This is a genomic window from uncultured Ruminococcus sp., from assembly GCF_947301925.1.
In the GTDB taxonomy this organism is placed as follows: Bacteria; Bacillota; Clostridia; order Oscillospirales; family Ruminococcaceae; genus Ruminococcus.
The window spans coordinates 173014-288356 of sequence record NZ_CAMYUE010000001.1; the positions used below are offsets into that span (position 1 = coordinate 173014).

The window sequence follows — 115343 nt, forward strand, 5'->3', positions numbered from 1 at the left end:
TTGTCGCTTCCCATGGCGGCAATGGTCATTTGGATGCATCGTTCAAATATAGAGAGGCTTCTTGACGGAAGCGAGAATAAGTTTTCGTTCAGCACCATAAATATTAAATGACATAAAAGCAGAAGGAGTGAAATCTAATGGCTAAGATCGTAATACTCGGATCAGGCGGTTTCGGGCTCAGTCTTGCAATTATGGCTGAGCACTGCGGACACGATGTAACTGTATGGTCAAAATTCCAGTCTGAGATAGATGATATACGTTCTCATGGCGAGCACGTTCAGAAGCTTCCCGGAGTTCCCGTTTCGGAGAGCATAGCTATGACAAGCGATATATCGTGTATAAAGGGCTGTGATGTGCTTATATTCGGTATACCGTCTTCATTTGTAAGGGATGTTGCTAAATCGGCAGCACCTTATGTTGACGATAAAATGATCATTGTCAATACAGGCAAGGGCCTCGAGGAAGGCAGCCTCAAGACACTGAGCGAGGTCATAAAGGAAGAGATCCCCACAAATAAGCTTGTGGTACTTTCCGGACCTTCTCATGCTGAGGAAGTTGCCAGATGCGTTCCGACTACCATAGTGGCTGCATCTGAAAATCATGAGGCAGCAGAATTTGTTCAGCGCGAATTCGGAAACAGCTATCTCAGGATATATCTTAATGATGATGTCAAGGGCTGTGAGATCGGCGGTGCGCTGAAGAATATCATAGCACTGTGTGTTGGTATATGTGACGGTCTTGGCTATGGAGACAATACAAAAGCAGCTCTCATGACAAGAGGTATACATGAGATCGCAAGACTTGGCAAGGCGTGTGGTGCTGATGTGACTACATTCAGCGGACTTACAGGTATAGGAGATCTTATTGTTACCTGTACAAGTATGCACAGCCGCAACAGACGTGCAGGAATACTCATCGGACAGGGCGTGTCTCCGGAGGAAGCGGTAGAGCGTGTAGGTACTGTTGAGGGATATTTCTGCTGTAAGGCGGCATATGATCTTTCGAGACGTCTTGGCGTGGAAATGCCTATAACAGAGCAGCTGAATGAGGTGCTCTTCAACGGCGGCGATGTAAGACTTGCTCTGGGCGCTCTTATGAATCGTCCCCAGAATTACGAAGAATTATAAGATCTACTATATGAGGTGAGTTCAGTTGATAAATATTTGCGATTACAGAGGGCATATCCGTAACTGGAGAACGCTTTGCGAGGAGCTCGGTATTGACAATACTCTTTACCGCGAGGAGCGTGAAAAGGCTATTATTGTAAAGGCATATGAAAAATGGGGCAGGGAAATGGCTGACCATTTTTACGGAATGTTTGCTTTTGCACTTTATGATAGCGATAAGGATAAGTATTTCTGTCTGAGAGATCAGTTTGGCACCAAGCCCTTCTATTACTATGTAACAGCGGATAACAGACTTCTTTGCGGTACATACATCAGGGACATCATTGATAAGGAAGGATTTGTGAAGGAGCTTAACGTTGATATGCTCCAGATCTATATGACGCTGACCTATGTTGCAGGTGAGGATACATTCTTCAAGGGCGTTAAAAAGCTTATGCCGGGACACTGGCTTGAGTTTGAGAAAGGAAAGCTCACCATCGGAAGATACTGGACTCCCACTTTTGCTCCCGATGAATCAAAGTCTCTTGATGAATGGGCTGACGAGATACATGAGACGCTTGGAAACATCTTCCCCGAGGTAAAGGATGATGATGAAATAGCCGAGTCATTCCTTTCAGGCGGAGTAGACTCATCATACGTTCTTGCTATGTCAGACGCAAAGAGAGCAGATTCCTGCGGCTACGATGAAGAACGCTTTGATGAATCCCGTGTTGCTGCAAAAACAGCTGAGCTGCTCAATGTCGAGCACAGCATTGCCAATATTCAGCCTAAGGATTTCTTCGATATCGTTCCCTTTGTAATGTACAATATGGAGCAGCCTCTCGGCGACGCCTCTGCTATAGTATTTACTCTCGGCTGTAAAGCAACAGCTCAGCATACAAAGCTTTGCTATTCGGGTGAAGGAGCAGATGAATTCTTCGGCGGCTACAATATGTACCGTAATGCAGAACGTTACGGTGAGAATCTCAAGACCTTCTACGTTGGCAATACCAATATCATGAAGGAAGACGAGAAGCAGCGCATTCTGAAGCATTATGATCCTAATGTACTTCCTATTGATCTGGTAAAGTATATTTATGACGAGACCGAAGGACTTGATCCGCTTACCAAAATGTCTGATGTTGACATACAGATCTGGCTTGAAGGAGATATTTATCTCAATGTTGACAAGATGAGTACAGCCTGCGGACTTGAGATACGTATGCCTCTCACTGACAGAAGGATATTTGATATTGCTTCCCGTATGCCGTCGAAGTACAAGGTGAATGACGAAATGAACAAGGTGGCATTCAGAATGGCAGCTGCAAAGGTGCTTCCTGAGGAGATCGCATTCAGAAAGAAGCTCGGATTTATAGTTCCGATAAGGATCTGGCTGGCTGATGAACGCTATAATGCTGATGTAAGAGCAAAATTCAACAGCGATACAGCGGCTGAATTCTTTGATCTTGATGAGATAAATGCAATATTTAATGATTATGTCGGCGGAAATTCTGATAACTGGCGTAAAGTTTGGACTATATATACCTTCCTTGTATGGTATGAGGAGTATTTTGTAAAAAGATAATGAAATTAAAACAGCACCTTTGGCTTCATCGTTCAAAGGTGCTGTTTGATATAAAACGAAGGGAATACATGATATGAATGTAAGTAAATATCTTGAAATACTTCATGTATCTGAGAGATTAAAGGATACTTTGAGACACTGTACTACAACAAATGGACGTACCGAAAGCGCTGCTGAGCACAGCTGGCGTGTTGCACTCATGGCGTTACTGCTGAATGATGAATTTCCTGATGCTGATATCGGTAAGTTGACGGAGATGTGTATCATACATGATCTCGGCGAGTGTTTTACCGGGGATATACCCACATTTATAAAAACAGATTCGGACAGAGATACTGAGGATGATCTCCTTGATGAATGGGTAAAGTCTCTTCCGGAAGGTCTGTCCGAACACTGGTCATCACTGTATGCTGAGATTAAAGAGCAGAAAACGCTGGAATCCAGGATATTCAAGGCACTTGATAAGCTTGAAGCGCTGGTACAGCATAATGAATCACCAATAGATACATGGTCGGATAATGAATTTGAGCTTAACAAGACATACGCCTTTGATACCGTTGAGTTTTCTGATTGGTTGACAGAGCTCAGAAAAGCGATACTGAACGAAACGATAGAAAAGATCAGAAAAAATGGATAAAAATGCGCCTTGAAGGTTGTTGGCCTTCAAGGCGCTGGTTTTTATTCAAGTACGGGCATAAAAGCAAGAGCACCGATTCCTTTTGCCTTAGCTTCAGCCTGAGCGAATGTAAGTTCCTCTGCAGTGATATATGAAATACCGTTATCGTTGTTATAAACTTCAACTCCAACGATCTCTGAACCGGTTGGAACACGGAAATACCACTTTGAACTGTAATTCTCGATCTTTTCGACAAATGAATCATCAGAAGCTGATTCCCATGACTGAGAGAATACAGTCACCTTGTGCTTTACAGCTTCGATAACATCTCCCAGCACAGCGCTTGCAGTGGGGAATTTACCTGCGCCTCTTCCGTAGAACATCGTCTGATCGATACCGTCACCGTATACGAGTACAGCATTGAATACGTCATTTACTCCGGACATGATACTGTCATATGAAACAAGAGTAGGCATTACGCAGGGGAGGATCTTTCCGTTATCAAGCTTTGTGACAGAAGCAACAAGCTTTATGGCGTATCCGAGAACGTCAGAAGCTTCTACATCGCAGAGCTGAATGTCCTTTATTCCCTTTGTAAAGACGCTTTTCGGATAAACGTGTCTGCCGAATACAAGTGAGGAAATAATACATATCTTGCGGCAGGCGTCGTGACCCTCTATATCAGCAGTAGGATCCTTTTCGGCATATCCAAGCTCCTGAGCGAGCTTCAGAGCTTCATCAAACGGCATATTGTCGTTATACATCTTTGTGAGTATGAAGTTTGTCGTGCCGTTGAGAATACCTGCGACCTTGGTAATATCATTAGCTGCAAGACAGCGGTGTAAAGGTCTGATTATCGGGATCGCACCGCCGACGCTTGCTTCAAAGAAGAAGTTGCAGTTATGATCCTTGGCGGTTTTGAGGAGAATATCGCCTTTTTCAGCTACAAGCTCCTTGTTGGATGTAGAAACGCTCTTGCCCTTTTCAAGGCAGGCTTTTACAAAAGTGAATGCCGGTTCAACACCGCCCATGCACTCAGCAACAGAAACTACCTCGTCATCATTAAGGATATCGTCAAAATTCTTGGTGAATTTATCCTGATAAGGCGAATCGGGGAAATCTCTGAGATCAAGGATATACTTTATATCCATTTCGTGACCTGCACGCTTTTCGATACTTTTACGGTTTTTGTAAAAGAGCTCAACAACACCTGAGCCAACAACACCGTGGCCTAATACTGCAAATTTGACTGACATAAATAGAAAACCTCCGTAAACTACTCGGCGGAGAGGATCTTGACCTCTAAAACGCCATCGAGTTCAGTAATTGAATTAAGTGCGGCAAGTTCGTTGTCGGACTCGCCGGTAAGCCTGAGTGAAATATTGACAGCAGCCGCACCGTCTACGGGAATGCTCTGATTAACAGTCAAAATATTAGCATTCAGGTTATGAAGAAAAACAAGAGCGCTTGAAAGAATTCCTGGACTGTCACTGAGAAGCAGATAGATGTTTACTATCTTTCTGTTAAAAAGCTCCTCATATGAGAAAACGCTGTCCTTGTATTTATAGTAAGCACTTCTTGAAATGCCGATACGTTTACAGGCTGAAGCAAAGCTTTTTTCGCCCTTCTGGGCCATCAGCTTCTTTACTTCGAGAACCTTGGTAAAAACCTCGGGGAGTATTTTGGCATCGGCAACGATAAGCTGTGATTTGGTATCCATAATAAATCACCTTTAAGTTTTTTGTGAAAAACGTCCGTCGGAGACGTACAATTGTATTCCACATACTTACTATAACATTTTTTCATTATTTTGTCAAGACTAAAAAATTAAAGGATAATCAAGCTAATTTATCTATATTGCTAAAAGCTCCGTAGATTTCTGCGGAGCTTTTACTTATCAGTGTTATTCAGTATCTTTTGTCTGTACTGCAAGGCTGCCTGTTCCTGCTTGTTATCTCCGAAATTGTAGTATACATGATCTTTCAGGGCATCAGGTAGATACTGCTGCTTGACATAATGATCGGGGAAGTTGTGAGGATAAAGGTAATGCTGTCCTACGACCTTTGCACCTTTTCCGTCGAAATGAACATTCTGAAGATGACGCGGGAAATCAAGCGCATCGCAGCTTTTCAGATCGTCCAGAGCAGCGTCTATAGCCATACAGGCGCTGTTGGATTTTGGAGCAGTTGCCATAAGTATAATGGCTTCTGCGATAGGAAGCTTTGCTTCGGGGAGACCCAGCTGTAAAGCAGAATCCACACATGCCTTAACTATTGGAACTGCCATAGGGTAGGCCAGACCTACGTCCTCAGAGGCGATACAGAGCATACGTCTGCAAAGTGATATTATATCTCCTGCTGCGATCAGACGGGCAGCATAATGGAGAGCAGCATTTTCGTCCGAGCCTCTTACAGACTTGTGAAAAGCCGAGAGTATATCATAGTGCTGGTCGCCGTCGCGGTCGTAACGCATATTGCTTCTTTGAGCGAGAACCTCGAGAGACTCGTCGGTAACAGTCACTTTGCCGACGGAGGCTTCGCCGCAGACTACTGCAAGCTCTGCTGTGTTCATTGCCTTGCGTACATCTCCGCCGCAGCTATATGCGATCTTAGTGATGATATCTTCAGACGCGTTAACTTCATAGCCGTTTTCCTCGGAAATGATACGAAATGCGCGTTTTATAGCGGGAATAAGCTGCTCGGCAGTAACGGGCTTGAATTCAAATACTGTGCTTCGGCTGATAACTGCGTTGTATACTGCAAAATACGGATTTTCAGTAGTTGAAGCTATCAGCGTGATATCTCCGTTTTCAATGTATTCAAGGAGGCTTTGCTGCTGCTTTTTGTTGAGGTACTGTATCTCATCGAGGTACAGGAGTATACCGTTTTCGCTGCCGAAAGTTCCGATATCGGCAACAACGTCCTTGATGTCAGAAAGTGAGGCGTTGGTACCGTTGAGTTTGTACAGTGACATTCCACAGTTTTCAGCTATGATACGGGCGACAGTGGTCTTGCCGACTCCCGACGGTCCGTAGAATATCATGTTGGGAACAGTTCCGCTTTCGATTATGCGGCGCAGGGGCTTGCCTTCTGAGAGGATATGCTCCTGACCGACTACATCAGAAAGGGTCTTAGGACGTATTTTATCGGCTAAAGGTGCAGACATAGCGGTTCTCCTTTCGTTTTACTTTGCAGGTGCGGTTATTTCAAGGTGATTTCCCTCTGAATCAGCAAATTCCGCGACCCAATTGCTTCCGATGCGTGTAACAGGGAAGCAGACCTTTTTCCCTTCAAGCTTTTTCATCAGGTGATCGAGGCTGTCAACGCTTATGCTGGGCAGACAGTTGGTCCCGAAAGTGTGGGGCTCATTGGTCTTTTTATATGCAAACAAGCCCAAGCGAAAGCCGCTCACTTCAAAAACACTGTATATTTCGTCTTTTTCAGTAACTTTCTGCTCGAAAAGCTCTTCATAGAATCTTATTGCTCTTTCCATGTCATTGACACACAGGTAGAGCGAATTAATATGAAATCTCATAGCTATTTCCTTTTTTTGATCTATTATATCTCAATTCATTTTTAACAGCTAAATCTCAATCTATAATATAATTAAAAAAATATCGGGACGGACAGCTTGTCCGTCCCTTGATGTTTATTGATTACTTGTAAAGCGGGAATTTCTCGCAGATAGCGTTTACGCCTGCACGGATCTCGTCTGCTTTGTTCTCGAAATCTGTAGCGCAGAGGTAGATGTACTCAGCGATCTTTTCCATTTCCTCAATGCCGAGACCTCTTGTAGTAACAGCGGGAGTACCGATTCTTATGCCGCTTGTTACAAAAGGCTTCTCGGGGTCGTTATGGATAGCATTCTTGTTTACTGTGATATAGACCTCGTCAAGTCTGCGCTCAAGCTCCTTGCCTGTGATGTTGAAAGGACGGAGATCAACCAGCATGAGGTGGTTGTCTGTACCGCCTGATACGAGGTTGAAGCCTCTCTTGAGGAGTCCGTCGGCAAGTGCCTTGGCGTTAGCAACTATTCTCTGCTGATAGTCCTTGAATTCGGGCTTGAGAGCTTCGCCGAAGCATACAGCCTTAGCAGCAATGGTGTGCATAAGAGGACCGCCCTGTGTTCCGGGGAAGATAGCGGAATTGATCTTCTTAGCGAGGAATTCGTTGTTTGTGAGGATAAGACCGCCTCTTGGTCCGCGGAGAGTCTTATGTGTAGTAGTTGTTGTTATATCAGCATAGGGAACAGGGGACTCGTGGCAGCCTGCTGCAACAAGACCTGCGATATGAGCCATATCTACCATAAGGAGTGCGCCCACAGCTCTTGCGATCTCTGAAAGACGCTTGAAGTCGATAGCGCGGGGATAAGCAGAAGCACCTGCAACGATAAGACGGGGCTTTGTTTTGTTAGCAAGCTTGTAAAGCTCGTCATAGTTGATAGTTTCTGTCTCGTCATCAAGACCGTATGAAACGAAGTTGAAGTACTTACCCGAAAGGTTAACAGGTGAACCGTGTGTAAGGTGGCCGCCGTCTGCAAGGCTCATACCGAGAACGGTATCACCGGGCTGGAGAACAGCGAAATATACAGCAGTATTAGCCTGTGCACCGGAATGGGGCTGAACGTTTGCGTACTTGGCGCCAAAGAGCTTGCAGGCTCTTTCGATTGCTATAGCTTCGACTTCGTCAACGCACTGGCAGCCGCCGTAGTAACGCTTTCCGGGATAGCCCTCAGCATACTTGTTTGTGAGAACACTGCCCATAGCAGCCATTACAGCAGGTGAAACTATATTCTCGCTTGCGATGAGCTCGAGATTTCTCTGCTGACGTGCAAGCTCCTTTCCCATTGCTTCACCGACAGCGGGATCGTAGCCTTTTACGAAACCGATTGAATCCATAAGATCGTTGTACATTATAAGCACTCCTTTAATAATTGTGTTTTGCGAAAATGCATTACTTTATAATTATACATTATAATCTGATAAATTTCAATAGGAAAAGCAAAAAAAGTTGGCATAAAAGAAAAATCCCCTGTGTATACAGGGGAGAACGGTTATTTGATGCCGAGGATCTCATCATAATCGAAGAAATCGTCCCAGTCCACAGTTTTCTGAGATGTGGAGGCAACAGCGTAATATCTGAGAATATGCGAAGCGTCACGCGCATCAAGCTTGCCGTCCATATTCACGTCTGAGAGAGTTAACATCTTGTCTGAGACAGTGTAGTCCTTTGAAGCGGCCATATTTGCGTATGTAGCAAGCACCTGAGAGGCGTCTGTTGAGTTTATGGAGCCGTCGCTGTTTACATCTCCGAGACCTCTGTGGTATATTATTTCAAATGAACATAAGGATTTCTGATCTCCGAGAGGGTACACGGTTATCGTAGCCTTGTCTCCTTTAGCGAAAGCTTCCTTCAAAGATGAAGGCTTGGCTGTACAGCTTTCGGATACATCTACAATGCTTTCCTCGGTTTTGTAATTGCCTTTTTCATCCTTTTCGGGCGTCTGGACAGTCATTTTGATCGAAGCTTCGAATCCTGCCAGTGATACTTCACCGTCCAACGTGTAGTATCTGTGCTTGGCGGGAGGCTTTATATGTGTGATAGAAGCGGTTTTTGATAAAGCGTGTATGGTATAGTCTGCATCAGCGAAATCAGGCTTGATATCCCAGGAAGAAAAGTCTTGTTCGGTATACTCATCGAGATGCTTATGAAGCGATTTTGTATTGACATCGGAATAGTTTATCGGATCACCTTCTTCTATGTTGAAGGACGTCATTACATTTCCGTCAAAGTCAAGAAATGTTATATTGTATTTCTTTAAGGTCGTAGGTTCTTTTTTCGGTTCAGCCGTTGTCGAGATATTATCTGAAGGGTCTTTATCCGCGGCAGCGTCTTCCTTTGTGGTATCAGCAGCTGCCGAAGCTGCTGCAACTGCGCCCGAGAGGAGCAGCGTTGATATTAAAGCCGATATCGTTTTTTTGATTAACATATTAACACCTATCCGTTTCCGATGCAGAATAATCTGCAGAATTTAGAGAGCCTTTCGCATGCGTAGGCATAACGTTCCATAGAAAGCCTCAGAAGCATGAAATTAGCATATATCAGACGCTGTGTATCCACATCATAGGAATATATGGCATAAAGAATCACTTCATTCTCTCCGATATCCTTTGCGGCTTCAACCGCCATTTCGTGATACTCTTCAAACCGTTCTTCGATATCCCACAGTCTGTAAAAGCCCCGATATACAGAATCGATATAAAGGTCTATATCAAAGTCCATGATACACAGCTCCTTTTTATTCTTCCTTCCTGTCATCAGAAGGAACACTGGCTGAAGCGTTGATCTTCTTTTTCTTTATTCTGAAAGTGATGAATGCAGTAATTACAGCAGTAGCAATGAAAACTGTTATCATGATAAATGCAGCGGCGCCTTTTGATACTCCGCCTGTGTTTTCAGACTGAGCGGCGAAAGCATTTCCGCCGATGTTAATAAGAGAATAAACTGCAAAAAAAGCAGAAAAGAAGCCTGAAAAAATAATATTACTGATCTTTTTCACGATATCAGCTCCTTGTAGGACGTTAAGTTTTTATAATGGGTTCACTGCTTTCATTATAGCATATTATGGCAGATAAAGCAACAGCCGCAGTGATAATTTTTATAAATCTGCTGTCTTTTGCTGAAAAATGAGTACCTGTAATAAAGTACAGATCCGCAAACGGCTTAAAAAAGGCAAAAAAAGCATTGAAAAAATTTTTTTGAAAAAATTCAAAAAAACCCTTGACAAAACCTTATATGGGTGATATAATATATATCGTTGATTGCGATGAACCAATCGTCTGGGTGTGGCGCAGTTGGTAGCGCGCTACCTTGGGGTGGTAGAGGCCGTGGGTTCAAGTCCCGTCACTCAGACCAGATGCGATCAGCATTACCCCGGAATCCGATACTCTTTTGAGTATCGGATTTTTTTGTGCATTGACTATTAGCTTTTTATATGCTATAATAATACTTGATAAATCGGCTGTTGCCATGATCAAGGAGGAGTTTATGATAGATCGCGATAAGGCATTCCATATTCTGTCGCAATATGGTCAGGAGCATATACTGAACTATTATGATGAATTAAGTGATGACGAAAAGAAAGAGCTGCTCGGTCAGATCGAGATCACTGATTTTTCTGTCCTTGACAATCTGGATGCAGAAAAAAACAGTAATTCGGTCCGCGGAGTTTTTGCGCCTCTCGGTGCTGTGACTACCAAGGATATAGCTGCTGAAAGTGACAAGTATATAGGGATCGGTCTGGACGCCATTAAAGAAAGAAAAGTAGCTGCTGTTCTGCTTGCGGGCGGTCAGGGTACGAGACTTGGATTTGATAAGCCAAAGGGTATGTTCAATATAGGCGTTAATAAGGAACTTTATATTTTTCAGTGCCTTATTAATAATCTGATGGACGTGGTAAAGCTTGCCGGGGCATGGGTACCTCTATATATCATGACCAGCGAGAAGAATAATAAAGAAACTATTGAGTTTTTCGAGGTGAAGGACTATTTCGGTTACGATCGAAGATATGTAAAGTTCTTTATTCAGGATATGGCTCCTTCCGTAGATTATAAAGGCAAGATCCTGATGGAAAGCCGTTCAAGGATATCGCTGTCACCGAACGGAAACGGAGGCTGGTTCTCTTCTCTTGTAAGAGCCGGGCTTCTCGACGAGATCAAAGAACATGGCGTTCAGTGGATAAACGTCTTTGCTGTTGACAATGTTTTACAGCGTATAGCAGATCCCGGATTTGTAGGGGCGGTCATAAGATCAGGACTCCAGTCGGGCGGAAAAGTGGTAAGCAAGGCTTCTCCCGAAGAGCGTGTCGGCGTTCTCTGCCTTGAGGACGGAAAACCTTCTATTGTTGAGTATTACGAAATGACCGAGGAAATGAGGACTCTTCTTGATAAGGACGGAGAGCTTGCGTATAAATACGGTGTTATCCTGAATTATCTGTTCAATGTTGATAAACTCGAAGAGATATGTGACAGGAAAATGCCTGTTCATGTTGTTGAAAAGAAGATACCTTATATGAACGATGAGGGGAAGCTTATAAAGCCCGAATCGCCCAACGGCCATAAATTCGAGACGCTTGTTCTTGATATGGTCCATATGCAGGACAGCTGCCTTGCGTATGAAGTTGAGAGAGAAAAGGAATTTGCGCCTGTTAAAAACGCAGTCGGAGTTGATTCTGTTGACTCGGCTCGTGCTCTTCTAAAGGCAAACGGAATCGATATATAAACTGAAGCAACACTCCCGCTAATTGGGAGTGTTGCTGTGTATTGGACACATAATAAACGGATGGATGCTTGCTTATGAAAAGTTTATTGAAATATCTGAAAAACTATAAAAAAGAGCTTGTTCTCGGACCGTTCTTCAAGCTTCTGGAAGCGATTTTTGAGCTTATTGTACCTGTTGTTATGGCAAAAATTATCGATAACGGTATCGGAAACAGGGATAGTTCCTATATCCTTAAAATGAGCGGAGTTATCGTTCTTCTGGGAGCGAGCGGTCTCTGTTTTGCACTTACCTGTCAGTATTTTGCAGCAAAATGTGCATATGGCTTCGGAACAGAGCTAAGAGCCGAACTGTACAGGCATATCAATACACTGTCATACAGCAGTATTGATAAAATAGGCACTGCATCTCTTGTTAACAGGCTGACAAACGATACCAATACCGTTCAGAACGGAGTTAATATGTTCATAAGGCTTGCTGTAAGAGCTCCTTTTCTTGTTATCGGTGCTGCAGTCATGGCTGTTACGATCGATCTGAGACTGTCTCTTATTTTCTTTGTGGTAGCTCCGGTTATTTCTTTGATTATTTTTCTGATAATGAAAAAGACTGTTCCGATGTACAAGAAGAATCAGCAGTGCCTGGACAAAGCTGCAATGCTTACCCGGGAGAGCCTTGAGGGCGCAAGGGTTATAAGGGCATTTTCACGTCAGCAGGAGGAGATAGGCGAATTCAAGGAAGCAGTCGTCGACATTTCAGATAATTCGATTGCAGTAGGCAAGATTTCCGCAATACTCAATCCGGTTGCGTTTATGGTGATGAACCTTGGCATTGTTGCTGTTATCTGGTTCGGCGGTCTGAGGATAGACTGCGGAGAGCTCACACAGGGCGAGCTTACAGCTTTTACAAATTATATGACCCAGATACTTCTTGCCCTTGTTGTGCTTGCAAATCTTATAGTTATCTTTACTAAGGCGTTTGCGTCGGCAAACCGAATAAACGAGGTATTCTCTCTTGTTTCCGAGGAAAACGGTGATATCGACAGATTATCGTTTAACACTGATATCAATATAATTGAGTTCCGCAGCGTTTCATTTGCGTACGAAGGGGCCGGAGATTATTCGCTGAGAAACATTAGCTTTTCCGTTAAAAGGGGACAGATGCTCGGAATAATTGGCGGTACAGGCTGCGGCAAAACCACTCTTGCAAATCTTATACCGTGCTTTTATCGTGCAACAGAGGGCGATGTGCGTCTTTTCGGTGAGAATGTCAATGATATTGAGAATACAGAGCTTAGAAGCAGGATCGGCACTGTGCCGCAGAAGGCTACTCTTTTTTCCGGAACAATAAGAGAAAACATGAAATGGCGAAAAAACGACGCCACTGACGAAGAGATAATCTCTGCTCTCAGGATAGCGCAGGCCTGGGAATTTGTGAAAGAGACCCCGGACGGCCTTGATACAGTAATATCTCAGGGCGGAAAGAATCTTTCCGGCGGTCAGAGACAGCGTATCTCTATTGCAAGAGCTCTTGTGGGGGCCCCTGATATCGTTATTCTTGATGACTCTACCAGCGCGCTTGATTACAAGACTGATCTTGCTTTCAGACGTGCTCTCAGCGATGAGCTTCCCGATACAACTGTTGTTATGATATCTCAGAGAACGACCTCGCTGAAAAATGCGGATAAGATAGTCGTCATGGATGAGGGAGAGGCCGTAGGCGTGGGAACTCACAGTGAGCTTGTTGAGAACTGTGATGTTTATAATGAGATATACAGATCTCAGATGAACGTTAAGGAGGGAAGTGCTGATGTTTGATACATTAAAGAGAGTGTTCTCGTATGCCGCTCCTTATAGGAAGTTCTTTGTAATGACCCTTGTTTTTGCTGCGTTGGGAGTATCGCTTTCATTAGCTGTTCCCGTATTTATCGGTGAAGCAGTTGACTGCTGTACAGGAAAGGGCGAAGTTGAATTTTCCCGCTTGGCTGTCATAATCCCCCTGCTTGCCTGTTCTGTCATAGCAAGTACCATTTTTCAGTGGCTTATGAGTATATGCACCAATAAGCTTTCTTTTCTGACCATAAGGGATCTCAGATCCGACGTCTTCTGCAAACTGGAACGTGTTCCGCTGAGATATATTGACGGACATACAAAGGGTGAGCTTACAAGCAGAGTCATTAACGATATTGAGATCATATCAGACGGTCTGCTCCAGGGATTCACTCAGTTTCTGAGCGGCATCATCACTATTATCGGAACTCTTGTGTTTATGATGATGATAAATTACAGGATCGCCATAGTAGTTGTTGTACTCACGCCTTTGTCTTTTATAGCGGCTTCAAGGATCACAAAGGCTTCACATGATTCGTATATGAAGCAGTCGAAGCTGAGAGGAGATATGGTGGGACTTGCCGAGGAGATGGCAGGAAATCAGAAGATAGTTAAAGCTTTTGGATATGATAAACGAGCGGAAGAACGCTTTGACAGGATAAACAAGGCGTATGGCGAGATCGGTGCAAAGGCGACTTTTTTCAGTTCGATGACCAATCCCACTACGAGATTTGTAAACGGTCTGATATATGCGGCGGTGGGACTTCTCGGAGCGCTTGGCGTTGTTGGCAGATCAGCGTTGATAGGATCAATGACCATTGGTAAGCTTTCGAGTTTTCTTGCTTACTCGAATCAGTATACAAAGCCGTTCAACGAGATATCCGGTGTATTTGCGGAGCTTCAGAATGCGGTGGCCTCTGCCGAGAGAGTTTTCGGTGTGCTTGATGAAGAAGAGGTAAGTGATGATTCCGACAAGGAAATACTTGATAAATGCGACGGTTCGCTGCGGTTCACTGATGTTTTCTTCTCCTATGACAAAAACAAGAAGCTTATCGAGAACTTCAGTCTTGATGTGAAAAGCGGACAGCGTATAGCGATAGTGGGACCTACAGGATGCGGAAAATCCACAATTATAAATCTGCTGCTCAGGTTTTACGATATCGACAGCGGTAAGATAGAGGTATCAGGCAAGGATATAAACACAGTTACAAGAGACAGTCTCAGGAGCTGTTTCGGTATGGTGCTTCAGGAGACATGGGTCTTTACAGGGACAGTTGCAGAGAATATTGCTTACGGCGCTCCCGATGCCACAAGAGAACAGATAATCAATGCGGCTAAGTCGGTATACGCTCATGGCTTTATCAAGAGGCTACCCGACGGGTATGATACGATCATAAGCGAAGAAAGCGGTCTTTCTCAGGGGCAGAAGCAGCTTATATGCATTGCAAGGATAATGCTCATGGATCCTCCTATTCTGATCCTCGATGAAGCCACAAGCTCCATTGATCTGCGAACAGAGCTGCGAATACAAAAAGCGTTTGCAAAGCTTATGGAGGGGAGGACGAGCTTTATAATCGCTCACAGACTCTCAACTATCAAAAACGCAGATGTTATACTTGTAATGAAGCAGGGCAACGTGATAGAGCAGGGAAATCATGACCGGCTTATGGAAAATGGTGGTTTTTATTCCGAGCTTTATAACAGTCAGTTTGCTTCGTGATCGGTCCGACAGACGGGAGGTGATATAGATGAATAAGGAGTGGTCGGAGCTCAATAAATCTGTACAATTGCTGATGAAAAGGAAAGAAACATACAGCGAAGGCATAAAAACGCTTCTTCATCTTAGAGAAGATCTTATGGATGTAATTCTTTCCTTCAAGGATGAACTGAAAAGAGAGGAGTTCAACGCTATTCCTTTTATAAATGCCGACGGCTATCATTCTAAAACCATCGCCTATTCTTTATGGCATATTTTCCGTATCGAAGATATCGTTGCAAATACACTGATCCGTAATGATGAACAGATATTTTTTACAGGAAATTACAAGGATCGTATATCTTCTCCTATAATCGCCACGGGTAATGAGCTTGCAAAGGAGCAGATCGCTGATTTTTCGGAGAAATTGGACATTGATGAACTGTATCTCTATATATCCGAGGTCAGAGACAGTACCGATGATATTCTTAAAGATCTGCCTTTTGAAGCTCTGAAGGATAAGATATCGGATGAGCAGAAGAAACGCCTCAGAAAACTGAATGTAGTGAGCGATGATGAAAAAGCGGCCTGGCTTGTGGATTACTGGTGCGGAAAGAGTGTGCTCGGACTTATAAAAATGCCGTTTTCACGGCATTGGATAATGCATATAGAAGCAAGTCTGCGCATAAAAGAAAAAATCATGAAAAACCGAAAGTAATATACTTGCTTTCGGTTTTTATATTATGTAAATGTTTTGCCTCAAAATACTTTGTTTAATTCTTGACAAACTGAATGAAATGTTGTAAAATTAATATGTATTCTTATGTATTGAAAGGAATGATCTTCAATGGGTTTAACTTTAACAGAAAAGATACTCAAAGCGCACCTGGTCGACGGTGAATACGTCAAGGGTCAGGAGATCGGTATCCGTATCGATCAGACTCTCACTCAGGACGCTACAGGTACTATGGCATATCTGGAGTTTGAAGCTATCGGTGTTCCTCGTGTAAAGACAGAACGTTCGGTGGCTTACATAGATCATAATACTCTCCAGAACGGTTTTGAGAACGCTGACGATCACAGATTTATCGGCAGTGTTGCAAAAAAACACGGTATTTATTTCTCGCGTCCCGGTAACGGTATCTGTCATCAGGTACACCTGGAGCGCTTCGGTATTCCCGGAAAGACTCTTATCGGTTCCGACAGCCATACGCCTACAGGCGGTGGTATCGGTATGATCGCTATTGGTGCAGGAGGTCTTGATGTTGCTGTTGCAATGGGCGGCGGCGCTTACTATATCACTTGCCCGAAGGTCGTTAAAGTTGAACTCACCGGAAAGCTTCAGCCCTGGGTAGCTGCAAAGGACGTTATCCTTGAAGTTCTCAGAAGATTATCCGTTAAGGGCGGCGTCGGCAAGGTAATAGAGTATTGCGGCGAAGGCGTAAAGACACTTTCTGTTCCCGAAAGAGCTACTATTACAAATATGGGCGCGGAGCTTGGTGCAACTACATCTATATTCCCTTCGGACGAGATAACAAAGCAGTTCCTCAAGGCTCAGAAGCGTGAAGAAGTATGGACTCCTCTTGCAGCTGATCCTGACGCTGTTTACGACGAAGAGCTCACGATCGACCTTAGTAAGCTGGTTCCTCTTGCTGCTTGTCCCCATTCTCCCGATAATGTAAAGAGCGTTGAGGAGATCGGCAGACTCAAGATAGATCAGGTCTGTATCGGTTCATGTACTAACTCTTCTCTTCTTGATATGCTCAAGGTAGCTCATATATTAAAGGGCAAGACCGTAAATCCTGATGTTTCGCTGGCTATAGCTCCGGGTTCAAAGCAGGTCCTCAATATGCTCGCACAGAACGGTGCGCTTTCCGTACTTATTGATGCAGGCGCAAGAATTCTCGAGAGCGCCTGCGGTCCTTGTATCGGTATGGGACAGTCTCCTAATTCAAAGGGTATTTCTCTCCGTACCTTCAACAGAAACTTTGAAGGACGTTCGGGAACAAAGGACGGTCAGATTTATCTTGTATCACCTGAAATGGCTGCTGTATCTGCACTTACAGGTTATCTCACAGACCCCAGAGAACTCGGCGAAATGCCTGATTTCAAGCTTCCCGAGGAATTCGTTATAAATGATAATATGGTAGTTCCTCCGGTTTCCGAAGCAGAAATGGACAGTGTTGAGATACTTCGCGGTCCCAACATCAAGCCTTATCCAGAGACTTCGCCTCTGCTGGATACCATTGATGCACCTGTATCACTCAAGGTCGGCGATAATATCACTACAGATCATATCATGCCCGCAGGTGCGAAGATACTTCCTCTGCGTTCAAATATTCCGAAGATATCGCAGCACTGTTTTGCAGTATGTGACGAGAGCTTCCCTGAGAGAGCAAAGTCGCTTGGCAAGAGCATTATCGTAGGCGGTTCAAACTACGGTCAGGGCTCGTCCAGAGAGCACGCTGCACTTGCTCCTCTTTATCTCGGCGTAAAGGCTGTGCTCGTAAAGTCATTTGCAAGAATACATCGTGCTAACCTTATAAATGCGGGTATCCTTCCGCTTACATTCGTTAATGAGGCTGATTACGACAAGATCTCACAGGGCGACGAGCTCGTTCTTGCAGATGTGAGAAAGGCTGTTGAGGACGGAAAGACCGAGCTCACTGTTGTTGATAAGACAAACGGCACTGAGATACCTGTGCTCTGTGAGCTTTCAGGACGTACAAAGGATATCATGCTTGCAGGCGGACTGCTTGACTTTACAAGAGAGTCTATGAAGTGATGCATTTTATGGCAGGTGTAAAATGATGAATACTATTACAAGTCCGTCAGTTTGCAGTGAATTGTTTGCGAGCAGGATCGTCAGGCTCCCGAGGACAGGAAAAGACTGGATAGTCCTTCTGATAGCTGTAGTTATAGCCTTTCTGCTTGAATTTCTGTTCAGGAACACTTTATCAAATATGAAAAGAGAGCATAGACGTATAGTTGAAGGCGTCGGTATGTTTATAATAATCGTTATTCTGGAACTGATTATTTCTGATTGAAATAAAAAGGAGGTATAATCCGATGGCAAAAATAACAATGAAAACGCCGCTGGTCGAAATGGACGGCGACGAGATGACAAGAATACTCTGGCAGTGGATCAAGGAGACACTTCTCGAACCATATGTAGAGCTTAATACAGAATACTATGATCTTGGTCTCAAGCACAGAGAGGAGACAAAGGATCAGGTAACTATTGATTCCGCTGAGGCTACAAAGAAGTACGGCGTAGCGGTTAAATGTGCAACTATTACACCCAATGCCGCAAGAATGCCCGAGTATAACCTTACTCAGATGTGGAAATCCCCTAACGGAACTATCAGAGCGGCACTTGACGGTACTGTTTTCCGTACTCCCATAATTGTAAAGGGAATAGAGCCTTATATTCCTACATGGACAAAGCCTATCACAATTGCACGTCATGCTTACGGTGATGTTTATAAGAATACCGAAATGCGTGTCAGCAAGGGCAGCAAGGCCGAGCTGGTTGTTACTGATGAGAACGGAAACGAGACCCGTGAGCTTATCCATGATTTCACAAAGTGCGACGGTATAATCCAGGGACTTCATAATCTTGACGACTCGATTTCAGGCTTTGCAAGAGCCTGCCTCAACTACGGTCTTGATCTCAAGCAGGACGTTTGGTTTGCTTCCAAGGATACTATCTCAAAGAAGTACGATCATCGCTTCAAGGATATCTTCCAGGAGATCTATGATAATGAGTACAAGGAAAAGTACGAGGCGGCAGGCATCGAGTACTTCTATACTCTTATTGATGACGCAGTTGCGAGAGTTATCCGTTCAAACGGCGGCTATATCTGGGCTTGCAAGAACTACGACGGCGATGTAATGTCGGATATGGTATCTACAGCATACGGAAGTCTTGCTATGATGACATCTGTACTTGTTTCACCTGACGGCATATATGAATATGAAGCTGCTCATGGTACTGTACAGCGCCATTATTACAAATATCTCAAGGGCGAGGAGACCTCGACTAATTCTGTAGCAACTATTTTTGCCTGGAGCGGCGCTCTCAGAAAGAGGGGAGAGCTTGACGGAACTCCCGAGCTCTGCGACTTTGCTGATAAGCTCGAAAAAGCTACGATTCAGACGATAGAGGACGGCGTAATGACAGGTGACCTCTATCTTATATCAAAGCTTGACAATAAGAAGAAGGTCGATTCAAAGACTTTTCTTGATGAGATAAAGATAAGACTTGATAAATTAATGTGATAAGAGAGAGGGCATACAATAATGTCAAAAAACTCAATATCAAACTCTGTCATACGAAGACTACCAAGGTATTATCGTTTTCTTGGCGAGCTTGAAAATAATGGATATGTTCGTATATCTTCGAGAGAGCTGTCTGAGAAGATGGGGCTGACAGCTTCGCAGATCAGACAGGATTTCAACTGCTTCGGCGAATTCGGTCAGCAGGGTTACGGCTATAACGTCAGTGATCTTAGACAGGAAATAGGGAAGATACTTGGACTTGACAAGCAGACTCCCATGATACTTCTTGGTGCAGGTAATCTTGGAAAGGCTATTGCTGCTCATATTGATTTCCGCAACAAGGGCTTTGATCTTATCGGAGCTTTTGATATCAACGAAGAACTCATAGGCAAGGAAATAGGCGAGCTGAAGGTAAAGAGCGTTGATGAGCTGAGCTCGTTCTGCGCTGAAAACAAGCCTGTCGCTGCAATTCTTTGCGTTCCTATGCAGTCGGCCGAAAAGCTTGTGAACACTCTTATTGAGTGCGGCATACAGGCTTTCTGGAATTTCACTCATTATGATCTGAAGGTTGCTCATAAGGGCGTAGCGGTTGAAAACGTTCACCTTGGCGACAGCCTTACAACTTTGTCCTATTGCTTGAATAATATGGAGGATAAGGACAAGAAATAAAGATCTATAGGCGGAACGAGTGAGAACTTGTTCCGCTTTTAGGAAGAAAGTATGTGAAATAATTATCAAAGTGTAAGGTGCGTTATATCACTATTGATATTTAGCAATTCCAAATACGAATTGCGTTTTATAACAAGGTTTATTTAATTTTTGCTCTTTGATCGCTCTGCAAAGAAAGCAAAGCAATTTTCGGGATAAGAGATAATGATTTGTATTTGTCTTATCAGAGAGAATATTCAGCCTTGTAAGTCAAATGCAACAAAAATATTTCTCTAAGTTCTCAATTATGTGTCAGTAATAAAAAGGGAATATAAAAACAAATATATCGTCTTATAAAAAAGAGTGAGAAAGGCTTTTAGCCTATTGTTAATTCGATATCAATATCAGAATAGCGATATTCTTAAAGTGAATTTGAATTTATTCGCGGATATTGGTATACTTATAATGTATAGTAATGCAGAAATAAGTATAATGCTGTTATGACGCATTGTACAGTATAAAACTGGGAGAGGATTTTATGGATTATCGTATCGAACACGACTCAATGGGTGAAGTAAAAGTGCCTGCTGATAAGTATTGGGCAGCTCAGACCGAAAGAAGTCATGAGAATTTTCTTATTGGCGTTGGCATAGAAACTATGCCAAGGGAGATAACTCACGCATTCGGTATACTGAAAAAAGCAGCTGCTCTTTCAAATCATCAGCTCAAACCCGAAAAAATGACCGATCGTAAGCTTGATGCTATTTCCAGAGCTTGCGACGAGGTAATAAGCGGTTCACTTAACGATCATTTTCCGCTTGTTGTATGGCAGACCGGAAGCGGTACTCAGTCGAATATGAATGCCAATGAGGTAATTGCCAACAGAGGAAACGAGATCGCCGGCGAGAAGCTCCTCCATCCCAATGATGACATAAATATGAGCCAGTCGTCAAATGATACTTTTCCGACTGCAATGCATATTGCAGCTGTTATTGCTCTTGAAGATAAGGTGATACCTGCTGTTGATACGCTTATAGATACCTTTAAGAGACTTGAATCCGAGAATGAGGGGATAGTTAAGAGCGGAAGGACACACCTTCAGGATGCTACTCCCATAAAGTTTTCTCAGGAGATCAGCGGCTGGAGAGCTTCTCTTGAAAAGGACAGAAAGATGATCCTTTCTTCATGCGAAGAGCTCAAGGAGCTTGCGCTTGGCGGTACAGCTGTTGGAACAGGCCTTAACGCTCCCGAGGGATTTGCAGAACTGTCTGCTGAAAACATAAGTAAGCTTACAGGCAAAAACTTTATAACATCTCCCAATAAATTCCATTCTCTTACTTCAAAGGATGAGATAGTCTTTGCACACGGCGCTCTGAAGGCTCTTGCAGCCGATATGATGAAGATAGCCAATGACGTAAGATGGCTTGCTTCAGGTCCCCGCGACGGCCTTGGAGAAATATTCATTCCCGAGAATGAACCGGGTTCTTCAATAATGCCGGGTAAGGTAAATCCCACGCAGTGCGAACAGGTGACAATGGTTGCTGTTCAGGTAATGGGCAACGATGTTGCTGTGGGTATGGCAGCTTCACAGGGTAATTTTGAACTTAATGTGTTCATGCCCGTATGTGCGTATAATTTCCTTCAGTCTGCAAGACTTCTTGCGGAGTCGATCATTTCATTCAATAAGAACTGTGCAGTTGGAATAAAAGCCAACAAGGAAAAGATGCACCATAATCTTCATAATTCTCTTATGCTTGTAACAGCTCTCAATCCGTACATCGGATACGAGAATGCTGCGAAGACCGCTAAAAAAGCTTTCAAGGACAATATCTCCCTGAAGGAAGCCTGTGTTGAACTTGGTTTCCTTACAGCTGAAAGATTTGACGAGGTATTCCACCCCGAGCAGATGGTTTGATCTATACGAAAGGAAGCGTAATATGGAAACTTTTACATATTATCCGGGCTGTACTCTGAGGACAAAGGCAAGAGATCTTGATAGATATGCAAGGTCATCAGCTATGGCTCTCGGTATCTCCCTTGAAGAGCCCGATGACTGGCAGTGCTGTGGCGGTGCGTATACTACCGCCAAAGACGAGATAGCTACAAAGCTCTCGGCAGTCAGGACGCTCAATGCAGCTAAATCAGTCAACAGGCCTCTTGTGACTGTATGTTCTGCCTGCCATAATGTTATAAAGCAGACTAATTATGACATTATCCACGATGACGAAATGGCTTCAAAGGTAAATAATTATCTGAAGCTCGACGAGCCTTACTGCGGAGAGACAACAGTTTATCACTATCTCGAGCTGCTTCGTGATGTTATCGGATTTGACGAACTTGCAAAGAGAGTTGTCTGTCCGTTCAAGGGAAAGAAGATCGCCGCATATTATGGTTGCCTGCTTCTTCGTCCGTCAAAGGCTCTTGCAATGGATGATCCGGAGAATCCTTCGATCATGGAAGATTTCATTAAAGCCATCGGAGGTACTCCTGTGATATATGCACAGAGAAATGAGTGCTGCGGAGGCTATATCACTCTTGAGGACAAGGATCAGGCCGCAAAGAGAAGCGGAGTTGTTATGCGTTCTGCTGCGGATCAGGGAGCCGATATGATCATCACAGCCTGTCCGCTCTGTCTGTATAACCTGAAAAAGAACTCCGGCTCCGAGCTTCCTGTTTACTACTTTACCGAGCTTCTTGCGGAAGCTCTTGGCGTGAAGGAGGAAAACGATGAATAAGAATTTAAAGGAACAGGTTCTTCGTTCCAGCGGAGTCAATGTGCTTAAATGTATGCGCTGCGGAAAGTGCTCGGGCACCTGTCCGTCGTATGACGAGATGGAATATCATCCGCATCAGTTCGTGTATATGGTTGAACGCGGAGATATAGAGACTCTGATGAACTCTAAGTCGATATACAAGTGTCTGACCTGCTTTGCCTGCGTCGACAGATGTCCGCGTAATGTTGAGCCCGCTAAGGTAGTTGAGGCTGTACGTCTTGCCGCTGTCAGACAGCAGGGCAACAATCACATGACACCGGCTCAGATACCTGAAATGCTCGATGATGATCTGCCGCAGCAGGCTGTCGTTACAGCTTTCAGAAAATACATAAAATAAGGAGGAGATGGCTAAATGCAGAAAATAGGCGTTTTTGTCTGTCATTGCGGAACCAATATCGCTGCAACGGTAGACGTTAAGGCTGTTGCTGAAGCACTGGGGCATGAACCAGGTGTTGTTATCTCCCGGGATTATCAGTATATGTGTTCCGAGTCGGGACAGAATCTTGTGAAAAATGCAATTAAGGAACATAAGCTCACAGGTATTGTAGTATGTTCCTGCTCACCGAGAATGCATGAGAATACGTTCAGAAAAGCTGCTGCTTCCGTAGGTCTCAATCCGTATCTTGTAGAGATCGCAAATATTCGCGAGCAGTGTTCCTGGATACACAAGGATATAGCGACTGCTACCGAGAAGGCTATAATACTCGGTAAAGCTGCTGTTGCCAAGGTGCATCTCAACGCCCCGCTCACAGCAGGAGAGAGCCCTGTAGCCAAGAGAGCTCTTGTTATCGGCGGAGGAATTGCCGGTATACAGACCGCTCTTGATATTGCAGAGGCGGGCTTTGATGTAGATATAGTGGAGAAGAACCCCACGATCGGCGGTAAAATGGCTCAGATTGACAAGACCTTCCCCACACTTGACTGCGCCGCTTGTATCCTTACTCCTAAAATGGTAGAGGCTTCGCAGAATGAGCATATCACTATCCATTCATTCAGCGAGGTAACAGATGTAAAAGGCTTTGTAGGTAACTTTACAGTTACCATAAAGAAAAAGGCGCGTTATGTTGACGAGACAAAATGTACAGGCTGCGGTCTTTGTACTGAAAAATGTCCCATGAAAAAAGTGCCCAATGAGTTCAACATGGGACTTGATAACCGTACAGCGATCTATATCCCGTTTGCTCAGGCAGTTCCCAAGGTGGCTACTATTGATCCGAATTACTGCATGATGCTGAAGAACGGAAAGTGCGGAGTCTGCTCAAAGGTATGCTCTGTGGGAGCTATCGATTACAAGCAGGAGGATAGGTTTATTGAGCAGAAGTACGGCGCTATAGTTGTAGCCACAGGCTTCAATCCTATTAATCTCGATAAGTACGATGAGTTTGCATACAATCAGTGTCCCGATGTAGTTACATCACTTGAGCTGGAGCGACTTATGAACGCCGCAGGACCCAATGGCGGTACGCTTCTTCGTCCTTCCGATAAGACACATCCTCACAAGATCGTTTTTGTTCAGTGTGTTGGTTCAAGATGTGACGACAGCAAGGGCAAGCCTTATTGTTCAAAGATATGCTGTATGTATACAGCTAAGCACGCTATGCTCATCCGTGAGAAATATCCTGATACAGAGGTATATGTATTCTACATAGATGTCCGTACACCCGGCAAGAACTTTGATGAGTTCTACCGCCGTGCAGTTGAGCAGTACAATGTTCATTACATAAAGGGTATGGTAGGCAAGGTAACACCTCGCTCCGACGGAAAGATTGAGGTACAGGCTTCAGATCTTCTTGCAGATGAACAGCTCCATATCGATGCTGATTTGGTGGTTCTTGCTGCGGCTATAGAGCCTGACAAGACGGCACGGCCTCTGGCTACTATGCTTACGACTCAGATGGACACTAACGACTTCTTCACAGAGGCTCACCCGAAGCTTCGTCCTGTTGAGAGTGCTACGGCTGGTATATTCCTTTCAGGCGCTTGTCAGGGACCTAAGGATATACCTGAAACAGTTGCGCAGGCAAGTGCGGCTGCGGCGAAGGCTATCGGTCTTCTCGTAAAGAACAGTATTACCTGTAACCCCTGTGTTGCACATTCGGACGAGCTCATGTGCAACGGCTGCTCCTCCTGTGAAAAGGTTTGTCCTTACGGAGCTATCACATATATTGACAAGGAGTTCAGAATGCCTGACCGAACAACCGCTGTACGCCGCGTAGCAAGTGTTAATCCTGCGGTATGTCAGGGCTGCGGTGCTTGTACAGTCGCTTGTCCTTCGGGAGCTATGGACCTTAACGGCTTCTCTAACAGTCAGATCATGGCGGAGGTAGACGCAATATGCAAGTAAATGAAAACAAAGAGTTTGAACCGCTGATAGTTGCCTTCTGCTGTAACTGGTGTTCTTATGCAGGAGCTGATCTTTCGGGAACAAACAGACTTAACTATCCTACAAATGTAAAGATAATCAGAGTGCCCTGTTCATGCAGAGTAAACCCTATGTTTATTCTGAGAGCCTTTCAGCGAGGCGCTGACGGAGTGATACTCTGCGGCTGTCATCCCGGTGACTGCCACTATACATCAGGAAATTACTTCACAAGAAGAAGAATGACACTTCTTTTCAGTATGCTTGATTTCCTTGGCATCGAACGCGACAGAACGAGAGTTGAGTGGGTCTCGGCAGCTGAGGGCGCTAAATTCGCAGCTACCATGAATGAATTTACCGAAGCGGTAAAGAAACTCGGACCTAACCGCAGATTGGAGGATTTACGATGCAGGAAGCAATGATAAACAGAGCAAAGCAGCTTCTGGCTGACGGCACCGTAAACCGTGTCATCGGCTGGAAGAGGGGAGAGTTCGCTTATGATATTACTCCTGCTGTTTTTGATTCTGCTGATGAACTTGACAGCGACTTTGTCTTTGATGATTTTACAGCCGCAAATGTGTCAAAGTATCTTGTTAAAGAGAGTAAAAAGGAAGGAAAAGTGCTTGCCTTCCTGAAGCCCTGTGATACATACAGCTTCAATCAGCTCGTCAAGGAACACAGGGTGGTTCGCGAAAATGTATATATCATAGGTATCCCCGGCGGACCTAAGCTTGATGCCGAAAAAATCAAGGCAAAGGGTATTACAGGCATTCTGGGCGTTAAGAATGAGAACTATACACTGAAAATAGATACCGTATACGGCGAGGAGACCATGCCTTTCTATGAGGCTGTGCTTGATAAATGCGCTTCGTGCAAGAGCAAGAAACACGTTGTATATGACGAGCTTATGGGCGATGAGGGCGATGTACTTGACTCAGATCGCTTTGATATGGTAGAAAAGCTTGAAAACATGACAGCTCAGGAGCGTTATGATTTCTGGCGTGAGCAGCTTTCAAAGTGTATACGCTGTAATGCGTGCAGAAATGTCTGTCCTGCCTGCACTTGTGAGAAGTGCGTGTTTGACAATCCCGCTTCGGGCGTAGAGAATAAAGCTCCGGCTGACAGCTTCGAGGAGAATATGTTCCATATTATCCGTGCATTCCATGTGGCAGGAAGATGCACTGACTGCGGAGAGTGTTCGAGGGTGTGTCCTCAGAATATACCGCTGCACCTGCTCAACAGAAAGTTCATAAAGGATATCAACGAGCTGTACGGAAACTATCAGGCCGGTGAGGATACCACCTCAAGAGCTCCTCTCAATGACTACCGACAGGATGACTGCGAGGCCGGAATTGTACATGAAAGGGGAGTTGAATAATGCTGAAGATATCACTTGATAAGCTGGATAAGCTTTTTGAAGCGGTCTCAGCTTCGCAGACTCTCTATATTCCCGTTGACCGTGAGGACGGTGCAGCAGAGTATAAGAAGTACGAAAGCGGTATGAAGCTCAGCAGTGCTCTGAATACAGTAAGGAGCGCAAAGGACTTCTTTTTCCCTCAGACAGAAAATCTCGTTGATTTCAAAATGGAGGGCAAGAATATCGAGGTCATCGATGTCCGCGAGGAATCTGAGGATTTTGTAATATTCGGAGTTCGTGCCTGTGATGCAAGAAGCTTCACTATTCTTGACAAGGTATTCCTTTGCGAGCCTGTTGACAGCTATTACAAGAATCGCCGTGATCACGGAACTGTAGTCACAATGGCCTGCACACGTCCTGCCGAGACTTGTTTCTGCGGAACTTTCGGTATCGACGCAGCGGCTCCGGAGGGAGATGCTGCCTGCTACAGCGACGGCGAGAGCCTGTTTATCGAGGCTCATAACGAAAAGGGACAGAAGTTCATCGACTCCGTTGCTTCGCTTTTTGAAGATGGCGATACAGCAAAGCTTGAAGCTGTTCGTGAAAAGACAAGGGAAGTGCTCAAAAAGCTCCCTCTTGCAAATCTTACTACTGATAATTTCGGCGGCGACAAGCTCAACGAGTACTTTAACTCCGACAAGTGGGGAGAGCTTTCCGAGAGCTGTCTCGGCTGCGGTACCTGTACATTTGTATGTCCCACCTGCCAGTGCTATGATATTAAGGATTTCAACACAGGTCATGGTATAAAGCGATTCCGCTGCTGGGATTCCTGTATGTATTCCGATTTCACGAAAATGGCGCATGGCAATCCGAGACTTACCCAGCTTGAGCGTTTCCGCCAGAGATTTATGCATAAGCTTGTGTATTTTCCGGCAAATAATAACGGCGAATTCGGATGTGTGGGCTGCGGAAGATGCCTTTCAAAGTGTCCCATATCTATGAACATAGTCAAGGTAATGAAAGCATTGGAGGTAAAGTGATGAATAATGATACATTGATACCTTACATAGGAGTAGTTACCGATATAAGACAGGATACCCCTGACGTAAAGACCTTCAGAGTCGTTTCTCCCGAGGGCGGCAAGGTTTTCGAGCATATGCCCGGACAGTGTGCTATGCTTTCGATCCCCGGAGTAGGTGAGGCGATGTTCTCCATAACGTCTTCTCCCACTAACAAGGAGTATATGGAGTTCAGCATCAAGAAATGCGGATGTCTTACATCATGGCTCCATGCAATGGACGTAGGTCAGCAGATAACGATACGCGGACCTTATGGCAATCATTTCCCTGTTGAGAGCGAACTCAAGGGAAAGGATCTCCTGTTTATCGCAGGCGGTATCGGTCTTGCACCGCTTCGTTCGGTTATCAACTATGTCCGTGACAACCGTTCCGATTACGGCGAAGTACAGATAGTATACGGTTCACGTTCAAAGGATGATCTTGTTGACTACAAGGAGATCATTGACGAGTGGATGGCCGATGACGGCATTGAAGTTGATCTGACCATTGATAATCCTCAGGAGGGATGGGACGGTCATGTAGGTTTTGTTCCGAATTACGTCAAGGAGCTCAACCCTTCCATAAACAAGACGGTCCTTATATGCGGACCTCCCATAATGATTAAGTTTACACTTTCAGGACTCAAGGAGCTTGGATTTACAGAAACTCAGGTCTACACAACTATGGAGCTGAAGATGAAGTGCGCCGTTGGCAAATGCGGACGCTGCAATATCGGAAACAAGTATGTGTGCAAGGACGGACCTGTATTCCGCTTCGATCAGCTCGATGAGCTGCCTGATGAATATTAAGGAGGAGAATTTCGCATGGATAATATGTTGAATGTTTACCTGTTCGGCAAGAGATACCAGGTACCTGCAGGTCTTACAATAATGACAGCTATGGAATATGCAGGTTATGAACTTGTCAGAGGCTGCGGCTGCCGCAACGGTTTCTGCGGTGCCTGTGCAACTATATACAGAATAAAGGGAGAAACCGAGCTTCACGGATGTCTTGCCTGTCAGACGGAGATCCAGGAGGGAATGTATGTTGCTACACTTCCGTTCTTCCCGCTTGAAAAGAGAGTATACAATATCGAGGAGATAAAGCCCGATCAGCAGATCATGATGCAGCTTTATCCCGAGATATACAGCTGTATCGGCTGTAATGCCTGTACAAAGGCCTGTACTCAGGAACTCAATGTTATGCAGTATATCGCATACGCTCAGAGAGGCGAGTACGATAAATGCGCAGAGGAGAGCTTTGACTGCGTAATGTGCGGAGTATGTTCATCACGCTGTCCCGCAGGTATCTCACATCCTCAGGTCGCAATGCTTGCAAGACGACTCAACGGTAAGTATATTGCCCCCGAATGCGGTCATCTTGCTGACAGGGTCAATGAGATCAACGAAGGTATATACGATGAAAAGATAGCAGAGCTTATGATCAAGGCTGTAGATGATCTTGACGAGATCAAGGATATGTACAATCATCGTGAGATCGAAAAGTAAGGGGGAGAGAAGATGTACAAGATTGAAAAGCTTAATGAACTTGCAAAGGTAGTTGCAGCCAAAAGAGCTGAAAATGCAGCCCTCGAACCCAGACGTATGACTGCTGAAGAAAAGGACGAGCTTCTGGCTAATTTCCATCCTGATTACAAGCAGGACGAATTTACCGTACTTTCCGCAGGCGTTAACAAGGGAGATAAGGTCCCCACACAGCTTGCAGCACTTCTTCAGGGCAAGAGCCGTATCAGTTCGGATGACGTGGATCTGTCATCTCCTGATTATGATACAGATGTGCTTATAATCGGCGGCGGCGGCGCGGGAGCTTCAGCAGCTATCGAAGCAGATGAAGCAGGCGTAAAGGCAATGATCGTCACAAAGCTTCGTATCGGTGATGCCAATACTATGATGGCTGAGGGCGGCATTCAGGCTGCCGATAAGCCTAATGATTCTCCTGCCATACACTTCCTCGACGCATTCGGCGGTGGTCATTTTGCTGCTAAGCCTGAGTTGGTAAAGAAGCTTGTAACAAAGGCGCCCGAGGCAATACAGTGGCTCAACAAGCTCGGCGTGGAGTTCGATAAAGAGCCTGACGGTACAATGGTCACGACTCACGGCGGCGGTACTTCCCGCAAGAGAATGCACGCTGCAAAGGATTACTCCGGTGCTGAGATAATGAGAACTCTCCGCGACGAGGTCATCAACAGAGGTATCCCCGTTGTTGATTTCACAGCTGCTGTGGAGATAATCCTTGATGAAAACGGCAGAGCCGCAGGCGCTGTTCTCATGAATATGGAGACAAAGGAACTTCTCGTTGCAAGAGCAAAGACCGTTATAATCGCTACAGGCGGCGCAGGAAGGCTCCATTATCAGGGATTCCCAACATCAAATCATTACGGAGCTACCGCTGACGGACTTATCCTCGGCTACCGAGTAGGAGCAAAGCTGCTTTATGCTGATACGCTCCAGTATCATCCGACGGGTACAGGCTATCCCGAGCAGATATTCGGAGCACTTGTAACCGAAAAGGTACGTTCTCTGGGTGCCAAGCTCGTAAATATAGACGGTGATGTATTCATGCATCCTCTCGAGACCCGTGACGTAACAGCAGCTTCCATCATTCGTGAATGTACAGCCCGCAATAAGGGAATAGACACAAGTCTTGGCAAGTCTATATGGCTTGATACTCCAATGATAGAGCTTATCCACGGCGAGGGAACTATAGAGAAGCGTATCCCAGCAATGATGAGAATGTTCGGCAAGTACGGAATAGATATAAGAAAGGAACCCATACTTGTTTATCCTACACTTCACTATCAGAACGGCGGCCTCGATATCGCCGATGACTGTGCAACAGGTGTCGAGAATCTTTATGCCGCAGGCGAAGTAGCAGGCGGTATCCACGGCAGAAACCGACTCATGGGCAATTCACTGCTTGATGTTATCGTATTCGGCAGAAATGCTGGTATCAATGCAGCAGCAAAGGCCAGGGAGACGGATTCATCAGTTAAACTTACACTTGCTCATATTGATAAGTTCAATAAGGAGCTTGAAGCAGTCGGAGCTGCAAGTGATGTTCCTTCACCTATGCTGCTTCCTCATTACGCAAGAAAAAAATAAAAAACAGGGACGCTTTTCATGAAGCGTCCCGAAATATGATATAAGAAAGATAAGTGATAAATAATGGATCTGTTTAATGGAATTCTCTCTATTCACGGCGTTTCATTCCTTATGATATCGGTGATCGCTATTTCGGCTATCGGATATGTTCTTGGAAGAATAACCATAAAAGGCGTTTCACTTGGTACGGCAGGCGTTTTTATAGTCGCACTGCTGTACGGCTGCATTTTCTATAAGCAGCTATCGGATGAGATAAATACCGATTTCGTTGGAAATGCTCTGAAGATCGTCGATAATCTGGGACTGATACTCTTTGTTACGGCTGTGGGCTTTATTGCCGGCCCGAATTTCTTCGGAAACTTCAAGAAAAACTTCAAGTCATATGTTCTTCTGGCAATTATTATCATACTGAGCGGCGGACTTGCCTGCGCAGGCTGTATAATGGTAGGCAGAAACTTTACCGACCTGAGCACAGAAGAGTTTACAGCTATGCTTACGGGAATACTCTCGGGGGCTCTTACAAGTACTCCCGGTTTTTCTGCCGCAAAGGACGCAGTGGGAAATGACCATCTTCAGAGTATCGTATCGGTTGGCTATGCAATAGCATATATTTTCGGTGTAATAGGTGTGGTTCTGTTTGTTCAGATAATTCCTAAGCTTACGAAGGCTGATATGGCAAAGGAGAGAGAGCTTCTTGCACCTTCTTCTGCTAAAAAGACTAAGGAAAAGAAAATGTATAAGCTTATTGAGATGGACAGCTTCGGTATCATGCCCTTTGCTTTTGCAGCTGCAATAGGAATAATCATCGGTTCCTTTAAATTTGGAAACTTTTCTCTTTCAACCACAGGCGGCTGTCTGCTTGTATCGCTGATATTCGGCCATTTCGGACATTTCGGAAAGCTGTCTGTAACACCGAAGGATTCTACGCTGAAGGTGTTCAGAGAGCTTGGCCTCATGTTCTTCCTTATCGGTGCGGGAGTTTCGGGCGGAGCAAAGTTCGTGCAGTATTTTGATGCTGTATACTTTGTATACGGAATGATAATGACTGTTATTCCTATGATAATCGGTTATCTTTTCGCCAAGTATGTGCTCAAGCTCAGTCTGCTAAACAATCTCGGCTCAATAACAGGCGGAATGACTTCCACACCTGCTCTCGGTACACTTATCAGTACTGCAGGAACAGAGAATGTTGCGTCTGCTTATGCGGCAACATATCCTGTAGCACTGATATCCGTAGTTCTTGTTTCACAGTTCCTCATAATACTTTTCAAATAAAAATAAAGCGTCTCCGCTGTGGAGACGCTTGTTTTATACATAAAAAAGCCTGAGAGCTGTTCTCAGGCTTTGTTTATTACTTAACTCCGTATGTTTCTCTGTATTCCAGCATCTTATCCAGATATTCCTTGCCGGGAACGATATCATTCCTGATTGCGTCGATAATATCCTCCATTGTAACGATAGGATAAACGATAACTCCGAAATCACGTTTTACTTCCTGTACTGCGGAAAGCTCTCCTGTACCTTTTTCCATACGATCGACTGTTATGACCATACCGGTAACATTTACATCTGCCGCAGTCATAAGCTTGGGCATGGACTCTCTGAGCGCTTTGCCCGATGTCATAACATCATCAATGATAACGACTTTCTCTCCGTCAACAAGAGTTTTTCCAACGAACATACCGCCTTCGCCGTGATCCTTTGCTTCCTTTCTGTCGAAGCAATAGGATACATCAATACCGAATTTATTGCTGAGAGCTACTACAGCTGATACTGCAAGGGGGATACCCTTGTAAGCAGGTCCGAAAAGAGTATCCACGGGGATATTATTCGCTTTTATACATTTAGCGTAGTATTCACCGAGCTTTGCAAGCTGTGCACCTGTCTTATAGTTTCCGCAGTTGATGAAATAGGGAGCTTTACGTCCGCTTTTTAATGTGAACTCACCAAACGTAAGCACGCCGCAGTCAACCATAAACTTTATAAAACTTTCCTTGTAAGTCATTTTTATAACCTCCGTTATGTATTTATTACCTCCTGCATTGCAGGTCATAATCATTAAATAGCTTCATATACATGACCGCAGAAAGGACACCTTGGGTAGTCGAGGTCTATTTCTGCGCCGCATTCGGGACAAATCTTTTTAGGAAGAATATCGATACTGTCGTCTATGTCCTGTTTGAATTTTCCGGCAAATCCCGTAGGGTGGGTGACAGGGAATACGCCAATGAGCATACCGCATTCAGAACAATAATAGCCCAGTGTGGTATCTACGGGAACTTCACAAAGCATTTCATCGCCGTCGTAGAATGTGGAAACGGGATAAACGAGAGACGAGCCCTTGGTAGGGATTCCGCGTTTTTCTATCTTGAAGAAGCCTCTGAGCATTTGTTTGCCGCAATGGATCATAATTATCCCTCCTAAATGCTATAGTATTATTATAGTCTATTTTTCAGAATAATTCAAGAGACTATGGCAAGAAAAAACAAAAAAACATAATAACCGTATAAAGGCATCCTTGAATTACCACTTGATTTTTGCCGCTGATTAGTGTATAATATATTCATAAAGAGGCTTATGCCGGATTGGAGAAACATTTATGTCTGAAATGAACGAGTACACACCGGACCTTTTTGAACTTATAGATGAGGACGGAAACAAGAAGCAGTTTGAGCTCTTTGATGCTGCTGAAATAAACGGTGAACAGTATTTTGCAATGCTTCCTGCTGTAGAGGATGATGATTTCCTGAATTCTGACTGTGAGCTTGTTATATTAAAGTCGATAGAAGAGGACGGGGAAGAGCTGCTGGCTTCAATCGATGATGACGACGAATTTGAAACGGTATCAAAATTCTTTATGGAGAGACTTCAGGACGCTCTTGAGGAATGATTTTACCGATTTTTAATAATTTTACATAGAATTGCTATTGATTTTTTGAAATGTATATGCTATAATACATATAGAAAGAATAAATTCTGCCTTGTTCGGGTAATTATAGTTTTTATAATCCAACACATAATCCAAGGGAATTCGACTCCGTATGTGGACTGCAGACCTCCCGCCCTGCGGAAGAAGGGAGCGAGAAGCATAAGGGCGTTTACCCACCTGCTTCGTGCGGGTTTTATGCACTATATGACGGCAAGGCGGATTTTTTTACAAAAATGCAAATAAACCTCCCGAAAGCATGATCTGTTTTCGGGAGGTTTAGCATTTTCTCAGTTTTCCGAAACTTTTGAGTCATCACTGAACGGAGCGTTTTTGCCGCCTGTGATGTATTTCTTTTCCTGTAGAATTACTCTTACTTTTAAATCCTTATTATTTCTTACTATCGTAAGCGTTATTTCATCGCCTGCTTTGTATTTATTCTTTACCTCATTAAGCTCCTGAGCAGTTGAAACAGGTTGTCCTTCTATGTCGATTATTATATCACCGACTTCGAGACCTGCTACATCGGCCGCGCTTCCTTCCTGAACAGTAAGGATACATACACCAACAGGGATACTGTAATATCTGGACTGCGCTTCGTTGATATCATTGGTGTTTATGCCGATCTGAGGCCGTCCCGTGACATAACGGAAATTGATAAGATCATCTATTATCTTTTTGGCTTCTTTCATCGGAATAGCAAAGCAAAGTCCTTCTACGCTGGCGATGTTGCTACTGTAGCTTGAAGACATCTTTGCAGAGTTTATACCTATGACCTGTCCGCAGCTATTGAGCAGGGGACCGCCTGAGTTTCCGCTGTTTATGGCGGCGTCTGTCTGTATCAGGTCGATATTCTTTTCATTGATATCGATCTTTCTGTTGAGTGCGGAGACTATTCCGCAGGTAACTGTACCAAAAAGATCGAATCCCAGAGGATTTCCGACAGCTATAACAAGCTCACCGACTCTTAATTCGTCGCTGTCACCGATCACAGCAGGTTTAAGGCCTGTTTCGTCAACTTTTAATACTGCGATATCTGTTTCAGGATCATAGGCAACGATATTTGCTTCGTGTTCGGTCTCATCGCTGAAAAGAACAGATACTTCGATTGCTTCACCCGCATTATATTCTTCGTCATAAATAACGTGTGCATTTGTAACTATATATCCGTCATCCGATATGATAAAGCCTGTACCCGTGCCTCTGAGCTGCTGAGTCTGAGGCATGGTGTTCCATCCCCAGATACTGAACGACTGCTGCTGCTCAAACTCAAAAGTGGAAGCGACTCCAACAACAGAAGGCATTATAGAATCAACGATATCAGGGATCTGTTTAGCATCGGAACGTGAAGCAAGGTCGATAAGGCTCGGGAGAGGTTCTTCGTTCTTATCGGCCGCTGTTGCTTCGGGATTTATAACAGCCTTGGAAGGTTTGCCAGAGAATTCCGCCAGTTCATCCTTTGTATCATTCAGGAACTTATATACCTGAACTGTACCAGTACCAAGTATTGCAAGAGCAAGTACCGCAGCAATGCATTTCAAAACGAAATGTGACTTTTTCTTATTATTTGTTTTTGAGGAGTTTTCGGAAGTATAGGTGTATGAACCTTCGTCGTAGCGTGTTTCGTTTTTTAACGGTGAACTGATATCATCGTAACGATCAGATCTTACTTCGTGTCCGTGATCGGAATGAAAAAAGTCATTATCATTGTAATTATCTGACATACTGCTCGTCCTTTCACATATTTACTCATTATAATATATTATAAGCATTTATGTGATAATTATATGATAGCATAGGGAAAGATGATATACATATTAATTATATATATATTTCATAAAACAAAGCCCCGACACATGTCGGGGCTATAACATCACTATTCAATTTTAATTTAAGCGACTTTCATCGCTTGGCTAAATTACCCTTTGGACTCACCCTTTCGGATCAGATTTTAAATGTGTACCTCATTTTCATCGTACATCATTCCTTTAAATAAAGTAATCAAGCAATGTAAAAATTCTCCATCGGAATCACCTATAAAGATGTATTTATTCGGTATCATTTTCCTGATCCGAACATCATGCAAGTTCATAAAGTAATAACCTAAATTCTCATTGGACTCAACCTTTACTTAAGATTTTTCGCAATATATCTAAAGACTTATTGTCGAAATTTCAGATAACTCTGTATCCTTGAAGTTTTGACATGAAGCCGTTCAGATCAGCAATGCGTCAGCCTTATAATCAGGTATTTAAGCTTTTTTGAGCTTTCATCAATGGAACAAGCGCTAAGCCTATATTCCCGCAAACTATTATCCGATTACTCAGCAAGCCCGCCGGCTTCAAGATGCTGTACAAAGTTTCCTTCCATTGGACTCACTCTCCCTTCCGCATAAAATCATTTACATTGAGGCATTGCCTCAGTCCAAGTAAATATAGCTTGGAGGACTCTGTTGAGCTCTCCTTTTCCTTGATTATATATTACCACATAATGTGTGCATTGTCAATAGATTTCTCTAAACATTCACATATATTTAGTGTAATTCGGCGTATATAACAAAGGCGTTTACGCCTGATTGTATATTATGCTGTATTATATGGATTGAAAATGAGATAGTCTGAAAAATCAATGAAAACTCTTGCAAAAAGCATAAAAAAGGGGTATAATATATTTGTATGCCGTTTCGGCTTATTTCGGTATGCCGTATACCGTAATACGGCGGCTCTTTAGGAGTCAGGAGAAAATATGTCAAAAAAGAAAAGCATAAGAAGGATCTCAAATAAAAAGAGAGTAAGGCCGAAGGTCCGTTTCAGTATATGGGGACTTCTGCTTATTTTTGTTCTTTCGTTTGCGACCTGTTTCGTATTATATATGGTGGCAGCAAATTATAATGAGGATTTCTTCTCGGAAGAGTTTGAAAAGGTAGTTGTTGAGGAAAAAAGCGGCAAGTCTGCATCGGAAGGTAATAATACAGACGTCGGCGACGGACATGAGCAAGACAATAAGCCTTCACTGACAAACCCCATATCACAGTCAGACCCGAAGGATCCTTCCTATCTCAGTGAATGCTGCCTTGTGACTGATACGACTTTGCTCGATATGGCAAAATACTCTGAGCTCAAGGACGTCATAGGAAGCGCCGAGCTTACCGCTATAGGCTGTAATGCAGTTACCATCACTTCATCATATGGTGATAAGACCGCCTATGAGATCATTCAGATAAAAAAGCCGGAAAAGGTTTATGTGATGCTTGGCAGTGATATCGGCACCTCATCCGTCGATGATATGATATCCAGCTATACAGGATTTATAAAAAATGTAAGGGGATATCTTCCTAATTCTGATATATATATAATGCAGCTTCCGCCTGTTCGTGATGATGATCCTGTTGTCAATAACAGTAAGATAAACGAATTCAATACAAAGCTGCTTACGATCGCAAATACAAATGATGTATACTGTATCGATACTAACACAGCTCTTAAAGGTGTTGACGGAAAACTTTCCGAAGATTTCCGCTCTGCGGAAACGGGTTCTCTGACTGAATCTGCATACAAAACAATAGCCGATTACATACTTTGTCATACTGTATAATTTTCAGGCTGACCACTATATATAGTGGTCGGCTGTTTACATTTTGTAGACCCCTTTTAAACGGCGAAATATCGCAAAAATCAATTTTTATAAATGTTTTATGCACATTAATCACAATTATATAGCATGTTTCTCCTCGTTCATTGTACATACTTCACATTGACAAGAGCTCTCTAATGTTTTATACTATAGATTAGAGCAATTGAAAGACAGATACTATATATTGTGTTTGGAGGTATGATAAAGAAATGCTAATTCATATTATTAAAAGAGACGGACGAAAAGTTCCTTTTAATATAGAGAAGATAGCAAACGCTATCTTCAAGGCTGCTCAGGCTCGGGGGGGCACTGATTTCAATGTGGCAATGGACGTTGCCGTTGAAGTTTGCAGACTTTATGAGGAACAGAACCCGGGAAAGACTCCCACTGTTGAGGAGATACAGGATCTCGTTGAGAAGGTTCTTATCGAGAAGGGCCACGCTAAAACAGCAAAGGCTTATATTCTCTATCGCTATGAGCGTACACGCTCGCGTGAGATGAAAACCAATCTGATGTGCGTACTCAACGAGCTTACCTTCAGTCCTGCAAAAGACAGTGATATAAAGCGTGAAAACGCTAATATAGACGGCGATACCGCCATGGGAACCATGCTTAAATACGGCTCGGTTTCCGCCAAGGAATACTATGAGATGTACGTCCTTGAGCCTGCGCACGCAAAAGCTCACAGAGAGGGCGATATACATATCCACGACCTCGATTTCTACACTCTTACGACAACCTGTACACAGATCGATCTCAAGAAGCTCTTCACAAACGGCTTCTCAACTGGACACGGCTTCCTCAGAGAGCCTAACGATATAGCAAGCTATTCTGCGCTTGCCTGTATCGCTATCCAGTCCAACCAGAATGATCAGCACGGCGGTCAGAGCGTACCTACTTTCGACTACGCTATGGCTGAAGGTGTAAAGAAGACCTATGCTGCAAGATATACACAGAATGTGGCAAGAGCTCTTTCACTTATAGGCGGAGTTGAAAACGAATTTGAGGTAATGGACGGAATAAAGAAAGAAATATACGAAAACTACGGTCTCAAGCCTGTTCTTGCTAATGACAACGGTTACGGAGAAAAGGAACTTGAGCTGCTTCAGAAGTATACAGATAAGGAAACTGCTGAAAAGATCCAGTCTTTCGCCACAAGAAATGCTGAGAAGGAAACAGACAGAGCTACTTATCAGGCTATGGAGGCTCTTATCCACAATCTCAATACCATGAACAGCCGAGCAGGTGCACAGACTCCGTTCAGCTCTATAAATTACGGTACAGATACTTCACCTGAAGGAAGAATGGTCATCAAGAACGTTCTTCTCGCACAGGAGGCAGGTCTCGGTAACGGCGAGACTCCTATCTTCCCGATACATATCTTCAAGATCAAGGACGGTATCAATTACAATCCTACCGATCCCAACTACGATCTGTTCAAGCTTGCCTGCCGTGTTTCGGCAAAGCGGCTTTTCCCGAATTTCTCGTTTATCGACGCACCCTACAATCTCCAGTATTATAAGGAGGGCAATCCTGATACGGAGATAGCTTATATGGGCTGCCGTACTCGAGTTATAGGAAACAACTACGATCCCTCAAGAGAGATCGTTACCGGCAGAGGCAACCTCAGCTTCACATCTATAAATCTTCCGAGACTTGCTATAAAGGCAGATCATAATGTAGGTCTTTTCTTTGAGCTTCTCGAGGAAAAAATGGAGCTTGTCATAGATCAGCTTATGCACCGCTTCAATATCCAGTCGCAGAAGCGTGTAAGAAACTATCCTTTCCTCATGGGACAGGGAATATGGATAGACTCCGATAAGCTTTCTCCCGATGATACAGTCGGAGAGGTCCTCAAGCACGGTACACTTTCCGTTGGCTTTATCGGACTTGCAGAAACTCTTAAAGCTCTCATAGGCACTCATCACGGTGAAAGCGAAGAAGCTCGTGAGCTTGGTCTTGAGATCGTTACAGCCATGAGAAAGCGTCTTGACGAGGAGTCAAAGAGAACCGGTCTTAACTTCTCACTTCTGGCAACACCTGCCGAGGGACTTTCAGGCAGATTTGTTCGTATGGATGCCAAGAAATACGGTATAATCGAAGGCGTTACAGACAGAGACTATTATACAAACTCTTTCCACGTTCCTGTTTACTATCCTATCAGCGCGTTTGAAAAGATAAAGATCGAAGCTCCGTATCATGAGCTTACAAATGCAGGTCACATCAGCTATATCGAGCTTGATGGCGATCCCCTTGAAAATCTCAGCGCCTTTGAGAAGATAGTACGCTGTATGAAGGAATCCGGAATAGGCTACGGAGCTATCAACCATCCTGTTGACCGTGATCCCTGCTGCGGATATACCGGTATAATCGGCGAGACCTGTCCGTGCTGCGGCAGAAAGGAACATTCAGACAATGTTGCTTTTGACAGGATCAGACGTATCACAGGCTATCTGGTAGGTACTCTCGATCGTTTCAACAACGGCAAACGCGCCGAAGAACATGATCGTGTAAAGCACGACGTATGATCAAGGTGATATAATGGAACTCAGAATTGCGGGAACCGTCAACGATTCAATAGTTGACGGTCCCGGAATACGATTCACGATATTTGTGCAGGGCTGCCCTCATAATTGCAAGGGCTGCCACAATCCACAGACACATGATTTCAGCGGCGGCACTCTTACTACTACCGATGAGCTGCTTGAAAAGATCAGAAGCAATCCGCTATTGGACGGCGTGACGTTCAGCGGCGGAGAGCCTTTCTGTCAGGCAGAAGCGCTTGCGGTTCTTGGCAATGAGATAAAAAAGCTTGGGCTCAACATTGTAACATATACGGGCTATACATTTGAGCAGCTATATGAAAGCCGTATGAAAGACCACTGGCAGGAACTCCTCGAGATATCGGATATACTTATTGACGGTCCCTTTATCCTTGAACAGAAGGATTGGGAGATCAAATTCCGGGGCAGCTCCAACCAGCGCTATATCGACTGCCGTAAAAGTCTGGCAGAAGGACATGTGATAGAAACCGAACCATAATAAAAACCCGAAAGCATTATAAAGGCTTTCGGGTTTTTTCTTTAGTTTATACGATCCGATACGTATAAAAATCTTAATCAATGAATTACGTTCTTACAGTTTTGAATAAGTCTTGGCTGTAAATTTATCGCCGTTTACAAGAAAACGCTTATGTATACCTTCACCGATATCTCCGGCTTCGTCATATGCTTTTACCGAAAAAACAAATTCACGTCCGTTTACCTCCAGAAGTTCGGCTTCTGCGCAAACTTTCATGTTCTTTGGGGTAGCAGAAATATGCCTGACATTCATTTCTGTGCCCACTGTTGTTTCGTCACTTCCGAGAATATCGGAGATACAGCTGCACGCTGCTTTCTCCATGAGCATTATCATGACCGGTGTAGCAAGTACTTCAAGACTGCCGCTGCCCACATTTACAGCAAGATCTTTATCCGAAACGGTAAGCTCAGACGTACCTGTGGCTCCTATGGAAAACTCTTTCATTATATATCTCCTTTAGTTATGCGTTGATAGTTCTTCGTCAGGGATAGGAGAAGGCGAATACTCCTCCATAACAACTCGGTCGATAGTAATTATGTCAAGCTCCTCGTTTCTCGGAATATCACTGTCATACTCAGAGGAATACACAGGAAGTGTATCCATGAAGCCGTTCATCTTCTCAATGAAGGCGTCTCTCGGAGCGTCAATAATATTGAGTATAACATAAGGCATATAGAAGAATGAAATCTCCTCATCGGGGATATATGAGAAATCGGCATCATAATTGCTCCAGAAGAAATACTTCTGCTGATAGAGAGGGCTGCAGCTTTCTCCCGTGAGACCGAGCTGATTGTATACGCTGGTTTCGCCGCGGAGAGAAGGGAAGTGGTCGCCTACAAAGAAAACAAGAGTAGGTTCATCTATATCTTTAAGCTCTTCAAGGAATCTCTTCAGACCGTCGTTCGTGTGACTTATCCATGTAAGATAGTTTCCGAATTCATCGTTGGGATCCTCGCCCTGATTATATGGCTGGTGATTCTGCATAGTAGTCGTGTGCAGATATATAGGCTTATCTGTATTCTGGATCTCATAGATGATCTGATCAAAAACAGTCGAATCGTCAACATATGTACCGAAATGCTTTATCGGAACAGTGAAATCCGTGATTCCGTCCTGATCGTCGTGATAGATCATCTTTTCAAAGCCGAAATGACCGTAGATCTTGGCACGGCTGTAAAAACCGCTCTGGAAAGGGTGTACATATACCGTCTGGTACCCCCAGCTCTTATAGTACTGTGCAAGTGCAGGCTGTTCACGGTCTGCAAGCTCACGCTGCGGCATATTTGGGGTATTTATTCCTCTTACGGGGAGACCGAAAAGAAGCTCAAATTCAGAACGTACCGTCCAGCTTGCATATGTAGGAGTTATGGCGATACCGCCTTTTCCCTCGGAAATAGCCTTATCGAAGTACTTGTAGCAGTCCTTGCCGATATCAAGCTGGTCGAACGCACGGAAATCAGCGTAGGATTCGCTCATTACAACTATTACGTTAGGTTTTTTGCCGCCGTTGAAGTCCTCGTCGGTGTCAACGGGGATATTCATCAGCTGGTCTATGTATTCTTCGCTGTACCCCTCCGGAACAACAAGCCTGTTTGAATAGCTTTCGGTTGCTGTCTGGATAAGAAAAGCAAGGAAATGGTTCTTATCAAATTTTTCATTGAGAATAAATGTATTTGTTGCATTAGTAGTATCAAGTTTGAAGGTCTTGTAAACAGGATTGTAGAATCCGGGGAGAACGATCAATGCTGCAACAGGAAGAACACAGGCGCAGGATAACGTTATACGCTTCAGGGGAGTGGCCTTCAGCTTGGGATTAAAGTACATAGCAAGCAGTACAAATGCTATAACTATAATGTAATACAGTATGAGCTGCGGTGTGATCTTGATATATGCAAACGATGTGAGGCTCTTGACGCTTTTGACAAGCTTCATATCCGAAAGGATAAGATGATTTCCGTTAGTACCGAATTTGAAAAGCTCAGTGGTGCTCAGCGCCATGAATATGAAGCTGTGAACCGCCATTGCGATCCAGCCTTTTCTGAATATACCGAGTAAGAAAAGAAAAATGACCGATGTAAGAATAATATCAAATATCAGTACGGTAGGTCTTACGGTCCAGAAGCTGAAATAAGATGAAAAATGCTTGGATTGAGTGATCTCTGCCATGCTGCAAATAAAGACCGGAAAGATCATCATCAGAAACACGTTGAGTTTTTTGTGTTTCTCGGTATTGAGTTCTCTTTTCTCGTTGAATTTCTTTAATCTGGGGAACCTTGTCTTTTTGGGTGAAGCGGGTTCTATAGCGGCTTCTATAGGATCTTTAACGTCCTTCATAGTTGTATCCGCAGTTTCAGCAGCTGTATTTGTTTTGATCACTGTGGATTTTTTTATCATTTGTCATCATCCTTCTTAATAGTATTTGTATTTATGTAAATGTGTTGTTATCTGACTTATTACTTATTAATATAGCATAATGCGGGGCAAAGTTCAATATTTCGCGTGAATTATCATCATTTGTTCATGAAATTCGGCGCTTTGGTAACAGTGCACTGCTTATGACTATATTATTTGTGCATTTTGACGGTTGACTATTTCAGCCAGCCTTTTTCAGCTGCGTCGTTTATTACTGTTGTTATAAGGTTTGCGAGTTCATCAGACTCTTTGAAGTAGTCAGTGTTTCGCCCGAGTACCTGATCTTTGTATACATCGTGTTCCTTCCATGAGATACCGTCTTTTGTATAATTGAGCAGAAGCGGCTGTATCCTGTCTATCATTGCTGCAAACCTTGCTTCATCGGTGCGGCTGTCCTCAAATTCGCGCCATAATCCATAAAACTCTTTCTTCTGGTCATCAGGAAGCAGTCCGAAAAGACGTTCTGCTGCTTTTTCTTCCCGTTCTGATTTTGTTGAATTGCCCGCGGCGTCATAGCAATATGTATCGCCAGCGTCGATCTCAACAACGTCATGCAGCAGAAGCATTTTCACGACTTTGTTTATATCCAATGCTTTATTTGCGTATTCAGCGAAAAGGAAAGCTGTTACAGCAATATGCCAGCTGTGTTCGGCGTCGTTCTCCTTCCTGTTCTCATGCAGGATATATGTCTGACGATACAGGTTTTTCATTTTATCCAGTTCAATGAAGAAGTCAAGCTGTTTTTTCAGTCGATCGTTCATTATACTGCCTCCTTAAATTACCATTCCGCCGTTTACAGCAAGTATCTGGCCTGTTATATATTCTGACTTATCAGAAGCAAGAAACGCAACCGCATCAGCAATGTGGCGAGGCTTTCCGAATATTCCGAGCGGTATATCCTGCTTGATGAGCTCGAGGTCATCAGCAGAAAATCTGCTGTTCATTTCCGTCATTATAAAACCGGGAGACACACAGTTAACTCTTATTCCCGACGGTGCAACTTCCTTGGCGAGAGCTTTGGTGAAGCCGATAACTCCTGCTTTTGAGGCGGAATAATCTACTTCACAGGATGCTCCGCACTGTCCCCACATTGACGAAATATTGATTATGTTTCCGCTTTTCGCTCTTATCATAGCCGGAAGTACAGCTCTTGCACAGTTCATTGTACCTCTCAGATTGATATCGAGGATATTTCTTGCTTTGAGGTTTGAAATGCCTGTGAACAGACCTATTTCGGAAATGCCTGCATTATTTATCAACAGATCGATACTGCCGATGGAGGCTATAGCAGCCGATACCTGTTCTTCGTCGGAAACATCAAAGCATAGAGCTTCTCCGCCTGTTTCGGAAGCTATAGCCTCGGCTTTATCTTTTGAATGAGCATAATTTATTATTATATGATAACCGTCAGATGCAAGGCGCCTGCATATAGCTTCTCCTATGCCTCCGGCGCCGCCTGTTATTAGTGCTGTTTTCATGATTTTCCCCCTTATGTATGTGTTTGTTTATTAATTATATCACATATTGCCGCAAAAATCCAGTATGACACTTGAAATTAAACATGATTCATGTTACAATATAAAATATATTGATAGGGAGTGTTTAAAATGGAACAGAAAAAAATCGATCGTATAAACGAGCTCGCGAGAAAATCAAAAGCCGAAGGGCTTACCGAAGCGGAAAAAGCAGAGCAGACAGAGCTCCGCAACGAATACAGAAGGGCTGTTACAGGCAATCTTGCTTCACAGCTTGAAAATACATACATCATTACTCCTGATGGCAAAAAGCATAAAGTTGGCAAAGGAAGGTGAAAGCTATGAACTGCCAAGAGCTTTTCGTAGCAGCTGTAAAGGCGGCAGAAAACTCGTATTCAAAGTATTCCGGCTTTTCGGTAGGAGCAGCTCTTTTGACGAGCGACGGACGGTTGTTCACAGGCTGTAATATTGAAAATGCTTCGTATTCTCTTACCATCTGTGCCGAGCGTACAGCTGTATTCAAAGCTGTTTCTGAAGGCTGTAGAGAATTCTCTGCAATAGCTATAGCAGGAAGCGGTGACGGAGACTTTTCCAGACCATGCTATCCATGCGGTGCCTGTCTTCAGGTCCTGAGCGAATTCTGCGGAGATGATCTGACTATAGTGCTTGCAGATGGCGAGCACAGGCTTTCGGATTTTATGCCGGTCCGTTTCTCAGGGGAAAGCATAATATGATCTTTATAAATGAAATAACTGATAATAAGCGGCGGTATATGGATCTTCTTCTTTTAGGCGACGAGCAGGAGGAGATGATATTGAAGTATCTTGACCGCGGAAGGCTCTTTGCTATGAGCGACGGTGAAAAAACGCTGGCGGTATGTATAGTTACCGATGAGGGCGATTTTACCCTTGAGCTCAAGAATATAGCCGTTTCTCCCGACGTACAGCGAAAGGGCTGCGGCAGAAGGCTTATTTCCTATATCGAAGAAAAGTTTTCGGGAGCGTTTGACAGATTGATAGTCGGAACAGGTGACAGTCCGCTGACTGTTCCTTTTTATGAGAGCTGCGGATTCAGAAGAAGCGGCGTTATCAAGAATTTTTTTATTGATAATTACGATCACCCGATAATCGAGGCAGGGGTTCGTCTGTGTGATATGATATGTTTTGAAAAGGAGCTTCGTGGTAATGATGGAACAGTTAGCGAAGGTACTGCCGAAATATAAAGAGAATATAATAGTTGCTGTTGTCTTCAAAAAGCATTTTGAATGGTATGTTGCGCCGAAGAATCTGTGGAAAATGGACTACCGAAGACTTTACAGCATATGGAAGGCTTTGTATTCCAAAAGCGGCAGATCATATGAGGACTTCGAACGCGATATCGGCAGCTACGAGGATTTCTGTGCCAAACGCTGGGGAATAGAGATACTCGACAGCGATACGGCCAGCCATTTTCTTGCTCATCTCTTCAAATGCAGATATTCTGCCGACGAGCTGCGTCTTCTAAGGACAATGGCAAGGGATGACAGGAAAAATGATTATGATATTTCCCTGTATATTGATTTTGACAGCAATAAAATGTATTCGATGTTCCCGAAGCCCGAGAGCTTTGAAAATTTTGTTCCTGAGGGCTGGACAGGCAGATACGGTGATTTTACCGCTATGATCCCATATGATAAGCGTTTTTGATTGTTCGGAGGAAATATGCTTAAAGATTTGATAGAAAAACACCTTCTTGAAGTCCAGAAGCCTTCAAGATATATCGGCGGAGAGGTCGGAAGCGTATTAAAGGATAAATCTAAGATAGATGTGCGATTTGCTTTCTGTTTCCCGGATACATATGATATCGGAATGTCACATATAGGCATGAAGATCCTTTATTCTCTCACTAATGAGCGCGAAAACTACTGGTGTGAGCGGTGCTTTGCTCCCGGCGAGGATTTTGAGGCTATAATGCGCGAAAACGGCATACCGCTGTATGCTCTTGAAAGTCTCGATCCGATTCGTGATTTTGATTTTATCGGTTTTACAATGCAGTATGAGCTTTCTTATACAAATGTGCTCAATATGCTGGATCTTGCAGGTATACCGATTTTTGCATCTGAAAGGTCTCAGAAGCTCGGTCAGATCGTTATTGCAGGAGGTCCTTGCGTATGCAATCCGGAGCCTCTTGCCGATTTTTTTGATCTGTTCATTCTTGGCGAGGGCGAAGAAGTAAACCTTGAAGTTATGGATCTCTATGCGGAAATGAAGAAACAGGGCGCTTCAAGAGATGATTTTCTCCGAAAAGCTGCTCGGATAGAGGGAGTTTATGTCCCGAAATTCTATCATTTCACATACAAAGAGGACGGGACCATAGACAGAGTTGATGTTACCGACGGAGCTCCTGCGACAGTTCATAAAAGGATAATAAGAGATTTTGATAAAGTGTACTATCCTGAAAATTTTGTGGTACCGTTTACCGAGATAGTTCAGGACAGAGCTTCGGTGGAGGTCCTGCGCGGCTGTATAAGAGGCTGCCGCTTTTGTCAGGCAGGCTTTATATACAGACCGTTCCGTGAAAAGCACACCGATACTATTTATAATGAAGTGAAGTGTCTGTGCGAGAATACAGGTTATGATGAGGTATCCCTTGCTTCGCTGAGTACCAGTGATCATTCTGAGATAGACCCCATGCTGACAAAGCTTCTCGACTATACCGTCCGTGAAAGGATCAATATGTCCCTTCCTTCGCTGCGAGTGGATAATTTCTCGGAGTCACTCCTTGAAAAGATCAAAAAGGTAAGGAAAAGCGGACTTACCTTTGCGGCAGAGGGCGGTACACAGAGGCTTCGCGATGTTATCAACAAGAATGTCAGTGAAGATGAGATAATGAATACCTGCCGTATAGCGTTTGAAGGCGGATATTCTTCTGTAAAGCTCTATTTCATGATGGGACTCCCGACGGAGACAGATGAGGATATAATCGGTATTGCCGAGCTTGCCAACCATATTATCGACCTTTATTACAGTATCGAGAACCGTCCTAAGGGCAGGGGAGTTCAGATATCAATAAGCTGTGCTACCTTTGTCCCCAAGCCTTTTACCCCTTTTCAGTTTGAGCCGCAGGATACTGCCGAGATGATAGAGCACAAGCAGAAGCTGTTACTTGATTCTGTTAAGACCAAAAAGATAAGGGTAAGCTATCATAATCCCGATGTAAGCCGTCTTGAAGTTGTTCTCGCTAAAGGCGACAGAAGGCTTTGCAAGGCTATATATGCCGCATGGAAGAAGGGCTGTAAATTTGACAGCTGGGACGAGTATTTTCGCTTTGACAAGTGGCAGGAGGCGTTTGAAGAATGCGGTATAGATACATCGTTCTATGCCAACAGACGATTTGAGTATGATGAGATCCTTCCGTGGGATCATCTCGATTATTATGTAAGCAAATCTTTTCTCGTGCGCGAGAATATGACCGCCCATAAGGCGCAGACAACTCCTAACTGCCGTCTCAGGTGTTCAGGCTGCGGAGTCAATAAAAAAGTCGGGAGGGAATGCTTTTGATACGAGTAAGAGCAACATTTGAAAAATGCGGCCGTGCAAAATATATATCCCACCTTGATCTGAACCGATGTATGCTCAGGACATTCAGGCGTTCGGGACTGCCTGTGTGGTATACCGAGGGCTTTAATCCTCATCCGTATTACAGCTTTGCGCTGGCGCTTTCTTTGGGCTTTGAGAGCAGATGCGAGATACTTGATTTCAATCTGAATGATGAAATGCCCTTTGATGAGATCAGGGAAAGGCTCAATGCTGTAATGCCCGAGGGCATGAGTATTGTCAAGGTTGCCGAGCAGAAGCAGAAAATAACCGCTATAGCAAAGGCGGAATATACTTTTTCACTGGTTTCGAATGATACGGATAAGCTTTTTTCTGATGTACAGGCGCTTATGTCTTCGCCCGAGATACTAATTGAAAAAAAGACCAAAAAGGGATTTAAAACTGTTGATATAAAGCCCGATCTGGAGGTTCTTGCCTGCGAAAAGAGCGATACCTCGGTAAATATGATCATGAGGCTGCCCGCAGGCACTCAGACAAACTACAATCCTACGCTTTTTATCGAAGCGCTGAAACAAATGACAGATACCGGATTTGAAGTCCGTGATATACGCAGAACGGCTATTTTATGCGCGGACGATTCCGTGTTTGAGTAAGATGGAGTAATAAAATGGATATTTATAAGAAAGAGATCGACGGCGGAAAGGCTTTCGACTGGGGACGTACTTCTGAAGATTACGCAAAATACCGCGATATTTATCCGCCTGTCTTTTTTGAGAAGGTGGCCGAAAGAGGCTTGTGTGTGAAGGGACAGAAAGTGCTGGATCTTGGTACCGGAACAGGCGTTTTACCGAGAAATATGTACAGGTTCGGAGCCGAATGGACAGGTTCGGACATTTCTGCTAATCAGATATCCCAGGCAAAGATACTTGCCGAACGCGAAGGCAAAAGGATTGATTTTATAGTATCTGCCGCAGAGGACATTGATTTCCCGGACGGTTATTTTGACGTTATAACAGCTTGTCAGTGTTTTTTCTACTTTGATTACGATGTAGTTGTACCGAAACTGGCAAAGCTCCTTAAAAAAGGCGGAAAGCTTGTTATTCTTTTCATGGCATGGCTTCCCGCCGAGGATAAGATCGCAGGGGAGAGTGAAAGGCTTGTCCTGAAGTATAATCCCTGCTGGACAGGCGCGGGATATGTCCGCAAGCCGATGTTTATACCGAGTATCGCCGACAGATACTTCAGAACAGTTACAAATGAGGAATACGATCTCATGGTGCCGTTCACCCGCGAGAGCTGGAATGGCAGGATGAAGGCCTGCCGCGGCATAGGCGCCTCGCTTTCGGACGAGGAGATAGAAGCATGGGAGGGAGAGCATATGCAAATGCTTGAAAGAATTGCTCCCGAGGAGTTCGAGGTGCTGCATTTTGCGTCTATGGCAGTGCTTGAAAAGAAGTAAATAAATAATTTTGTTTTTTTTCAAAAAAACACTTGCATTTTCCTTTAAAGTATGGTATGATATAAAAGCATTTGAAATCCGTTCGGGTATTATTATGCCTGGATGAGGGTTAATGCCGAAAGACATTAAATCGGATAGTCCGCTGCCTGCTGCTCATTTATGAGCCACGGCGCTAATGAACGCCGCTTTTATATTATTCCTGTATGTACCGAATGCTGAACGGTATATCGCGGGACAGGTAAGAATGTTCGGAAATTTTAGGAGGAAAATAAAATGGATGCACTCAAGTTAATCAGCGAATCAAGCATGAAGGAAAATGTTCCGCAGTTCAACGTAGGTGATACCGTTAAGGTTCACGTTCAGATCAAGGAAGGCGATAAGAGCCGTATCCAGATCTTCGAGGGAACTGTAATCGCCAAGAAGCACGGCGGCATCAGCGAGACCTTTACTGTAAGACGTGTTGCACACGGCTGTGGTATCGAAAGAGTATTCCCGCTTCACTCTCCTGTTGTAGACAAGGTTGAGGTCGTAAGATGCGGTAAGGTTCGCAGAGCTAAGCTCTACTACCTCAGAGACAGAGTTGGTAAGGCTGCTAAGGTTAAGGAACAGATCCGCTAACAGGTTGCAGACTGAGTTCAGCCGACTTGAGTCGGCTGACTCATCTTCTTTCCTTGAGGGACTTAAAGTCCCTTTTTTGCTACATTTTTATATTTTAGTCTGGAGGCAGCATTATGGCTGATGAAGTAAAGAATACTACAGAAAACACAGAAGCAGAGGAAGTTACAGAAGCTGTTGAGGAAATCGAGGAAGCAGCAGAGGATGCAGCTGAGGCTGTTGAAGAAAAAGATGACGAGGATAACGAACAGGACGAAGAGGCCGAAAAAAAAGAAGGCAAGATCGTCGATGATATCCTTGAGATAGTTGAATCTACGCTTCTTACAGTTTTTGTTATCATAATGATATTTACATATCTCCTGCACCCTGTCAACGTTGTGGGGAAATCTATGAACAATACACTCATGGATAAGGACAGGATCTTTATGACGACTGTTTATTCAGGTCCTCATTACGGAGATATCGTTGTAATAAACAATGATATGGCATATTTCCTTGACAGCACTGGAAATGTTATAGACAAGGATATCTCGAATTCAGGCCTGAAGGAGTGCATAATCAAGCGTGTTATCGCTGAGCCCGGTCAGACCATTGATCTTGATGCCGAAAAAGAGCAGGTCATCGTTGACGGAAAGGTCCTGGACGAGCCCTACATCAGACAGACTATGAATGATGCGGGCGTTATGTTTAATTTCCCTATAACTATTCCTGAGGGCTACTATTTTGTTATGGGAGATAACAGACGTGAGTCGGCAGACAGCCGTAACGGTGATGTCGGTCTTATAAAGAAGGAGCAGATATACGGTAAAGCCGTGCTCAGATACTCGCCTATAAAGGATTTCAAGTTCCTCCTTTTTAATAAGAAGTGAGCTGACGGAAGATCATCCTGCCTGTTTGGAAAGATCATCTGATTTAAGGAACACGGGAGGCAAGTGTGGATAATTCGGATATGAAACAGATCCAGTGGTTTCCGGGCCACATGGCCAAGACAAGGAGACTGATCGCTTCAAATCTCTCCCTTGTCGATGCTGTAGTGGAGATCGTGGATGCAAGAGCTCCACTGAGCAGTCGGAATCCCGAGATGGATAATATGACAAAGAATAAGCCGAGGCTGGTTCTTCTCAACAAGAGTGATCTGGCAGATGACAGGACCACTCAGCTTTGGATAAACTACTTCAGGCGCTGCGGAAGCGAAGCTCTCGCTGTTGACTGCAAATCCGGCAAAGGCCTCAAATCTGTACTTCCCGCGCTGAAGGGGAGCGTACTGAAGGAATTGATGGATAAGCGCGAAAAAAACGGTATGAAGGGCGCTGCTGTCAGACTTATGATAGTAGGAATACCAAATGTCGGAAAGTCGTCGCTTATTAATAAGTTAGCAGGTTCTAAGCGTGCGAAGGTCGAGGATCGTCCCGGAGTCACAAGAACCAAACAATGGGTAAAGCTCGATAACAATACCGAGCTCCTGGATATGCCGGGAGTACTATGGCCTAAGTTTGAGGATCAGAACGTAGCTGTAAGACTTGCCTTTACGGGAGCTATAAGTGATGATATACTTGATATTGAAACTCTTGCGATGAAGCTTTTATCTTATCTGGCGGAAAACTATCCCAATTCTCTGACCGAAAGATATAAAATTGAATTTACGGAAGGCTGTACAGGCCTTGAGCTTCTTGAAATGGTGGGTAAAAAGCGCGGTATGATGATCTCGGGAGGAGAGATAAATACCGAAAGAGCTGCCATAACCGTGCTTGACGAGTTCAGAAGCGGTAAGCTTGGCAGGATCACTCTTGAAGTACCTCCGCAGAAGGAGTCATAATGGCACGTATCATTTTACATAAGGAGCTTTTTGAGTATGATTCACAGCTCCGTAAAGCTTATCCCGTTATATGCGGAGTAGATGAGGCGGGACGAGGCCCGCTTGCAGGCGATGTATATGCTGCGGCTGTTGTTCTGAATGATGAAGTCCTGATTAATTACCTCAACGACAGCAAGAAGCTTTCCGAAAAACGCCGTGAGCTTCTGTACGATGAAGTCATAGAAAAGGCTGACGCATATTGTATAGCGACAGCAAGCGTCGAAGAGATAGACAGTCTTAATATTCTTCAGGCTACTATGCTTGCAATGAAAAGAGCTGTTTCAGGTCTCGGCATAAAGCCTGATCTGGCTCTTATAGACGGAAACAGGCTTCCGGAGCTTGACTGCGAGAGCCGTTATGTTATACACGGAGATGCAGTTTCGGCTTCAATAGCCGCTGCTTCGATACTTGCGAAAGTAGCGAGAGATCGCTATATGCTGGAGCTTGACGAAAAATACCCGCAGTACTGCTTTGGAAAGCATAAGGGCTACGGAACCGCACTTCATTACGAAAAGCTCGCGGAACATGGTATATCCGAAGTACATCGCAGGACATTCCTAAAGAAACTATATGACGAAAAGTGAAATTGGCAAGCTCGGTGAGGAGAGCGTATGCGCTTATCTTATCCGGCGAGGATATAAAATAGCCGCCAGGAATTACAGGATAAAGGGCGGCGAGATTGATATAATTGCCGAAAACGGCGACTATATGGCATTTGTTGAAGTCAAATCCCGCAAACCCGATAGTATGGTCTCGGGCTTTGAAGCTGTCAACAAGCGTAAACGAGGTCTTATAATAAAGACTGCTGCTGATTATTGCTGTAAGCACCCGAATATGCTTCAGCCGAGATTTGATGTCGCACAGGTCATCATTGCGGACGGCAAGGTGCTCAGCATTGATTATATTAATAATGCCTATGATACAACAGGCTATGATTACATATTTTAAAGGGTGATAGTATGTTATATAACAGCACAAGAAACAGTGATGTCAAGGTAAACAGCGCTGAAGCCATTACTCAGGGTATCTCTGCTGAGGGCGGACTTTTTGTTCCCGAAAGCATACCTCAGCTTACTCTTGATGAGATAAAGGCTATCGGTGATATGAAGTATGCCGACAGAGCTGCCTGCGTGTTTTCAAAGTATCTCACAGATTTTACCGACGCTGAGATACATTACTGTACCGATAATGCTTACAGTACGAAAAATTTTGAGACTGAGAGTATCGCTGAGATAGCACATCTCTTTGACGGAACATATATGCTTGAGCTCTGGCATGGTCCTACTTGCGCTTTCAAGGATATGGCGCTTCAGATACTGCCTTACTTCCTTACCACATCAGCGAAGAAGATAAATCTTGACAAGAAGATAGTTATCCTTGTTGCGACTTCAGGTGATACAGGAAAGGCTGCTCTTGAAGGCTTCAAGGACGTAGAGGGTACTTCCATACTCGTATTCTACCCCGAGGACGGAGTAAGCCCCATGCAGAAGCGCCAGATGAAGACTCAGGAGGGCTCTAACGTCGGTGTATGCGCTATCAAGGGCAACTTTGACGACTGCCAGAACGGAGTAAAGGCTATCTTTACCAATGATGAAGTAAAGAAAACTCTTGATGAAAACGGTATGGTTTTCTCAAGTGCTAACTCCATAAACTGGGGACGTCTTGTTCCTCAGATCGTGTATTACATCTCCGCATATGCAGAGCTGGTAAAGGACGAGGAGATCGCGCTCGGTGACAAGATCAATATCGTTGTTCCTACGGGCAACTTTGGCAATATCCTCGCTGCATATTATGCAAAGCATATGGGTATCCCCGTAAATAAGCTTATTTGTGCTTCAAATATCAACAATGTACTCACAGATTTCATAAATACAGGAATCTATGACAGAAACAGACAGTTCTATGCAACTGTATCACCCTCGATGGATATACTTATCTCAAGCAATCTCGAAAGGCTTCTCTACCTTATGACAGACCGCAATGACGCGCTTATCAGGGAATGGTTCGGCAAGCTTGCTTCCGAGGGACGTTATGAGGTGTCGGACGATGTCAAGAAGAAGCTGAAGGAAGAATTTGCTGCCGGCTTCTGCGATGACGGCCAGACAAAGTCAACTATCCATTCGGTTTACGAGACATATTCTTATACCTGTGATACACACACGGCTGTTGCGGTAAAGGTGTACAAGGATTACAAGGAAACAACAGGCGATGATACAAAGACTGTTATTGCTTCTACAGCAAGTCCTTATAAGTTCAGCACGGCTGTTCTCGAAGCCCTTGAAGGAAAGACTTCCGATATCAATGAATACGATAAGGTGGACAGGATAGCTCAGCTTTCCGATATTCCTGTTCCGGCAGCGCTTGCAGACCTGAAAAACAAGCCTGAGAGATTCAACGATGTTGTTGACAAATCCGAGCAGAAGGGATATGTTCTCAGAACTCTGGGAATATAACATATGAGCTTGTTCGTACTTGCAGATCTGCACCTGTGCAAGGGTGCTCCTGAAAAGACCATGAGTATCTTTTCAGGCTGGCAGGACTATCAGGAGCGGATCGAGAAAAACTGGCTCGAACAGATAAAACCGGAAGACACGATCGTTCTTCCCGGAGATATATCATGGGGAATGAATCTTGTCGAAGCGGCTCCTGATTTCTGCTTTATCGAGTCTCTTCCCGGAAATAAGATAATCATTAAGGGAAACCATGATTACTGGTGGACTACCATGCGGAAAATGGAAGAATTCCTTGCCGCAGAGGGGCTGAGTTCAATAAAGATTCTTCATAATAATCATTACAAATATGAAGATTACGGTATATGCGGAACACGCGGTTGGGTCAATATGCCAGGGGAAACTCAGGACGAGAAGGTCCTTAAAAGGGAAGTGCAGCGGCTTGAAACGTCTATCCGTTCAGCTGTGGATGCAGGTCTTGAGCCTATAGTTTTTCTTCATTATCCGCCCATCTTCGCTACCAATTTCAATTATGACATTCTTGAGGTACTGTATCGTTACAAGATCAAGGATTGTTATTACGGTCATATACATGGGCGTTCCGCACACGATCTATGTGTAAAAAACACCTATGACGACATAAATTTTCATCTTATCGCAGGCGATTATTTACAGTTTATCCCTGAAAAAGTCCTGTGATTTGTGCATAATGCAGAAGTGTTGAAAATCAGTAGAAATAAAAATGAGAATGTGGTATAATATACTAAGTATGTTATATAAATATTGGAGGACGTATCAATATGAGTTTAAAATCATCAAACAAAACAGATGTGAATACTACCGAGTTAGTAATTTCAATCGATCCTGTTGCTTTTGAGGCAGCTGTTGAAAAGGAATTCCAGCGTCAGAAGAAGAATATCCAGATCAAGGGCTTCAGAAAGGGCAAGGTTTCGAGAAAGCTTGCAGAGAGAGAGTTCGGCGAGGGTGCTTTCTATGAAGGCGCTATAAACGCTCTCCTTGGTCCCGAGCTTGACGCAGCAGTTCAGGAAACAGGTCTCCAGCTTGTTGACAGACCCAACGTCGAGGTTACTTCCATCGATAAGGAGAACGGCGTTGAGATCAAGGCTGTATGTGTTACAAAGCCTGAGATCGAGATCGCTGATTACAAGGGAATCAAGGCTCCCAAGGAAGTAAAGGAGATCTCTGATGAAGATATCGACAAGCAGATCGATATCATCAGAAAGAAGAACGCTCGTATCGTTTCTGTAGACGACAGAGCAGCTCAGATGGACGACGAAGTTGTTATCGACTTTGAAGGCTTCTTCGGTGACGAAGCATTTGAAGGCGGCAAGGGCGAGGATCATCCTCTCCGTCTTGGCAGCGGTCAGTTCATTCCAGGCTTTGAGGATCAGATCGTGGGACACAACATCGGCGATGAGTTCGACGTAAATGTTACATTCCCCGAGGATTATCAGATGTCTGATTACGCAGGCAAGGAAGCTACATTCAAGTGCAAGCTCAAGTCAATCAGCTATGAGGAGCTTCCCGAGATCAATGATGACCTTATAAAGGATGCTACAGAGTTCGATACTGTTGAAGAATACAGAAATGATATCAAGACAAAGCTCGAAGAAGCAGCTGTAAGCCAGGCTGATTCAGCTTTTGAGAACGCTGTTATGACTGCTCTTATCGATAAGGTAGATGCTCCTATTCCGAACTGTATGTATGAGCAGAGGATAGATGCTCTTATGAGATCATTCGAACAGCAGCTCCAGCAGCAGGGTATGGACATAAAGCTCTATTTCCAGTACACAGGAATGGATATGGATTCATTCAGAGAGACATACAGAGACAGAGCTGTCAGCGAAGTAAAGCTCAGACTTGCTCTTGAGAAGATCGCTGATCTTGAGAATATCGAGATCTCGGAGGAGGAACTCAACAACGGTCTCGGTGAGATCGCTGCTGCAAACAACATTGATGTTGAGACAGTAAAGAGATTTATTCCTCTTGATGAATATACTACAGACCTCAGAGTTCAGAAGGCTATAGAGCTTGTAAAGGAAAATGCTGTGGTAGATAACACTGTTGCTGAGGAAAAGGCAGAATAATCTCTTTTCCGACAAATAAATCATAGAATCTACGTTGTCCCGCAGCCTCTTGTGGGACAACTGTTTTTAAAGAAAGGGCGATAAACTATGAGCGTACTGGTACCTTACGTCGTTGAACAGACAAGCAGAGGCGAAAGATCATATGATATATACTCCCGACTGCTCAATGACAGGATTATAATGCTTTCGGATCAGGTAAATGATGCAACAGCAAGTGTTGTCGTTGCTCAGCTTCTTTATCTTGAAAGCCAGGATTCAGAGAAGGATATATCCTTGTACATCAACAGCCCCGGCGGTTCTGTTACTGCTGGCATGGCAATATATGATACAATGAATTACATCAAGTGTGATGTTTCCACCATATGTATAGGTATGGCTGCATCTATGGGTGCATTTCTCCTTTCATCAGGTGCAAAGGGCAAGAGAATCGCTCTTCCGAACAGCGAGATCATGATCCATCAGCCTCTTATCGGCGGCGGCCTCGGCGGTCAGCAGACCGATATAATGATCCATGCAAAGAATCTTGAGCGTACCAGAGATCGTCTTGAGGAGATACTCGCCAACAACACAGGCAAGAGCATCGAGGAGATACACGCAGCCTGTGAAAGAGATAATTATATGACTGCTAATGAGGCACTTGAATATGGATTGATCGATAAGGTCATAACAAAAAGGTAGGGGTTATAAATGGCTGAAACGTTTAAATCGTGCAGCTTCTGCGGCAAAGGAGAAAACAGGGTACGCAGTATGTTTTCTGCAGGTTCATCAAATATATGTGATGAATGTGTTACTTACTGCTATGAGATGCTGTATGGTCCTGGCGTAGCAAAAGCTCACAGAAAGGCAGCAAAATCTGATACAGAGAAGGACGTTTCTTCTCTGACTCTTATGAAGCCCGCTGAGATAAAAGCGTTCCTCGATGAGTATGTCATCGGCCAGGATGACGCAAAGATCTCACTGTCGGTTGCTGTATACAATCATTATAAGCGAATAATGAGTCAGGAAAATGAGAGGGATCTTTCTGACGATGACGGTGTTGAGCTTCAGAAGAGCAATGTGCTTCTTCTCGGCCCTACAGGCGTTGGTAAGACGTTTCTTGCGCAGACACTTGCAAAGCTGCTCAATGTTCCGTTCGCTATAGCCGATGCTACAACTATCACCGAAGCAGGTTATGTCGGCGATGATGTAGAGAATGTTCTTCTCAGACTCATTCAGGCAGCTGATTTTGATATCAAGGCAGCAGAGAGAGGAATCATATATATCGACGAGATCGACAAGATCGCAAGAAAATCCGAAAATACGTCTCTTACCCGTGATGTAAGCGGCGAAGGTGTACAGCAGGCTCTTCTCAAGATAATTGAAGGAACAGTATCTAATGTTCCGCCTCAGGGAGGAAGAAAGCATCCAAACCAGGAAGTGATCCAGATAAACACAAAGAATATCTTGTTTATCTGCGGCGGTGCGTTCGATGGACTGGAAAAACAGATCCAGAAACGTATCGGAAAGGCTCCTATAGGCTTTGGAGGCGAGATTAAGCCTCACAAGGAAGAAATGGACAATATCTTCAAGAAGGTCGTACCGAAGGATCTTGTAAAATTCGGTATGGTTCCTGAATTTGTCGGCAGACTGCCTGTTATATCTGTATTGGAGGAGCTTGATGAAGCTTCGCTTGTAAGAATACTGACTGAGCCCAAGAACGCTCTCATAAAGCAGTATAAGAAGCTCTTCAGTTATGATGATATTGAGCTTGAGATCGAGGACGATGCTCTTACGGAGATAGCCAAGAAGGCTATAGCCCAGAAAACAGGAGCTCGCGGACTTCGTTCCATACTTGAGTCTATACTCATGCATACAATGTTCACTGTTCCGTCTGACGGAAGTATCGCAAAAGTAACTGTTACGGCTGACAGTGTTGTAAACGGCGTCGAGCCTTTGCTCACAAACAGAAGAAATAAGCTTTTGAAGGCTGAATAATGAATAAGGGACTGCATATGCAGTCCCTTTTCTTTTTAGCAGCCACAGCCGCAGTTGTTATTTCCGCAGTCGCATCCGTTGTTGCCGCAGCCAGAGAAAAGAATGATCACGAGAAGCACCAGGAGAATGATGCACCAGCAGTTATTTCCTCCAAAGCATGAATTACACATAATTGAACAACTCCTTGAATTGATGTATTTGAACCGCTTTTTCCGCGTTTCATAGTACATATTATGCTACAGGAAAAAAAGTGTTACAATTACGGCCTTGTTTATAGATTCGACAGTTATCGCATGGATTTAGTGGCATAATATATAATGAATGAAGGAGGAAACATATGCTTAGAAATGATAAATTCACAAAAAAATCAACTGATATCCTTGATGCGGCTGTAGAATATGCGTCTGAATTGGGACATACCTATGTAGGAAGCGAACATATCCTTTTATCCATCCTTGGCGAAGGCACCACCGAAGCGGCTGATATCCTGAAAAACAACGGCCTTACCTTTGAATCATTCAGACATAGCCTGCTAAAGCAGGTGGGGTATGGAACTCCGTCAAAGCTGGATCAGAGATTCTTTACAAGTTCCGCGAGAAGGATACTGGACGTATCCTGTTCCGAATTGATAAAGCCGGATAAAAAACAGGCATCTCCTGAGCATATTCTTGCTGCCATATTAAGGGAGAGCTCTTGTACCGCCTGTGAACTCATGAGAAAAACGGGTGGGGATATAGATTATATCAGCGAAAGCCTTTCAGCTGTTACAGAATGCGATGATAATAGGATAAGAAGCTCGATTAAACTCAAACCATCACAGCTTCCAAATCTTTTCCGATACGGGAAAAACATTACAGACCCTGCTGAGATAAGCAAGAACGATCCTCTTATAGGCAGAGAGGACGAAATAAAACGTGTTCTTCAGATACTGGCAAGGCGGAATAAGAATAATCCTTGCCTAATCGGAGAAGCAGGTGTTGGAAAGACAGCGATAATCGAAGGCGTTGCAGCACTTTTTCTCCGTAACAGCGTGCCTGACAGACTAAAAAACAAGTATATATTCAGTCTTGATATGACGTCTCTTCTTTCGGGAGCAAAATACAGAGGCGATTTTGAAGAGCGTGTAAAGGCTTGTATAGATGAGGCAGTGAAAGCAGGAAATATAATACTGTTTATTGACGAGATACACGGTATAGTTGGCGCAGGTGCAGCTGAAGGCGCGATAGATGCTGCAAATATAATGAAGCCTCAGCTTGCGCGAGGTGAACTCCAGGTCATAGGAGCTACTACTTTTGATGAATACAGGCAGTCCATAGAGAAGGATCATGCTCTTGAAAGGCGGTTTCAGGCAGTTAAGGTCTCGGAACCTGATGCAGAAGGCTGTATAAAGATAATCAAGGGACTGAAAGGCAAATACGAAAGCTATCACAATGTTAGCATAGGCGATGATATAATAAAGTTTGCGGTCAATGCTTCCGTAAGATATATCACAGATCGCTGTCTCCCGGATAAAGCTATAGACGTCCTCGATGAAGCCTGTGCTGCCGCAGAAATAAAAGCAGAAGGCTCTTCAACAGGAAATGTATCGGTAACAGAGGAAGATATCAATAATGTAATATCCATGCGTTCTGGTATTCCCGTAAACAAGATCACTGCATCGGAAGCTGATGTTTTGTCTGAGCTTGGTGAACAGCTGTCTAAAAGAATAATCGGACACCGTGATGCAATAACAAAAGTTACGGACGCCGTTTACAAAGCGAGGTCGGGGATACGCGAAGGAAAACGCCCGATAGCTTCTTTTCTGTTCTCAGGAGCTACAGGAGTAGGAAAAACCGAGCTTGCCAGAGCGCTTGCCGAGTGTCTTTTTGACGGTGAAAAAAGTCTTATAAAGATCGATATGTCAGAATATATGGAGAAACACGCTGTTTCAAGGCTTTTGGGAGCACCTCCGGGATACGCCGGATATGACAGCAATGACAATAATCTTTGTGAAAAAATAAGAAGGCAGCCTTACTCGGTAGTTTTGTTTGATGAGATAGAGAAGGCGGACAGGGAAGTGCTTAATATTATGCTTCAGATACTTGATGACGGTATACTGACTGATTCCATGATGAGACAGGTGAGCTTCAGAAACTGTATAATAATAATGACGTCAAATATCGGAGGGGAAGATGTGCTTTCAAACTCATTGCTCGGATTTGGTTCGCCGTGTCCCGATGAGCGCAAAAAAGCAGCTGTATCATATGTGCGAAAAAGCTTTGCGCCGGAGTTCCTCAACAGGATCGATGAAATAGTGATATTCGGCGCTCTCGGCTATGACGAACTCATAGATATCAGCCGATTGGAGCTTGAAAAACTTCGTCAGCGTATTGAGTCCATAGGAATGACAGTAGAATTTACGGACAGAGTAGCTGAAACCCTTGCTTCTACAGCAGACACCGAGAGATACGGCGCCAGGCCCATACGTCGAAAGCTTTCCGAGCTTGTGGAAAATAAGCTTGCTGCTATGATAATAAAAGGAGAAACCGGAAAGGGAGATCATCTGAAGATAGATATAAACGGTGAATCGGTTACATTCACCAAGCTTGTTGCAGTATGACAAAAGGCAATACACAACTGTGTATTGCCTTTTTATTTTGAGCCTATTTGATATCCTTTACAGGTAATATCGGATATTTTGCCGAGTTCTTATAGTTCGTATGATTCATCGCATGACCTGTATAGTCTACATACAGATTGTCAAGGTCGTCTGCATCGGCAGCAAGTGATATCCTTACATGAGTTTCGCCGCCCGCTGGGATATTTATTGCGTTTTTACCAGATTTATTATCTGATTCAAGTGATAAAAAGTCCTCACAGGCAAGCTTGCTGTGATTAAGAAGCCTTTTATCTGTATTGCTTGCTTTAACGCGCCAGTAGCAGTCCCATTGGGGAGCTATAATCAGACTTGGGAATATATTGCAGCCAAGCTTACAGTTTTCAAAATCCTCAAATATATCTTCGTCCCCAACGTTTTTATATGTCAGGTCGAGAACTATAACTTTCTTTTGTGTCTTTACAGTATCTGTAATTTCATCAATAGTATTTATACCGTCTCCGACAGTACCATAATAATACGTTTCATATATCTTGCCGTCCTCGTCAAGAAATTCGCTGTAATCCGCAGGCCATCCGCAGCCGTCAGTTGTTATACCATCGAAATTATCCTGAACCCATGCGTCATTAACAGTTATCTCGATATTATTTCCGTCTTCACGCTCGTCCTTTACTGTATCGCCAACGCTTACTACAGTAAAGTCGTCAATGCTCTTTCCGCTTGTTGCAGGCTGAACATTATTGCTGTCGGTAGATTCTTCTCTGTTGAACCATATACCTGCAGCCTGTTCCTCAGACGGTACAAGCTTAGCACCGTCAATAACACTGCGGACGTCATCATCTGAGATATCGTCAGTAAAGCAGAGCTGAAGTATAAAGTTTGTTCCCTTGAAATGTATCCATACAACTCTTCCGAATGAATTTGTGCCTTCCGCACCTAAATATGCATTTTCCTGACGGTAGAATATATATGCTGTCTTTTCGTCATTGGAAACATCGTCAACATTTACTATACCGCCCACTTTTTCTTCCATAGAAACATTCGCGGAAACACGGTATTTACAAGGAGAGATACCTCCGCCTGTTCCTACCTGATATTTGAAATCGTGTTCTCTCCGGTAAGTTCCCTCAGGCAGAAATGTATACTCAACGTCATAGTTTTGCTCGTCGTTTGCTTCTTCATCAGTAGGGGTAAATCTCAGTATATACTGGTATTTGCCGTTCTTTTCCATGGTCATTGAACCGATAGCTTCGTTGACGGGATCTGCTTCTGTCGGTTCTTCCGAAAGTGTGATCGCCCCGGTGTTTCCCTCTGTGGCTTCAATTTCTGCAACAGGTGTGTCGGAAGGTTGCCCTTTTGACAAAACATATACTGCTGTAGGAGCGGCGATGACAATAGCGGCTGCTGCTGCCACCATAGACAGGTAGCGCCCTTTTATATGATTTGATGTCTTTTTCATTGTTATCCCTTTCTGTATATCTGCTTTGCGCAGTTCATACATTACGGAGAAATCATGATCCTTGTCAGATGAAAACGCCTCATCTATGATCCTGCTCCATTCTTCGGAGTTGGGAAATATCCTTTTACTCATCTCTAATTTCTCCTTTCATTTTCAGGCGCTTCTTCGTACGCTCAAAACGCTTTCTTGCATTTGATTCGGTGATAGACAGTCTGTCTGCGACATCTCTCCAGGGCATCTGCTTTATGCATCGAAGTACGATTATGCTTCTGTCAGGTTCGGACAGATCACTGAGTATTTCCTGAACAGAAGTATTTTTGTCAGAGGACTGAGAATCATCTGCAATCTGCAAAGCTTCATCTATAGGCAGCTCTGATGAGAACCTCTTTTTATTACGTCGATAAATATTTATAGAGGTGCTCTTGATTATTTTTATTATGTAATTCTTTGTCCTGCTGCTCTGACAATCTCCGATCTTATGAAGCTTGCCCATGAGTCTGATAAATGCCTCAGAAACAGCGTCCTCGGCAAGGCCCTCGTCATGCAGGACGGCATATGCGATCCTGTACATCGGCTGCTCATATAATTCGTACAGTTTTTTGACCTTATCGGAGTTTTCCTGAGTCATTTTATCACCTCGCTTGAAACGTTTCATAATATATAACACTGTTGGAGACTGTTTTGTGACACATAAATGAAAAAAAGCCCCGGCGAAGGAGCTTTATATTCCTGACAGATCAAAATCAGGCACATATTCATCTGAAGCAGAGCTTTTTTGCTGTGTGAAACCGTTCAGTCCGAGTTCGGCGGCTCGATTTGCAACAGAGTTGTATTCCATTTTGGTAACACGCCTGTGAAGCTCCTTATATTCGTCCGAAAGAAAATCAAATGGCGTGTACTGGTTCATTATACTTACAAGTATTTCATCGGCGGAAAAATTCCCGGCTATCCATTCGATTATTTTCATTGAATCATGTCTGTGGGTAGGGAGTACCATATGACGTATCACCGTGCCGCGCACAAGTCCGCCTTCATCGTTGAACAAAGGAGGCCCTGTCTGTTCTTTCATTGCAAGAATAGCCGCTGAAGCTCTTGCAAAATAGTCGGGAGCAGAGGAATACCTTGCAGAGACCTCGGGCGAGTAGTATTTCAGATCGGGAAGATATACATCAATATATCCTTTCAGCATAGTGATCGTGTCCGTAAGCTCATATCCGCTGCTGTTATATACCACAGGTATTATGAGTCTGTGCTTTGCCATATCGAGAGCGTTTATGATATTGGGAACAAAATGGGTCGGTGTTACCAGATCTATGTTATCGGCTCCGGTATCCTGAAGTCTGAGAAATATATCTGCAAGCTGTCTGTCAGATATCTCTTTTCCGAAAAGCTCATTGCTTATCCTGTTATTCTGACAGAAACAGCAGTGCAGGCTGCAACCTGAGAAAAAAACAGTGCCTGCTCCGTTTTTGTATGAGATACAGGGTTCTTCCCACTTATGGAGGCAGGCTTTTGCGACTATTACCTTGCTTCCTGCTCCGCATAATCCTTTGCTTTTTTGTCTGTCTGCACCGCATTTCCGAGGGCAGATAATGCAATTATTCATCGTATTCATCGAATATATAATCTCTGAAATTAAAGTTTTCCGGCGTTAATGTGCTGTTGAGCAATTCATGGACATCGACCTCATGCTTTATGCAATACATAGCCGCTGCTGTAAGAAAAAGACTTTTTGACACCTTGTTCTTGATGCAGAAATCTGTTATAGCTCTGTCCTCAACTATGCTCGCCTTGCATGAAAGGCTCTTATAGTATATCACTCCGTCAGAATAACGCGTAATTCTGTTATTTTTAGGCTTTTTCCTATCCATTGCATATCCCCCCTGAGTATAATTCTATCATTGATGTCTGAGAATGTCAATAAAAGTCGAAAAAATGCTACATCATTTATTATCACAAAAAACCACTTGCTTTTTTGTACATAATGATGTATAATTAATATTACATAAATTATAAGGAGATAAGGTATGACTAATATAGGTTTTATCGGTGCAGGCAATATGGGTTCTGCCATCATGAAAGGAATATCCACAAGCAGTCTCGGAAAGGATATACAACTCTATACTTTCGATCCCGACTCCCAGAAGGTGCAGGCTCTTTCTCAGTTCGGAGTAAAGCCCTGTACTGACGAGAAGGAGATAATGGAAAAGTGCAGATTTGTTTTCCTTGCTGTCAAGCCTCAGATAATTGAAGGTGTTCTTGAAACGATAGCTGCTCACACCACAAAGGATACTGTTATTATTTCTATTGCAGCAGGCATCGGAGATGAATTCATTGCAAAGAAAACTATTCCCGAGGCAAAAGTAATACTTGTTATGCCCAATACACCGCTTCTACTTGGAGAAGGTGCTTCCGCCCTTTCGCGCAATGAAAGAGTAACAGACGAAGAGTTTGATGTTGTGCTCAATATTTTCCGTATATGCGGTAAGGCAGCTGTTATCCCCAAGGATAAGATGAAAGAGATAATAGCTATAAACGGAAGTAGTCCTGCTTTCATTTACCTTTTTGCAAAAGGATTTATTGATTATGCTGCTTCAGTTGGTATTGACAGAGCTGCGGCAGAGGAGCTGTTTACTCAGAGCCTTATCGGTTCAGCAAAAATGATAACCGATTCAGGCAATACCATTGATGAACTCATAAAAATGGTATCATCTCCCGGCGGAACTACTCTTGCAGGACTGGACAGACTCTATGAGGGCGATCTCACAGGTGTTGTGAAGAAATGCTGCGAGAGCTGCACAAACAGAGCATACGAGCTTTCAAAATAGTTCTTTATCATGAACAACGTGCATATCATTTAAAAGAAAGGAATGATATGCATGAAAACCGTAAGTACAATAGCGCTGCGAAGGACAAGCCTGTCGATATATATCCTTTTTATAATCACAGGTGTGGTGATCGGCTCTTTTATTGCGAAGTACACCTCTCTGCCGTCATATGTGACTGTGAATCAGTTTTTCCTTTTGCCGAAAGACGGCTTTAATGTTTTTCAGCTAATAACGGGAACGTTCATAACATCTCTGTGTTTCGTCACAGCAGCTTTTTTCTTTGGCTTATGTGCGGTCGGACAGCCTTTTGAATTATTGCTTCTTCTGTACAGAGGCATAGGCATGGGGATTTCCGCAGCAGCAGTCTATATGACCTACGGAAAAGCGGGGATAGTAACTGTTCTGATAACTGTACTTCCGAAGGCTGTTGCTTTTTCATTGGTAACGGCTGTTGCCGCAAGAGAAGGTATACGGTCGTCCTGCGCAGTCTTTTCATACTGCTTTCTCAGAAAAGAACATGACCGTCCGCAGGGCGGCGTAAAGCTTTTTATGATCAAGTATTCAGTTCTTGTTCTGATATCTTTATTTATATCTTTTGCCGACGGAGCTGTATGCAGTTTTTATCTTTCCCGTCGGTAGACACAAAAACGGAGGAATTTCAAATTGGGCCTTTTTTCTAAAAATTATGAAACTGCTGGCGTAGGTATTTCCAAAAATGCGCCTAAGAAAAAGGGAGCAGCTCTTTTCTTTGATATAGTGGGCAGAAAATTCTGGAAGCTTATGCAGATCAATCTTGTGTATATGCTTTTTTATCTGCCGCTTGTTATGGTACTGCCTGTAATGAGTCTTTTCAAGAACAGCTATGCGGCTTCTATTACATCGATGGTAGTGATGCTTCTGATCTTTATGGTGCTGATCGGCCCTGCAACAGCAGGAATGACGAAGGTCATCCGGCTTTTCGTCATAAACAAGCATTCGTTCGTTATGAGGGACTTTTTCAAAGGTTTCAGGAATAATTTTAAAAATGCAGCTATCGTAGGCTTTATCGATTGCCTTATAGTGATATCTGCGATCGCATCACTTAATGTATATCCTGCTCTTGCCATACAGACGCAGTCAAAGCTCATGTATATCCCCATGGTACTGACCTTCAGCCTGTTTCTGGTAATTATCATCATGAACCATTACATATTCCTGATGATGACCGCTACGAGCCTTTCGCTGAAGAATATTCTGAAGAATTCTTTTGCACTTGCATTTGTTGCCCTTAAACAGAATCTGCTTACATTTGTGATCTCTCTTCTGGTTGTAGCACTTATGGTAGTGATCGAGTTCTATTTTCTTCCCGTATTTCTGCTGCTCGTACCATTTTTCCCCGCAGCGATACTATGTCTGCTCAATTGCTTCATAAGCTATCCTATTATACAGAAGTATGTCATCAATCCGTATTATACAAGTATCGGAGAGATCAATCCCGAGCTCGTTGATGATTCTCCCACAGATGAGGAGCGTATTTTCACGGATATGGGCGGTAAGGAAAAGCCTATTGAGAAGCGTGCAAAGGGCAAAGGAAAGAGAATTTCATAAATCCGGACGGCGTCTTATGGCGCCGTTTATTTTTTGTGATATTTTATACAGCTGTTTCGTTATATATACGAAGCGCTTCAGAAAAGAAAGGAAGTGACAGGATGGATGCCGGCAGGTTAGCGGAACTGTATGATAAATACCATAATACGGTATATCGTATGGCGTTTTCATATTGCAGGAACAAAGCAGATGCAGAGGATATAATGCAGGAAGTTTTTATCAGGCTGTTCAATACTAATGCAGACTTTGATGATGAGCAGAAAGAGAAAAGCTGGCTGCTGAAGGTCACTGTAAACAAATGCAGAGATATGTTCCGCTCGCTGAGATACAGGTATTCACTGAACTCCGTTCCTCTTGAGGAGGCTGCACTGACCTACGAGACTCCCGAGGAGAGCGAGGTATATCATGCTGTCATGTCCCTTCCTGTAAAATACAGAGTCGTCATTCATCTATATTATTACGAGGATTACTCAGTCAGGGAGATAGGCGCGATAACAGGCAATAATGAATCTGCAGTACAGACTCAGCTATACCGCGCAAGAAAGAAACTGAAGGAAATACTCGGAAAGGAGCTCGGGCTATGAACATGAACGATTATAGGAAAGTAACAGACCGCCTTGAAGCAGACGAGCGGTGCAGAAAAGAGGTACTTGATATGAGCAGACGTGAGAACAGAATAAAGCTTGATACAAAAGATTATGAGGAAAAGGTCTCGGGTGTAGAAGTACGCCGCGGACACAGTGCAATGAGGTATATCGGCATAGCAGCTGCAATTGCCATAGTTGCAGGCGGTGTAGGAGCAACAGGTGTATTTCTCCACAAGAACGGCAGAAATGCTTCACAGATCACAGATATAAGCCGGGAGGAATCAACCGAGCCTGCTGAGGAGTCCACAGAAGAAGCTACAGTTACCGTAGCCCCTGTTGAATATGATTATGAGACTATAGCAAACGAACTCACACAGCATTATGTTGATAGTCTGAATGTACTGCAATATGGAGAAGTTGCATATGACAGCAGCGATAGTATTACATTCTATACCTATGACAGTACGGATGAAGAGTGGTCAAATAATTTCGGCGGAGAGCGCACGTTCTACAAGGTGACAGATGACCGCTTCAAGAACTGTCAGGATATCTATGAGTACTACAAAGCCCCGATTTCGTCTTCAATAGAGAGAAAGCATTACGGTGAAACATATGAAACCTGCACAATGCCTGATAACTACAAGGACGCAAATGAATTTGAATTTGGAGCAACTTTAAAAGGCTGGCTTGGCGGAGATGTAAGCAAGTTCGAGAGCGGAAGCAGAGTCGATATCAGACCAGATGGCAAAGGAACAGCTGATGATGAAGCGTTTTCAATTAATAGCGGAATTTATATAGAATATAACGGCGGTCTGTATGTTTCAAAGAGTACTGTAGAGCCGGAAAATGCTCCGTATTATGCAAACGGAAAACATTCATTCCCGATAAGTATAACAACAGAGCCACAGATACTCGGAATAAATGAAGATAGCTTTGTTGCTTCATGCTTTATAAAAATGCCGTATACAGGTATGGAAAATGCTAAATACGGCGAAGAAAAGCTTATCACATTTAATCTGATAGACGGAGAATGGAAAATCAGCTCAATTGAAACAGGAGACAGACCCGAATACACTTCGGCAGTTGCTATTCAGTGCTATATCGAACAGAGGCAGGAATACAACGATATAAATATCGGATGTGACAGCGAAAAGAGCACAGGAAGAGGTATCGGACATATCACGGATAAGCTTGAGGTAACAGAATATGATCCTGATATCCATGTATGCAAGGTACACGCTGTTCTCCATAACATGAACGGCGAGGACGCACTGGATATGACAGCAGAGATAAGCGTAAATTATAAGGGAAACCCTGTGGTCATGTCAGCAGATATCACAAGAATAAAGGAGTATGACAGCTCATATGAGCGTCCAAATGCAGTTTCGGCAAACTAAATATAAAAATATCCCCTTGAATCAGCTTCAAGGGGATATTCTTATGTAACAATGATATAGTCTCTGCATAGAATATAAGCAGGGGAGGTCATACATCGACTATATTGGTGACCACACCGGCAGGGGATATATCTATATGTCCGAAGGAGGGCTTGCCTCCGTCACGCGGGATAGAAGCACTTCCGGGATTCATTATGTAAAGCCCGTCCTCATAGCTCTGATAGCGCATATGGGTATGACCGAAAAGGATGACATCACACTCATTGGTCAGAGCAAGATCTTTCAGTCTTTCAAGTGATCCGCTTACACCAAAGTGATGACCGTGGGTGGCAAAGATTTTATGCTCCATAACGGGAAGTATAATATGGTCCTCGCTTAGACTGTCAAAGTCGCAGTTTCCGGCAACATGGATTATTTTGGGAGCTATTTTCTGATGTGAGAGGATAAAGTTATCGAGCTCGTGCTCTCCGTCACCAAGGTGGATTATCCAGTCTGCATCTGTATTTCTTAGAATAATACTTTCAAGATTGAAGTAATTACCGTGTGTATCTGATAAAACGACAATACGCATGATCATCCCTCCCCGAAAAGTTTATACCATATTATAACATAATCCAAGTAAAAATGCAATATACTATTGTATACATTATGTAAACGGAGGTATATATGAATAATAACATCGATCCCAGGAAGATATCGGGACTTCTCAATGCTGTCAGCAAAAAGATCGGAGTTCCGCCTGAAAAGCTGAGAACAGAGCTTGAAGAAGGCAAGTTTGACAGTGCGCTGTCTGCTATGAACAAAAATGACGCGGCAAGATTTCAACAGGCTGTTAATAACCCGAAACTTGTTGAAAAGATGATGAACACTCCGCAGGCAAAAGCGTTATATGAAAAGCTTTCGGGCGGCAAAAAGTAACAGGTGGTTGATGTGGACGATTTAACGAGCAGGATAAGTGAGCTTTTATCAGACGAAGAAAGCGTAAAGCAGCTTACCGAGCTTGCAAATATGCTTGTATCCGAGGAAAAAAGCGAAAAACAAGAAGATCAGACTGCTGCTGACGCAGCCGGCGATCAGCCTGATCTTGGAACGGTCCTCAAGCTTACGAGCCTTATGGGGGCTGCGTCGGGCGAGAACAAGAACACCGATCTGCTTCTTGCGCTGAAGCCTCATCTCGGAGCGGAAAAACAGAAGCGCGTTGATAAGGCGATAAAACTGATGAAATTGCTTGCTATGTGGAATATACTGAAAGACAGCGGTTTATTGCAGGAGCTCATATAACGATAGGGAGGTGATCCTGTGGCGGTATACGGTGACGGCAAAAGGAATATACATTGCTGCGGTGATATGAAGATACACCAGAACTGTCCTCGGAATATCGCCGCTGATCTGCCTCCTGATGATAGGAGATGTGAGCGGACAGACTTCAGCGATAATGATTCTGTAAAAGCGGAACACAGAAGCTTTGTTGACGATTTGCTTGATGGTGGTATAGACAGCGACAAACTGCTTATTGCCGCTCTGTTGTATTTGCTTATAAAGGAAGGCGCTGATATAAAGCTTATGATCGCATTGGGATATATATTACTATGAGAGGTATTAAAATGAATGCGGATACAATATTCATCTTTTTATGCATTGCAGTTACAGCTATAATTATTGTATATTATTTAAAAAGGGAAAAAAAGCTCATTTACGTTCTTACAGGTGCATTAACCGGAAGTGCGGCGCTTTTTATCATTAACAGGTACGGAACTGTATTCAGCCTTGAAATAAATCTGAATCTTTTCAATATCATCGGAAGCGTTATTTTGGGAGTTCCCTTTGTTGTATTTCTTGTAATAATGAATTTTTTGTAAAAACAAAGTCTTATTTCACAAAAACTATTGAATTATTGTATTTTTTATGGTAAAATATCATTATAGGAGGTGGATCATGAACATAATTGATATCATTAATAAAACTAAAAAATCACAGGAACTAAACGAAGAAGAGATCAGCTGGCTTGTCAGGAGCTTTACTAACGGAGATGTGCCCGACTATCAGATGTCGGCATGGCTTATGGCTGTGTGCCTCAACGGACTTACCGAAAAGGAGACGTTCGCGCTTACTGCTGCAATGCGTGACAGCGGCGATATCTTAAAGCTGAGCATACCTTTTACGGCAGACAAGCACAGTACGGGCGGTGTAGGCGACAAAACCACCCTTATTGTCGGACCAGTTGTAGCCGCTTGCGGTGTATGTGTGGCAAAAATGTCAGGGCGCGGGCTGGGACATACAGGCGGAACTATCGATAAGCTGGAAAGCATTGAAGGTTACCGTACAGATCTGCCTCTTGCTGAATTTGAAAAGATACTGAGACATACGAATTTCTCAATAATCTCTCAGACAGGCGAGCTGTGTCCTGCCGATAAGAAGATGTATGCACTCAGGAATGCAACAGGTACAGTTGACAGTATACCTCTTATATGTGCAAGTATTATGAGCAAAAAGCTTGCTATGAATGCTGATTGTCTCGTGCTTGACGTCAAGTACGGATCGGGAGCTTTCATGAAAACAAAGGAGGATGCTGAAAAGCTTGCTGTTCTTATGGAAAAAGCAGGTAAATCGGCAGGAAAGAAGTGCAAGGCTGTAGTTACCGATATGGATTCTCCTCTTGGAAAGAATATCGGCAATGCTCTCGAAGTAAAAGAGGCGGTTGAAGTGCTTCAGGGAAAGGTGAAAGGCAGGCTTTATGATATCTGTATCGAGCTTGCGGCCGATATGCTTGAGCTTTCCGGCAAGGGCGACAATGCTTCGTGCAGGAAGATGGCTGAAGAAGCTGTTGATTCGGGAAAGGCACTGAACGTACTTCGCGATACGATCAAGCTTCACGGAGGAAATTACAGGATATGCGATGATACTTCTCTGCTGCCGCAGCCGCTGCTCAAATATGAGATAAGAGCAACCAAGGATATGAAGATCCTCGGCTTCAACTGCGAGGAATTGGGCATGACATCACTGCTTCTCGGGGCAGGCAGGCTTTCCAAGGAAGATAAGCTTGATATGAGTGCAGGTATTGTCATGAACTGCGATATAGGCGATCAGCTTGCTGCCGATGATATCATAATGACATTGTATTCAACGGTATGCAGCGATTTCTCCGATGCAGCCGTAAGGGCTCTCAATGCTGTGAAGTTTGAGATCACTGAAAAACCAAGTTATACATAATCAATGGCCGTATTTCAAGACCATAATACAAAAACGGAGGTAGTTAAAATGGGATTTGTAGAATCAGTAAAGGATATTGCAGGTAAGTTCGGTGAATCTGTTGAGCGCGGCGCTAAGACCGTTTCAAACAGCTCAAAGAAATTTGCCGAGAAAACAAAAATGAAACGCGAGATCGCCCGTGTTCAGTCGGACATAAACACCGACTATATCGAACTGGGAAAGGTTCTGTTCGAGAAGATAGCAGACGATCCGGACAGCGAGTATGCATCTATAGCTGCCGATATTAAGGAGAAGAGCGCTAATCTTGAAGAACTGAAGGCCTTGCTCATGACGCTTGAAGATAAGATAACCTGCTCAAACTGCGGTGCTCATATCCGCAAGGATCAGGCTTACTGCGACAAGTGCGGCACAAAGGTTGAGATCATCACACCTGAAACTTCGGAGACCGCGACAGAATCGGTCTTCAGCTCGGACGATGTCGAATAATAAGTTCTTAAAGGCACATATAATCAAATATGTGCCTTTATTTATGCATTGTGCTGAATTTTAAAGTGTCATTTTGTTGAATAAAACATTGATTGGGTATTTACTTTTTCGCTTTTTTGTGATAAAATATAAATAGTTTATCGCTTTGCAGCTTTTTGACTTTTATACATAAAAGCAAGGAGCTGTTTATGCAGAAAGGACAAGCATAATGCCTATTACAGAATTACTTGAAAGAAATGCCAGATTATACGGCAGCGATGTTGCCCTCGTTGAAGTAAATCCCGAGATCACCGAGGTGCGCCGCGTTACATGGAAGGAATACGAGCTTATCGAATCAGATCCCGAATGCCATTACAGACGTGAGATCACATGGAAGGTATTTGACGAAAAAGCCAACCGTTTTGCAAATATGCTCCTTGAAAGAGGAGTACACAAGGGAGACAAGGTGGGTATACTCCTCATGAACTGCCTTGAGTGGCTCCCGATATACTTCGGAATTCTCAAAACAGGCGCCCTTGCGGTTCCGCTGAATTTCAGATATACAGCTGACGAGATAAAATACTGTCTTGATCTCGCAGAAGTCGATATCCTTATGTTCGGTCCAGAGTTTATCGGAAGAATAGAGGAGATCGCTGACGAGATAAGCAAAAACAGGCTTCTTTTCTACGTTGGAGAGGGATGTCCTTCTTTTGCTGAGCATTATGACAGCCTTGTGGCTAACTGTGCGAGCACAGCTCCCGATGTAAAGCTTACAGATGACGATAATGCAGCTATTTATTTTTCATCAGGAACTACAGGCTTCCCGAAGGCTATTCTTCACGATCACACAAGTCTTATGCATTCTGCAAAGGTAGAGCAGAATCACCACGGTCAGACTCGTGACGATATTTTCCTCTGCATTCCGCCTCTCTACCACACAGGTGCAAAAATGCACTGGTTCGGTAGTCTTTATTCAGGCAGTAAAGCTGTTCTCCTTAAAGGTGTAAAGCCCAAGTCGATAATAGAGACAGTTTCGGAGGAGGGCTGTACAATAGTATGGCTCCTTGTTCCGTGGGCTCAGGATATACTGGACGCTATAGACAGGGGAGATATTGATCTTTCCGATTATGAGCTTGATCAGTGGAGGCTCATGCACATTGGTGCACAGCCTGTTCCGCCATCGCTTATTGCACGTTGGAAGAAGGTATTCCCCAATCATCAGTACGATACAAACTACGGACTCAGCGAATCTATCGGTCCGGGCTGCGTACATCTTGGTGTTGAGAATATACATAAGGTCGGCGCTATAGGCAAGGCCGGCTTTGGCTGGGAAGTGAAGATCGCCGACGAAAACGGTAATCAGGTAGAGCGCGGCCAGGTAGGCGAGCTTCTTGTTAAGGGTCCCGGCGTTATGAAGTGCTATTACAGAGACGAAAAAGCCACAGCGGAAACTCTGAAGGATGGCTGGCTCTATACAGGTGATATGGCTCAGGAGGACGAGGACGGTTTCATATACCTTGTTGACCGTAAGAAGGACGTTATTATCAGCGGAGGCGAAAATCTCTATCCTGTACAGATCGAGGACTTCCTCAGAAGTCATCCTGCTATAAAGGACGTTGCTGTTATAGGACTTCCTGATAAGAGACTGGGCGAGATCGCTGCTGCTATCATATCCGTTAAGGAAGATCATACCTGTTCGGAAGAGGATATAACTTCATTCTGTCAGAAACTTCCGAGGTATAAGAGACCTCACAAGATCATTTTTGCTGATGTTCCGAGAAATCCCACAGGAAAGATCGAAAAGCCAAAGCTTCGTTCTATCTACTGCGGCGAAAGTCTTGTAGCAAAGCAGATAAAGAACTGATCGATAAAAGCCGATGAACACGTTTCATCGGCTTTTTTGCGTTAAATATCTTAAACCTCGACGTTTTTCGACAATACTCGTCACTCAACGACAAAATCTCCTATGTAAATTGAGCCCAAAGTATGTTATAATTTGTCTGAAAACATCGAAGGAGTGATAATAATAAATGAAGAATAACGTCGTAGCAATAATCGTAAACACACTGTTGAATCTCGGGATCTCTCCGAACACGAAAGGATATCATTATCTGCGTGACGGCATACTGATCTGTGTGACGTCTGAGGGAAAACTGACGGTTTGCAGCAAGGATCTGTATTCCAAGCTTGCGGAATCGTATAATACCTCAGAGTGTTCAATTGAAAGAGCTGTTCGCCATGCGATCAAATCAGGCTGGTACCGTCATGATGAAGCGCTGGCCGAGCTGATATTCATGAACACTCTTCAGAGCGAGAATGATATCCCTACCAATTCAGTTTTTATATCGACTATTGCGGAGTGGATCAGGATAAACTATTCTGACCTTCTTTGAAAAAAGAGCAGCTTTAAAGCTGCTCTTTTTCTATTATTATATACGGAGTCAAAAAGATTAGACAGGCTATACGGTATAGAGCATGAAAAAAATTCGCGTCTCACAAAAAGTGAAACGCGAATCCGCCAGCGGGGGCTCCCCGCCGCTGGTGAGACATGAGGGATTTGAACCCTCGACCCTACGCTTAAAAGGCGTATGCTCTACCGACTGAGCTAATGTCTCACAACAAAATTAATTATATCAAATTTCAGGATAATTGTCAAGGTGTTTTCTATCTTTTTATATAATTGGTCAATGTGCTAACTTTTTGGGGCAGAATTAGTGCAATCTGACGTTTTTGCGTTAATCTGTTGACTTTTATAATAATACGTGATATAATATTTAAGTCGTCAAAAGATGTGCTTGTAGCTCAGCTGGATAGAGTGACTGGCTACGAACCAGTAGGTCGGGGGTTCGAATCCCTCCAGGCACGCCAGAAAAAGTCATGCAGATAGCATGACTTTTTCTTTTTCTTGACATAGACGCAGAAAACGGGTATAATATATTAGTATTGATGATAGGAGGGAAAACCATGAATAAAAGAACTATAAAGGCTTTACTATATACTTTTACTATCACAGCAGGTATGTTTGCATTTTCGTTTACAGCCAATGCCACCACTGCCGATGATGTTGCGGCAGTTGCAAGATCTTACGGATATTCCGAGGAGGATATACAGGCAGGCTATAATGAATACTATTCGCATCCCGAGGATTACCCTTCCGAGAGACTGGACAGGGCTATTGCCAAGCTGCATGAAGCAGGACGTCAGATAGTAACCACAGGGCCTCAGAGCTCGGAACCTGTTATTGTGACTACTACAGCTTCTGCTCCTGACGGAAACGAATCTCCTGCAACTCCTCAGAGCAGCGGTATAACCCTTACAGCAAGCGACGGAACCACCTTTACCCGTATAAGCAGGGAAGAATTCATCAAGATGTCGTATCAGCAGAAAATGGCTTATATAAGCAGCTTTACTCCTGCGCAGCAGCAGGCCATAATAGATGATCTCAGTCCCGAAGAGTACAGAAGTCTTATGAAGCAGACTCCTGCCGAGCAGAAGGTTAAGATCGTCGGTACTCTGTCGGAAGCTGCGGAGGAAATGGGACTTAATATCACGGTTGACGAAATAACCGATGATTCACTTACTCTTGCTATGAGAAACGATAAGGGCGAGCTGGTCAATGTTTCAACAGCAGGTGCTTCTGTTGAGGACACAGGCTATGACAGAAGAGGCATCCTTGCTTTTGCTGGTATTCTTATCGGGTTGAGTATTTCAGCGGTGATCGTTCTTATGAAAAGAATGCGAATAAAAGGATCGGAGAATTAAATGAGTAACAAAAGTAAAAAAGACAGTGCATTGATCCATATAGCTACTCCTTTCGTTCTGCTTGCTCTTTGTATAGGTCTTTTCATGATAGCAATGATAAAACCTTCAGACAAGATCAGGATGTATCTCAATCTTGCGTTTATGGACAGTCTTAAAACCACGCCGGAAGCCGTGGGGACAGGACTTGTAGTACGCGACAATGAGATCATCAGTGATTATGAAGGGGAGACATCTGATACAGGAGAGTTCATTCGCCCGAAATTCGGCGAAATGTATGCGATGATGGAGTGCTCTGCGTTTGATATCACAATCCCTGTGTACTGGGGAAGCAATTCGGAACTGTTTGAACGAGGCGCCTGTCAGTCATCCGGCTCTGTTATTATAGGCGATAAGGGCAATACAGTCATCAGCGCTCACGTTGATACCTTCTTTTCAGAGCTAAATAAGCTGAAGAAAGGCGACACTGTTACATTAAAGACCAATTACGGCACATTTGTGTATATAGTCAAGGAACAGATAAGCTTTAATAAGAAGGACGGAAAGTTTGTTGCACCTTCCGAAGACACAAAGCTTACACTTTATACCTGTAAGCGCGATATTCTTGGAAACGCAGATGAGAGGACAGGAGTTATCTGCGAGCTTGACGAGAAAAGATTTTACAAAAGCGCAGGGGAGGGGAGCTCAAATTGAAAAAAGTCAGCACTTATCTTCCCTCACTTATCATATCTGTAATATTTGTGTTTCTTCTTATAGCCAGTTCTGCTCTGCTGCTTGTGGATATCAACATATCCTCTTCAAAGCTGAAGAATCTTGCAGCAAAGAATGATCTTGAGTCAAAGATCTATACAGAGCTCAATAAATACTATACGGACAAGTATAATACTACCGGAATACCTGCCGATGTTTTGATGTCATCTATTAGCAACTCCTACCTGAAACGTGTTGAAGAGGTCTATATAGATGCGGCTTTTGATGCTCTTGGTGAAAACGGAAAAATGAGCGTCAGGATACCGGGCAACACAATGCTTGAAGAAAACCTGGATCAGTTTTTCAACGATTTCGCCGATGAAAACAACTATGAAAAGGATGATAACTTTGAGCTGAAGCTCCGCAGTACAAAAGACGCTGCATATAAGACAATAGGCTCATACTGTGATGTTTATAAGTTTTCGGCTATGAGTGACCACGGAGTTCTTTCCAAGCTTTCAGGTATATATAGATACCGTATTCCTGCTACGGCAGCTGTATTAACGTCAGCAGCGGTAATGATTATTCTTCTTGTGATAATAAACCGCAAAAAGAAGGTAACTACTCTGTATTGGTGCGGCATTTCAGCTATTATTTCGGGTATACTCGGCGGAGCTCCAAGCATTTACCTTATAGCAACCAGATACTTTGACTCGTTTTCTATAAAGCAGGCACCTGTTTTTGCAGCGTTTACAAGTGCAATGTATAAGTATACAGAAGCTTTTATGGCTGTACAGATGGCTCTTATAGTTGTTGGGATCTCGCTGGTTGTGATCTATGGCGTAACTCACGAAAAGAAAAAATATCCTGACACTAAACCTACAGATATAAGCTAAAAAACAGCTGCAATATGCAGCTGTTTTGTTTTAAAAGATATTCTTTATAAAATATTGACAATCGTTATTGAATAATGATATAATAGTTTTATCGGTAATAACCGAATAAAAACAATAAGGAGGCATTTTTATGGAATCAATCAAAAAGTACATTGCAGAAGTCATAGGTACATTTGTGCTCGTTCTTCTTGGCTGCGGAACAGCTATGCTTGTAGGCTGTGACTCGGCAAACGGAGGAGGTTATATCCTGACTGCTCTGGCGTTCGGACTTGTAATTGTCGGAATGGCATACTGTATAGGAAATATCTCGGGATGTCACATTAACCCTGCCGTTTCTCTTGGAGTTTTTCTTACAGGAGGAATGACACTCACAGATTTTATCGGTTATGTTGTTTCACAGTGCGTTGGAGCTATCGCAGGTGCAGGAATGCTCAAAGCGATATTCAGTTTAGGTGATGTAACGGATAAAACAGGCGGCTACGGTGCAAACGGTCTTGCAAATGTCAACGGAAGCTACGGCGCAGGAATTCTTGTTGAGATCCTTCTTACTTTTATTTTTGTAATGACCATTCTCGGCGTAACCTCAAAGAAGGCGAATCACGGTTCATTCGGAGGTCTCATCATTGGTCTTACACTTACACTTGTGCATATCTTTGGCATAGGTCTTACAGGTACTTCGGTAAATCCTGCAAGAAGCCTCGGACCCGCACTTTTAGCTGGCGGAGATGCTCTCAGTGATCTGTGGGTATTTATAGTTGGTCCGTTTGTAGGAGCTGTTCTTGCAGCTGTTATTTATAAGTTCCTTGAAACTGCTAACGCAAGCACGAAACCGGCTGCTGAAAAAACTGCACCTGTAAAGGTAACACCCGCAGCAGCTAAAACGCCGACTCACTCAAAGAACAATTCAAATAAAAAGAAAAAGAAGTAAAATTTATGGACTCCCAATATCACGGGAGTCCTTTTTATATTATGTATCCTTGAATTTATTAGAGGAAAGTGGTATAATAACAGTAATGAAAAAACAGATAGAGTTTCACCAAATCAAAGTTTGGCGAAAGTTTGTATACTTTTTACAGGAGAAAATTATGAAACAGCTTTTTGTTATGGATATGAAAGATTACGATGACAGCTTCACAAGATTTGTTCGTCCTTCGGTAAGAGGCGTAATTATTACCGAAGGAACGATAGCTATGGTTTACAGCAAGAAACATGATTACTATAAGTTTCCCGGCGGTGGCATTGAAAAAAATGAAGACAAGTTATCCGCGCTTAAACGCGAGTTGCTTGAAGAAACCGGTCTTACTCTGATTGAAGATTCTGTAAAGGAATTGGGTTCAGTCCTGCGTATCCAGAAAAGCCGTTTTGCTGAAAACGAGATCTTTGAACAGGAAAACTATTATTATCTGTGTGATGTGCATGATAACATAACTGATCAGGAATTGGATAAATATGAGCTTGATGAAGGGTTCACTCTTGAATATGTCTCCCCCAAACACGCTATAGCTGTTAATCGTACTCATATACACGGAGATTACGATGAAATGCTTATTGAGCGAGAAGCCAGAGTTATCGAGTATTTATGTGAGAAAGGATTTATATGAAAAATTTTAACAATGAATCTAATCCCGAATTCTTAAACGAATATCTTGTACATATAAAGATAGTAAAGCTTCTTTCACAGCGCACTATCGAGGAATATTACACAGATATCAGGCTTTTCCTAAGATATATATATGAGAATAATCATGAGACCGGCAAAGCTATCGAGGATATTGATATTCGTGATATGACTACAGCCGAACTCAGGAAAATCACTGTTTCAGATATCTATAACTTCATTTTTTATACGTCTGATGAGCGAAATAATAAGGATCGTGCACGCTACAGAAAAATCTCATCCCTCAGGAGCTTTTTTAAGTATCTCGAAAATGTTGCTCATATTATTGATGAAAATCCTACAAAGGATCTTGACGTGCCTGTACCGAAGGCTTCCCTGCCTAAGTTCCTTTCACTCAATGAAAGCCTCAGATTGCTTTCTACAGCAGATAGTGCTGATTCAAAACGTGATTATTGTATCATAACACTGTTTCTCAATTGTGGTATGCGTCTCAGTGAGCTTGTAGGTATCAATATTAAGGATATTGACTTCTATGAGAACAGACTGAAGGTTCTCGGAAAACGCAGTAAGGAACGTATGGTATATCTCAACCCTGCCTGCATCGATGCACTTAACAAATACCTTGTTATTAGAAGGGATAATCCGAAAGCTGCAGATGAGCCTGCACTGTTTATAAGCAATCAGAACAGACGCATCTCTAAACGCCGTGTGCAGCAGATCGTTGAGGAGACCCTGCGGAAGGCCGGTCTTGACGGCAAGGGCATAACTACACATAAGCTACGGCACACTGCTGCTACACTTATGTATCAGTACGGTGATGCAGATGTGCTTACTCTGAAAGAGCTTCTTGGCCACGAAAGTACAGCTACAACGGAGATTTACACTCATCTTAACAACGAAAACGTGCGCAATGCTGTTGAAAGCAATCCGCTGGCGAAAGTGACCTCGGAAAACAAAGAGGATAAATAATCCTTAAAATAGCTCTTTTTCTGTTGCAAAATCCTTTGTTTTGTAGTATAATATTTTGGGAGATTTAATAGATAGAAAAACGGAGGTAACACATTTATGTGTGGAATCGTTGGCTTTACGAATAATGTAGGCAATGCTGATGAAGTGCTCGGAAAAATGATGGATCGTATACGACACAGAGGTCCTGACGCTGAGGGCAGATATATAGATGATAATATCGCGCTCGGCCACCGTCGTCTTAGTATAATCGACATCAGTTCAAGCGGTGATCAGCCCATTTTCAATGAAGATAATTCGCTGGTTATCATTTTTAACGGCGAGATATACAATTACATGGAAATTCGTGAAAAGCTTGTTGCTTCGGGACACAGCTTCAGAACCAACACAGATACAGAAGTGCTTATACACGGATATGAGGAATATGGTGTTAAGCTTCTGGAAATGCTTCGCGGTATGTTTTCCTTTGTTATATGGGATAAAAATAAAAAGGAACTCTTTGGCGCGAGAGACTTCTTCGGCATTAAACCTCTTTATTATGCCAATATGAACGGAACTCTCATGTTTGGTTCAGAGATAAAAAGCTTTCTTGAGCATCCTGCTTTTGTCAAGGAGCTTAACACGTCAGCTCTTGAGAATTACCTCACCTTCCAGTACTCCCCTACCTCAGAAACATTTTTTAAAAATGTTTACAAGCTTCCGCCTGCGCATTATTTCATTTTTAAAGACGGCAGGTTCGAGGCCAAGCGCTACTGGGACGTTCATTTCAACGCTGACGACTGCCCCAAGCTCGATGACTGGGTCAATATGATATCCGATACCTTCCATAATTCTGTTGAAGCTCATAAAATAGCAGATGTTGAGGTAGGTTCATTCCTTTCCAGCGGCGTTGATTCAAGTTATGTAGCAGCTATTGCTGACGTAGACAAGACCTTTACTGTTGGCTTTGGAAGTGACGAGAAATACAATGAGATCGGCTGGGCGAAGAACTTTTCAAAGGCTATAGGCAAGGAAAACACCAGCAAGGTCATCTCTCCCGAAGAATACTGGGACAGTCTTTCCATGATACAGTACCATATGGATGAGCCTCTTGCAGATCCTTCTGCTGTTGCTCTGTATTTTGTATGTAATATAGCTTCAGACAAACTGAAGGTAGTCCTTTCCGGTGAAGGCGCAGATGAGATATTCGGCGGCTATAACGTCTACAGCGATCCTGACGGAACGTTTTATGACAAGCTTCCGAGGACGCTGAAAAGAGGCATAGGAAAGGTTGCATCAAAGCTTCCTGCTAAGCGCGGTATCAATTTCTTTGTGCGAAAAGGCAAGGATGTTGAGGAGAGATTTATCGGCAATGCTTATATGTTTACTCCAGAGGACAGAAAGGCGTTGTTAAAGATACAGACAGATGCTCCGGATCCTGTACAGATCACCCGTCCGTTCTATAAGAACGTAAAAAACAAGGACGATGTGACAAAAATGCAGTATCTTGATCTGCATATGTGGATGGCTGGAGATATTCTTCTCAAGGCAGATAAGATGAGTATGGCTAATTCGCTTGAACTCAGAGTTCCCTTCCTGGATAAGGAGGTAATGGCTCTTGCGGAGAAAATACCGACCAGATTCCGTGTAACTCATGATAAAGGCACTGACGAGACCAAGTATATCACCAAATATGCTATGCGTCTTGCGGCGAAAAAGGATACCCCCGAACAGACTGCCAAAACGGCCGCCAAAAAGAAGCTGGGCTTCCCTGTTCCTATAAGGGTATGGCTGAAGGAGGATAAGTATTACGAGCTTGTAAAGAGCTATTTTGAAAGCGAAAGCTCCGAAAAGTTCTTCAATACCGCTCCCCTGCTCAGGCTTCTTGACGAACACCGTGCAGGCAAGGCTGATAACAGCCGAAAGATCTGGACTGTTTTCATTTTCCTTGTATGGTATAAGGTCTATTTTGAAAATAACGGAAAATATTGATATACAGGAGAAATTATGCCAAGTATTGTTACTTATAAGTATATAAAGCAGAACCCCGATATAATGGAGTATATCCGCCGCGCTGACCAGGCACTGGAGGCGCTTGGTTATACCGAGCATTCATTCCCTCACGTTGAGAGAGTTGCGCATACATCCGCAATGATACTGGAAACTCTGGGGTATGATGAAAGAATGGTGGAGCTTGCCAAGATAGCTTCCATAATGCATGATATCGGCAATGTTATCAATCGTGTCGACCATGCACAGAGTGGTGCTGTCATGGCTTTCAGACTGCTGGATAATCTCAGTATGCCTGCCGATGAGATATGCTCTGTTATCTCCGCTATAGGAAATCACGATGAAGGTACAGGACAGCCTCTGGACGCAATTTCCGCTGCAATGATAATCGGCGACAAAACTGATGTGCGCAGGAGCCGTGTACGCAATACCGATCTGCTTACATTTGATATACACGATCGAGTGAATTACGCTGTTGAAAAATCAAATGTTACCTTCAACGAAAGCAAAAGCTCAATTATACTTGAATTGCAGATAGATACAGAGATCTCCTCTGTACTTGAGTATTTTGAGATATTTATGGAGCGTATGCTGCTGTGCAGAAGGGCGTCCAAGTTCCTTGGCGTACAGTTTGAAATGATGATAAATGACAGTAAAATACTGTAAATAAATACAACGGAGGTTCAAATATGTTTTCAAAGTATCAGCATCTTATTGATCTGAATGATTATCCTGTTTCATGGTGGAAGAGCGTGGTAGAGCTTGGCGAAAAGATATACAACTCCCCTGCTGATTATGCCCATGTATGCGACGGCAAGATAATGGCTACTCTTTTCTATGAGCCGTCCACAAGAACACAGATGTCCTTCCAGACTGCCATGATAAGACTTGGCGGACAGATAATCGGCTTTGACAATCCTGCGAATTCCTCTGTGGCAAAGGGTGAAACCATCAAGGATACCACCAAGATCGTAAGCAATTATGCTGATGTTCTTGTAATACGTCACCCTATCGCAGGCGCTGCAAAAGCAGCTTCGCTGACATCTGACTGTTCTGTTATAAATGCCGGAGACGGCGGGCATCTTCATCCAACACAGACTCTTACAGATCTGCTGACGCTGAAAATCGAAAAGAAAACACTTTCGGGACTTACTATAGGAATGTGCGGCGATCTTCTCAATGGAAGGACCGTTCATTCCCTTTGCAAAGCTCTCAGTATGTTTGAAAATAACAAATTCGTATTCATCTCTACACCCGAGCTCGGTATGCCTGCTTACATAAAGGATATAATCAAAGCAAACGGCACCAGCTTTACTGAGGTCAATACTCTTGAAGAAGCTATAGGAAGCCTTGACGTACTCTATATGACAAGGATCCAGCAGGAGCGTTTTGCAAGCGAAGAGGAATATCTCGCCCAGAAGAATACCTACGTTCTTGACAAAAAAAAGATGCTTTTTGCACGCAAGGACATGATAGTTATGCATCCTCTCCCCAGAGTTGATGAGATTACAGTTGAAGTCGACGATGACGAAAGAGCAATGTACTTCAAGCAGGCTAAATACGGTATGTATGTCCGTATGGCGCTTATTATGACTATACTCAGTGAGCAGAAACAGTCCGAGACACTGAAGGGCAAAGTGTTCGGCGGCGTAAGATGCTCAAATCCCAGATGTATAACCAATCATGAGGAATATCTTCCGAAGAGCTTCCGTTCAAGCGGCGATGAAACGCTTCTTGAATGTGAATACTGTGACGAGAGAAAGCTTATATAAAAAATCGGTCCGTGCAGCTTGCACGGACATTTTTTGCAGTAAATAAGAAAAGCCGTGTACATTGTACACGGCCATATCTTTTATATTCAGTTCTTCTTCTTAGCTTCGATCTCAGCAAGAGCGTCCTTGCGTGAAAGATTGATTCTTCCCTGACGGTCGATCTCTGTAACCTTTACAACGATCTCGTCGCCGATGGAAACAACGTCTTCAACCTTTTCAACTCTCTGCTTGTCCAGCTTGGAGATGTGTACAAGACCGTCCTTGCCGGGAGCGATCTCAACAAATGCGCCAAAGTCCATTATCCTTACAACCTTGCCCTTGTAGATAGCTCCTACCTCGGGATCGTTTGCAATTGTGTGGATTATCTGGAGTGCCTTGTTTGCATTATCAGCATCAACACCACTGATAAATACATTTCCGTCATCGCTGATATCGATCTTGACATCACAGTCAGCGGATATCTTCTGGATGACCTTGCCGCCCTGTCCGATAACCTCACGGATCTTGTCAACGGGGATCTTTGTCTGGAGCATCTTGGGAGCGTACTTATTGACAGTAGGTCTGCTCTCGGGAATAGCCTTGAGCATGATCTCGTCAAGGATATAGAGACGAGCCTTTCTTGTCTTCTCAAAAGCTTCCTTTATGATAGCAGGTGTAAGACCGTCTACCTTGATATCTACCTGGATAGCAGTAATACCCTTGTGAGTACCGCCTACCTTGAAGTCCATATCGCCGAAGAAGTCCTCAAGACCCTGGATATCTACCATTGTCATGAAGTCGTCACTGTCGGGAAGTGTGATAAGTCCGCATGATATACCTGCAACAGGAGCCTTGATCGGTACACCGGCATCCATAAGTGCAAGTGTTGAACCGCATATAGAGCCCTGTGATGTGGAACCGTTAGATGAGAGTACCTCGGAAACAAGTCGGAGAGCATAGGGGAATTCCTCAACAGGAGGAATAACAGGTGCAAGAGCTCTTTCTGCAAGAGCACCGTGACCGATCTCACGACGTCCGGGACCTCTGTTGGGCTTGGTCTCGCCTACAGAGTAGCTCGGGAAGTTGTACTGGTGCATATATCTCTTTGAATCCTCTTCATCGAGGCCGTCGATCTTCTGAGCGTCGCTTACAGGACCGAGGGTTGCAATAGTGAGAACCTGTGTCTGACCTCTTGTAAAGAGACCTGAGCCGTGTACTCTGGGAAGAACTCCTACTTCAGCAGCAAGAGGACGGATCTCGTCGATGCCTCGTCCGTCAACACGCTTGCCTTCGTAGAGCCATGTACGAACGATCTTCTTCTGAAGCTTGTAGATGCACTCGTCGATCATGGGGATCTGCTCGGGATACTTTTCATCGAATGCTGCATGAATATCGTCAACGATAGGAGCAAGTCTCTCATCGCGGACGTTCTTGTCGTTTGTATCGAGAGCAACCTTAACGCGGTCTGCTGCAAATGCTTCGATAGCGTCGAACATATCGTGGTCAACTTCCATTGACTCGAATGTGAACTTAGGCTTGCCTATCTGAGCACGGATATCATTGATGAATGCTACCATCTTCTTGATCTCTTCGTGACCTGTAAGGATAGCCTCAAGCATTGTATCCTCAGGTACCTCGTTTGCGCCTGCTTCAATCATAACGATCTTCTCGGCAGTACCTGCTACTGTAAGGGTAAGATCTGTCTTTGCTCTCTGCTCAAGCGTAGGGTTAAGTACGATCTCACCGTCAACAAGTCCTACATTGATGCCTGCGATTGGACCGTTCCAGGGAATATCCGAAATAGAGATAGCGATAGATGTTGCGATCATACCGGCGATCTCAGGTGAATTATCGGGTTCAACAGAAAGGACAGTCATAACAACTGATACGTCGTTTCTCATATCCTTGGGGAAAAGCGGACGGATAGGTCTGTCAACGCAGCGTGAAGTAAGAATAGCCTTTTCGGAAGGCTTACCCTCACGCTTTGTGAATGAACCGGGGATCCTGCCTACTGAGTAGAGTCTCTCCTCGTAGTCAACTGACAGCGGGAAGAAATCGATGCCTTCTCTGGGCTTTGCGCTTGCGGTTACATTAGCCATTACAACTGTCTCGCCGTATCTTACCCAGCAAGATCCGTTGGAAAGACCGCAGGTCTTGCCTGTCTCGACGATAAGCGGTCTGCCCGCATATGTCGTTTCAAAAGTTCTGTAGTTTTCAAACATATATTTCTGCCTCCAATTTGATTATTTTTTATCAGAGGAGAGCCTTTAGAAGTTAGAGGTAAAAGCCTGCAAATCGTCCTTTCCGACCCTTACCTCTGACTTCTAATCCCTGCACTCTGATAGACGTAAAGGCAGAAGGGTATAAAACCCCGCTGCCTTCATACTCGTGATTACTTACGGAGACCGAGCTTCTCTACGATAGCACGGTATCTGTTGATGTCCTTCTTCTTGAGATATCCGAGAAGGTTACGTCTGTGACCAACCATCTTGAGAAGACCTCTTCTTGAGTGGTGGTCGTTCTTGTGAGTCTTGAGGTGGTTTGTAAGGTCGTTGATCCTTCTTGTGAGGATAGCGATCTGAACCTCAGGAGATCCTGTGTCGTTTTCGTGTGTTCTGTTAGCCTCAATAACGGCTGTCTTTTCATCCTTCAATAACATTTGAAGCACCTCTTGATAAAATATTCCGTCAACTCAGTAGGGGGTGAAAGTCGAGGTCATGCCCCGGACCAAGTACACGGTGATATTATTATACCATAAAAAAATGCCTTTGTAAAGCTTTTTTTGAGATTTTACAAAAAAATATGCAATTTACTCACTGTCGCACTCTGCGCTTTTAACAGTTTTCTTAAAGATTATAGTTGACTATTGATGCGTTATGTGGTAAAATAGTTATTACAGAGGTCTGCTATTAAAAGAATGGAGGATTTTGCTATGAAAAAAAACGCTTTCGAATATGTATGGACAGATAAAAAACGTTCACTTTTCGGTCTACCTCTTACTTTTACGCGTTATTATCTTACAGAAACAAAGTTTATAACCCGTACAGGCTTTCTCAGCATCGACGAGGACGAGATAGACCTCTACAAGATAACAGATAAAAAGGTTAAGTATCCTTTCTTCCAGCGTTTGTTCAACTGCGGAACCATAATAATATACAGCAGGGACGCTGATACTCCGTCCAAGGAAGTACACTGTGTCAAGAATGTGAGAAAGGTATCGGAGCTTATCGATAAATACCTCAATGTAATGCGTGATAGATACGGTATCAGAGGAAGAGATATGATGGGCTTACATTCAGGTCATGATCACTGCGATGATTACGATGATGTCCATGACCACGACGGAGATTTTTGATTTCAGAGGTGATTGGGAGAATGCTCTCGTTTATTACAGAAAAACAATCCAGCTGGGACAGACTGAAGGCTGAAAAGCGCCCCATATTTATTTATGGTATGGGTGACGGTGCTTTGAAGATAATGTCTGTTTTCCGTAACAAGAAGATAACTGTAGCAGGTATTTTTGCAAGTGATGACTTTGTGCGCGGGCATTCCTTCGAGGGCTACAGAGTCCATAAGCTTTCCGAGATCGAAGAGGCTGTTGACGATTTCGTTGTTGTACTTGCCTTTGCCGCAGGATATCAGGAGATCGTGGATAAGGTCCATTCCATTGCGGCAGCACATACTCTGTATGTACCGGATGTACCTGTAGTTGGCGGCGGTCTTTTTACTTATGAATACTGTACCGAACACGCAGATGAGATACAGCAGGTATACGACAGCCTTGCAGACGATTATTCCCGCAAGGTCTACGCTAATATCATCAACTTTAAGATCAGCGGAAAAATCGAGTACCTGTCAGCTGTTACAACGGCCAAGGCTGAAATATACAAAAAGATCATAAAGCCCAATCTCAATGAAGTATATGTTGATCTGGGAGCATATAACGGTGATACAATAAAAGAGATACTTGAGTTCACTCATGGCAAATATGTATCTATATATGCGCTTGAACCCGATAAAAAGAACTTCAAGAAGCTTGCAAAATTTGTTGACGGTATGCCTCATGTATATGCTTACAATGCGGCAGCATGGTGTATTGATACGGAGCTTCCGTTTGCAGCCAAGGCGGGACGTCAGTCTGCAATAAGCGCCAATTCCGATAATATGGTGGGAGCGCTTTCGGTTGACAGCATACTTGCCAAAAAGCCGGCAACCATAATCAAAATGGACGTTGAAGGCTTTGAGCGCGAGGCAATATGGGGAGCTTCCCTTACGATCTCGCATTTTGCCCCTAAGCTCATGGTATCTTTATATCACAGAAATGAGGATATTTTTGAACTGCCGCTGCTAATCAAAAAGCTTAATCCGTCCTATAAGCTTTATATAAGACATCAGCTTTATATTCCTGCTTGGGAAACCAATCTCTATGCAACACTATAAATAACAAGACCTTCCGATAGATCATAGCTTCGGAAGGTCTTTATTATTAGTGGTAATTATGACTCTGTTTCAGCACCATGTCCTTCACCTTCATAAGTGAAGTTGTGGTGCTTCTTTCGTTTTCTGACAGCTTCATGGTGATAAACTTGATAGTTTCTTCATAATCAGGTATCATAATATGCTCAAGAGCGTTTACACGGCGCCTTGTTTTTTCGATCTCGTCTGCCATGAGCTGGCAGGCTTTTTCTATCTCAGCAAGTCTTATCATCTTTGGAAATACTGCGCTAAGAGCACATACTGCTCCGTCCAGATCAATTGAGGTGAATGCCATGCCGTAAGAGTAGATATCATTTGTATCTTCCGTCCTGAATTTAGTTGTGAATTCGGGGATATATACGCTCATTACATTCTTTTCAGTCACTTTGATCTCGACTTCCTGTTTTGGAAGCATAAGAGCAGTTTCAAGCACCTCTCGCTGCATTACCGAGCCTGCGACGGCCATATAGCGATTTGCTTCGTTTATTGCCTGTTCGACCTCGGTCCTCAGCTGGCGGTTCTCTTTTATGAGTATCATGAACTGTCTCATAAGTTCGTCGCGCTTATCCTTCAGCAGCTTATGTCCTCTTCTGGCGGAAGCAAGCTTCTTCTTCAGCTTACTGAGCTCCATTCTGGTGGGATTAACATTAAGTCGTGCCAATCAGCTCACCTCATTTCTGAGTATCAAAGTACTTGACCAGATATTCCTCTCTGATTCGTCTCAGCTCACTTCTCGGAAGGAGCTTCAGCAGCTCCCAGCCTATTGAAAGAGTGTCCTCGATGCTTCGGTTATTCTCAAAGCCCTGAGAAACGTATCTCTTTTCAAATTCATCTGCAAATTTTGCATACAGAAGATCTGTAGGAGTAAGAGCGGCTTCACCCAGTACGACCATGAGTTCCTTGGCGTCCTTGCCTCTTGCGTAAGCAGAGAAGAGCTGATTCATAGTGTCCGAATGATCGGCACGGGTCTTGCCCTCGCCTATTCCCTTATCCTTCAGTCTGGAAAGCGACGGAAGAACATCAACGGGAGGATTTATACCCTTTCTGTAAAGCTCGCGGGAGAGTATTATCTGTCCCTCGGTTATATATCCTGTAAGATCGGGGATAGGGTGTGTTTTATCGTCCTCAGGCATGGTGAGTATCGGTATCATGGTGATACTTCCCTCTTTGCCGTTCTGACGGCCGGCACGCTCATATATAGTTGCAAGGTCTGTATACATATATCCGGGATAGCCTCTTCGTCCGGGAACTTCCTTACGTGCAGCCGATACCTCACGGAGAGCGTCTGCATAGTTTGTGATATCCGTAAGGATAACAAGAACGTGCATACCCTTTTCAAATGCAAGGTATTCTGCGGCGGTAAGCGCCATTTTAGGTGTTGCCAGTCGCTCGATAGCGGAATCGTTGGCAAGATTGATGAACAGAACTGTTCTGTCAAGAGCGCCTGTGCTCCTGAAGCTCTGTACAAAGTATTCGGACTCCTCGAAAGTTATACCCATTGCAGCAAATACAACGGCGAACTGCTCGTCTTTGCCGCGAACCTTTGCCTGACGCGCTATCTGAGCTGCAAGCTGTGCGTGAGGAAGGCCGCTGGCAGAAAATATTGGCAGCTTCTGGCCTCTTACAAGGGTATTGAGTCCGTCTATAGCTGAAACGCCTGTCTGTATGAACTCCTGAGGATACTGTCTTGCAACAGGATTCATAGGAAGTCCGTTTACATCGAGTCTCATTTCGGGAATGATCTCGGGACCGTCATCGATCGGTCTGCCGAGGCCGTCAAAAACTCGTCCGAGCATATCCTCTGATACGCCAAGCTCCATCTGATGTCCCGAAAAAACAACGCTGCTGTCCTGAAGGTTGATGCCTGCTGCGTTCTCAAAAAGCTGTACAAGAGCGTTTGTACCGTCTATCTCAAGAACACGGCAGCGCCTTTTTTCACCGTCTTTAAGCCTGATCTCTGCAAGCTCACCGTATGTTACGTTTTCAACATCTTTAACAAGAAGAAGTGGTCCTGCTGCTTCTTCAATGGTTCTGTATTCTCTCGGCATCAGTCTTCCTCCTTGTCGAGCAGTTCGTTAAGCTCTGATGATATCTCCACGGAGATCTTCTCGAATTCTGCGTCTGTTCTTTCTTCCTCGATATACTTGAATCTGCCTATTTTTTCTCTGACCTCGAGATTTGCGATCTCTTCGATATCTGCACCCTTTGCTACAGCGTCCGCAGCTTCGTCATTGAAATTGAGTATCAGCTTCATCATATAGAGCTGCTTTTTCAGACTTGTGTAGGTGTCTACCTCGTGGAATGCAAGCTGGTGCAGGAAGTCCTCTCGGATAGAGCGGGCTGTTTCCATTTTCAGTCTGTCTTTTGAAGAAAGAGCGTCCATTCCTACAAGCTTTACGATCTCCTTGAGTTCAGCTTCATCATGTAGGATCTCCATGAATCTGGCTCTCGACTTCATCCAGTCCTTTGAAACATTGTTATCATACCAGTTGGCGAGAGAGTCAGCGTACAGCGAATAGCTCGTAAGCCAGTTTATTGCGGGGAAATGTCTCTGATAGGCAAGATTTGCATCAAGTCCCCAGAATACCTTTACGATACGGAGCGTAGCCTGCGAAACAGGCTCCGATATATCTCCTCCGGGAGGCGATACGGCTCCTATAACGGAAAGTGCTCCTTCCCTGCCCTCGGTACCATTGGATATAACTCTGCCTGCACGTTCATAGAACTGAGCAAGACGGCTTCCGAGATATGCAGGATAGCCCTCATCGCCGGGCATTTCCTCAAGTCGGCCTGACATCTCGCGGAGAGCCTCGGCCCAGCGTGATGTGGAATCAGCCATAAGAGCAACAGAATAGCCCATATCACGGTAATACTCCGCAATGGTGATGCCTGTATAAACAGAGGCTTCTCTGGCGGCAACAGGCATATCTGAAGTGTTTGCGATCAGGACTGTTCTTTCCATAAGGGATTTGCCTGTGTGCGGGTCGATAAGCTCGGGGAATTCGTTGAGAACGTCCGTCATCTCGTTTCCGCGCTCACCGCATCCGATATATACTATGATATCTGCTTCCGCCCATTTTGCCAGCTGATGCTGAGTTACGGTCTTTCCGCTTCCGAACGGTCCCGGGATAGCTGCAACACCGCCCTTAGCTATGGGGAAAAGGCAGTCAACAACTCGCTGACCTGTTACAAGAGGCATATCGGGTGAAAGCTTTTTCTTGTAGGGTCTGCCGCGTCTTACAGGCCATTTCTGAATGAGCGAAAGCTCCTTGTCACCTTTTGAAGTCTCTATGATACAAACAATATCGTCGGCGTGGAATTTACCCTCGGATATCTTCTTTATTGTACCTTCTATGCCGTTAGGCACCATTATCTTGTGAAGAACTATATCTGTCTCTGGAACTGTACCGATAATATCTCCGCCTGTGACCTTATCCCCTGCTTTCACAGCGGGAGTGAACTTCCACAGCGGCTCTCTTTTCAGTGAGGGAACTTCTACGCCTCTCTGAAGATTATTACCGCAGACCTTTCTTATATCATCAAGAGGACGCTGGATACCGTCGAAAATGCTTCCGATAAGTCCGGGGCCGAGCTCAACGCTCATGGGCTCGCCGGTGGATTCAACGCCTTCGCCTGTACCGAGTCCGGAGGTTTCTTCGTATACCTGTATTGAGGCACGATCACCGTGCATCTCGATTATTTCGCCGATAAGACGCTTTTCGCTTACTCTGACAACGTCAAACATATTAGCGTCACGCATACCCTCGGCCACGACCAGCGGTCCTGATATCTTAACTACTGTGCCTTTACTGTTCATTTCTGCTTATCCGCCTCTTTCCTAATTCAATATATCTGAGCCAACAGCTTTCTCGACCGCCTCATGGAGAGCTCTCATACCGTCACCTGTATTTCCCTCGATTGCAGGTATCAGAACGATAGACGGAAGCTTGCTGCTTCTGTATTTTGCTATAGTATTGCTCACAAGAGCGGCAGCAGGTTCGGTGATATATATCACTGCAAAATCATTTGCTGCAAGTCTTGATATTAGCTTTGTGATCTTTTCCGGCTCTGTCTCACGGAACACAGAAAGGCCAAGTGCAGCAAAGCCGGAAACACTGGCGCTGTCGCCGATTACAGCCGCTTTATACATATAGCTTTCTCATCCTTTCCGTGATAGTATCCCTGTCTGCACCGAATTCCTTGCAAACAGACAATATCCTGAGATTTTTTATCTCCGTTTCCTTGGCGATATAGTATGCAGCAAGCGGCTCGGAGCCGAATGCCAGCACACGCGCTGATTCAGCAAGCTCCATGATCGCATCATCACACCATTTTTCGTATTTTGCAGATGACATCTTCAATAATGCCGCTGCTTCGCTGTAGGGCGTAGTTTCAAGGTGCGAAAAAAGCTGATCCGTACCGCTGAGGGAAGCTTTTATGAGGGAGTCCTTTTCGAGATCGTGACTTCCGCATATGGCTGTTTCCATAAACTGAGCCGACTTGTTGAGCATACAGCATCTGTATGCTGTTTTTATGTCGGCACAGGCTGTCTGGAGCTGCGCATATCTCTGCATGAACTCGCTGCCGGATTCAGCGGCACTTTTCTGCATGGCTTCAAGAGCAGATCTGTCTATCAGCGAATCAGAAAGCTGACCGTCCAGAGTCCTTGTTACAAGCTCATAGGCGTCAGCGGCGGCTTTTCGCATATATTCGGGAAGTCCGCTCTGATCCTTTGAATTGATAGCTTCCTTCAGTTCTTCAAGTCCCACATTTGAGGGCGCTATATAATACTGATCCGGTTCGCGGTTGGATATGATCGCCTTCAGAACTGCTTTCAGATTGTGAAAATCATTTCTGTACAGAAGTATTTCAAGTTCCTTGCAGTCCGGAGCATATTCCTTCAGCATATTCCATACAGCCGAAAGATCCTCCGGGGCAGAGACTCCCTTTCCCGAGGTGATCATAGCGGTGATTTCTGCTTTTGAACGGGCGTTTATCATCTGTTCAATGTCACTTTTGCCAAGAAGTGAGTTTTCCATTGCTCTGACAGCGCCGACAGCATTTGCGTATTTTGTACCCTTCATGCTATCACCTACCCGAACAAAGCTCTTGCTGCCGTATCTCTTATCTCGTCCTTATCGGCTTCTATGATAGCACGGAAGCTGCAATTCTCAGAAATAAGGCCGTAGCTGAGAATAAAACCGTCCTCTATATCAGCAGGCTCCTTTGAGAGCTCTATAGTGCCGCCGTCCTTTGCAGCCAGATCTGTTATCTGTTTTCCAAAATCAGAAGGAAGTCGGTTCAGATCATTGCTGCACAGGCTGAGAATACCCTTCCCTTGTCTTATATGACGGCTTATGAGCCGTATAAGAAGCTCAAAATACTCCTTATCGGGAAGCGCTTTAAGTTTAGCGATGGTTTTTTCGATAGTATCATTAATGAGACCTACCTTGCAGGAAAGCAGCTTTCGCTTCATTGAGGAGTCAACGGACACGCAAGAGTTTTCAAACTCTTTTTCTGCGCTTATCTTAGCATTGTCAAGATAATCCTTATAGGCCTTATCAGCCTTTTCATTGCCCTCAGACAGGATAGACTCTGCTTTTTTTCTGGCGGCCTTGATGATACTTTCCTCGGTCTGTTTCTGCTGTTCTTCGATGAGAGTTAAGATCTCGTCAAGTCCTGACATATCCTTACCTCCGTTATACAGCTATATTCAGTATCATGAGAACTGATATGAGAAGTGCAAGGATAGCGTATGTTTCAACCATCGCAGCCATGATGATGGCCTTTCCGTTATGATCGGGCTTCTTGGCTGTAATGCTTACACCTGCTGCTGCTGTCCTTCCCTGCATGATTCCAGAGATAAGGCCTACTACAGCTATAGGAAGCGAAGCTGCAAGGAAAGCGAGTCCCTGCTGTACGCTGATATCGGCTGCATTTCCGCTGAGGACATTGGTCTTGATAAGAATGAACATGGCAGCGATAAGTCCGTAAAGTCCCTGTGTACCGGGAAGGAGCTCCAGCAGAAGCACCTTGCTGAACTTTGAAGGATCCACAGACACCACTCCCGATGCAGCTTCACCAACAAGGCTTACTCCCTTTGCAGAACCGATTCCTGCAAGTAATGCTGCAAGAGCAGCTCCGATCAAAGCTAAAACTAATCCGTTAGTCATTTGTATTTTCCTCCTTGAATTTGATATACTTTGTGTTAACTGTCAGCGGGGCAAATTCCCTGCCGCCGCCTGTGTAGAATTTACTGAAAAGCTCAACAAACTGTAATCTGTCGGTGTGAACATATGCTCCGAGCAGGTTGATCGCAAGGTTGGCCGTATGTCCGACGACAAAAACAACTATCAGAAGAATGAGCTTTACTATTTTGTTTTCCGGCATAGTTCCGATAAGGTTGATAACGCTGGCTATGCTTCCTGTTGCAAGTCCGAGAGCAAGAAGTCTCGAATAGGAAAGGATATCTCCAAGATAACCTGTGGCCGTATTATAAAGTGCATACAGACCTCCGAAGAACTTTCCGAATATGGATTTTGAAGTCCTTCCTGCTGTGAGTACAAGCAGCGCAACGCCTGCTATGAGCATATACAGTCCTGTTTTGGTAAGTAATGACGGAACTGATATGAACATACCTGCACCGATGGGAGCAACACCGATAACTATAAGATATATCGGCAGAGCATCAAATACCGCGTCCAGCTTTTTGCCTGTATCCCATGTCATCTTGAAGGCGACTGCCACACCCAGAAGAAGATGCAGTATACCCAGTCCGAAGGATACCAGCAGCAGCTTTACGGGATCGGTAAGAGGTTCAAACCACAGAGCGATGCTTCCGATCTTTTTATCAAAGAACTGCTCGGAGACTACCTGGACAATATCACCGAACCAGCTTCCGAAAAGCGCTCCCCAGAAAACTGTGGAAACACCGCAGTTCCGGAACATGGTAAGAGTCTTTTTCATGCTTGATTCAAGCTTGAATTTCTTCAGGGCGATAGTAGTTCCTATCACCATCAAAAGACCATAGCCTGCGTCTGAAAGCATCATTCCGAAGAAAAGATAATAGAAGAATGACATTACAGGCGTGGGATCGACGTCTCCCTTTGAGGGCATGGCATACATTTTTGTTATTCCCTCCACAGGAGCGGAAAACCTGCTGTTTTCAAGCAAAACAGGAACATCCTCATCATCGGACGGATCTGTAAAAGTTATTGAAGCCGTATATTTTGCCTCGATCTCCTTTTTCAGTGACTCTGCGTACTTTTCGGGGATATAGCCTGTCAGTACAAAAGTGGTCTCTGTAAAGCCAAGTCCGCTGAGAGCGTCATATTTTTCCTTTCTCATCTGAAGGTAGTCGATAACAAAGCGCAGCTGTTTGCGGTTTTCAGCGAGCTTTTCGATATCGGAGCGTGCTGCTACCGATTTTTTTTCAAGCTCCTGTATCTCCTGCTTATAGCCTTCAAGCAACTCTGACGGCGTCTTGCCCACAGATTCCGAAAGCGAAGCAAAAGTCATTTTTCGCAGTATGTCTCCTGCTTCATCGTAAACGCCCTTGCTGCACAGAATAAACAGATTAGTCTGCTCCTTTGAACCGCTTACGACCTCGACGCTGCATTGCCCGGGAAGCTGAGCCTCAAGCTCCTCCGCGCTTATCTGGTACGGAAGAGTGCCTATATACGCTGATGTTGTTGCCGTGCCTCTGAAATTCAGCGGAACATCAAGAGGCAGCCAGCTGTCCAGCATATCGCATTTTATCTCCAGCTGAGCTTCGGCAGCGGCAGCCTCATCAATGGACTTCTGATTCCTGATTATCTCATTTGCAGCGCTCATCACCTTTTCCATCTGCATGGCTTCCCTGCCGAATTCATGTTTTTCAACCTCGGTCTTTCCGCTGAACATATCGGCCAGCCCGACCTTTTCGGGAGCATGGGTATCGATGATCTCCAGAGCCTGCGCAGCTGTACTCCTGAATTTTTCAAATTCTCCTACAACAGCCGCAACATTTGTATTTTCAAGCTCTTCGTCATCGTTGCGGGAGATCTCGACGACACCGCGCCGCTGAAGAAGTTCGATTATCTTTTTACTGTCTGTAAGCATAGCTATAAGCTCTATTTTTTTCATTTTGAGCTTCGCCATATTTTACATCACTCTCCTTTCGGAAAACGTTATCAGAAATATCTGTTTATTATTTCATCTATGGCTTTATCCGAGTTAGAAGCCGCCATTTGTTTGATATCATTTATCATCCTATCACAGTCTGCTTCGGCTTTTTTTCTGTATTCTTCGAGCTGTGTGTCATATTTCTGCCTAAGCTTTGAAGCCTCTGAGGTAGCTTCGCTTATTCTTTTCTGTATTGCCAGAGACGAGCTGCCCGAGGCAGAGCTTATTATATCCTCACGCTGTCGTCTTGCTTCGGCATTTTTTTTATCAGAAAGAGCTTCTGCTTCAAGTATCTTCTTAACCGCTTCCGATGCCATCTGATTACCTCCTTTAAAAATGACCATCAGTCATTTACTTAGCTTAGTATACCACAAATGTTATACGCAGTCAATAGATATTATGTTAATAAATTCTGTAAATAAACAGAAAGGGAGCTTTCCCTACAGACAGCTCCCTTGCAAATCATCTATCAACATTTAATATTATACCTCAAAGAGCTAAAAATGTCAATAATAATTTTGAATTTTTAATTGTTTTTATACACCGAATATTTCATATTCGCCTGACTTCAGGGAGATAGACTTGTATTCCCCTTTTGAAAGCGTTTTATCACGATCTTTTATGTACGATTTCAGTATTGCGCGGCTCATATTTGTGATATCGCTTCTTTCGATGGCTTCTTCCGGTGTAAGAAGCAGTACTTCACTGTTTTCGTAGCCGTCAGAAACCGGTTCGCCAGAAATATATTTGAGCCTGAAAACAATTATCCACTGTTCTGCGCGGAACTGTACAGCGAATACCGATTCTGCTTCAGCGTTGACCCCTGTTTCTTCCAGGAGCTCACGCTTTACTGCATCCGAAGGAAGCTCGCCTTCCTTGACATATCCGCCCGGGATAAGTATCCTTTCCTTGGCAGGTCCGTATGTATGCCTTACAAACAGTATCCTGCCGCCAATCTCTGCTATCCCGCAGACAGCATAAAAACGATTACTCATTTTCTTCTGTTTTCACAACGCTTATACCGAGCACTTCAAGACTCTCGTCATCAACTGTTGAAGGACACTCGGACATGAGCTCGCTTGCATTCTGAACCTTCGGAAATGCAGTCACATCACGGAGACTGTCCGCATTGCACATTATCATAGCAATTCTGTCAAGGCCGATACCCATTCCGCCGTGAGGGGGCGCACCGTATTTATATGCGTCAACAAGGAAGCCGAACTTAGCCTGTATCTCCTCGTCGGTCATGCCGAGAGCTTCAAACATCTTCTGCTGGAGTTCAAAATCAGTTATACGCATCGAACCGCTTGAAAGCTCTGTACCGTTGAGGACAAGATCCCATGACTTTGCTCTGACATTTGCTGGATCGGTATCAAGGTACTCTATGCATTCCTCCATGGGCATGGTGAAGGGGTGGTGCGCAGCTACCCATGTATCATTATCCTCGTCGTATTCAAAGAAAGGCATCTCGGTGATCCACAGGAAATTATACTTATCCTCGGGGATAATATCGAGCTTCTTTGCACAGATAAGTCTTATTGCACCGAGAGTTGCAAGTACAGTCTTTGTTCTGTCTGCACAGATAAGAACAAGATCTTCTTCTTGTGCATCTACAGCGGAGCATATCTTCTCAAGATCACCGTCTGCAAGGAATTTCTTGAATGAGCAGTTGGGCTCATCTGCCCAGCGTATATACGCAAGTCCCTTTGCTCCGATACCCTTTGCGTGTTCAATAAGCTTGTCTATCTCCTTGCGGGTGTAGACTGAAGCACCGTTCTTTACATTTATAGCGCGAACGGTGCCGCCGTTTTCAACAGCACTCTTGAATACAACAAAATCTATATCCTTTACAGTATCGGTGATATCCTGTATCTCAAAGCCGAAACGTGTATCCGGCTTATCAGAGCCGTAACGGTTCATTGCATCTGCAAAAGTGAGTCTTGGAAGCGGTGTGGGGATATCCACGCCCATAACTTCCTTGAAAAGACGCTGGATATAACCCTCGACACATTCCTGGATATCCTCTGCATCAACAAAAGACATTTCAAGGTCTACCTGTGTAAATTCAGGCTGACGGTCTGCTCTGAGATCCTCGTCGCGGAAGCAGCGTGCAAGCTGTATATAACGGTCAAAACCGGAAACCATAAGAAGCTGCTTATAGATCTGAGGAGACTGCGGAAGCGCGTAAAACTTGCCCTGATGCACTCTTGAAGGGATAAGATAGTCTCTTGCTCCCTCCGGAGTTGATTTCATCATCATAGGTGTTTCGATCTCGAGGAATCCGTTCTCATAGAAATACTCTCGTGTTACTCTTGCAATCTCATGGCGCTTGATTATGTTCTCCTGGAGAGGAGCGCGTCTGAGGTCAAGGTAGCGGTACTTCAGACGAAGCTCATCGTTTACCTTTGTTTCATTTGTTATTTCAAACGGAGGTGTCTGAGCTTTTGCAAGTATTCTCAGGTCACTAACAAATATCTCTACGTTTCCCGTCTTGAGCTTGTCGTTCTTGCTCTCACGCTCTCTGACCTGTCCCTTTGCCATTACAACGTATTCGCTTCTGCACGAAGCCGCCTTGTCAAAGAGCTCCCTGTCTGTTTCGTCATTGAACAGAAGCTGAACAACACCTGTTCTGTCACGAAGCACGATAAAGATAACTCCGCCCTTGTTTCTTATTCTGTCAACAAATCCGCCTACAACTACTTCCTTGCCGATCTCGGTAACGTCACCGCAGTAGTGTGTGCGCTTCAGACCTTTCATACTGTCTGCCATTTTACTTATCCTCCCCTGTAAATGCGAACATCGACTGATTTTCGTCATCTATAACATCAAGTATTTTATTGAAATACTCGTTTTCAAAGTTTGCTGTGAACTTTTCGTTGAGGAGCATTTCCTTCTCCTCGCCGCTCTCCATTTCTTTAAGACGCGCCTTGCCGTCGTTGAGCTCGTTGTCGCCGATAACCATAGTATATACAGCGCCGATCTTATTCGCATACTTCATCTGGGCCTTGACGCCCCTGCCCATAAGATCATATTCGGCACGATAACCGAATTCGCGCAGTCCCTTGACAAGCTCCATGGCCTTTTCGAGTGCAGCGTCACCCATTGTTGCAAAATAGATATCGCACTTTTTGGGTGTAAGGTACTCGCAGCCCTGCTTGTCCATAACAAGAAGAAGTCTCTCAAATCCCATACCGAAGCCAAGTGCGGGGATATGCTGTCCGCCCAGCTGCTCGATAAGGCCGTCATATCTTCCGCCTGCGCAGACCGTGCCCTGAGCGCCGATCTCTGTAGTGATGAACTCGAATACTGTCTTTGTGTAGTAATCAAGACCGCGGACGATCTTTGGATCTACTATAAAATCTACGCCAAGCTTTGCAAGATAACTCTTGAACTGCTCGAAATGATCCTTGCATTCATCACAGAGATAATCAAGTATCACGGGAGCGTCCTTTCCTATCTCCTTACATATCGGGCTCTTGCAGTCAAGAAGCCTCATAGGATTCTTTACAAGCCTTTCCTTGCAGGTATCGCAGAGTTCCTCTTTATGAGGTTCAAAGTACTCACGAAGAGCCTTATGATACTTTGCACGGCACTCCGGGCATCCGATGGAATTCACATGAAGCTCTATATTCTTAAGTCCGAGTCTGTCGAGAAGGGTCTTGGCAAGAAGAATGACCTCGGCATCAGCAGACGGTGCGGGGCTTCCTGCCATTTCAACTCCGAACTGGTGGAACTCGCGGAGTCTTCCTGCCTGCGGGCGCTCATGTCTGAAGCATGAGAGCATATAGAACACCTTCTGAGGAAGAGCTTCATTCAGAAGTCCGTTCTGGAGCATAGCCCTTATGGTGCCTGCTGTGCCCTCGGGACGGAGGGTGAACTCTGTTTCCTTAGCCTTTACCGTATACATTTCCTTCTGTACGACATCGGTGGTTTCTCCGACTGAGCGAAGGAACAGCTCGGTATTTTCAAAAGTCGGGATCCTTATTTCAGAAAAGCCGAAGCTCTCTGCGGTATCTCGTGCGATCTTCTCTATAGTATTCCATTTGTATACATCTTTCGGAAGAACGTCTTCGGTGCCGTTGGGGCGTTTGATATTCATTGCCATATATTTCAAGCCTTTCCTTGTATGTTTTAACATGAAAATTGTCCCTTAATGAAGGGACAATTAAATATCAGATGCTCGGGTTACCGACTTCACGCCAATCAAGGTCACCTCTTTCGAGAGCGAGTATAAGCGCTTCTGCGGTAGCGATATTTGTTGCAACAGGTACGTTATGAACGTCGCAGAGTCTCAGAAGGTTCATTCCGTGTACGTCTGCTGCCTTAGGATTGATAGGATCTCTGAAGAAAAGGAGAACATCGACCTCGTTGCACGAAAGAAGTGCAAGGATCTGTTCAGCACCGCCTTGTCCGCTGAGATATCTTTTTATCGGAAGACCTGTAGCTTCGCTTACCTGCTTGCCTGTAGTATTTGTAGCTATGAGAGTGTGCTTTGACAGTATTCCGCAGTATGCACTGCAGAACTGTACCATGAGCTCCTTTTTAGCGTCATGCGCAATAATCGCGATCTTCATTATATATGTCCTTTCCCCGCAAAGCGGAATTTTACTAATTATACAGTCTTAACTGTAAGCGGAACGAATTCTCCGCCGAGTCTCTTGGATATAGCATCGAATGCTCTGAGGGCTTCGCTGTCTGTAGGGATAGGATTACCCTTTCCGGTAGCAACAGTCATCTTGAAATCGTCTGGGATAACGCCGATGAGCTGAACACCCACCTTGTCGATTATCTCGTCCAGGTTGGAGATAAGCTCGCTTCCGATGATCCTCTTGCTAATCTTGTTGATGATAAGGCGCTGGCTCTTATTGCCTCTGTTGTAGAACTCGTCAGACATAAGACTTGCGTCTCTGATGCAGACGGGATCGGGAGTAGAGATAACAAGTATAAGGTTTGCCTGCTCAACGATATCAAAAACGTGAGAGTTTATACCTGCGCCGGTATCGATAATGATGTATTCAAAATATTTCTTTACCGAGCGGCATATCTCAACGATCTGCTCGGCATTTACAGCAGTCAGAGTCTTGGGCGCACAGAGGATATTCAGATTTGTAGCCATAGGGATCTGTGCAACAGCTTCAAGAGCGGTTTTTTTGCCGCTTAGAACATCTCCAAGGTCATACTTGATATTATCCTCAACTCCGAAAATGATATCGAGACATCTCAGACCGAAATCCAGTTCAATGATAAGAGTTCTGTGACCCTGCTTGGCGAGTGTATAACCAAGACCTGCACAAACGGTAGATTTTCCTGTACCGCCTTTTCCTGAGGTAATAGCAATAATTTTAGACATTTCGTTTCCTTTCCGATATCCGCAAGCCAATGCAGAATAACTGCAAAAACGGCACCGGACTCTGATAATTATTAATAATAATAATCCTACTGTACATTATAACACATAATTAGCTAAATGTCAAAGACCTTTTTGAAATAAAAGATAAAATTGTGCAAAACAGCTTTTTTGAAAGCTTGTAATTGTACAATTATAACAAAGGATACCCTAATTCAGCCATTATCTTGTTCACAGTTTTTTCAATATTACAGCCGTTCTCGTCTATGATGATATCAGCGTATTTTTCATAGAGAGGTATACGCTCTTTGAAGAGATCGCTAAGGGACTGGCCTTTTCTGATAACAACTCCCCTGTTCTTTATATTTCCCAGGCGGTATCTGAGCTTTTTATAATCAAGTTTAAGGTAGATAACAACACTGGCTTTTGAAAGATTTTCCATTGCTTCTTCGCCGTAAACTACACTTCCGCCTGTTGCGATAACGGAATTTTCAACGCTGAGATCACTCAGGATACGGTTTTCGGTATCAATAAAGCCATCTATCCCCTTTTCGGCGATAATGTCCTTCAGAAGACGGTTCTCTTTTTTCTGGATAACAAGATCGGTGTCAACAAAGCTGAATCCAAGCAATTTCGCAAGGATCACGCCCACGGTACTTTTGCCTACGCCTGGCATACCGATCAGGATGATATTTCTGAACACTTGATACTCTCCCCAATAGTTTGTTACATTATTATTTTAACTCACATTGTGCAAAATGTCAATAGATAATTCAGCCATATATTGCGATATTGGTTTTTTATATACTGTTTATTGACAAAAATCGGGTTATATGATAACATATTTTCACAAGGAGTGATATCATGACCGTTAATCCATTTGCTTTTTCTTTTGATAACAAGCGCTATCATACGCTGAATTATTACAATAAAACAAAATACGGCGAAAAGATACAGAAGGCTGTGCTGGACTGCGGATTCACCTGCCCTAATATTGACGGAACAAAAGGTACGGGCGGCTGTATATTCTGCGACGGAGGAAGCGGTTACTTTTCACACTCCTGCATTGACATAAGCGGACAGCTTGAGCTTGAGAGAAAGCGGATAATCTCCAAATATGGCGAAGGTACTCGTTTTGTTGCATATTTCCAGGCTAATACAAACACCTACGCTTCTGTTGATGTACTAAGAAGATATTATGAAGCAGTTCTGACTTTTCCCGATGTATGCGGTATTTCTATAGGTACAAGAGCTGATTGCCTTTCCGATGATGTAATGAATCTTCTTTGCGATATTAACAGCAGAACCGATCTCACAGTTGAGCTCGGGATGCAGACCTGCCACGATGAGACAATAAAGCTTATCAACAGATGCTGCTCACACAGAGAATTTGTTGATGGCTACAGCAAGCTGAAAAGTGCGGGTATAAGGACCTGTCTCCATCTCATAAACGGTCTGCCGTATGAAACTGCGGATATGATGCTTGAAACTGCAAGGTGCACAGCAGATCTGTGTCCTGATGCAGTAAAGATCCAGATGCTTCACGTTATAAAAGGGACAGAACTTGAAAAAATGTTCTTATCTGATGCTTTTAAGCTTCCTGAACGCGATGAATATATTGATATTACGGTAAAGCAGCTTGAACTGCTGCCTCCGCAGACGGTTATCGAGCGTATCACAGGTGACGGAGACAGATCAAAGCTCATAGCGCCGCTGTGGACGGCGGATAAAATTTCTGTTCTCGGCGGCATAGATAAAAGACTTGCCGAGCTTGATACATGGCAAGGGCGGTTATATAAATAGAATATAACGGGCAGAGATCATTCTCTGCCCGTTTTCCCTTTATATATCGTTTCTTATGATATCATCAAGAGACTCTCTCTTAACAGCTATCCTTGAAGCTCCGTTGTTGACAAACACAACAGCAGGCTTCTGAAGTCTGTTGTAATTCGAGGACATGGAGTAATTGTATGCTCCTGTAGCGCATACAGCAATGATATCGCCTGATTCTGCGTGCTGAAGCTTCATGTTCTCGCCTATAAGATCGCCGCTCTCACAGCATCTGCCGGCGATGGTGACCTTTTCTGTCTTGTCCTGATCTGCCTTGTTTGCAACGATCGCGTCATATTCCGAACCATAGAGGATATATCTCGGACTATCGGCCATACCGCCGTCAATAGATATATATGTTCTGATATTCGGTATTTCCTTGCGGGCGCCTACGGTATAAAGAGTAATTCCTGCCGAAGCTACGATTGAACGTCCGGGTTCAATGAACATTTTGGGAAGCTTTATACCAAGACGGCTGCATTCGCTCTTTACAACATCGGATACCTTTTCGAGATATGTCTCAAAAGGCGAAGGATCGTCCTTTTCGGTGTATCTGATACCGAAGCCGCCGCCAAGATTCAGCCCCTCGATCTCATATCCGAGCTTTTCCCTGATCTCGGAAATAAAGCCGAGCATGACTCTTGCTGCTTCTTCAAACGGTGCTATATCGAATATCTGTGAACCGATATGACAATGCAGGCCGTAGAGATTTACGTTCTCGCAGCTGACAGCTTCCTTTACAGCTTCAAAAGCCTCTCCTGTTTCGAGCGCAAAGCCGAATTTACTGTCTATCTGACCTGTTTTTACAAAATCATGTGTATGAGCATCGATACCGGGTTTGATACGGAACATTATGTTCGGACGAACGCCGCTGTCCCCTGCTATCTTTTCGAGTCTTTGAAGCTCGCTTATATTATCGACGATTATATGTCCGACACCGTGCTCAACAGCAAATCTCAGTTCTTCGTCGGTCTTGTTATTGCCGTGAAAACCGACTTTCTCCATCGGAAATCCCGCCTTGAAAGCTGTATAGAGCTCTCCGATCGAAACAGCGTCGAGACCGTCGCCTTCATCGGCAACTATTCGGCACATCTCCATGCAGGAAAATGCCTTGCCTGCAAAGTGAACCTCGCCCTTTCCGTCGTAATACTTATTCATGCTGTCATGGAAACGGCGGAGATTATCTCGTATAAGCTGCTCGTCCATAACATAGAGCGGAGTGCCGTATTCTTTTGCAAGCTCCACCGTATCAGCTCCGCCAATGGTAAGATGTCCTGCGGAGTTGACATCCAGATTTTCGGATACAAACATTTTTAACATCCTTTCGGGTATAATTTATTCGTCAGCAACGTCATTGTCGTCTGCTATCTCTTCAACGATCTGTCTGAGTTCTTCAACTCCCTCGAATGTCTGGGAAGAAAAAGGAATGGAATGGATATCTTCAAAGCAAGGTATCTCGTCCTTGAACGCTTCGAGACGTTTTTCACGTTCTGTTTTGTTGAGTTTATCGGCTTTTGTAAGCACAAGAACAAAAGGCATTTCGGTATCGATAAGATAGTTTATCATCTGCACATCGTCTTTTGTAGGCGCGTGACGCATATCCACAAGCATGAACACAAGGCGGATATCCCTGTCGGAGCCGAGATAGCCCTCGATAAGTCCCGACCAGCGTTCTTTTTCTGATTTTGCCACCTTTGCGTAGCCGTATCCGGGAAGATCAACGAAATATATGTTTTCCAGCCCGTAGAAATTTATAGTTGCCGTTTTTCCCGGCACAGAGCTTACTCTCGCAAGATTCTTGCGGTTGAATAGCTTATTGATAAGTGTCGATTTGCCGACATTTGAATGTCCCGCAAAGGCTATCTCCATCCTTTCGGGCGGAGGCAGCTGGGAAAATTTGCCGTATGCGGCGGTAAACTCCGCTTTGTTATAATTAAGCTTCACGGCGTTACCTCCTTATATGATTTATTTTATGAGAGCAGTATCGAGGACGTCCTTGAGCTCCTCTGCATATACGAAGTTTATTGCGTTCTTTACGGTGTCATCAACTTCTTCAAGATCAGGTTTATTGGCAACAGGGATTATCACTGTCTTGATCCCTGACTTGTAAGCAGCCATAGTCTTCTCACGAAGGCCGCCTATAGGCAGTACCTTTCCGTGAAGTGTGACTTCGCCTGTCATCGCAACATCTGATCTTACTTTCAGTCCCGAAAGAGCCGATACAAGCGCTGTTGTCATGGTAACGCCCGCTGAAGGACCGTCCTTTGGCACAGCACCCTCAGGAGCATGGATATGAAGATCGTCGTTCTTGTAGAAATCGGGGTCGATACCGTATTTTTCGGCGATATTGCGAACATAGCTGACAGCTATCTTCGAGCTTTCCTTCATGACCTCGCCAAGGGATCCTGTGAGTTCGATCTTTCCGGTTCCCTTCATGGTTATGACTTCGATCGGCATAAGTACACCGCCCACAGAAGTCCACGCAAGGCCGTTTACAACGCCGACCTGATCGTTCTTGGATGAAAGATCACCGAGATATTTTCTTATACCCAGATATGAGTTGAGATCCTTCGCCTTTATGGTGACCCGCTTTACTTCTGCTGCCGCTATCTTCTTGGCAGTCTTTCTGCAAAGCGAAGCGATACACCTTTCGAGGGAACGGACACCGGCTTCTTTGGTGTAATACTGTATTAGCTCGTTTATAGCGTCATCTGTTATCCTGAGCTGTGAAGCCTTCAGTCCGTGCTCCTTCAGCTGCTTCGGAACAAGATGCTCCTTGGCAATGTGGAACTTTTCCTCGGCTGTATAGCTCGGAAGCTCTATGACCTCCATTCTGTCCAGCAAAGGAGCAGGTATAGCGCTGACATTGTTGGCTGTTGTGATGAAAACAGCCTTGCTGAGATCAAACGGCACTTCTATGAAATGGTCGCGGAAAGCGTTGTTCTGCTCAGCGTCGAGGACTTCAAGCATTGCTGATGAAGGGTCGCCCTTTATATCACTGCAAAGCTTATCTATCTCATCAAAAAGTATGAGCGGATTTGCCGAGCCTGCCTGCGTCAGAGCAGTTATAATACGTCCGGGCATAGCGCCTACATATGTTTTTCTGTGGCCTCTGATATCGGCTTCGTCACGGACACCGCCGAGAGATACTCTCGCATATTTCCTGCCCATAGCCTTGGCTATGGATTTTGCTATCGAGGTCTTTCCTATGCCAGGAGGGCCTGCAAGACAGATTATCTGTCCTTTTATCTCGGGATTGAGCATATGGACGGCAAGGAACTCAAGAATACGTTCCTTGACTTTTTTCAGGCCGTAATGATCCTTTTCGAGGACAGCTTCCGCCTTTTCCATAGAGAGCTTCGCCTTTGTGTACTTTCCCCACGGAAGATCAAGCACAGTATCGAGGTAATTCTTTATTACAAATGCTTCCTGAGATGAGGGCGGCAGCTTTGTAAGCTTATCCGCTTCTTTAAGAAGCTTTTCCTTGCTTTTTTCATCGAGCTTCAGCTCCATGATATCGTTTATATACCCGAAGGCCTCTTCACCCTCGTCTTCGCCCAGCTGTTCCTGTATCACTCTCAGCTGCTCGCGGAGATAAAACTCACGCTGTCCCTTGTCAATACTGTTTTTTGTCTGCTCGTTGATAAGATTCTCAAGCTCGAGAATCTCCACTTCGGACGTAAGACAGGCAAAAAGCACGGATAGCTTATTGACTACGTTGGTCTCCTCAAGCAGAGTCTGCTTATCTCTGTAATTGAGATTGCAGTTGAAAGTAACGGCCTCAAAAAGCTTTACAGGAGAATCCTGTGTCATGATAGAGGTCAGAAGCTCCTTTGGCATTCTCGGGAAGAATGAAGCATATCTTTCAAAAACGTCCTTCACAGAACGCATGAGAGCCTCTGCTTCCACTTCATCGAACTTTACTCTCGAATATGTAGGCGTTCTCTTGACCTCAGCCTTGAGGACCTCTCCGTCATCTATAAGACGGATAAGATTTGCTTTGTATACACCCTCGACGAGAACCTTCATGACATTATCAGGCAGCTTGAGCACCTGTTTTATTTCTGCAACGACTCCCACCTTATAAAGATCCGAAGCCTTGGGTTTTTCTACATACGCCTCGTGCTGAGTTACAAGAAAAAGCTTTCCGCCTTCCTTGAGTGCTCTTTCGACCGCAGACATAGACTTGCTTCTCGATACATCGAAGTGCATAACCATTTTCGGAAAAGCTACAAGACCTCGCATAGCCACTGTATAGAGGATATTGGCCTCCTCGATATTCTTATCGCTCTTTATTGTCTGTTCCATAAAATCACCGCATTTCCATTGCTAACATATTTATCCTTTTGACCGACCATATCGGTTTCATATTATTATACTATAAAAGCAAAAAAAATTCAACCCCTCGTCCGTAAATATGCACAACTAATTCGTTTATACGTTCTGTAATAACCTCGTCCAAAAAAGGTATATATAGTATACAATAATACAAAAAGGTTATTTTCTATACAGAAATTTGCGGTCAGATGGGCTGAATCCCCATTTTTTGCGAACTTTACGAAATAATATTTACATTTTGTTGAGAATATGATATCATATACACAAAGGTGTGCGCTTTTGAGACTGTGACTTTTGGCATATTGCTGTAAAGAATTTCCTTTTGTTTCAAAAAAGGCTTTACTTTTACGGAATAATGTGCTAAAATGTAAAGCAGGGAATTGTTGCAACGCCTTTATGGCAGATTGGAGAATTAATATGATCGACAAAATCAAATCTGAAAGCATGGATCTGCTCTTTGAAGCAATTCTTACCCTCGACTCTGTCGACGACTGTTACAAATTTTTTGACGACCTGTGTACAAGTATAGAACTCAAGGCGTTTGCTCAGCGCCTTCATGTTGCTAAGCTTCTCGACGAGCACAGAGTATATAACAGCATCGTCACCGAAACTGGGGCAAGCACTGCTACAATAAGCAGAGTCAACCGTTCACTGAAGGACGGAAATGACGGCTACAATATTGTTTTTGACAGACTGAAAAAGAAGGATCTGCTTAAGTAAATGGCTATATTGGAACATCTCCGAGGCGGGAGATGCTCCAAGAGATAGAAATTACACTTGAAAGGAAGATTTAAATGAAAAAGGCGAAGATATTCAAAAAATCATTAGCCTGCCTTTCCGCAGCTGCTACCCTTTTGTCGTGCGGCATAATGACAAACGGTAATGCTGCTGTAATCACGGAGGGCAAAGAAAACAATTACGACAATTTTGCCGAAGCGCTTCAGCTTGCATTATGCTTCTATGATGCAAACAAGTGCGGTGACAAGGTATCCAATGACGGCTATTATTCATGGCGTGCTAACTGTCACGTTATCGATGCTGAGATCCCGCTTCAGCCAATGACCCCTATGCCGACTGTCGGAAAGGGCAAGACTGACGATCAGCTCAAAACAGATCAGGGACTCGGTCAGGGCGATGAAGGAAAGGCTAAACCAAACCTTGGCGATGACGATCCCGATCTTTATGTAGGCGTAAATATGTCATCTTCTTTCATTGAAAAGAATAAGAAATATCTCGATCCCGACGGAAACGGTACTGTTGATCTTACTGGCGGCTGGCATGATGCCGGTGACCACGTTAAGTTCGGACTCCCGGGAAGCTATTCTGCTTCAACTGTAGGTTGGGGTTATTATGAATTCCGTGATTCATATGAAGAACTCGGTCTCGATAAGCACGTTGAAGATGAGCTTCGCTGGATCAATGACTACTTCATGAAGGCAACTTTCCTTGACGATGACGGAAAGGTTGTTGCTTACTGCTATCAGGTCGGTGAAGGTAATAACGACCATAACTACTGGTGTCCTCCCGAGCTTCAGCAGGATAACACAATGGTTGCTTCATCTTCATGTGCGGTTAAGCGTCCTGCTTACTTTGCTACAACAGAAATGCCTGCTTCCGATCAGTGTGCAGGTGCTGCCGCTTCACTGGCTATCAACTACCTCAACTTCAAGGACACAGCTCCTGAGTATGCTGAGGAGTGTCTCAAGTACGCAAAGGCTCTTTATGATTTTGCAGTAGAAACTCACATTGAGGAATGGAAGCCCGGTATGGTACCAAGCAACTCAAGCCTTGGCTATGACGGCGGCTTCTATACATCAAGCTATGACTACGACGAGCTTGCTTGGGCTGCTGTATGGCTTTACTACTGTACAGAAAACTATGATTATATAGATGATATTATCGCAGTTGATACTTCTAAGCCGATTTCTGACAGTGGTTCATATGATGAACAGGCTCAAACCGGTCAGCAGCCTTCTTACGCTTATACAGGCTATATGAAGCGTATCATTACTGATACAGGTAACTGCTGGCAGAATATCTGGGTTCACTGCTGGGATACAGTATGGGGCGGCGTTTTCGCTAAGCTCGCACCTATAACAAATACAGCGCGTGACTGGTACATCTTCCGTTATAACCTTGAGTTCTGGTCAGGCTGCTCAAAGACAACAGATTGCTCAGCATGGGGCTATGAGCCTGTACACGGTCATAAGTATTTCGGCAGAGACGATTATCTCTGGAATATGCCGATGACTTGTGATCAGATTTCTGATCTTCCTGACAGCGAAACAAGCGGCGACTTCATTGCTAAGTCTCCTAACGGCTGGGCAGTTGTTTCAGGTTACGGTTCGGCTCGTTATAATACAGCTGCCGGTCTGTGTGCTTGCGTATATGCAAAGACAACAGGCGATGAAACGTTCCTCCCCTGGGCAAAGGCTCAGATGGAATACATCCTCGGAAAGAACCCCATGGGCTATGCTTACGAAGTAGGTTATGAATACAACTTTGCTTCACATCCGCATCACCGTTCATCACACTGCTCGGCTACACAGAGCATGGATGATCCTATAGTACAGGTACATACCCTCTGGGGTGCTCTCGTAGGCGGTCCTGACCTTAAGGACGTTCACGTTGACAAGACAAGTGACTATATCTACAACGAGGTTACTGACGACTATAACGCAGGCTTCTGCGGTGACCTTGCCGGACTTTACCACTACTATGGTACAAAGGGCAAGGAAAATGAAAAAGATAACTACATTATCGAAGACTTCAATATGTCTGAGAATGCGATCGGCTACGATCAGGTAGACGAGGACGGCAATCCGCTTCCTGTAGGATACTTTGTATCAGGCGGTAAAGCACAGGAAAAGAAAGACGGTATCCAGCTCAAACTCGTTCTTCATAACAGAACAACAAATCCTCCGAGATTTGAGTGTGATGTTAAGGCAAGATACTACTTCAACATCCAGGAGCTCATCGATCAGGGCTACGGAATCGATTACATCACCGCTCGTATCGACTACGATCAGGAGGCAGGCTACACAAACAACAAGTCACATGCAACTCTTTCTGATCCTGTAAAGTACGACGACAAGGGTACTTACTATGTTGACGTAACATGGAAGGATTGTAAATTCTACGGCAGCCGTGTATATCAGTTCGCTCTTACAACAAAGATGGATCCTGAAACAAACATCTATCCTGAGTGGGATTCTTCAAACGACTACAGCTATCCTGACCTCATAAGCTTCGAAGAGGTGAACGCAGCTTCAGCTATCACAGATAAGGTTACACTTTATGCTGATGATAAGCTTATCTGGGGCGTAGAGCCTGACGGAACAAAGCCCGAGGATACATCATCAATAGCTGAGCCCGGAGCAACTGTTCCAACTAATCCTTCAAATCCCGGCGGACCCGGTTCTTATGATTTACTGTACGGTGATACAAACTGTGACTCAAAGGTTGAGCTTGCTGACGCCATCCTAATAATGCAGTCCCTTGCAAATCCAAACAAGTATGGCTTAACCGGCTCTTACTCCAAGCACATTACAGAAAAGGGACGTATTAACGGTGACTGTGATCTTACACAGGAAGGTCTGACAAGTAATGATGCGCTTGCAATTCAGAAATCTCTTCTCAATCTCGTAACATTACCTATAAAACCTGCAAAATAAAAAATAACGGAGGACTTATAAAGTCCTCCGTTTTCTTTATATAACAAAGTTAAGGGGCATACCGTTTTTCATGATAGCATGGAGCTCTCCTTGTATAAGCGGCATAAGATAATCATAAGCGGGCGGAAGAACGTTGTTACCTGCCTCGTTGATCCACTCTCTCGGGAAAAACTTTTCCGAATTTGCCGCTTTTGAAGCTTCAACTGTATCGATCCTGTAGCTGTATGGCATATTTGATTCACGAACAAATGTCATCATACAGCCTGATTTACCGCCGAGACCGGCTTCAACCGCGGCCATACCGATAGCTTCGGATGACTGTATATCCTCAAGCGATGCTATATGCGAGCTGCATCTCTGCATTACATTCAGCTCTATAGAACGAACTTTGCAGCCAATCTCAGCCGCCACAAGCTTTTCGAGAAATTTTCCTATGCCTGCAAGATAACAGTGTCCAAATACATCACGCTGTCCCGACTGATACTCCTCAGCTGCAAATTTTCCCTCGGCAGTCTTAACACCTTCGGAGACTACAACGATGACTGCACGATGCTTTTTCATCTGATCCTTTACGTCAGCAAGAAATCGCTCTATGCTGAACACAGTTTCGGGAAGATATATAAGATGAGGAGCACTTTCACCGTTTGCACGGATACAGCAGGCAGCCGCAGCAAGCCAGCCTGCATGACGGCCCATTGTTTCTATTATAGTTACAGAAGGGATACTGTAAACATTGCTGTCTCTCGTTATCTCCTGAACAGTTGCTGCAACATATTTTGCAGCCGAACCGAATCCCGGAGAATGGTCTGTCTCACACAGATCGTTGTCGATAGTCTTTGGAATTCCTATTATCTTTATATCGTTTATATTCATATTCTCAAGATAGGCTGAGTATTTGGCTACGGTATCCATAGAATCATTTCCGCCGATATAGAAAAAAATACCTATATCATGACTGCGAAGCACATTTGTTATCTTTTCATATAATTCTGTGCTTACTTTATGATCGGGAAGCTTTTTGCGGCATGAACCGAGTACAGCTGAAGGGGTCCTGAGAAGGAGCTGATAGGCTACATCACTATTGATTTTTTCTTCAAGATCTACCATTTCGTCATTGATAACACCTTCTATACCGTTGATGACACCGAAGATCTTATTGATCTTTTCAGAATTCTGAGCTGCGCTGAAAACTCCTGCCAATGAAGCGTTGATCGCGCAGGTCGGACCTCCTGACTGAGCTACTGCAATATTCATGATCTCTATTTGGCGGAACAAAACTTGTTCACGCCTTTCCTCCCTTTTTATTTGCCATAGGCTTTATTTATATTATATCATAGAGATATGAGCATTTCAATGCGAAGAAGCGCCAAAAAAGCTTCATGCAAATCGCAATATTTGGTTTATAAGCAATAAACGCCTATTGTATGCTGTCAGATAAGGCAGAAATGCTTCAGTGCGTTTGCGATACCGTCTTCTTCAATCGGTGATGTAACATAGGATACATACGGATATAGATTTTCAGCTCCGCCCATAGCAATACTGTTTGGTACTGCCTGCAGCATCGGAAGGTCATTCATACTGTCACCGATAGCATATGCGTTTTCAATGCTGATATCAAGAAGTCTCAGTATTGTTGCAATACCTGTTGCTTTTGAGAAACCGAGGGGGACGTTTTCGTAAAAGCCTTCTCCCCTGTCAATGACAGAGTATTCTTTGCTGATTTCTCTGAAAAACAGCTCCATGTTGCTTTTATGGTTTTTCCATATTACAAATTTATCAAAGCCGAAGTTTTTATCTTCTACTCTTCCGCTTACATCTATTCCGCTGTCAACAAACACATCCATGAAATAGCGCAATCCTTCAGTCATAGGAGCTTTATCATCGAAAAAATAGCCCTGAGAATGCTCATATACCGGCGTAACATTGCATTCTCTCAGCAAAGCAGCAATTCTCAGACAATCTTCTTTAGGGACTGTTCTTGACATAAGCACTTTTCCGCCGTACTCTATATATGTACCGCAGCCGCAGATATATCCGTCAAATCCGAGTTCCTTGACCTTTGGACTGATATTAAAGGCAGTCCTTCCAGAATTAATAAAGGTCAGATTTCCCTTCTGCCGTGCAAGAGCGATAGCTGCTTTTGTGCTTTCCGGTATAACAGCTCTTTCGTCTTCGGTCACGATGGTTCCGTCGATATCAAAGAAAATGACAGATCTCATTAAAACACTCCTTAAATTAAGTCGGCTTTATACTAATAAGCCTGTAAAAGTATTGATTGATCCCTCACATTATGCTATAATATAATGCGAGGTGATACGTTATGTTACATATTTATTATGGGAATGGAAAAGGAAAAACCACAGCCTCAGTGGGGCTTGCCATACGAGCAGCAGGCGCCGGAATGAAGGTGGCTTTTCTTCAGTTCCTTAAAAACGGCACTTCATCAGAGATAAGCATACTTAAAGCGTTGGAAAACATTACCGTGATCTGCTGTGAAGAATGCAGAAAATTTACTTTTGCAATGAATGACCTTGAAAAAGCAGAAGTCACTCACAGACATAACGAAATGCTGAAAACTGTTTCTGACTTGCTTTCGGAAAACGCTGTACAGCTTGTAGTTCTCGATGAGTTTATAGGCGCATATAACAAAAAGCTCATAGATACAGAGCTTGCTGACGCGTTCATAGAAAACGATCTCGTTAAAGGAGAGATCGTTATGACAGGGCGAGATCCGTCTGATAAGCTCATAAAATACGCGGATTATCTGACGGAAATGACTGCCGTAAAACATCCCTTTGACAAAGGAATAACCGCCCGCAAGGGCATAGAATATTAAGCTGCCGCATAAACGGCAGCTTTTTCTTATAGCTGTTTGAGTTCCTCGACAATATCCATATCTTCCTGATTCACCTTGATATTGGATATTATAGTTTTATTGTCGGGAGATATTACTTTTATCTCGATAATGCTGCCATCTCTGACAGAGCCTACAGCTGCTTTAAAAAAGGGTGCCAGCTTAGGATGATTCTGCAGGAATCTGTCGAGGAGAGATTTCAGCTTTAAAGCGTTCATTGGATTCATTATATTCACCTCGTGAAATTGATTATTATAAACATTCGGTTCAGCTTTTATCACCTTTTTCGGGAAGCTTTCTGCTTATGAGGAACTGTGCGCATAATCCTGTAAAAGCGCCTGCGATACAGCCTGTAATTATAAGGAAAGGATATACCGACAAAACAGCGAATGATCTCATGACTGATACAGCTACTATTATCTGGCCTGTATTATGCAGTAAAGCTCCGATAATACTGCTCAGCCATATATACTTCATCGGCACTATCCTTTTTACAAGAAGCATACCTGCAAGGCAGAAAAAAGCACCCGTGATACTGTACATAAGCGCAGATACATTGCCGCTGAACAGTGCTCCGAGAAGCACTCGTGCAATAACTATCAGGAATGTCTCCTTCGCGGAATACTTGTAGACTG

The 115343-nt window shown here is 44.0% G+C and carries 118 protein-coding genes, 3 tRNA genes and 1 other RNA gene (2 of these 122 only partly in view); 77 read left to right on the top strand and 45 right to left on the bottom strand.

Features of this window, described 5'->3' with window-relative positions; translation table 11 throughout:
* The 4 genes from plsY to Q0Y65_RS00785 form a co-directional block, all read left to right on the top strand.
* Positions 1 to 111 carry the end of a glycerol-3-phosphate 1-O-acyltransferase PlsY gene (plsY, locus tag Q0Y65_RS00770; RefSeq protein ID WP_297955562.1) on the top strand. It extends 564 nt beyond the left edge of the window, so 111 of the gene's 675 nt are visible here — the last part of the coding sequence; its start codon lies beyond the left edge, outside the window; its stop codon occupies positions 109 to 111.
* Between the two features lie 26 nt (positions 112 to 137).
* Positions 138 to 1127 (top strand): NAD(P)H-dependent glycerol-3-phosphate dehydrogenase, encoded by a 990-nt coding sequence (locus tag Q0Y65_RS00775; RefSeq protein ID WP_297955564.1) that lies wholly within the window; start codon positions 138 to 140, stop codon positions 1125 to 1127.
* 25 nt (positions 1128 to 1152) lie between these two features.
* Positions 1153 to 2691: an asparagine synthetase B gene (locus Q0Y65_RS00780; RefSeq protein ID WP_297955567.1), complete on the top strand. Its 1539-nt coding sequence runs from the start codon at positions 1153 to 1155 to the stop codon at positions 2689 to 2691.
* A gap of 73 nt (positions 2692 to 2764) precedes the next feature.
* On the top strand, positions 2765 to 3328 hold the full coding sequence (locus tag Q0Y65_RS00785) for an HD family hydrolase (protein WP_297955569.1): 564 nt from the start codon (positions 2765 to 2767) through the stop codon (positions 3326 to 3328).
* Positions 3329 to 3369: 41 nt separating this feature from the next.
* Here Q0Y65_RS00785 and Q0Y65_RS00790 read toward each other — a convergent pair whose 3' ends face one another.
* From Q0Y65_RS00790 to Q0Y65_RS00825, 8 genes are all read right to left on the bottom strand, one after another.
* Positions 3370 to 4563: a homoserine dehydrogenase gene (locus Q0Y65_RS00790; RefSeq protein ID WP_297955571.1), complete on the bottom strand. Its 1194-nt coding sequence runs from the start codon at positions 4561 to 4563 to the stop codon at positions 3370 to 3372.
* Positions 4564 to 4583: 20 nt separating this feature from the next.
* Positions 4584 to 5027: an ACT domain-containing protein gene (locus Q0Y65_RS00795; protein ID WP_297955573.1), complete on the bottom strand. Its 444-nt coding sequence runs from the start codon at positions 5025 to 5027 to the stop codon at positions 4584 to 4586.
* 170 nt (positions 5028 to 5197) lie between these two features.
* Complete coding sequence (locus tag Q0Y65_RS00800; RefSeq protein ID WP_297955575.1) at positions 5198 to 6472, bottom strand: replication-associated recombination protein A; 1275 nt, start codon at positions 6470 to 6472, stop codon at positions 5198 to 5200.
* An 18-nt stretch (positions 6473 to 6490) separates the two neighbouring features.
* The gene (locus tag Q0Y65_RS00805) at positions 6491 to 6841 is read right to left on the bottom strand and encodes a VOC family protein (protein ID WP_297955578.1); all 351 of its coding nucleotides are present in this window, start codon (positions 6839 to 6841) and stop codon (positions 6491 to 6493) included.
* A 121-nt stretch (positions 6842 to 6962) separates the two neighbouring features.
* Positions 6963 to 8219, bottom strand: coding sequence for a serine hydroxymethyltransferase (gene glyA / locus Q0Y65_RS00810; protein WP_297955581.1), 1257 nt, complete (start codon positions 8217 to 8219; stop codon positions 6963 to 6965).
* 140 nt (positions 8220 to 8359) lie between these two features.
* Positions 8360 to 9295, bottom strand: coding sequence for a dockerin type I domain-containing protein (locus tag Q0Y65_RS00815; RefSeq protein WP_297955583.1), 936 nt, complete (start codon positions 9293 to 9295; stop codon positions 8360 to 8362).
* 8 nt (positions 9296 to 9303) lie between these two features.
* The gene (locus Q0Y65_RS00820) at positions 9304 to 9588 is read right to left on the bottom strand and encodes a hypothetical protein (protein ID WP_297955586.1); all 285 of its coding nucleotides are present in this window, start codon (positions 9586 to 9588) and stop codon (positions 9304 to 9306) included.
* Positions 9589 to 9604: 16 nt separating this feature from the next.
* Positions 9605 to 9865, bottom strand: coding sequence for a hypothetical protein (locus tag Q0Y65_RS00825; RefSeq protein ID WP_297955588.1), 261 nt, complete (start codon positions 9863 to 9865; stop codon positions 9605 to 9607).
* Between the two features lie 280 nt (positions 9866 to 10145).
* Here Q0Y65_RS00825 and Q0Y65_RS00830 point away from each other — a divergent pair.
* The 20 genes from Q0Y65_RS00830 to Q0Y65_RS00925 all read left to right on the top strand — a co-directional run bounded on the left by Q0Y65_RS00830 (position 10146) and on the right by Q0Y65_RS00925 (position 31979).
* Positions 10146 to 10221, top strand: a tRNA-Pro gene (locus Q0Y65_RS00830).
* A gap of 132 nt (positions 10222 to 10353) precedes the next feature.
* The gene (locus tag Q0Y65_RS00835; RefSeq protein WP_297955590.1) at positions 10354 to 11586 is read left to right on the top strand and encodes a UDPGP type 1 family protein; all 1233 of its coding nucleotides are present in this window, start codon (positions 10354 to 10356) and stop codon (positions 11584 to 11586) included.
* A 74-nt stretch (positions 11587 to 11660) separates the two neighbouring features.
* Entirely contained in the window at positions 11661 to 13397 is a 1737-nt protein-coding gene (locus tag Q0Y65_RS00840) for an ABC transporter ATP-binding protein (RefSeq protein WP_297955593.1), read from the top strand.
* Complete coding sequence (locus Q0Y65_RS00845) at positions 13390 to 15129, top strand: ABC transporter ATP-binding protein (RefSeq protein WP_297955595.1); 1740 nt, start codon at positions 13390 to 13392, stop codon at positions 15127 to 15129. Before Q0Y65_RS00840 ends, Q0Y65_RS00845 begins: the two co-directional genes overlap by 8 nt.
* A gap of 28 nt (positions 15130 to 15157) precedes the next feature.
* The gene (locus tag Q0Y65_RS00850; RefSeq protein WP_297955597.1) at positions 15158 to 15823 is read left to right on the top strand and encodes a phage head-tail adapter protein; all 666 of its coding nucleotides are present in this window, start codon (positions 15158 to 15160) and stop codon (positions 15821 to 15823) included.
* A 129-nt stretch (positions 15824 to 15952) separates the two neighbouring features.
* On the top strand, positions 15953 to 17890 hold the full coding sequence (locus Q0Y65_RS00855; protein WP_297955600.1) for an aconitate hydratase: 1938 nt from the start codon (positions 15953 to 15955) through the stop codon (positions 17888 to 17890).
* Between the two features lie 22 nt (positions 17891 to 17912).
* On the top strand, positions 17913 to 18152 hold the full coding sequence (locus Q0Y65_RS00860) for a hypothetical protein (RefSeq protein ID WP_297955603.1): 240 nt from the start codon (positions 17913 to 17915) through the stop codon (positions 18150 to 18152).
* 22 nt (positions 18153 to 18174) lie between these two features.
* Positions 18175 to 19386 carry an NADP-dependent isocitrate dehydrogenase gene (locus Q0Y65_RS00865; RefSeq protein WP_297955606.1) on the top strand — a complete coding sequence of 404 codons (1212 nt, stop codon included), beginning with the start codon at positions 18175 to 18177 and terminating at the stop codon, positions 19384 to 19386.
* A gap of 21 nt (positions 19387 to 19407) precedes the next feature.
* The gene (locus Q0Y65_RS00870) at positions 19408 to 20055 is read left to right on the top strand and encodes a redox-sensing transcriptional repressor Rex (protein WP_297955607.1); all 648 of its coding nucleotides are present in this window, start codon (positions 19408 to 19410) and stop codon (positions 20053 to 20055) included.
* A gap of 517 nt (positions 20056 to 20572) precedes the next feature.
* On the top strand, positions 20573 to 21949 hold the full coding sequence (gene fumC / locus Q0Y65_RS00875; protein ID WP_297955610.1) for a class II fumarate hydratase: 1377 nt from the start codon (positions 20573 to 20575) through the stop codon (positions 21947 to 21949).
* 22 nt (positions 21950 to 21971) lie between these two features.
* Positions 21972 to 22769 carry a CoB--CoM heterodisulfide reductase iron-sulfur subunit B family protein gene (locus Q0Y65_RS00880; protein WP_297955613.1) on the top strand — a complete coding sequence of 266 codons (798 nt, stop codon included), beginning with the start codon at positions 21972 to 21974 and terminating at the stop codon, positions 22767 to 22769.
* Positions 22762 to 23145 (top strand): 4Fe-4S dicluster domain-containing protein, encoded by a 384-nt coding sequence (locus Q0Y65_RS00885; RefSeq protein ID WP_297955616.1) that lies wholly within the window; start codon positions 22762 to 22764, stop codon positions 23143 to 23145. Before Q0Y65_RS00880 ends, Q0Y65_RS00885 begins: the two co-directional genes overlap by 8 nt.
* Before the next feature lie 15 nt (positions 23146 to 23160).
* Positions 23161 to 25152: a CoB--CoM heterodisulfide reductase iron-sulfur subunit A family protein gene (locus Q0Y65_RS00890; RefSeq protein WP_297955652.1), complete on the top strand. Its 1992-nt coding sequence runs from the start codon at positions 23161 to 23163 to the stop codon at positions 25150 to 25152.
* A complete protein-coding gene (locus Q0Y65_RS00895; protein ID WP_028520576.1) occupies positions 25143 to 25589 on the top strand; it encodes a hydrogenase iron-sulfur subunit in 447 nt (148 codons plus the stop codon). The genes Q0Y65_RS00890 and Q0Y65_RS00895 overlap by 10 nt, the downstream gene beginning before the upstream one ends.
* Positions 25574 to 26545 (top strand): 4Fe-4S dicluster domain-containing protein, encoded by a 972-nt coding sequence (locus tag Q0Y65_RS00900; RefSeq protein WP_297955654.1) that lies wholly within the window; start codon positions 25574 to 25576, stop codon positions 26543 to 26545. The genes Q0Y65_RS00895 and Q0Y65_RS00900 overlap by 16 nt, the downstream gene beginning before the upstream one ends.
* The gene (locus tag Q0Y65_RS00905; protein WP_297955657.1) at positions 26545 to 27564 is read left to right on the top strand and encodes a 4Fe-4S dicluster domain-containing protein; all 1020 of its coding nucleotides are present in this window, start codon (positions 26545 to 26547) and stop codon (positions 27562 to 27564) included. The genes Q0Y65_RS00900 and Q0Y65_RS00905 overlap by 1 nt, the downstream gene beginning before the upstream one ends.
* A complete protein-coding gene (locus tag Q0Y65_RS00910) occupies positions 27564 to 28391 on the top strand; it encodes an FAD/NAD(P)-binding protein (RefSeq protein ID WP_297955660.1) in 828 nt (275 codons plus the stop codon). Before Q0Y65_RS00905 ends, Q0Y65_RS00910 begins: the two co-directional genes overlap by 1 nt.
* 15 nt (positions 28392 to 28406) lie before the next feature.
* Positions 28407 to 29090 (top strand): 4Fe-4S dicluster domain-containing protein, encoded by a 684-nt coding sequence (locus Q0Y65_RS00915; RefSeq protein ID WP_297955663.1) that lies wholly within the window; start codon positions 28407 to 28409, stop codon positions 29088 to 29090.
* 12 nt (positions 29091 to 29102) lie between these two features.
* Complete coding sequence (locus Q0Y65_RS00920) at positions 29103 to 30704, top strand: FAD-dependent oxidoreductase (RefSeq protein ID WP_297955665.1); 1602 nt, start codon at positions 29103 to 29105, stop codon at positions 30702 to 30704.
* A gap of 63 nt (positions 30705 to 30767) precedes the next feature.
* Positions 30768 to 31979 carry a permease gene (locus Q0Y65_RS00925; protein ID WP_297955667.1) on the top strand — a complete coding sequence of 404 codons (1212 nt, stop codon included), beginning with the start codon at positions 30768 to 30770 and terminating at the stop codon, positions 31977 to 31979.
* A gap of 76 nt (positions 31980 to 32055) precedes the next feature.
* On the opposite strand, the gene pyrE is transcribed toward Q0Y65_RS00925, so the two are convergent.
* Positions 32056 to 32709 (bottom strand): orotate phosphoribosyltransferase, encoded by a 654-nt coding sequence (pyrE, locus tag Q0Y65_RS00930; protein WP_297955670.1) that lies wholly within the window; start codon positions 32707 to 32709, stop codon positions 32056 to 32058.
* A 53-nt stretch (positions 32710 to 32762) separates the two neighbouring features.
* Positions 32763 to 33113: a zinc-ribbon domain-containing protein gene (locus Q0Y65_RS00935; protein ID WP_297955674.1), complete on the bottom strand. Its 351-nt coding sequence runs from the start codon at positions 33111 to 33113 to the stop codon at positions 32763 to 32765.
* A 190-nt stretch (positions 33114 to 33303) separates the two neighbouring features.
* On the opposite strand from Q0Y65_RS00935, the gene Q0Y65_RS00940 reads away from it, so the two are divergent.
* Both Q0Y65_RS00940 and ssrS read left to right on the top strand, forming a co-directional pair.
* The gene (locus Q0Y65_RS00940; protein WP_297955677.1) at positions 33304 to 33594 is read left to right on the top strand and encodes a DUF1292 domain-containing protein; all 291 of its coding nucleotides are present in this window, start codon (positions 33304 to 33306) and stop codon (positions 33592 to 33594) included.
* 80 nt (positions 33595 to 33674) lie between these two features.
* Positions 33675 to 33859: non-coding RNA, 6S RNA (gene ssrS / locus Q0Y65_RS00945), on the top strand.
* Between the two features lie 61 nt (positions 33860 to 33920).
* Here the strand turns inward: ssrS and Q0Y65_RS00950 are convergent.
* Positions 33921 to 35354, bottom strand: coding sequence for a S1C family serine protease (locus Q0Y65_RS00950; protein WP_297955680.1), 1434 nt, complete (start codon positions 35352 to 35354; stop codon positions 33921 to 33923).
* 1021 nt (positions 35355 to 36375) lie between these two features.
* Here Q0Y65_RS00950 and Q0Y65_RS00955 point away from each other — a divergent pair.
* The 3 genes from Q0Y65_RS00955 to nrdG all read left to right on the top strand — a co-directional run bounded on the left by Q0Y65_RS00955 (position 36376) and on the right by nrdG (position 40305).
* Positions 36376 to 37224: a hypothetical protein gene (locus Q0Y65_RS00955; protein ID WP_297955684.1), complete on the top strand. Its 849-nt coding sequence runs from the start codon at positions 36376 to 36378 to the stop codon at positions 37222 to 37224.
* Between the two features lie 248 nt (positions 37225 to 37472).
* Entirely contained in the window at positions 37473 to 39791 is a 2319-nt protein-coding gene (locus Q0Y65_RS00960) for an anaerobic ribonucleoside triphosphate reductase (protein ID WP_297955687.1), read from the top strand.
* 13 nt (positions 39792 to 39804) lie between these two features.
* Positions 39805 to 40305, top strand: a complete 501-nt coding sequence (nrdG, locus tag Q0Y65_RS00965; protein ID WP_297955690.1) for an anaerobic ribonucleoside-triphosphate reductase activating protein — start codon at positions 39805 to 39807, stop codon at positions 40303 to 40305.
* A gap of 93 nt (positions 40306 to 40398) precedes the next feature.
* Here the strand turns inward: nrdG and Q0Y65_RS00970 are convergent, their stop codons facing one another.
* The 4 genes from Q0Y65_RS00970 to fabG form a co-directional block, all read right to left on the bottom strand.
* On the bottom strand, positions 40399 to 40788 hold the full coding sequence (locus tag Q0Y65_RS00970) for a thioesterase family protein (protein WP_297955693.1): 390 nt from the start codon (positions 40786 to 40788) through the stop codon (positions 40399 to 40401).
* A gap of 12 nt (positions 40789 to 40800) precedes the next feature.
* Positions 40801 to 42738: an LTA synthase family protein gene (locus tag Q0Y65_RS00975; protein ID WP_297955696.1), complete on the bottom strand. Its 1938-nt coding sequence runs from the start codon at positions 42736 to 42738 to the stop codon at positions 40801 to 40803.
* A gap of 194 nt (positions 42739 to 42932) precedes the next feature.
* Complete coding sequence (locus Q0Y65_RS00980; RefSeq protein WP_297955698.1) at positions 42933 to 43517, bottom strand: HD domain-containing protein; 585 nt, start codon at positions 43515 to 43517, stop codon at positions 42933 to 42935.
* 12 nt (positions 43518 to 43529) lie between these two features.
* On the bottom strand, positions 43530 to 44234 hold the full coding sequence (gene fabG, locus Q0Y65_RS00985) for an elongation factor P 5-aminopentanone reductase (RefSeq protein WP_297955701.1): 705 nt from the start codon (positions 44232 to 44234) through the stop codon (positions 43530 to 43532).
* Between the two features lie 129 nt (positions 44235 to 44363).
* On the opposite strand from fabG, the gene Q0Y65_RS00990 reads away from it, so the two are divergent.
* The 19 genes from Q0Y65_RS00990 to Q0Y65_RS01080 all read left to right on the top strand — a co-directional run bounded on the left by Q0Y65_RS00990 (position 44364) and on the right by Q0Y65_RS01080 (position 60827).
* The gene (locus tag Q0Y65_RS00990) at positions 44364 to 44567 is read left to right on the top strand and encodes a DUF896 domain-containing protein (protein WP_297955704.1); all 204 of its coding nucleotides are present in this window, start codon (positions 44364 to 44366) and stop codon (positions 44565 to 44567) included.
* A gap of 5 nt (positions 44568 to 44572) precedes the next feature.
* Positions 44573 to 44965 (top strand): cytidine deaminase, encoded by a 393-nt coding sequence (locus Q0Y65_RS00995; protein WP_297955707.1) that lies wholly within the window; start codon positions 44573 to 44575, stop codon positions 44963 to 44965.
* 38 nt (positions 44966 to 45003) lie between these two features.
* A complete protein-coding gene (locus Q0Y65_RS01000; protein ID WP_297955710.1) occupies positions 45004 to 45453 on the top strand; it encodes a GNAT family N-acetyltransferase in 450 nt (149 codons plus the stop codon).
* On the top strand, positions 45416 to 45916 hold the full coding sequence (locus Q0Y65_RS01005) for a hypothetical protein (RefSeq protein WP_297955713.1): 501 nt from the start codon (positions 45416 to 45418) through the stop codon (positions 45914 to 45916). The genes Q0Y65_RS01000 and Q0Y65_RS01005 overlap by 38 nt, the downstream gene beginning before the upstream one ends.
* Before the next feature lie 15 nt (positions 45917 to 45931).
* On the top strand, positions 45932 to 47770 hold the full coding sequence (locus Q0Y65_RS01010; RefSeq protein ID WP_297955715.1) for a TIGR03960 family B12-binding radical SAM protein: 1839 nt from the start codon (positions 45932 to 45934) through the stop codon (positions 47768 to 47770).
* On the top strand, positions 47761 to 48420 hold the full coding sequence (locus tag Q0Y65_RS01015; RefSeq protein ID WP_297955718.1) for a TIGR03936 family radical SAM-associated protein: 660 nt from the start codon (positions 47761 to 47763) through the stop codon (positions 48418 to 48420). The genes Q0Y65_RS01010 and Q0Y65_RS01015 overlap by 10 nt, the downstream gene beginning before the upstream one ends.
* Before the next feature lie 14 nt (positions 48421 to 48434).
* On the top strand, positions 48435 to 49226 hold the full coding sequence (locus Q0Y65_RS01020; RefSeq protein WP_297955720.1) for a class I SAM-dependent methyltransferase: 792 nt from the start codon (positions 48435 to 48437) through the stop codon (positions 49224 to 49226).
* Between the two features lie 273 nt (positions 49227 to 49499).
* Positions 49500 to 49844 carry a 50S ribosomal protein L19 gene (gene rplS / locus Q0Y65_RS01025; RefSeq protein ID WP_297955723.1) on the top strand — a complete coding sequence of 115 codons (345 nt, stop codon included), beginning with the start codon at positions 49500 to 49502 and terminating at the stop codon, positions 49842 to 49844.
* A 113-nt stretch (positions 49845 to 49957) separates the two neighbouring features.
* Positions 49958 to 50710, top strand: coding sequence for a signal peptidase I (lepB, locus tag Q0Y65_RS01030; protein WP_297955726.1), 753 nt, complete (start codon positions 49958 to 49960; stop codon positions 50708 to 50710).
* Between the two features lie 65 nt (positions 50711 to 50775).
* Positions 50776 to 51657: a ribosome biogenesis GTPase YlqF gene (ylqF, locus tag Q0Y65_RS01035; protein WP_297955729.1), complete on the top strand. Its 882-nt coding sequence runs from the start codon at positions 50776 to 50778 to the stop codon at positions 51655 to 51657.
* Positions 51657 to 52280, top strand: coding sequence for a ribonuclease HII (rnhB, locus tag Q0Y65_RS01040; protein ID WP_297955732.1), 624 nt, complete (start codon positions 51657 to 51659; stop codon positions 52278 to 52280). The genes ylqF and rnhB overlap by 1 nt, the downstream gene beginning before the upstream one ends.
* Positions 52267 to 52644 (top strand): YraN family protein, encoded by a 378-nt coding sequence (locus tag Q0Y65_RS01045; RefSeq protein WP_297955735.1) that lies wholly within the window; start codon positions 52267 to 52269, stop codon positions 52642 to 52644. The genes rnhB and Q0Y65_RS01045 overlap by 14 nt, the downstream gene beginning before the upstream one ends.
* Positions 52645 to 52655: 11 nt before the next feature.
* Positions 52656 to 54149, top strand: coding sequence for a threonine synthase (thrC, locus tag Q0Y65_RS01050; RefSeq protein ID WP_297955739.1), 1494 nt, complete (start codon positions 52656 to 52658; stop codon positions 54147 to 54149).
* Between the two features lie 3 nt (positions 54150 to 54152).
* Complete coding sequence (locus Q0Y65_RS01055; protein ID WP_297955742.1) at positions 54153 to 54845, top strand: metallophosphoesterase; 693 nt, start codon at positions 54153 to 54155, stop codon at positions 54843 to 54845.
* Positions 54846 to 54946: 101 nt separating this feature from the next.
* A complete protein-coding gene (gene tig, locus Q0Y65_RS01060) occupies positions 54947 to 56254 on the top strand; it encodes a trigger factor (protein WP_297955745.1) in 1308 nt (435 codons plus the stop codon).
* 87 nt (positions 56255 to 56341) lie between these two features.
* Positions 56342 to 56932 carry an ATP-dependent Clp endopeptidase proteolytic subunit ClpP gene (gene clpP, locus Q0Y65_RS01065; RefSeq protein WP_019678690.1) on the top strand — a complete coding sequence of 197 codons (591 nt, stop codon included), beginning with the start codon at positions 56342 to 56344 and terminating at the stop codon, positions 56930 to 56932.
* A 9-nt stretch (positions 56933 to 56941) separates the two neighbouring features.
* A complete protein-coding gene (clpX, locus tag Q0Y65_RS01070) occupies positions 56942 to 58228 on the top strand; it encodes an ATP-dependent Clp protease ATP-binding subunit ClpX (protein WP_297955750.1) in 1287 nt (428 codons plus the stop codon).
* A complete protein-coding gene (locus Q0Y65_RS01075) occupies positions 58228 to 58389 on the top strand; it encodes a hypothetical protein (RefSeq protein ID WP_297957066.1) in 162 nt (53 codons plus the stop codon). Before clpX ends, Q0Y65_RS01075 begins: the two co-directional genes overlap by 1 nt.
* 176 nt (positions 58390 to 58565) lie before the next feature.
* Positions 58566 to 60827 carry an ATP-dependent Clp protease ATP-binding subunit gene (locus Q0Y65_RS01080; protein ID WP_297955752.1) on the top strand — a complete coding sequence of 754 codons (2262 nt, stop codon included), beginning with the start codon at positions 58566 to 58568 and terminating at the stop codon, positions 60825 to 60827.
* Positions 60828 to 60870: 43 nt separating this feature from the next.
* On the opposite strand, the gene Q0Y65_RS01085 is transcribed toward Q0Y65_RS01080, so the two are convergent.
* The 4 genes from Q0Y65_RS01085 to Q0Y65_RS01100 form a co-directional block, all read right to left on the bottom strand.
* Entirely contained in the window at positions 60871 to 62415 is a 1545-nt protein-coding gene (locus Q0Y65_RS01085) for a hypothetical protein (RefSeq protein WP_297955755.1), read from the bottom strand.
* Positions 62408 to 62911 carry an RNA polymerase sigma factor gene (locus tag Q0Y65_RS01090; protein ID WP_297955757.1) on the bottom strand — a complete coding sequence of 168 codons (504 nt, stop codon included), beginning with the start codon at positions 62909 to 62911 and terminating at the stop codon, positions 62408 to 62410. The genes Q0Y65_RS01085 and Q0Y65_RS01090 overlap by 8 nt, the downstream gene beginning before the upstream one ends.
* Positions 62912 to 63004: 93 nt before the next feature.
* Positions 63005 to 63889 carry a radical SAM protein gene (locus Q0Y65_RS01095; RefSeq protein WP_363293477.1) on the bottom strand — a complete coding sequence of 295 codons (885 nt, stop codon included), beginning with the start codon at positions 63887 to 63889 and terminating at the stop codon, positions 63005 to 63007.
* Positions 63882 to 64154: a hypothetical protein gene (locus Q0Y65_RS01100; RefSeq protein WP_297955763.1), complete on the bottom strand. Its 273-nt coding sequence runs from the start codon at positions 64152 to 64154 to the stop codon at positions 63882 to 63884. The genes Q0Y65_RS01095 and Q0Y65_RS01100 overlap by 8 nt, the downstream gene beginning before the upstream one ends.
* A gap of 156 nt (positions 64155 to 64310) precedes the next feature.
* Between Q0Y65_RS01100 and proC the strand changes: the two genes are divergently transcribed.
* The 5 genes from proC (at position 64311) to Q0Y65_RS01125 (ending at position 68682) form a co-directional block, all read left to right on the top strand.
* Positions 64311 to 65111: a pyrroline-5-carboxylate reductase gene (proC, locus tag Q0Y65_RS01105; protein WP_297955766.1), complete on the top strand. Its 801-nt coding sequence runs from the start codon at positions 64311 to 64313 to the stop codon at positions 65109 to 65111.
* Positions 65112 to 65453: 342 nt separating this feature from the next.
* Positions 65454 to 65750 carry a hypothetical protein gene (locus tag Q0Y65_RS01110; protein WP_297955768.1) on the top strand — a complete coding sequence of 99 codons (297 nt, stop codon included), beginning with the start codon at positions 65454 to 65456 and terminating at the stop codon, positions 65748 to 65750.
* A 24-nt stretch (positions 65751 to 65774) separates the two neighbouring features.
* Positions 65775 to 66698: a DUF624 domain-containing protein gene (locus tag Q0Y65_RS01115; protein WP_297955771.1), complete on the top strand. Its 924-nt coding sequence runs from the start codon at positions 65775 to 65777 to the stop codon at positions 66696 to 66698.
* Positions 66699 to 66799: 101 nt separating this feature from the next.
* Positions 66800 to 67282 (top strand): RNA polymerase sigma factor, encoded by a 483-nt coding sequence (locus Q0Y65_RS01120; protein ID WP_297955773.1) that lies wholly within the window; start codon positions 66800 to 66802, stop codon positions 67280 to 67282.
* A complete protein-coding gene (locus tag Q0Y65_RS01125; protein WP_297955776.1) occupies positions 67279 to 68682 on the top strand; it encodes a hypothetical protein in 1404 nt (467 codons plus the stop codon). The genes Q0Y65_RS01120 and Q0Y65_RS01125 overlap by 4 nt, the downstream gene beginning before the upstream one ends.
* A gap of 88 nt (positions 68683 to 68770) precedes the next feature.
* Here Q0Y65_RS01125 and Q0Y65_RS01130 read toward each other — a convergent pair whose 3' ends face one another.
* Positions 68771 to 69253 (bottom strand): metallophosphoesterase, encoded by a 483-nt coding sequence (locus Q0Y65_RS01130; protein ID WP_297955778.1) that lies wholly within the window; start codon positions 69251 to 69253, stop codon positions 68771 to 68773.
* Positions 69254 to 69348: 95 nt separating this feature from the next.
* Between Q0Y65_RS01130 and Q0Y65_RS01135 the strand changes: the two genes are divergently transcribed.
* From Q0Y65_RS01135 to Q0Y65_RS01170, 8 genes are all read left to right on the top strand, one after another.
* The gene (locus tag Q0Y65_RS01135) at positions 69349 to 69600 is read left to right on the top strand and encodes a hypothetical protein (RefSeq protein ID WP_297955781.1); all 252 of its coding nucleotides are present in this window, start codon (positions 69349 to 69351) and stop codon (positions 69598 to 69600) included.
* A 12-nt stretch (positions 69601 to 69612) separates the two neighbouring features.
* Positions 69613 to 69963, top strand: a complete 351-nt coding sequence (locus Q0Y65_RS01140; RefSeq protein ID WP_297955784.1) for a hypothetical protein — start codon at positions 69613 to 69615, stop codon at positions 69961 to 69963.
* Positions 69964 to 69981: 18 nt separating this feature from the next.
* Positions 69982 to 70275, top strand: coding sequence for a hypothetical protein (locus Q0Y65_RS01145; protein ID WP_297955788.1), 294 nt, complete (start codon positions 69982 to 69984; stop codon positions 70273 to 70275).
* A complete protein-coding gene (locus tag Q0Y65_RS01150; RefSeq protein ID WP_297955791.1) occupies positions 70272 to 70541 on the top strand; it encodes a pro-sigmaK processing inhibitor BofA family protein in 270 nt (89 codons plus the stop codon). The genes Q0Y65_RS01145 and Q0Y65_RS01150 overlap by 4 nt, the downstream gene beginning before the upstream one ends.
* Positions 70542 to 70617: 76 nt before the next feature.
* The gene (locus Q0Y65_RS01155; protein ID WP_297955794.1) at positions 70618 to 71892 is read left to right on the top strand and encodes a thymidine phosphorylase; all 1275 of its coding nucleotides are present in this window, start codon (positions 70618 to 70620) and stop codon (positions 71890 to 71892) included.
* Positions 71893 to 71940: 48 nt separating this feature from the next.
* On the top strand, positions 71941 to 72378 hold the full coding sequence (locus Q0Y65_RS01160; RefSeq protein WP_297955797.1) for a zinc ribbon domain-containing protein: 438 nt from the start codon (positions 71941 to 71943) through the stop codon (positions 72376 to 72378).
* Between the two features lie 208 nt (positions 72379 to 72586).
* Positions 72587 to 74221: a class I adenylate-forming enzyme family protein gene (locus tag Q0Y65_RS01165; RefSeq protein WP_297955799.1), complete on the top strand. Its 1635-nt coding sequence runs from the start codon at positions 72587 to 72589 to the stop codon at positions 74219 to 74221.
* A gap of 166 nt (positions 74222 to 74387) precedes the next feature.
* A complete protein-coding gene (locus tag Q0Y65_RS01170) occupies positions 74388 to 74750 on the top strand; it encodes a sporulation initiation factor Spo0A C-terminal domain-containing protein (protein WP_297955802.1) in 363 nt (120 codons plus the stop codon).
* A gap of 146 nt (positions 74751 to 74896) precedes the next feature.
* On the opposite strand, the gene Q0Y65_RS01175 is transcribed toward Q0Y65_RS01170, so the two are convergent.
* Positions 74897 to 74972: transfer RNA gene (locus Q0Y65_RS01175), tRNA-Lys, on the bottom strand.
* Positions 74973 to 75148: 176 nt separating this feature from the next.
* Between Q0Y65_RS01175 and Q0Y65_RS01180 the strand changes: the two genes are divergently transcribed.
* From Q0Y65_RS01180 to pyrB, 10 genes are all read left to right on the top strand, one after another.
* Positions 75149 to 75225, top strand: a tRNA-Arg gene (locus Q0Y65_RS01180).
* Between the two features lie 96 nt (positions 75226 to 75321).
* Positions 75322 to 76119: a hypothetical protein gene (locus Q0Y65_RS01185; RefSeq protein WP_297955805.1), complete on the top strand. Its 798-nt coding sequence runs from the start codon at positions 75322 to 75324 to the stop codon at positions 76117 to 76119.
* On the top strand, positions 76120 to 76809 hold the full coding sequence (locus tag Q0Y65_RS01190) for a class D sortase (protein WP_297955808.1): 690 nt from the start codon (positions 76120 to 76122) through the stop codon (positions 76807 to 76809).
* On the top strand, positions 76806 to 77702 hold the full coding sequence (locus tag Q0Y65_RS01195) for a hypothetical protein (RefSeq protein WP_297955810.1): 897 nt from the start codon (positions 76806 to 76808) through the stop codon (positions 77700 to 77702). Before Q0Y65_RS01190 ends, Q0Y65_RS01195 begins: the two co-directional genes overlap by 4 nt.
* A 130-nt stretch (positions 77703 to 77832) precedes the next feature.
* The gene (locus Q0Y65_RS01200; RefSeq protein ID WP_363293484.1) at positions 77833 to 78630 is read left to right on the top strand and encodes an MIP family channel protein; all 798 of its coding nucleotides are present in this window, start codon (positions 77833 to 77835) and stop codon (positions 78628 to 78630) included.
* 157 nt (positions 78631 to 78787) lie between these two features.
* Positions 78788 to 79303 (top strand): NUDIX hydrolase, encoded by a 516-nt coding sequence (locus Q0Y65_RS01205; RefSeq protein WP_297955812.1) that lies wholly within the window; start codon positions 78788 to 78790, stop codon positions 79301 to 79303.
* Positions 79300 to 80289 carry a tyrosine recombinase XerC gene (locus Q0Y65_RS01210; protein ID WP_297955815.1) on the top strand — a complete coding sequence of 330 codons (990 nt, stop codon included), beginning with the start codon at positions 79300 to 79302 and terminating at the stop codon, positions 80287 to 80289. The genes Q0Y65_RS01205 and Q0Y65_RS01210 overlap by 4 nt, the downstream gene beginning before the upstream one ends.
* Before the next feature lie 96 nt (positions 80290 to 80385).
* A complete protein-coding gene (gene asnB, locus Q0Y65_RS01215) occupies positions 80386 to 82257 on the top strand; it encodes an asparagine synthase (glutamine-hydrolyzing) (RefSeq protein ID WP_297955818.1) in 1872 nt (623 codons plus the stop codon).
* Positions 82258 to 82272: 15 nt separating this feature from the next.
* Complete coding sequence (locus Q0Y65_RS01220; protein WP_297955821.1) at positions 82273 to 82941, top strand: HD domain-containing protein; 669 nt, start codon at positions 82273 to 82275, stop codon at positions 82939 to 82941.
* 23 nt (positions 82942 to 82964) lie between these two features.
* Positions 82965 to 84047: an aspartate carbamoyltransferase gene (gene pyrB / locus Q0Y65_RS01225; protein WP_297955824.1), complete on the top strand. Its 1083-nt coding sequence runs from the start codon at positions 82965 to 82967 to the stop codon at positions 84045 to 84047.
* 86 nt (positions 84048 to 84133) lie between these two features.
* Here pyrB and Q0Y65_RS01230 read toward each other — a convergent pair whose 3' ends face one another.
* Both Q0Y65_RS01230 and rpsO read right to left on the bottom strand, forming a co-directional pair.
* Positions 84134 to 86248 carry a polyribonucleotide nucleotidyltransferase gene (locus Q0Y65_RS01230; protein WP_297955827.1) on the bottom strand — a complete coding sequence of 705 codons (2115 nt, stop codon included), beginning with the start codon at positions 86246 to 86248 and terminating at the stop codon, positions 84134 to 84136.
* A gap of 170 nt (positions 86249 to 86418) precedes the next feature.
* On the bottom strand, positions 86419 to 86685 hold the full coding sequence (gene rpsO / locus Q0Y65_RS01235; protein WP_028520517.1) for a 30S ribosomal protein S15: 267 nt from the start codon (positions 86683 to 86685) through the stop codon (positions 86419 to 86421).
* A 273-nt stretch (positions 86686 to 86958) separates the two neighbouring features.
* Between rpsO and Q0Y65_RS01240 the strand changes: the two genes are divergently transcribed.
* Together Q0Y65_RS01240 and Q0Y65_RS01245 are read left to right on the top strand one after the other, a co-directional pair.
* Positions 86959 to 87381, top strand: a complete 423-nt coding sequence (locus Q0Y65_RS01240; protein ID WP_297955831.1) for a PH domain-containing protein — start codon at positions 86959 to 86961, stop codon at positions 87379 to 87381.
* 20 nt (positions 87382 to 87401) lie between these two features.
* Positions 87402 to 88466, top strand: coding sequence for an FkbM family methyltransferase (locus Q0Y65_RS01245; RefSeq protein ID WP_297955834.1), 1065 nt, complete (start codon positions 87402 to 87404; stop codon positions 88464 to 88466).
* A 46-nt stretch (positions 88467 to 88512) separates the two neighbouring features.
* Here the strand turns inward: Q0Y65_RS01245 and Q0Y65_RS01250 are convergent, their stop codons facing one another.
* The 15 genes from Q0Y65_RS01250 to Q0Y65_RS01320 form a co-directional block, all read right to left on the bottom strand.
* On the bottom strand, positions 88513 to 89163 hold the full coding sequence (locus Q0Y65_RS01250; protein WP_297955837.1) for a V-type ATP synthase subunit D: 651 nt from the start codon (positions 89161 to 89163) through the stop codon (positions 88513 to 88515).
* Between the two features lie 10 nt (positions 89164 to 89173).
* On the bottom strand, positions 89174 to 90550 hold the full coding sequence (locus Q0Y65_RS01255; RefSeq protein WP_297955839.1) for a V-type ATP synthase subunit B: 1377 nt from the start codon (positions 90548 to 90550) through the stop codon (positions 89174 to 89176).
* Positions 90550 to 92319: a V-type ATP synthase subunit A gene (locus tag Q0Y65_RS01260; protein WP_297955840.1), complete on the bottom strand. Its 1770-nt coding sequence runs from the start codon at positions 92317 to 92319 to the stop codon at positions 90550 to 90552. The genes Q0Y65_RS01255 and Q0Y65_RS01260 overlap by 1 nt, the downstream gene beginning before the upstream one ends.
* Positions 92320 to 92340: 21 nt before the next feature.
* A complete protein-coding gene (locus tag Q0Y65_RS01265) occupies positions 92341 to 92652 on the bottom strand; it encodes a V-type ATP synthase subunit F (RefSeq protein WP_297955842.1) in 312 nt (103 codons plus the stop codon).
* Positions 92645 to 93586: a V-type ATPase subunit gene (locus Q0Y65_RS01270; protein ID WP_297955845.1), complete on the bottom strand. Its 942-nt coding sequence runs from the start codon at positions 93584 to 93586 to the stop codon at positions 92645 to 92647. Before Q0Y65_RS01270 ends, Q0Y65_RS01265 begins: the two co-directional genes overlap by 8 nt.
* A gap of 8 nt (positions 93587 to 93594) precedes the next feature.
* Positions 93595 to 94188, bottom strand: coding sequence for a V-type ATP synthase subunit E (locus Q0Y65_RS01275; RefSeq protein WP_297955848.1), 594 nt, complete (start codon positions 94186 to 94188; stop codon positions 93595 to 93597).
* 13 nt (positions 94189 to 94201) lie between these two features.
* Positions 94202 to 94675, bottom strand: a complete 474-nt coding sequence (locus Q0Y65_RS01280) for a V-type ATP synthase subunit K (RefSeq protein ID WP_297955851.1) — start codon at positions 94673 to 94675, stop codon at positions 94202 to 94204.
* Positions 94668 to 96641, bottom strand: coding sequence for a V-type ATP synthase subunit I (locus Q0Y65_RS01285; protein ID WP_297955854.1), 1974 nt, complete (start codon positions 96639 to 96641; stop codon positions 94668 to 94670). Before Q0Y65_RS01285 ends, Q0Y65_RS01280 begins: the two co-directional genes overlap by 8 nt.
* A 32-nt stretch (positions 96642 to 96673) precedes the next feature.
* On the bottom strand, positions 96674 to 96982 hold the full coding sequence (locus tag Q0Y65_RS01290; RefSeq protein ID WP_297955856.1) for a hypothetical protein: 309 nt from the start codon (positions 96980 to 96982) through the stop codon (positions 96674 to 96676).
* A gap of 219 nt (positions 96983 to 97201) precedes the next feature.
* Positions 97202 to 97660 (bottom strand): NUDIX domain-containing protein, encoded by a 459-nt coding sequence (locus Q0Y65_RS01295; protein ID WP_297955859.1) that lies wholly within the window; start codon positions 97658 to 97660, stop codon positions 97202 to 97204.
* A complete protein-coding gene (gene aspS, locus Q0Y65_RS01300; RefSeq protein WP_297955862.1) occupies positions 97653 to 99434 on the bottom strand; it encodes an aspartate--tRNA ligase in 1782 nt (593 codons plus the stop codon). Before aspS ends, Q0Y65_RS01295 begins: the two co-directional genes overlap by 8 nt.
* A 1-nt stretch (position 99435) precedes the next feature.
* Complete coding sequence (hisS, locus tag Q0Y65_RS01305; protein WP_297955865.1) at positions 99436 to 100770, bottom strand: histidine--tRNA ligase; 1335 nt, start codon at positions 100768 to 100770, stop codon at positions 99436 to 99438.
* Positions 100771 to 100837: 67 nt separating this feature from the next.
* Positions 100838 to 101239 (bottom strand): methylglyoxal synthase, encoded by a 402-nt coding sequence (locus Q0Y65_RS01310; protein ID WP_009984662.1) that lies wholly within the window; start codon positions 101237 to 101239, stop codon positions 100838 to 100840.
* Between the two features lie 38 nt (positions 101240 to 101277).
* A complete protein-coding gene (locus Q0Y65_RS01315) occupies positions 101278 to 102015 on the bottom strand; it encodes an AAA family ATPase (protein ID WP_297955869.1) in 738 nt (245 codons plus the stop codon).
* A 190-nt stretch (positions 102016 to 102205) separates the two neighbouring features.
* Entirely contained in the window at positions 102206 to 102715 is a 510-nt protein-coding gene (locus Q0Y65_RS01320; RefSeq protein WP_297955872.1) for a shikimate kinase, read from the bottom strand.
* Between the two features lie 161 nt (positions 102716 to 102876).
* Between Q0Y65_RS01320 and Q0Y65_RS01325 the strand changes: the two genes are divergently transcribed.
* Positions 102877 to 103815, top strand: a complete 939-nt coding sequence (locus Q0Y65_RS01325; protein WP_297955875.1) for a TIGR01212 family radical SAM protein — start codon at positions 102877 to 102879, stop codon at positions 103813 to 103815.
* 39 nt (positions 103816 to 103854) lie between these two features.
* Here the strand turns inward: Q0Y65_RS01325 and lysA are convergent, their stop codons facing one another.
* From lysA to lon, 3 genes are read right to left on the bottom strand one after another with little or no spacing between them, the layout of a single operon-like run.
* The gene (gene lysA / locus Q0Y65_RS01330; RefSeq protein WP_297955878.1) at positions 103855 to 105153 is read right to left on the bottom strand and encodes a diaminopimelate decarboxylase; all 1299 of its coding nucleotides are present in this window, start codon (positions 105151 to 105153) and stop codon (positions 103855 to 103857) included.
* Positions 105154 to 105177: 24 nt separating this feature from the next.
* Positions 105178 to 105786, bottom strand: coding sequence for a ribosome biogenesis GTP-binding protein YihA/YsxC (gene yihA, locus Q0Y65_RS01335; protein WP_297955880.1), 609 nt, complete (start codon positions 105784 to 105786; stop codon positions 105178 to 105180).
* A gap of 21 nt (positions 105787 to 105807) precedes the next feature.
* Positions 105808 to 108150, bottom strand: a complete 2343-nt coding sequence (gene lon / locus Q0Y65_RS01340) for an endopeptidase La (protein WP_297955883.1) — start codon at positions 108148 to 108150, stop codon at positions 105808 to 105810.
* A 447-nt stretch (positions 108151 to 108597) separates the two neighbouring features.
* On the opposite strand from lon, the gene Q0Y65_RS01345 reads away from it, so the two are divergent.
* Together Q0Y65_RS01345 and Q0Y65_RS01350 are read left to right on the top strand one after the other, a co-directional pair.
* A complete protein-coding gene (locus Q0Y65_RS01345) occupies positions 108598 to 108900 on the top strand; it encodes a YerC/YecD family TrpR-related protein (protein ID WP_297955886.1) in 303 nt (100 codons plus the stop codon).
* Between the two features lie 74 nt (positions 108901 to 108974).
* Positions 108975 to 111854: a glycoside hydrolase family 9 protein gene (locus Q0Y65_RS01350; protein ID WP_297955889.1), complete on the top strand. Its 2880-nt coding sequence runs from the start codon at positions 108975 to 108977 to the stop codon at positions 111852 to 111854.
* Between the two features lie 36 nt (positions 111855 to 111890).
* On the opposite strand, the gene Q0Y65_RS01355 is transcribed toward Q0Y65_RS01350, so the two are convergent.
* Positions 111891 to 113108 (bottom strand): 6-phosphofructokinase, encoded by a 1218-nt coding sequence (locus Q0Y65_RS01355; RefSeq protein WP_297957039.1) that lies wholly within the window; start codon positions 113106 to 113108, stop codon positions 111891 to 111893.
* A 176-nt stretch (positions 113109 to 113284) separates the two neighbouring features.
* Complete coding sequence (locus Q0Y65_RS01360) at positions 113285 to 114073, bottom strand: HAD-IIB family hydrolase (protein WP_297955892.1); 789 nt, start codon at positions 114071 to 114073, stop codon at positions 113285 to 113287.
* Positions 114074 to 114174: 101 nt separating this feature from the next.
* Here Q0Y65_RS01360 and Q0Y65_RS01365 point away from each other — a divergent pair, with 101 nt between their 5' ends.
* Complete coding sequence (locus Q0Y65_RS01365) at positions 114175 to 114690, top strand: cob(I)yrinic acid a,c-diamide adenosyltransferase (protein ID WP_297955894.1); 516 nt, start codon at positions 114175 to 114177, stop codon at positions 114688 to 114690.
* A gap of 26 nt (positions 114691 to 114716) precedes the next feature.
* On the opposite strand, the gene Q0Y65_RS01370 is transcribed toward Q0Y65_RS01365, so the two are convergent.
* On the bottom strand, positions 114717 to 114935 hold the full coding sequence (locus tag Q0Y65_RS01370) for a hypothetical protein (RefSeq protein WP_297955897.1): 219 nt from the start codon (positions 114933 to 114935) through the stop codon (positions 114717 to 114719).
* A gap of 40 nt (positions 114936 to 114975) precedes the next feature.
* Positions 114976 to 115343, bottom strand: partial view of a Gx transporter family protein gene (locus tag Q0Y65_RS01375; protein WP_297955900.1) — the 3' portion only. 136 nt of this gene lie beyond the right edge of the window; 368 of the gene's 504 nt are visible here — the last part of the coding sequence; the start codon falls outside the window, past its right edge; the stop codon is at positions 114976 to 114978.

Coding starts and splice junctions, on each gene's coding strand:
- Q0Y65_RS00890 (WP_297955652.1), top strand. CDS start 23,161: ATGCAGAAAATAGGCGTTTTTGTCTGTCATTGCGGAACCAATATCGCT.
- Q0Y65_RS01200 (WP_363293484.1), top strand. CDS start 77,833: ATGGAATCAATCAAAAAGTACATTGCAGAAGTCATAGGTACATTTGTG.
- Q0Y65_RS00980 (WP_297955698.1), bottom strand. CDS start 43,517: ATGAACGATCGACTGAAAAAACAGCTTGACTTCTTCATTGAACTGGAT.
- Q0Y65_RS00910 (WP_297955660.1), top strand. CDS start 27,564: ATGAATAATGATACATTGATACCTTACATAGGAGTAGTTACCGATATA.
- Q0Y65_RS00870 (WP_297955607.1), top strand. CDS start 19,408: ATGTCAAAAAACTCAATATCAAACTCTGTCATACGAAGACTACCAAGG.
- clpP (WP_019678690.1), top strand. CDS start 56,342: ATGAGCGTACTGGTACCTTACGTCGTTGAACAGACAAGCAGAGGCGAA.
- Q0Y65_RS01075 (WP_297957066.1), top strand. CDS start 58,228: ATGAATAAGGGACTGCATATGCAGTCCCTTTTCTTTTTAGCAGCCACA.
- Q0Y65_RS00900 (WP_297955654.1), top strand. CDS start 25,574: ATGCAGGAAGCAATGATAAACAGAGCAAAGCAGCTTCTGGCTGACGGC.
- Q0Y65_RS00805 (WP_297955578.1), bottom strand. CDS start 6,841: ATGAGATTTCATATTAATTCGCTCTACCTGTGTGTCAATGACATGGAA.
- Q0Y65_RS00865 (WP_297955606.1), top strand. CDS start 18,175: ATGGCAAAAATAACAATGAAAACGCCGCTGGTCGAAATGGACGGCGAC.
- Q0Y65_RS01310 (WP_009984662.1), bottom strand. CDS start 101,239: ATGAAGATCGCGATTATTGCGCATGACGCTAAAAAGGAGCTCATGGTA.
- Q0Y65_RS00905 (WP_297955657.1), top strand. CDS start 26,545: ATGCTGAAGATATCACTTGATAAGCTGGATAAGCTTTTTGAAGCGGTC.
- Q0Y65_RS01270 (WP_297955845.1), bottom strand. CDS start 93,586: ATGAAGGGTACAAAATACGCAAATGCTGTCGGCGCTGTCAGAGCAATG.
- Q0Y65_RS01045 (WP_297955735.1), top strand. CDS start 52,267: ATGACGAAAAGTGAAATTGGCAAGCTCGGTGAGGAGAGCGTATGCGCT.
- Q0Y65_RS00885 (WP_297955616.1), top strand. CDS start 22,762: ATGAATAAGAATTTAAAGGAACAGGTTCTTCGTTCCAGCGGAGTCAAT.
- asnB (WP_297955818.1), top strand. CDS start 80,386: ATGTGTGGAATCGTTGGCTTTACGAATAATGTAGGCAATGCTGATGAA.
- proC (WP_297955766.1), top strand. CDS start 64,311: ATGACTAATATAGGTTTTATCGGTGCAGGCAATATGGGTTCTGCCATC.
- Q0Y65_RS00970 (WP_297955693.1), bottom strand. CDS start 40,788: ATGAAAGAGTTTTCCATAGGAGCCACAGGTACGTCTGAGCTTACCGTT.
- Q0Y65_RS00975 (WP_297955696.1), bottom strand. CDS start 42,738: ATGATAAAAAAATCCACAGTGATCAAAACAAATACAGCTGCTGAAACT.
- rplS (WP_297955723.1), top strand. CDS start 49,500: ATGGATGCACTCAAGTTAATCAGCGAATCAAGCATGAAGGAAAATGTT.
- Q0Y65_RS00775 (WP_297955564.1), top strand. CDS start 138: ATGGCTAAGATCGTAATACTCGGATCAGGCGGTTTCGGGCTCAGTCTT.
- Q0Y65_RS01315 (WP_297955869.1), bottom strand. CDS start 102,015: ATGTCTAAAATTATTGCTATTACCTCAGGAAAAGGCGGTACAGGAAAA.
- Q0Y65_RS01160 (WP_297955797.1), top strand. CDS start 71,941: ATGGGATTTGTAGAATCAGTAAAGGATATTGCAGGTAAGTTCGGTGAA.
- Q0Y65_RS01360 (WP_297955892.1), bottom strand. CDS start 114,073: ATGAGATCTGTCATTTTCTTTGATATCGACGGAACCATCGTGACCGAA.
- Q0Y65_RS00925 (WP_297955667.1), top strand. CDS start 30,768: ATGGATCTGTTTAATGGAATTCTCTCTATTCACGGCGTTTCATTCCTT.
- Q0Y65_RS01095 (WP_363293477.1), bottom strand. CDS start 63,889: ATGAATAATTGCATTATCTGCCCTCGGAAATGCGGTGCAGACAGACAA.
- Q0Y65_RS00790 (WP_297955571.1), bottom strand. CDS start 4,563: ATGTCAGTCAAATTTGCAGTATTAGGCCACGGTGTTGTTGGCTCAGGT.
- rnhB (WP_297955732.1), top strand. CDS start 51,657: ATGGCACGTATCATTTTACATAAGGAGCTTTTTGAGTATGATTCACAG.
- tig (WP_297955745.1), top strand. CDS start 54,947: ATGAGTTTAAAATCATCAAACAAAACAGATGTGAATACTACCGAGTTA.
- Q0Y65_RS01170 (WP_297955802.1), top strand. CDS start 74,388: ATGAAGAATAACGTCGTAGCAATAATCGTAAACACACTGTTGAATCTC.
- Q0Y65_RS01295 (WP_297955859.1), bottom strand. CDS start 97,660: ATGAGTAATCGTTTTTATGCTGTCTGCGGGATAGCAGAGATTGGCGGC.
- Q0Y65_RS00820 (WP_297955586.1), bottom strand. CDS start 9,588: ATGGACTTTGATATAGACCTTTATATCGATTCTGTATATCGGGGCTTT.
- hisS (WP_297955865.1), bottom strand. CDS start 100,770: ATGGCAATGAATATCAAACGCCCCAACGGCACCGAAGACGTTCTTCCG.
- Q0Y65_RS00840 (WP_297955593.1), top strand. CDS start 11,661: ATGAAAAGTTTATTGAAATATCTGAAAAACTATAAAAAAGAGCTTGTT.
- Q0Y65_RS01005 (WP_297955713.1), top strand. CDS start 45,416: ATGATGGAACAGTTAGCGAAGGTACTGCCGAAATATAAAGAGAATATA.
- rpsO (WP_028520517.1), bottom strand. CDS start 86,685: ATGTTATTGAAGGATGAAAAGACAGCCGTTATTGAGGCTAACAGAACA.
- Q0Y65_RS01000 (WP_297955710.1), top strand. CDS start 45,004: ATGGATCTTCTTCTTTTAGGCGACGAGCAGGAGGAGATGATATTGAAG.
- Q0Y65_RS01355 (WP_297957039.1), bottom strand. CDS start 113,108: ATGAATATTGCAGTAGCTCAGTCAGGAGGTCCGACCTGCGCGATCAAC.
- Q0Y65_RS01275 (WP_297955848.1), bottom strand. CDS start 94,188: ATGTCAGGACTTGACGAGATCTTAACTCTCATCGAAGAACAGCAGAAA.
- pyrE (WP_297955670.1), bottom strand. CDS start 32,709: ATGACTTACAAGGAAAGTTTTATAAAGTTTATGGTTGACTGCGGCGTG.
- Q0Y65_RS01055 (WP_297955742.1), top strand. CDS start 54,153: ATGAGCTTGTTCGTACTTGCAGATCTGCACCTGTGCAAGGGTGCTCCT.
- Q0Y65_RS01230 (WP_297955827.1), bottom strand. CDS start 86,248: ATGTTTGAAAACTACAGAACTTTTGAAACGACATATGCGGGCAGACCG.
- Q0Y65_RS00935 (WP_297955674.1), bottom strand. CDS start 33,113: ATGATCCATTGCGGCAAACAAATGCTCAGAGGCTTCTTCAAGATAGAA.
- Q0Y65_RS00785 (WP_297955569.1), top strand. CDS start 2,765: ATGAATGTAAGTAAATATCTTGAAATACTTCATGTATCTGAGAGATTA.
- lon (WP_297955883.1), bottom strand. CDS start 108,150: ATGGAACAGACAATAAAGAGCGATAAGAATATCGAGGAGGCCAATATC.
- Q0Y65_RS01265 (WP_297955842.1), bottom strand. CDS start 92,652: ATGTATAAAGCGGCTGTAATCGGCGACAGCGCCAGTGTTTCCGGCTTT.
- nrdG (WP_297955690.1), top strand. CDS start 39,805: ATGGAACTCAGAATTGCGGGAACCGTCAACGATTCAATAGTTGACGGT.
- Q0Y65_RS01015 (WP_297955718.1), top strand. CDS start 47,761: ATGCTTTTGATACGAGTAAGAGCAACATTTGAAAAATGCGGCCGTGCA.
- aspS (WP_297955862.1), bottom strand. CDS start 99,434: ATGGCAGACAGTATGAAAGGTCTGAAGCGCACACACTACTGCGGTGAC.
- Q0Y65_RS01350 (WP_297955889.1), top strand. CDS start 108,975: ATGAAAAAGGCGAAGATATTCAAAAAATCATTAGCCTGCCTTTCCGCA.
- pyrB (WP_297955824.1), top strand. CDS start 82,965: ATGTTTTCAAAGTATCAGCATCTTATTGATCTGAATGATTATCCTGTT.
- Q0Y65_RS01280 (WP_297955851.1), bottom strand. CDS start 94,675: ATGACTAACGGATTAGTTTTAGCTTTGATCGGAGCTGCTCTTGCAGCA.
- glyA (WP_297955581.1), bottom strand. CDS start 8,219: ATGTACAACGATCTTATGGATTCAATCGGTTTCGTAAAAGGCTACGAT.
- Q0Y65_RS01245 (WP_297955834.1), top strand. CDS start 87,402: ATGCTCTCGTTTATTACAGAAAAACAATCCAGCTGGGACAGACTGAAG.
- Q0Y65_RS01185 (WP_297955805.1), top strand. CDS start 75,322: ATGAATAAAAGAACTATAAAGGCTTTACTATATACTTTTACTATCACA.
- Q0Y65_RS01125 (WP_297955776.1), top strand. CDS start 67,279: ATGAACATGAACGATTATAGGAAAGTAACAGACCGCCTTGAAGCAGAC.
- Q0Y65_RS00915 (WP_297955663.1), top strand. CDS start 28,407: ATGGATAATATGTTGAATGTTTACCTGTTCGGCAAGAGATACCAGGTA.
- Q0Y65_RS00990 (WP_297955704.1), top strand. CDS start 44,364: ATGGAACAGAAAAAAATCGATCGTATAAACGAGCTCGCGAGAAAATCA.
- Q0Y65_RS00850 (WP_297955597.1), top strand. CDS start 15,158: ATGAATAAGGAGTGGTCGGAGCTCAATAAATCTGTACAATTGCTGATG.
- Q0Y65_RS01255 (WP_297955839.1), bottom strand. CDS start 90,550: ATGCCGAGAGAATACAGAACCATTGAAGAAGCAGCAGGACCACTTCTT.
- Q0Y65_RS00860 (WP_297955603.1), top strand. CDS start 17,913: ATGATGAATACTATTACAAGTCCGTCAGTTTGCAGTGAATTGTTTGCG.
- Q0Y65_RS00940 (WP_297955677.1), top strand. CDS start 33,304: ATGTCTGAAATGAACGAGTACACACCGGACCTTTTTGAACTTATAGAT.
- Q0Y65_RS01365 (WP_297955894.1), top strand. CDS start 114,175: ATGTTACATATTTATTATGGGAATGGAAAAGGAAAAACCACAGCCTCA.
- Q0Y65_RS00815 (WP_297955583.1), bottom strand. CDS start 9,295: ATGTTAATCAAAAAAACGATATCGGCTTTAATATCAACGCTGCTCCTC.
- Q0Y65_RS01020 (WP_297955720.1), top strand. CDS start 48,435: ATGGATATTTATAAGAAAGAGATCGACGGCGGAAAGGCTTTCGACTGG.
- Q0Y65_RS01130 (WP_297955778.1), bottom strand. CDS start 69,253: ATGCGTATTGTCGTTTTATCAGATACACACGGTAATTACTTCAATCTT.
- fumC (WP_297955610.1), top strand. CDS start 20,573: ATGGATTATCGTATCGAACACGACTCAATGGGTGAAGTAAAAGTGCCT.
- Q0Y65_RS01120 (WP_297955773.1), top strand. CDS start 66,800: ATGGATGCCGGCAGGTTAGCGGAACTGTATGATAAATACCATAATACG.
- Q0Y65_RS01080 (WP_297955752.1), top strand. CDS start 58,566: ATGCTTAGAAATGATAAATTCACAAAAAAATCAACTGATATCCTTGAT.
- lepB (WP_297955726.1), top strand. CDS start 49,958: ATGGCTGATGAAGTAAAGAATACTACAGAAAACACAGAAGCAGAGGAA.
- Q0Y65_RS01370 (WP_297955897.1), bottom strand. CDS start 114,935: ATGAATCCAATGAACGCTTTAAAGCTGAAATCTCTCCTCGACAGATTC.
- Q0Y65_RS01345 (WP_297955886.1), top strand. CDS start 108,598: ATGATCGACAAAATCAAATCTGAAAGCATGGATCTGCTCTTTGAAGCA.
- Q0Y65_RS00880 (WP_297955613.1), top strand. CDS start 21,972: ATGGAAACTTTTACATATTATCCGGGCTGTACTCTGAGGACAAAGGCA.
- Q0Y65_RS00895 (WP_028520576.1), top strand. CDS start 25,143: ATGCAAGTAAATGAAAACAAAGAGTTTGAACCGCTGATAGTTGCCTTC.
- Q0Y65_RS00835 (WP_297955590.1), top strand. CDS start 10,354: ATGATAGATCGCGATAAGGCATTCCATATTCTGTCGCAATATGGTCAG.
- lysA (WP_297955878.1), bottom strand. CDS start 105,153: ATGTTTGTATCCGAAAATCTGGATGTCAACTCCGCAGGACATCTTACC.
- Q0Y65_RS01285 (WP_297955854.1), bottom strand. CDS start 96,641: ATGGCGAAGCTCAAAATGAAAAAAATAGAGCTTATAGCTATGCTTACA.
- Q0Y65_RS01205 (WP_297955812.1), top strand. CDS start 78,788: ATGAAACAGCTTTTTGTTATGGATATGAAAGATTACGATGACAGCTTC.
- Q0Y65_RS00845 (WP_297955595.1), top strand. CDS start 13,390: ATGTTTGATACATTAAAGAGAGTGTTCTCGTATGCCGCTCCTTATAGG.
- fabG (WP_297955701.1), bottom strand. CDS start 44,234: ATGAAAACAGCACTAATAACAGGCGGCGCCGGAGGCATAGGAGAAGCT.
- Q0Y65_RS01210 (WP_297955815.1), top strand. CDS start 79,300: ATGAAAAATTTTAACAATGAATCTAATCCCGAATTCTTAAACGAATAT.
- Q0Y65_RS00920 (WP_297955665.1), top strand. CDS start 29,103: ATGTACAAGATTGAAAAGCTTAATGAACTTGCAAAGGTAGTTGCAGCC.
- Q0Y65_RS00995 (WP_297955707.1), top strand. CDS start 44,573: ATGAACTGCCAAGAGCTTTTCGTAGCAGCTGTAAAGGCGGCAGAAAAC.
- Q0Y65_RS01190 (WP_297955808.1), top strand. CDS start 76,120: ATGAGTAACAAAAGTAAAAAAGACAGTGCATTGATCCATATAGCTACT.
- Q0Y65_RS01240 (WP_297955831.1), top strand. CDS start 86,959: ATGAAAAAAAACGCTTTCGAATATGTATGGACAGATAAAAAACGTTCA.
- Q0Y65_RS01260 (WP_297955840.1), bottom strand. CDS start 92,319: ATGAACAGTAAAGGCACAGTAGTTAAGATATCAGGACCGCTGGTCGTG.
- Q0Y65_RS00960 (WP_297955687.1), top strand. CDS start 37,473: ATGCTAATTCATATTATTAAAAGAGACGGACGAAAAGTTCCTTTTAAT.
- Q0Y65_RS00800 (WP_297955575.1), bottom strand. CDS start 6,472: ATGTCTGCACCTTTAGCCGATAAAATACGTCCTAAGACCCTTTCTGAT.
- Q0Y65_RS00795 (WP_297955573.1), bottom strand. CDS start 5,027: ATGGATACCAAATCACAGCTTATCGTTGCCGATGCCAAAATACTCCCC.
- Q0Y65_RS01165 (WP_297955799.1), top strand. CDS start 72,587: ATGCCTATTACAGAATTACTTGAAAGAAATGCCAGATTATACGGCAGC.
- Q0Y65_RS01220 (WP_297955821.1), top strand. CDS start 82,273: ATGCCAAGTATTGTTACTTATAAGTATATAAAGCAGAACCCCGATATA.
- Q0Y65_RS01090 (WP_297955757.1), bottom strand. CDS start 62,911: ATGACTCAGGAAAACTCCGATAAGGTCAAAAAACTGTACGAATTATAT.
- Q0Y65_RS01135 (WP_297955781.1), top strand. CDS start 69,349: ATGAATAATAACATCGATCCCAGGAAGATATCGGGACTTCTCAATGCT.
- Q0Y65_RS01085 (WP_297955755.1), bottom strand. CDS start 62,415: ATGAGTAAAAGGATATTTCCCAACTCCGAAGAATGGAGCAGGATCATA.
- Q0Y65_RS00950 (WP_297955680.1), bottom strand. CDS start 35,354: ATGTCAGATAATTACAATGATAATGACTTTTTTCATTCCGATCACGGA.
- Q0Y65_RS01150 (WP_297955791.1), top strand. CDS start 70,272: ATGAGAGGTATTAAAATGAATGCGGATACAATATTCATCTTTTTATGC.
- Q0Y65_RS00955 (WP_297955684.1), top strand. CDS start 36,376: ATGTCAAAAAAGAAAAGCATAAGAAGGATCTCAAATAAAAAGAGAGTA.
- Q0Y65_RS01155 (WP_297955794.1), top strand. CDS start 70,618: ATGAACATAATTGATATCATTAATAAAACTAAAAAATCACAGGAACTA.
- Q0Y65_RS01010 (WP_297955715.1), top strand. CDS start 45,932: ATGCTTAAAGATTTGATAGAAAAACACCTTCTTGAAGTCCAGAAGCCT.
- clpX (WP_297955750.1), top strand. CDS start 56,942: ATGGCTGAAACGTTTAAATCGTGCAGCTTCTGCGGCAAAGGAGAAAAC.
- Q0Y65_RS01290 (WP_297955856.1), bottom strand. CDS start 96,982: ATGGCATCGGAAGCGGTTAAGAAGATACTTGAAGCAGAAGCTCTTTCT.
- Q0Y65_RS00855 (WP_297955600.1), top strand. CDS start 15,953: ATGGGTTTAACTTTAACAGAAAAGATACTCAAAGCGCACCTGGTCGAC.
- Q0Y65_RS01100 (WP_297955763.1), bottom strand. CDS start 64,154: ATGGATAGGAAAAAGCCTAAAAATAACAGAATTACGCGTTATTCTGAC.
- Q0Y65_RS01325 (WP_297955875.1), top strand. CDS start 102,877: ATGACCGTTAATCCATTTGCTTTTTCTTTTGATAACAAGCGCTATCAT.
- Q0Y65_RS01110 (WP_297955768.1), top strand. CDS start 65,454: ATGGGGATTTCCGCAGCAGCAGTCTATATGACCTACGGAAAAGCGGGG.
- thrC (WP_297955739.1), top strand. CDS start 52,656: ATGTTATATAACAGCACAAGAAACAGTGATGTCAAGGTAAACAGCGCT.